The organism is Paraburkholderia sp. BR14374 (genome assembly GCF_040948685.1).
GTDB classification, from domain to species: Bacteria; Pseudomonadota; Gammaproteobacteria; order Burkholderiales; family Burkholderiaceae; genus Paraburkholderia; species Paraburkholderia youngii.
Genome location: NZ_JBFPKF010000004.1, coordinates 512,453 through 626,382, shown reverse-complemented (window position 1 = coordinate 626,382; position 113,930 = coordinate 512,453). Strand labels below are relative to the sequence as shown.

Genomic DNA, 113,930 nt, shown 5'->3' with positions numbered 1-113,930 from the left:
GCCCGTAAGGCTTGATCCTATAACAGGTGTGTCTCGGCAACCGTTAGCGCTTCAGCGCTTACGGGTGTCCGATCCCCGAAGGGGATGAAGACATGCAGTTTGAGATCGGTGTTGTGCCAGCAACAACGCAACCCCAACAACACGAATCCTTTACGCTTCTTCCCGATTGGCTGTGGCGCGCAGGGTTGACTCCAACCCGGCCGCGACGCAGCAACCCGTCATGCCTGATGACCATAGCGAGTCGGTCCCACCCCTTCCCATCCCGAACAGGACCGTGAAACGACTCAACGCCGATGATAGTGCGGATTGCCCGTGTGAAAGTAGGTAATCGTCAGGCTCCCCCAAAAGCCAGAAACCCCACCGCGCAGCGGTGGGGTTTTTGCGTTTACGCGGTCAATTCCGCGCGCTTCACTACTTTCCGATCCGCAGCGCATCCGCATAACCCGTCAATTCCAGATAGGCCCGCCCTACCTCGGCATTCTGTTGGCTCACTCGCACCGCGCCTTCCCAATACACCGCGCCGGTCGACTGTCTCGAATCGAGTTCCTGATCGTCCACCAGCGGATCGAGTTGCCATGTCAGCGTTCCGGTTCTAACCGTCATCGAGACCGGGTACAAAGTATTTGTGTGCGGCGACCGCCACATGCGATGCGGGGTGAACGAAACTTCGCCGGGGCCGAAGTTGGCTACCTGTCCATCGCGTCTGCGAAGCGTCGCGTGGGCCCATGTTGCATGTCCATCGCGGCTACGGATCTTGAATGCCATGAGCGCCGACCCGTCCGTCAAATTGGCGCCAAGCCAATCCCATCCGACCGCATTGGCGTCGAGCAATGTGCTCGACCATTCGTGATCGAGCCATGCGGTACCCGTCACGGCAGCATTGCGCGTCGACTCGTTTGCACCCGCGGCCGGGCGCACCACAGTGCCCGTCACGCTGAGTTGCGGTTCGCTGTAGTAATAGCTTGCCTGTTCGGGACGCGGTCCTTTGCGCGAGTAGCCGCGCTCGCCCTGAATCAGCGGTGGCTGCGTTGGCGTGAGTTGCAGGTGTAGCGAGAATCCGCTTGCGTCGGCGGTGACGTCGTAGTGACCGTCCGCGGCGCGAATCATTTTCCATGCGTCGAGTTTGACGTTGGTGTTGTCGGGCTTCGCGTAGGAAAGCCCGAGACCTTGCCGGGCGATGCGTTGATCGTGAACGAGGTGGCCGATGGCCGGATCGCTCAGCGCAGCGTGCGCAATGATCAGCTGCGAGGGGGCGAAGGCGCTGGGATCGGCGGCATCGTGACCAGTCGCCGAACGGAAGAACGTGATCTGGAATCCGAGCGGTTGATGGTCGGGTGTCGTGAGCCAGCCCGTCGCGTACCACCATTCGGTGCGGAATTCCGGATGGGCACCGGTGTCCCGCGGAAACGAGATCAGACGTTCTGGCGTGACTACCGCAAAGGCGGCCGGCGTGGATGCAGAGGAGTCGCTGCTAGCGGCAAAAGAGGGCGACGCAGCGGCTATGCCAACGCAAAGTAGGCTCCGAAAAGTTCGATCAGGGTATGGGAGTGAAGATTTGCTGGTACGCCAAAGCAATCGCATCCCCCACGCACGCCGCACAACTCGCATCACCAGTCCTCCTTCACCGCGCGCACGGCATCCACCGACACCGCACCCCGTCCCGCTACTACCGCCGTCGTGCACGACAGCACTAGCATCACCAACGCGACCGTGCCCAGCACGAACCACGGCACATGCAGCGACATGCTCCAGTGAAACGACTGCGGATTGACGACGAACACGAGAATCAGGCTGATCGCGAAACCAAGCGCGAAACCCAGCGCAATGCCGGATGCGGTGAGCAGGCCGCCCTCCGATGCGAGGATCGCAAAAATCTGCGCGCGCGTCACGCCGACGTGGCGCAACATCCCGAACTCGCGGGCCCGAGCGAGCGTCTGTGCAGAAAAGGTCGCGGCGACACCGAACAATCCGATCACGATGGCCACCGCCTCGAGCAGATACGTGACCGCGAAACTGCGATCGAAGATGACCAGCGTGCGCGCACGGATCTCCCCCGGTTGCGACATCTCGAGCGAAGCGCCGAACGGCAACGCTTTCAAGCCTGCGACGACGCGTTCGACACTCACGCCCGGCTCGACGGTCACGGCGACATCGGTTGCGGCGGAGTCGCCGGTGAGCCGCCGATAATCGCCAAGCCGGATCTGAATCGCGCCACTCTGCCGCGCGTAGTCGCGCCAGACGCCGGCGACGACGAACGTCTGGCCCTGCTCGCCGAGCGGCAACCGCACACGTTGACCTAACTGATACCCATACAGGTCGACCATTGCTTCGGAAACCCAAATAGGCATGTCTCCGGTGCGAAGCGCGGACGGCGACAGCACCGCGCCGGTCATCTGCAGGGTCGCGCCCGGATCGGCCGCATCGATCTCGCGGGCGAGCAGCGCGACATCCGGGCGGGCGGGATCGAGTGTCAGATGCGTGATGCGCGAAAACGCAGCGTGGCGGATGCCGGGGACCGTCGCGATGCGCGTCTGTTGGTCGGGCCGCAAGCCGCCACTGTCACCGCTATTGCCGCCGGAGCTTAGGCGCACATAGAGATCCGCGGACAGCAGATGCGTGATCCAGTCGTCGACGGATACGCGGAAACTGGCCACCATGATCGCCATCGCGACGATCAGCGCGAAGCTCGACAGCACGCCGCCCATCGCGATCGAGGCCTGCCCCGGCGCATTCGCGAGACGCGCAATCGCGAGCGTAGTCGTCGCGCCCGCGCGGCGTCGCGCGCCGCGCACACGGCTCGCCGCACCAAAAATCAGCGCGGTCACGCGCGGCATCAGTGCGATGCCGCCGACGAGCAGCAACGCGACCGCCAGATAACCAGCAATCGGCGCATCGAACCACGGCGGCACGCGCGTCAGCGCGGCGGCCGCCAGCAAACAGCCGAACGCCGGCCACGGCGTCGCGAGCCGCGCCAGCGCGGTTTCCTCGGCGCCGGCCTTGAGTGCCGCGGCAGGCCGTGCGCGTGCCGCGTCGATGGCGGGCGCGACGCTGCCCAACACCGACACCGCGACCCCGAGCGCGAGAAACACCGCGCTCGCGAGCGGCTCCAAACCGACTCGCGGTTGCACACCCGGAAAATAGCCGCCGCCAAGATCGCTGCCGAAAAAGCGCAGCGCACCGCTTGCCATCGCGTATCCGAGCGCAAGTCCAAACAACGAACCGAGTAGCCCGAGCAGCGCGCCTTCGAGCAGAATCTGCCGCAATAGCTGAGCTCGCGTGAGGCCGAGCACGCGTAGCATTGCGAATTGCGAGCGGCGTCGCACGACACCGAGCGCCTGCGTCGAAAACACAAGGAACGCGCCGGTGAACAGCGCGACCAGTGCGAGCACATTCATATTGATCCGATAAGCACGCGACAGGCGATCGGTGCGGCTCTCAGTATCGCGCGTTTCGGCGACTACCCAGGCACTGCCGAGCCGTTGCTGCAGATAGCGTCTGAAGCGTTGCCGATCGACGCCGCGTTCGAGCTGCAGGTCGATGCGCGACAGCTTGCCCACGTTGCCGAACCGCCATTGCGCGGCGGCGATGTCCATCACCGCGAGCCGTTGACCCGGCCGCGTGCGCACGAGCCCGCCCGCGACGCGCAACTGCAGATCCGAGGTGCCGACCCGCAGCGTCACGTCGTCGCCGGTCTTGACGTTCAGCCATTGCTGCGTGGCCGTCGACAGAAATATCGCATCGGAGGCGAGCGTGTCGAACGGGCGCTCAGGCGAGGGTACACCGATCAGATCGGGCGTGATCCGGCTCGCCTTGAAGACGTCGATGCCGAGAACGGGCAGTGCACCATTGCGGCCGGGCACCGCGATGTCGAGCGCGAGCACGGGACTCGCTAGCGCCACGCCCGGCTCGTCGGCCAGCTGCGGATAAAGGGACTCGTCGACGAAAGGCTGCGCGCCGCGCACTTGCAGATCCGCTTCCCCGGACAGACTGCGCGCGGCCGCGGAGAATTCATTGAAGGCCGCGCTGTTGATCAATTGCACCGCGTAGCCGAGCGCGACGCCGAGCGCGATCGTCGCGATTGCGACGAGTGCGCGTCCGCGATGGGTGCGCCATTCCGCGGCCAGTAGCCAGCGTGCAAGAACGCGATAGCCGGGCGCGCGCGGCAGTGGCTGAAGGTCAGCTGCCATCGTCGGTCGAGCGGGCCGCGGCGCGCGCGACGTTCGCGGCTTTATCGCGCGCGGCATGCAAGCCGCCGTCGCTCAGAACCAGTACGCGGTCGGCCACGGCTGCCGCGGCTTCCGAATGCGTGACCATGATGGTCGCCGCGCCGGTCGCCTTGCTTTGCGCGCGGAACAGGCCGAGCACGTCGTGCGCGGTCGCGGGATCGAGGTTGCCGGTCGGTTCGTCGGCGAGAAGCAGCGTTGGACGATGCACGAGTGCGCGTGCAATGGCTACGCGCTGCAATTCGCCACCGGAGAGATCGCGCGGAAAGTCGTCGCCGCGTCCGCCGAGCCCGACCGCCGCGAGCATGTCGAGCGCGGCGGCCGTCGGCAGATCGTTGAGCAGCAGTGGCAGCGCGACGTTCTGCGCGAGCGTCAGATGCGGCAGCACATGAAACGCCTGGAATACGAAGCCGAGCTTCTGGCGGCGCAGACGCGTTGCGGCGTTATCGTCGAGTTGCTCGACCGGGCGTCCGTCGATCAGCACACTGCCGCTATCGGCGCGGTCGAGTCCGGCGATCAGGTTGAGCAACGTCGACTTGCCAACGCCCGAGTCGCCCATGATCGCGACGAACTCTCCCGCAGCGAGCGTGAAGTCGAGCTGCGCGAGCACGATGCGGCCGGTGCCGTACCGCTTGCTGAGGCCGCGGCATTCGAGTGCGGGTACGACGTCGTCGTCACGAAGCGCCATGCGAAGAGGTCCGGAAAAGGGGCCGGGCGAGGGGCGCCGGCCAGGCGAAATGAGTGTGCCTCGCCGCGCGAATTTCCGCAGCAGCTACTAGGCGAAACGCTGTTTTTAGTAAGGTAAATGGAAGATTGGCGCGCCTCGGTGGCACAGTTTTAGCGCATCTCGATCCGAGGCGCCCGGCATCGTTGCCCCTGTTCGCCGGTCGATTCAGACCGCCCGGACAAAAAATTTTTTTGTCGTCGGCAACGCAAATTCTTGTGCAAATGTGGGTCGTCGCCACCGGCCGAAAAGGACGGTCCAGCACGATCCATTCCAGCCGAATCGGCCCCACAAACAGGCGATGCCTAAAAGCGGCCAACCTCCGGATAATTGCCAGCTTTTGCTGCCAAATTATCAAGAGTCTGCGCGGCCCTTGTAACAAGGTGAAAACGCACATTTTGATGCGTTTTGCAAGCGTCCAGGTCGCAACAATCTAATCCGAAGGGATTTATTCGCTGCTGCGATGCAAAATTATTCTTATCTTGGTAATCTCCCATCCTCGGTCGGTCGGCTGCGGGTAAACGTGTAGCGGGAAACCCCTCCACGCGTCAATTTCAGCGCACTCCAACTTACATTTCAATTTCAATGCCTGCTGTTTTGGCGGCATTGACGCAGCGTTTTGTACTTCAAGTTTTGACAGAGCACATGCCATTGCCTCTCCTAAGTCTTCTCATCTTGATCCCCATCGTCGCCGGCTTCGTGGTTCTGCGCGCCGGGTCCGACGCGGCGCGTAATCGCACGCGCTGGCTCGCGCTGATCGGCGCGGTGGCGGGTTTCTTGCCTGTGATCCCGGTCGTGGCGAATTTTCGCAACGACGTGACCTCGATGCAGTTCGTCGAGAACGTTCGCTGGTCGCCGACGTTCGATATCGCATGGCATGTGGGAATCGACGGGATTTCGCTGTGGCTCGTCGCGCTGACCGCGCTGACGACGATCATCATCGTGATCGCGTCGTGGGAGTCGATCACCCAGCGTACCGCACAGTACTACGGCGCGTTCCTGATGCTGTCGGGTTTCATGCAGGGCGTGTTCACGTCGCTCGACGGCATGATGTTCTTCATTGCATTCGAGGCGACGCTGATCCCGCTGTATCTGCTGATCGGCACGTACGGTCACAAGAACCGCACGTATGCGGCGGTGAAGTTCTTCTTCGTGTCGTTCCTCGGCTCGCTGATGATGCTGATGTCGCTGCTCTATCTGTATAGCCAGACGCACAGCTTCGACCTCGCCGTGTGGCGCGAAGCGCATCTCGACATGGTGCCGCAGACGCTGATCTTCCTCGGCTTCCTCGCCGCATTCGGCGTGAAGGTGCCGATGTGGCCGCTGCACACGTGGCTGCCCGACGTGCACCTCGACGGTCCCACCGGCGCCGCGGTGATGATCGGCATGCTGAAGATCGGCGGCTACGGTCTGCTGCGTTTCGCGCTGCCGATCGCGCCGCAAGCGAGCCACTTCTTTGCGCCGATGATGATCACGCTGTCGCTCGTCGCGGTGATCTATTCGAGCCTGCTCGCGCTCGTGCAAACCGACATGCGCCGCCTGCTCGCGTATTCGACGGTCGCGCATATGGGCCTCGTCACGCTCGGTCTGTTCGTCTTCAACCGCTTCGGCCAGGCCGGCGCAATCGTGCAGATGATCTCCTATGGCGTGGTGTCCGGCGCGATGCTGTTGTGCACCGGCATGCTGTTCGACCGCACGAAAAGCGCATCGATCGCCGAATACGGTGGCGTCGCCAACACGATGCCGCGCTTTGCCGCTTTCGTGATGCTGTTCTCGATGGCCAACATCGGTCTGCCGGGCACGTCGGGTTTCGTCGGCGAATTCATGGTGCTGATGGGCGCGATCCGCTTCAACTTCTGGATCGGCGCGATCGCCGCGACCACGCTGATCCTGAGCGCGGCCTACACGCTGTGGATGTATAAGCGCGTGATCTTCGGCGCGATCGCCAATGCGCGCGTCGCGAATCTGAAGGACCTCGGCAAGCGCGAGTTCGCGCTGCTCGGTGCGTTGGCGTTGCTGGTGCTCGCGATCGGTCTCAATCCGAAGCCGTTTACCGATGCGATCGATCCGTCCGTCGGCACGCTGCTAGCGCAATCCGAACGCTCGGCGCTTCCTTCTGACAACGTGCCGGCCGAAGCTGGCGAGCATCTGCAGGCGGCGGCGCCCGGACCGGCACCCGTCGCCACGCACAATCCGGGTTAAAAGAACAGAGCGCAAGAACCGTTGTCGCATCCGCGCGTCAGGATGCGGCGACGTTTTTGCGCTTTTGCGCGTCGCTACGAATCCCTTTGTGAATGCATGCTCGACGAAGTACTGCGAAACCGCTGCGCGTCCGGCGGTTTTCCAGTGCTTATTTGAAGGGGATCTTGCGACGCGTCAACTTTTCGATGCTTCGTTTTGAAGCGTCGCAAACGACGCTGGTGAATAGGGTGTGCGGGGAATGCGGCAACGTGTCGCACTGCGGCGGGATGCAATAGATCGTTGCAAATTCGAGTGTTTATTAGCATTCGATGCCCCCCTATTATGCGAGCGCTTATTACTGGAGAGCCGTCGAATGACGTTCGTTGAAGTCAAAAAAACGAGGCAGTGGATATGAAAGGACGGACGCTGGGAAGGCCGGCAAGTTTCATTTCCGCCAGCCTCATGTTGCTGCTTTCGGGTTGCAGCAACCTCGATATTCTGAATCCGAAGGGGAGTGTGGGACTCGCGGAGCGTGATCTGATCGCGACTTCGGTGTGGGCCATGCTGATTGTCGTGGTGCCGGTCATTCTGATGACACTGTTTTTCGCCTGGCGTTATCGCGCGTCGAACAGAAACGCTGAATACAAACCGGGGTGGACGCATTCCACCGCGATCGAAGTCGTCGTCTGGACGATTCCGGCGCTGATCATTTTGTTCCTCGCCGTGTTGACGTGGAAGAGCACGCATGAGCTCGACCCGTATCGTCCGCTCGAGTCGCAGGTCAAGCCGATCAACGTCGAAGTCGTCGCGCTCGACTGGAAGTGGCTGTTCATCTATCCGGACCTCGGTATCGCATCGGTGAACCAGCTCGCGATCCCGGTCGGCACGCCGGTGAACTTCCGGATTACGTCGGACACGGTGATGAACTCATTCTTCATCCCGCAGTTGGGCGGCCAGATCTACGCGATGGCAGGCATGCAGACTCGCCTGCACCTGATCGCCGATCACACCGGCGACTACGCGGGCCTCGCGGCGAACTTCAGCGGCAAGGGCTTCTCGGACATGAAGTTCCGTACGCTCGCCTCGTCGCCTGAAGAATTCAACGCCTGGGTTGAGAAGGTGCGCGCTTCGTCGGACCGCCTCGACATGGACCGCTATCACGCGGTGTCGGAGCCGAGCGAAAAGGACCCTGTGCGGTACTTCTCGACCGTCGATCCGAAGCTCTTCAACAACATCATTGCCAAATACAACAACGGCAACGTCATCGACAACATGAAAGACGCCAACTGTGCGCCTAAGGGGTAACTCATGTTCGGAAAACTAACTCTCGATGCGATTCCGTATCACGAGCCCATCATCGTCACGGCGGGCGCCGGCATGGCCCTCGCCGCGCTGGCGGTGCTCGGCGGAATCACGTATTTCGGCAAATGGCGCTACCTGTGGAGCGAATGGCTGACGTCCGTCGATCATAAGAAGATCGGTGTCATGTACATCGTCGTTGCGTTCATCATGCTGTTGCGCGGCTTTGCCGACGCAATCATGATGCGTATGCAACTGGCGCTGTCGTACCTGAGCCCAGGCTATCTGCCGCCGCATCACTACGACCAGATCTTCACCGCGCACGGCGTCATCATGATCTTCTTCATGGCGATGACGTTCATGATCGGTTTGATGAACATCATCGTGCCGCTGCAGATCGGCGCGCGCGACGTCGCTTTCCCGTTCATCAACTCGCTGAGCTTCTGGCTGACGGCAGTCAGCGCGATCCTGATCAACATTTCGCTGGTGGTTGGTGAATTTGCACAGACGGGCTGGCTCGCTTATCCGCCGTTGTCGGAATTGCAGTTCAGTCCAGGTGTCGGCGTCGATTACTACCTGTGGAGTCTGCAGATCTCTGGTGTCGGCACGTTGCTGACTGGTGTGAACTTCTTCGTGACGATCGTGAAGATGCGCGCTCCGGGCATGTCGTGGATGAAGATGCCGGTGTTCACGTGGACCTCGTTGTGCGCGAACGTGCTGATCATGGCGTCGTTCCCGATCCTGACCGTCACGCTCGCGCTGCTCGGTCTCGACCGTTACCTCGGCATGCACTTCTTCACGAACGAAGCCGGCGGCAACGCGATGCTGTACCTGAACCTGATCTGGGCATGGGGTCACCCCGAGGTGTACATCCTGGTCCTGCCGGCGTTCGGTATTTTCTCGGAAGTCGTCGCGACGTACGCGAAGAAGCCGCTGTTCGGCTACAAGACGATGGTCTGGGCGACCTGCGCGATCATGGTGCTGTCGTTTCTCGTGTGGCTGCATCACTTCTTCACGATGGGTTCGGGCGCGGACGTGAACGCGTTCTTCGGCATCGCGACGATGGTGATCTCGATTCCGACTGGCGTTAAGGTGTTCAACTGGCTGTTTACGATCTACAAGGGCCGTCTGCGATTCACGACGCCGGTACTGTGGACGATCGGCTTCATCATCACGTTCACGATCGGCGGTATGACCGGCGTGATGCTGGCGATTCCGGGCGCGGACTTCATGCTGCACAACAGCCTGTTCCTGATCGCTCACTTCCACAACGTGATTATCGGTGGCGTGCTGTTCGGCTATCTGGCCGGCTTCAACTACTGGTTCCCGAAGGCGTTCGGCTTCAGGCTGAACGAGAAGCTCGGCAAGGCCGCGTTCTGGTTCTGGCAGATTGGTTTCTGGGTCGCATTCACGCCGCTGTACGTGCTCGGCTTCATGGGCGCGACTCGTCGTCTGAATCACTACGACAACCCGGACTGGCATCCGTGGATGATCATCGCCGCGTTCGGCGCGGTGCTGATCGCAATCGGTATCGCTTGCCAGCTGCTGCAACTGGTCGTCAGCATCCGCGATCGCAACAAGATGGAAAACCGCGACCTCACGGGCGATCCGTGGGACGGTCATACGCTGGAATGGGCGACGAGCTCGCCTCCGCCGGTTTATAACTTCGCTCACATCCCGGACGTCCGCTCGCTCGACGCGTTCAGCGAAATGAAGTCGCGCAAGGGCGGTGTCAAAGTGCCGGCGTATCGCGACATTCACATGCCGTCGAATACGTCCGCGGGTCTGCTGGTGGGGCTGTTCTCGCTGGTGCTCGGATTTGCAGCCGTGTGGCACATCTGGTGGCTTGCGATCGTTGGCTTGGTTGGCACGATCGTCACCGTGATCGTCTACAGCTTCATGGACAACGACGGCTATTACATTCCGGCCGACACTGTCGCGCTGATTGAAGAGAAACGTAACGGCGGTGCTGGCGCCGTGGCCGGTGTCGGCGCAAGCGTCGGCAAGCAGGTCGCGCTGGAGGTGGACTGATGTTACAGAAGACTATTGCGGTTGAGCCGCATCTCGCGCCGGACCACGTGCCGTCGCACTCGGTGTTCGGCTTTTGGGTGTACCTGATGACCGACTGCATCATCTTCGCGGCACTGTTCGCAGTGTTCGCGGTGATGAGCCAGCAGTTCGCGGGTGGTCCGAGCGGTAAGGACCTGTTCGAGATCCCCGGCGTCGCGCTCGAAACGACGATGCTGCTGCTCTCGAGTATCACCTACGGCTTTGCGATGCTCGGCGCGCACAAGAACCGCAAGGGCGCGCTGCTCGGCTGGCTCGGCGTGACTTTCCTGCTGGGTCTCTCGTTCCTCGTACTGGAATTGCGCGAGTTCTCGCACATGATCGCCGAAGGCGCGGGTCCGAGCCGCAGCGCGTTCCTGTCGTCGTTCTTCACGCTGGTCGGCACGCACGGTCTGCACGTGACGTTCGGCCTGATCTGGATGGTGGTGCTGGCGCTGCAGGTGATGCGTCATCGCGACCTGACCGAACGCGACATGATCCGTCTGACGTGCCTGAGCCTTTTCTGGCACTTCCTCGACGTCGTGTGGATCGGCGTTTTCACCTTTGTCTATCTTGCGAGCGTGATCTAAATGGACCATAGCCATAGCGCCCATGGCGCACACTCGGAAGGCGGTCACGGCAGCTTCGGCAGCTACATGACGGGCTTCGTGCTCTCCGTCATTCTGACCGTCGCGGCATTCGCGATCGTAATGACCGGTACGTTGACCGGCCATAGTGCGTTGTTCGCGATCGCGGGCCTCGCGCTTGTGCAGATCCTCGTGCACTTGGTGTTCTTCCTGCATATGAACACGTCGTCGTCGCAGCGCTGGAACGTGACGGCGTTTGTGTTCACTGCGTTGACCGCGGTTATCGTGGTGGGCGGCACGTTGTGGGTGATGCATAACGTCAGTATGAACATGATGTCGCGCTAAGCGGATAACGCTTTAGCGTTAGCATCGGTAAAAAAGCCCCGCAAGATTGAAATCTTGCGGGGCTTTTGCTTTGTCTGGACGGTTTGCTTTTTGCTGTGCTCGTGGCGCGCGGAATACGAAAACGTCATCGATATGCAGGAGCGATGCGAATCGCCAAAGGCCGTCGCAATAGGGCAATCGCGGTCCACGTTCGCCCGTATCTACCCCGAGACGCTTGCTAATTCTCCAACGGACCACCAGGTTGAAGACACAAGTCGCAACATAACAACATGAATTCTGGACGTGTTCCAATCGCTATTTCCTAGGCGCATTTGGTCTTAGGATCGGCGCTATGGACATTAGATCCGAGATGATCTATTGGTCAATTCGAGCCTATTGATTTCATTGGGAAAACTTTAGAGTGGCGCTCTGGATTCCTTTGCTCACTACTAGTGAGCGGCGGCCGTAAGGTTTGGAAGGAAGGACTTCTAGAGATTCCGTCTTGAGAGTCGGAAGAGGTTTGTTGCTGATTCGATCGGTAATTCCCATGTGAAGATCTGCGGCAGATCCTCAGGTACAATGCAGCCGGCCTAATTGAGTAGGCGGTCGTTGACTCCTGGGCGCCCGGTCTTGCGTCAAGCCACACAGTTTCGGTCTCGCATATTCCACAACTTTTGCTATCGCATGAATTCGACTACAACGGAACAGGATCCTGTGTTCTCCTCGCTTGAAGTAGCGACCGAGGAGCGCCCGGACGCGCCAAATACCGTGGCAAATGCGCGACCCTTAGATACAGCCCAGCACTTCTGGCGCAAAGACGAGAACCGTCTAATGCTGCGCGACATGATTCTGGACGAGCGGAGCAGAATCAAAGCGATCGAAAGCCGATATCGCGCAATCGCGGATGCGGCAGCGGCCGAAGTGGCGACAATGCGCGAGACGTCTGCGCAGTCCATCGCAGGGCCACGTCGTTCATGGACGCGATTCCTGCATCCTCTGACCAAGCACTTGAAGCGAGTCATGCCGTCGGTTCAGTTAGAAAGCGCTCCACTGCCGCCGGTGACGCCTCCCGAGGCTGGCCGTCCTATCGAAATTGACTATAGCGCCAAAGTTCCGTTTCAGTTTCCGACGTTGAAACAGTTGAAAACGGATCGCGTCGCCGCAGTCATCCATTTGTTTTATCCGGAACTCGCGCCAGAGTTCCGTGTGTATCTGAACAACATCCCGGTCGATGTCGATGTGTATATATCGACTTGTGATTCATTCTCGGCCGAATTAATCCAGAACGCTTTCAAGGGTTGGGCGAAAGGTACGGTCGAAGTTCGGGTTGTCCCAAATCGAGGTCGCGACATCGCGCCAAAATTGCTTGCATTCAAGCCCGTTTTTGAGCGGTACGACTTCATCCTATGTCTGCATGGGAAGCGATCGCATCATGCAAGTGCATTGGCTCAATGGCGTCATTTCCTTCTCGAAAGCCTTTGCGGTTCGGCCGAAGTCGTCAGCAGTGTTCTTTACGCATTCGAGCATGATCCCACCCTCGGCATGATTGCAGCGCAGCATTTTGAAACGATGCGGCATTGGACCAACTGGGGAGGCAACTTCGACGGCGCGCAGACGCTTGCAAACCGTCTCGGTTTCGGTATAGACAAATCGACACCACTGGATTTCCCATCGGGTTCGATGTTTTGGACGCGGGCGGCAGCCCTGAAAAATCTGGTCGAATTGAATCTGAGCTTTGACGATTTTCCGGCTGAAGCTAATCAGACCGACGCCACGCTCGCACATTCCATCGAGCGGCTTTTCTTCTACGCTTGCGAGCATGCAGGTTTCCATTGGATGAAAATCGCGCGGCCAGAGCTGTATGACAAAACGCCAGCAATGATTGCCATCGCTTCTGCTCCCGATTTAAAAGCATTTGCCAATCATTACGTCTTTCGTCTTCTTGACCCAAAGGGTGTCAAGATCCGCGCTGTTCGGCCTACGCCGATCGCTGAGCCGCCTCGACGATTAGCTGACGTCATTCAGCAACGAGCTCTCGGTTTGCCTTTCAAAATTCCGCATGACACAAAAATCGCGATTGGCATCGTTACCTATAACAATGACCGGGCGGAACTTCAGCGTGCGATCGAAGCGGCTCGTATCTCTCTGTCAGAGGCGGGCTTGCCGGTGGAGAACAATCTCTACCTGCTCGATAACGGTAACTCGACCGAACATTACGATCTGGACCGCAGCTTCCTGACACGCTTGCAATCCGAGGGAAATGTCGGCTTTGGCGCCGGTCACAATAGGTTGATGCGGGCGGCTTTCAAAGACGATGCGGATATTTATATTTGCCTTAACCCTGATGGAATTTTGCATCCGGACGCGATTGGCAGCCTGGTTAAAGCTGTATTGGCAGCAGACGGAAGATCATTGGTCGAAGCACTTCAATTTCCATCCGAACACCCCAAGCCCTACGATCCCCTGACACTTGAAACTCCTTGGGTTTCGGGTGCATGCCTGGCAATTTCCCGGACGTGCTTCGAGGAATTGGGCGGATTCGATGACAGCTTCTTTATGTATTGCGAAGATGTCGACCTCTCGTGGCGTGCCAGAGCGCTTGGTTTCAGTCTGAAAACTTGTCCGCAAGCACTCTTCCTTCATCGTGTCACCAATCGCAAGATGAGCGTATCGACGGTGGAAATGATCTACACATCTGCTTGCTTGCTGGCCAGGAAGTGGCGTGGCGCGGAGTTTGAGCAGTGGGTGCAGAGCGAAATGGCTGGCTTGGGGAAGCAGTTACCCCAGCATTACCCAGAGCCTGTTCCCGTTGAGTGGAGCAAGATCGCCGATTTCACCGCACATACAAGCTTCGCGAAACCGCGTTGGTAAAACCATGATTGAAAATCAAGTCGACTGTATCGTTAGGCTTCACGACGTCAAGCGCCTCAAAGAGCTGGAACGTTGCGTTTTCTCGCTGGTCGGGCAAACCTATCGTCCACTCAATATCATCGTCACGTTACAGAGGTTCTCGCCTTCTGATATTGCGCAGGTAGAGGCATCGCTCGCGCGCTTGCTGAAGATGCACGATGCCCCGTCGCTGAAAATAGTGAATTTCACTGCGGAAGAACCTAAAGATGCACGAACAGAACTGTTGAATCTGGGACTATCCAACGCAACCGGTCAGTACGTCGCTTTTCTTGACTACGATGATGTCTTGTATCCGGAAGCTTACAGTCTTCTGGTCGGCCAGTTGAAGGCCAGCAACGCCGCGATCGCCTTCTCATCTGTCAGAGTGGTCCACGCCGATGTATCCCCGCAATTTATCGTGGCTGCACGCGCGGACTCCAAGGTTTTTCCTGGCGAAGGTCTCGAGGACCTTTTCGTGGCCAACTTCTGCCCGATTCACTCCTATCTGATCGATCGATCGATTGCTTCTGCAGAACTCTATTTCGATACTCTGCTGACTTGGGAGGAAGATTACGATCTTCTGCTGCGCGTTACGGCCGCGTATCCGTCAGATTTCAAATTGGTTGGGACCATCGTCGGTGACTATTACATCAAATCTGATCTGAGCAATTCGACGGGCGTTACCGGCGCAGAAGGCAAGCTCAGTGGGGACCGCTTGCGCGAATACGAACAGGTCGCCGCGTTGATCGAGGCCCGACGCAGAATTACCCGACTCAGTGAGACCGTTAAGAACAAGCTTGGTTTGCAAAACAAAGCTGGAAATCTGACAATCCGAAATGCCCTGAGAGAATTGGGAGTAGACGAGGTATTCGCTGAGTCTGTCGCCTCCGGCTCCGTCGACAAGCCGAAAGTCGAGATCGCAGGCGCGGCACCGATTCATCCCAACGACGACGTGTTTGAGGGTTCCTTAGCCCACTACGAGTCGGTCGGTTCGCAGATGACGGAATTTGTGCAGCGGGCTGCCAACTTGTCCGGTGTCAAAGCCCCGACAATCCTTGAGCTTCCCTGTGGTTACGGACGCGCCACCCGGCATCTCGTCAAGAAATATAAGGCGTCTGATGTCCATGTTGCCGATATCGTGGCGCCCGCTGTCGACTTTTGCAGGTCGACCTTCGGCGTACACGGTCATCACATCGTTCGCCCACTGTTTGAATTTGCGTCAATCGAAAACGCAAGGTTCGACGTCGCTGTACTGGAGTCTTTCATCACCCATCTTTCGCAGGCAGACGCCCGATCGGCAATGAAGCATTTCTTCAGCAAGATCAGGTCTGGCGGTATTGGTGTCGTAACCACACACGGCGCGCGGTCGAGGGAACGTCTAAGCGAAACGGATTGCTATTCGGTCGGCGAGGAAGCGCGAAAACGCTTGCTTTCGTCTTACGACGCCGGAGAATACGCCTTTGTTGACTCTCAAACTATGAAATCGTCAGCAGCGAAAGTCGCCAGGGATCTCGGGGAACGTTACGGTGTTTCAATGATTCCGGAACGCTGGCTTCGGACTTTCTGCGAAGAGTTCAGACTGACGATCGTGGAACGTATCGTTGGTGGCTGGGACGACAACCAGGACGTTTACTTCATTCGCAAGTAACTGCTCGGCGTTGAATGATCGCGCCGCGCCGGCAAGCACGGCCGACTTCATGCGCCTAATGAACAGCGACGTCGAAGTCGTCATCGCCGACTGGCGAAAAGGAATGATTTTGGTGGTGCTGCTTGCGAGCCAGGTGCGGTGGACGTGAAGTTGACGGCTTGACATTCGCATGGGCTTCAAGGATTGCAAAACTTGGTTAATCTAGAACAGAAAAGAAACAAGACAGGGTGGCTGTCAGAGTACTGGCACCCGTCGCCCGAAGAGCGGTTCTGCCTGCCGAGTGCGATTTACTTCCTGGTGAAATTTAGAGCCGACCTTGCGCCTTTCGATGCGGACCGGTTGGACGATCGCGTAACGCTGTACTTCTGGTGGGAAATGACGGCGCGTGAGACGTACCCGGATTTCGATTGGGCGCTTCGTCAGGAAGATCTTGAATATCTGCATCAACTGGACAACAAGACGTTAATCGATCAGCATCCGGACGCAGTTACATTCTGGCTGGTCGCGGCGGCGCCGAGCGTGCTCGACACGAAGCAACTTGTCGAAACCTTGCTGGAACCGATTTCCTGGCCCGAAATGCTGGGGCCGATCGACGCGCCGCAGTCCGGCAACATACCGTTGCCGCGCTTTCTCGCGCTCATTACGACCGGGCGCCCCGATCTGCGCAGCGCCTTCGACCTGACTACGCTGACCGGACGGCTCGGTTGCCTGAACTGGTGGGCAGAGCATGGCCACCTCGAGTACAAGCGGATCACGTGGACACCGCCGCCGATCGGCGGCGGGCTGCTCGAACCCGCGCAGCCTTCCGTCAACGACGGGCCGCACGTGCCGCGCTTCCTGTCGCAGATCGTCGCGGAGCGGCAGGACCTCCAGACCGCGTTCGGTTCGCTGCAAACCTTTATTGGTCGGCTCGATTGCCTGTCGTGGTGGCTTGAACATGGTCAATCCCAATATCGCACGATCAAGTGGGTGCCGCCTGCTCTACCCGCGTCACTGTTCGAGATGGAATGGGGCGAGCGTTCCGACAGTCTTCCGCTGCCTCGTTTCCTACGCCTGATCGTCGAGGAGCGCACGGATCTTCAAGGGTTCTGCTCGTTGGAGAGCTTCATTGGACGCATCAAGTGCCTATCGTGGTGGGACAGCGACGGACAGCATGAGTATCGCGCCATCAAATGGTCGGCTGTCCGTCTAGCTGAACTGCTGGTCAACCTCGACGACGAGCAGCATGCCGATGCCTCGTTGTTGCCGCGCTTTCTCGTTCTGGTCGCGAACGAGCGCGCCGACGTACGCAGCGCATTCGACATGAATACGGAAGCGGGCCGCTCTCAACTCGTAAGCTGGTGGAACGAGTGGGCCAGAGTAGAATTTCCGTTGCTGGAATCGCTCAAGGTACGGCGGGTCGGGAGCACCAAAGAGGACAGCGATGACCACAAGCGCGAGCCGGCCCGCTACCTCGCGCGCATCGAAGGGGGCGGCTATGAGCATGGCGTAAACGTGATTGGCTTCCCGCAAGGCGTGCTCGGCCTGGGCGAAGATGCCCGCATGGCCGCGCGCGTGCTGCAAATGTCGTCCACGCCCGTCACGCTGATCAACGCGCCGATGCAGGGGCCGGCGAGGCTTGATCACTCGGTCGATCACCTGCTGAGCGATGAGCTGAAGTACAACATCAGCCTGATCTGCCTGCCGGCGCCCGAAATGGTGCGCCTTGCGCTGGAAGGCGGCCGTAAATTGATCGACGCCCCGACGCACAAGATCGGCGCGTGGCCGTGGGAACTGCCTCATTGGCCGAGCGCATTCGGCAAGGTGCATCAGATGGTCGACGAGATCTGGGCGCAGAGCCGGTTTGTCCAGAGCGTCTATAGCCGGCTCGGCGACACGCCGGTCTACCAGATGCCGATGGCGGTCGAGGTACCGACGCCGGTCCAGCCGAAGCGCGAACGCTTTGGCCTGCCGACCAACGAATTTCTGTTCTATCTGATGTTCGACGGCAACTCGTGGCTCAGCCGCAAGAACCCGCTTGCCGGCGTGCGGGCGTTCAAGCAGGCGTTTGGCAGCAGCTCGCCCGGCGTCGGGCTCGTCATCAAGGCGATGAACGTGCGCGACGACGATCCGGCGTGGCGCGCCGTGCTCGATCTGGCCGCGGGCGATAGCCGCATCCACATCGTGTCCGAGCGTCTGAGCCGCCAGGACTCGACCGACTTCATGGCCTGCTGCGACGCGTACATTTCGCTGCACCGTAGCGAAGGTTTTGGCCGTGTGATCGCCGAAGCGATGGCGTTGGGGCAGCCGGTCGTGGTCACGAATTTCTCGGGCAACGTCGATTTCTGCGAGCCCGACACCGCTTTCCTGGTGGATGGCGAACTCGTGCCGCTGCGCCCCGGCGACTACCTGTTCGCCGAAGGTCAGTACTGGTGCGATCCGGACGTATCGATCGCGGCGGAACAGCTCAAACGCATGATCGACGATGCGCCACTCCGTGAGCGCATCGCACTGTCGGGGAAGGCGCGCATCGAGCGCGATTACTCAGTTGAGGCAGTCGCACGCGCGTATGAGCGGCGGTTGAACGACATTGTGGAGGCGAAGAGGATTTGACGCGGAGGGCTCAAACGCGAGCGAGCACGACCGGACCCGGACGGCGTCTCACGCCATATGCCAACCCCGCTGCCACGTCCCGGCAGATCGTATCGTTTGCGCAGATCCCGCAATCTTGACTCTGAATCCCTCCTGCGCCTCCTCCGGTAACCGAACAGCAAAGCCACAACGCTCGGACGCATAGCCGGCGGCAGCCACATCCGGCCGCGGGTTGCCGGTCAGCGTCGTCGCAACCAGCTTTTCCCGCACCCATATTTCAATCGGTACGCATTTGTCCGGTACGCTCAGATTCACCGCCCAGCCGTGCACCATGTCGTCGTTCACTGCGTCCACGAAACCATCGAACAGGTCGCCGCATTCGCGGCGACGCGATTGCGCCAGCTCAATATATGCATCGATCGGAGAGAGATCAGCCGAAGTAGCGACCCCGCGCACCATATGTAGATGATTTTCGTCGAATCCGAACATGTTCGACTTGCCGGTATAAATATAGGGATTGTCGAGAGCATCGATCCGCCGCTGAATCTGGCGAACAGCTTCTATGGCCCGGGTATAGATAGCGCCGTACGACTCTCTTTCCCTTGCGATCTCATCGCACACATACTGGTACAACTCGTAGTCCAGGTGATTGTCTTCGACAAATTTTTCACGGGCTCGCTCGGATAGCGGCGAGCGCTCCCTGGGCACGCCTTCCGTCACATTCGTACGGATGAAGAACGGTAAACGCATTCCGGTTCTACCGCAAAGACGAAGCAGAAAATCGCTCATGTCTTCACAGAGACCGACCGTCGGGATATGTTGCCGGACGTTCTCAATCGCGATTTCGAGGCTTTCACGGTTCACGCGGCCATGACCGCTCAGCATTTGCACGAACAGATTCTTGCCGCTGCACGATTCGCCCACCCAATCGTCCAGAGACAATTCACCGCCTTGCGCCAGCGCTTCAGCCTCGGAAACCGAAACTCCGCGCGCGACGCCCCCGTTTTTTCCATTACGCGCGAACCAGTAATGCGAGGTCTGCCGACTGAGCGGCTCGCGCAAAATACTGCAATATTCCAACGGCATCTTGAGGTCTCGATGAATGCCGATAGGATCATGACCGCCGCCGATTCCGCTTGCCAAAAATCGCTCTCGCGTTTTTTCCTGAGATACACCACCCCATACGAAATTGATGAACTTATCGCGATCGAGATTAAGGTCAAAAAAGGAAATAACAGTGGAACCGCCACATTTCGGCGGATGTATGAAGAACAGAGGTTTGCTCACGTAGGTTATTGCTATGTGTTGGGTAGCCTCGATTTTAAATCCAATGGCGGGCCCGAGGTGTAACAACGAGTTGTGATATAAAGCCGCGCGGCCCCGAAAAAGCTCGATGTACTGGTGAGCAACAAGCCCGCATAGGCGCTGTACCGGCGTCTCGGCTTCGTCGAATTGCCGCGCAGGGCACCGATCTCGGCGCGCCTGCCGCGCGAGCTCGAATCGGTGCGAATGGAGTGGGGGGAAAGAATAGCGGGCGCCGTAACAAAGACGGCCTGCAAGATGCGACGCAATCACGAGGCAGATGCCCGATGCAGTCGATTCATAAGACACAAACGAGGACCTGAAAACATGCACATCCATCCCGTAGTTCTTTGCGGCGGCAGCGGCACACGACTGTGGCCGATGTCGCGCGGCGGCTATCCGAAGCAGTACCTCGCACTGAAAGGCGAACACACACTGGTCCAGCAAACCGCGTTGCGCTTGCGCGGCATCGATGGTGTCACCGCGCCGATCGTCGTCACGAACAACGAGCAGCGTTTTCTTGTCGCCGAACAACTGCGCCAGGTCGACGTGGGGTCCGCAAACATCGTGCTGGAACCGGCAAGCCGCAACACCGCGCCGGCCATCGCGGTGGCCGCGTTGCTCGCACTGCGCGACACGTCGGACGCTTTGCTGCTCGTGCTGCCGTCCGATCATGTGATCGCGGGCGAGGCCGCATTCGTCAAGGCGGTCGAAGCGGCCGCGCAGATCGCGAAGGATGGGCGTCTGGTCACGTTCGGCATCACGCCGACCGAGCCGCATACCGGCTACGGCTACATTCGCGCGGGTGCGCCGCTGATCGACGGCACGCAGACTTTCGCGGTCGACTCGTTCGTCGAGAAGCCCGATGCGGCGACCGCCCAGCGCTTCATCGATGAGGGCCGCTACTACTGGAATAGCGGTATGTTCATGCTGAAAGCGTCGACGTATATGGACGAGTTGCGCCGCTACGAGCCGGAGATCGCGCGTCAGGCCGAGTTGTCGCTGCAGAACGCGCAGCAGGATTACGATTTCGTGCGTCTCGATGCCGAGTCGTTTGCCGCCTGCCCGAACATTTCCGTCGATAACGCGGTCATGGAGAAGACCCAGCGCGCGGCCGTCGTCGCGGTCGCCGACCTCGGCTGGAACGACATCGGTTCGTGGACTGCGCTCGCCGACATCGCCGAGCGCGATGCGCAGAACAACGCATTGATCGGCGACGTGCTGACCGACGCGGTCAGCAACTCGTATATTCGCGCCGAGCATCGGCTCGTGGCCGCCATTGGGCTCGAGAACGTCGTGATCGTCGAGACCGCGGACGCGGTGCTGGTCGCTAATCGTGACCAGGCGCAGAACGTGAAGAAGATCGTCGCGCAGCTCAATGCGATGGGGCGGCACGAGTCGGTCACGCATCGTCGCGTGGTGCGGCCTTGGGGTTCGTATGAGGGCATCGATAGCGGCGAGCGCTTCCAGGTCAAGCGCATCGTCGTCAATCCGGGCGCGCAGCTGAGTCTGCAGATGCATCATCATCGCGCCGAGCACTGGATCGTCGTGAAGGGCACCGCGCTCGTGACGAACGGCGACAAGGAAATCATGCTGACCGAGAACCAGTCGACCTATATTCCGCTCGGCATCACGCACCGGCTGCTGAACCCCGGCAAGATTCCGCTCGAGTTGATCGAGGTGCAGTCGGGCGCGTATCTCGGTGAGGATGATATCGTGCGGTTCGAGGATACCTACGGGCGCGTGGCGAAGGGTTAAAACCCTCGGAGTTTAGCCCCGGCGTCGCGCCTCAAAGGCCATCGGTCGAAAGACCGGTGGCCTTTTTTTATTCATGCGAGCGGATCTGGACACTGACGGCGCGCGCGAAGGGTGAGCGTCGAGCAGATGGTCGACGGGCCGTCGATATAAAGCGTGTGCGGACGTCGGACTTACCTGTCGTTGAACAACGCTCATCATCAGAATCGTAAATAGTTGTCAAAAAGGGCTTATCCCGAATTAATGCGGTTGACCGTGGTCCGTTTCGATGGTTAATTCGCGAGGTATCGCCAGAAAATCTTGAGGAGTGTAATGGCGCAACTGAAACAGCAAAGCAGTGAAACGGATTGGACAGTCGAGGAAGAATGCGACCTTTGCCGTATCACCTATTCGATCTACTCAAACTTCCTGCCGATGTCGCACGCTCAGGCCCTGAACGCCGAAACCGGCGTCAGCGACGGATAACAGAGGCGCGGGTTTTTGCGCAGGGAATATATGATGCAACCCACTAGGTCTTTGCCCACATTGACTGCCGCGTGTACTATCGCTGCGTTTGCTTTTAGTTCGATTGTACACGGTAGAACCATTTATTCTGAGCCGTTTGACTATAAGAAATTCCCTGCGCCGTCGTTCTACTTTGAAGGAAGATCACTGAAGGAAATCGACCAGTTCTGTAGATCCGGTCAAAATGCTTCCGCTGATGATGCGGCCGCGTGCGGGCAATGGGATTTCGAACATTTGAATTCGACGCTAAACGCAACTTATGCCAAGGTTCTGAATTCAATAAGAAAGTCGGACAAGGAATTGGCGGAGTATCACGCTCCTTTAGCCGCTCCCGATTTTGTCGGAGCGCAAGAAAGTTGGTTCAAATATCGCGATCGTTACTGCTACTCCTATGTCTACGCGCTCGGTGAAGCATCCGGACGCTACATATATTTCTGGGATTGCATGAAGGAAATCACTGAGGACCGCATCAAGCAGCTGGAAAGATTTTCGCAATGAATATGTCCCGCTTTGGGGGGGCCTACTTGGGCCCGATATGCATCTCCGATCGAGACGTGTCGCAAAGTCAAGCGGCACACTTCGCCTGATCATAGGTCGTCAAGTTCAGTAAGCGAGGAATTGTCCCTTGCTCCCAACCTCGCTCCGGTGGCGGTCAGCGTGACGAACAGCTGCGGCTATTGCGTCGCGAGCCACACGGCGGCGGCGCGTCGCGCCGGCATGACCGACGAGATGTTCGGCGAGTTGCAGGCGATCGTCGGAATGGCTAACGAAACGAACCGGCTCGCGGTCGGCTACCGCGTGCCGATCGATCCGGCCTTCGAATAAGAGCATGAAGCGCATGATGCGGCCCGATCGTACCGACCCAGGCCGCAACACATGCATGCTTGCGCCGTTGCACGCAGCGGCGCGAGGCCTCGTGCTTACAGCGGCACGACCTTGATCGGCTCCGGATGGCAGACGGGGGTGTAGACCGGCTCGCAGCCGTAGTGCACCGGATGGCAGGGATTGTAGGAAGGCGGGTTGTAGTAGGACGGCCCACGAACCGGCGGTTTTTCGCCGTAACACGAAGGCGGGTATTCGGCGGAGTGGCACGAGTGGCCGCCGCGCACGGACTGAGCAACTGCGTGGTCGAGGTCGTCGCAGTGCGACAGGTCGGCAAGGGTCAAGTTGGACATGATGAATCTCCGGCAACGTTGGATGGTATCGAGCGCGCAAATGCCTTTCGCTCGGGCGTTCCAGTTGCACGCAACATGCCATGCGGCGGGATTCAACGTCGGTACTGGCGCAAGCGCTGATCGACCGCACCTGCGCAGCCGAAAACTGGTCGTGGTTGGCCAACTCGCGTCAGGCCGGTGTCGTTCAACTGCCAACACGTCGGCCGAATCAGCGCGTACTCCATCCCGCGAGTAACGCCGGTAGCTCGGCCATGTCCCTGAACACGTGCACCGCGCCCGCGCCATGCAACGCGGTCGCGCTGCTATGGCCGAGGTGCGTCGGGCAATAGCCGAATACCGTCGCACCCGCTGCAACGCCCGCGGTCGCTCCCGTCACCGTATCCTCGATCACCGCGCAGCGTGCCGGCTCGACGCCGAGTGCCGCGGCCGCGGCGAGGTAGACGTCGGGAAACGGCTTGCTGCGCGGCGTTTCGTGTCCGCTGAAGATGCGTCCGTCGAAGCAGTCGAGGAGGCCGGCCTTCACGAGCTGCAATTCGATCTTGATGCGATCCGCGCCCGACGCCACCGCAATGCGTCCGTTCAACGTTTGGTGCAGTGCGCGCACCGCGAAAGACGCGCCGTCGATCGCGCGCAACTCCTTGTCGAGCGCCACGTTGCGACGCGCGCGGAATTGCGCCAGCCACTCGGCCGTGATGGCAAAGCCGGTGTGCGCCTCGATCAGTTCCGCTTCGTCCTTGACCATCTTGCCGACGAAAATGCGCATCGTCTCTTCGACGCTCATATGCCAGCCGAGCTCGCCGAGCATCTCGGTGAGCACGCGGTTCGTGATGGGTTCGGAATCGACGAGCACGCCGTCGCAGTCGAAGAGCACGGCATCAAAAGGAAAATCGGCCATCGGGGAGGGTACTGATAAGGTCCGCTAAAGCGGCAAGGATACCCCACCGGCTCGCGGGTCGCAGCGCGATGGCCGCCCGACAGTGAAACGCTTCCTTCCCGCCGCACTTTTTTTGCAGACAGAGCGACGGATTTCGCCCCGCTGACCCGTTGAAGCAGAAACGGGGCCACTCTGGCTCAGGCTCTTTTCGGTCCTATGGGAGAAAACGACATGATCTCGAACCGCATGAGTCGCCTGCTCGGTTCCACGCTCAGCGCCGCGCTGTGCTGCGCGGCCACGCTGACGGCCGCACCCGCCTTCGCACAAGTGGTGATCGCGCCAATGGCGCCGCCGCCGCCGCGCGTCGAACTCGTGCCCGCGCCTCGGGACGGCTATGTGTGGGATCAGGGCCGCTGGCGCTGGGAGCACGGCCGCTATGTGTGGGCGCCGGGCCACTGGCAGCCGGTGCGGGTCGGCTATCACTGGGTGCCCGGGCATTGGGCGCAACGTGGGCCGCACTGGCGCTGGATCGAAGGACATTGGGCTTGAGCGAGGCTTGCGATGAAAACACTCGTGATGATTCTGCTGGCGGCCTCGCTCGCCGGCTGTGTGGTCTATCCGGCACGTCCCGCCTATTACCGGCCGGCGGTCGTCGTATATTGACCGCATACGTGATACCCGGCCGGCTGGCGCCGTAGCGCACGAAAACCATAACAACACGATAGTCGAAGGAGCGGCGGCAAGTGAACGACGTTGATCCCGTGATGCGGCCCGCACGCGAACGCGCGCGCGTGATGTCGCGACGGAGCCGCACACCTTGAGCGACGCGCCGCCCGATCCGGACGCCGAGCTGATCGCGCGGGTGGGCCGCGAGGAGCCCGGCGCGGTCCGCTCGCTGGTCGCGCGCAAACTGCCGCGGCTGCTCGCGCTTGCCACACGCATGCTCGGCGATCGCATGGAAGCGGAGGACGTCGCGCAGGAGGTCTTCGTGCGAATCTGGAAACAGGCGGCTCGCTGGCGTGAAGGCGAAGCGAAGTTCGACACGTGGATGCATCGGGTCGCGCTCAATCTTTGCTATGACCGTTTGCGCGGTCAGCGCGAAGACCCGAGCGACGAACTGCCCGACGCGACCGATCCCGCCGCGCCACCCGACGCGCGGCTCGAAGCACGCGCGGACCACGCGCGCGTGCGCGCGGCGCTCGCCGCGCTGCCGGCGCGACAGCGCGAAGCGCTCGTGCTGAGCTATTACCAGGAGATGTCGAACCTCGACGCTGCCGCCTTGATGGGCATCAGCGTCGATGCGCTGGAAAGTCTGCTGAGCCGCGCGCGCCGCGGTTTGCGCGCTCAACTGGCCGGCAGCGGCCTTAGCAAGGACAAGTCATGACGCCCGAAAGATTCCATCAGATCGTCGCAGCGTACGGCGCCGACGCGCGTCGCTGGCCGGAGCGCGAACGCGAGGCCGCGCAGGAGTGGGCGCGCGCGCATCGCGACGAAGCCGACGCGGTGCTGAGCGATTCGGCCGGCCTCGACGCATGGCTCGCCGCGGACCGGATCGAGCCGCCGAGCCTCGAACTGCAACGCCGCATCATCGATGGCGCGCCGTCGCGACGCCCGGCCGCGCGCTGGCGTTTGTGGTGGTCGGGCGCGGCGGTGGCAGGCGTCGGGCTGCTCGGTGGCGTGGCTGGCGCGCTCGCGGTGTCGTTCTTCGTGCTGACCGAGAACGCGCCGGTCTTGCATGAATCCTCGTATCTGACTTCGAGCTTCGGCGGCAGCTCCGCCGATTGGAGCGGCGAATGAACGGGTGCTCGTGGAAATTTGCGCTGCTGGGCTCCGCGGTGCTCAACGTGTTCCTGCTCGGCGCGATCGCCGGCGGCGCGTATCAGTGGTTCGCCGCGCACGGCGCGAATCAGCCGGTGACGCAGGACCAGCGCGCGTTGCGGTTCGCCGCCGAGCCGCTGTCGGCGCAACAGCGGCAGGCATTTATCGACGGCCTGAAAAACGCGCGGCGCGACGGGCGCCAGTATGCGCGTGACGCTCGCGAAGGGCGTCACGAGGTATTGCGTTTGTTGGCCGCGCCGCAGTTCGATCGCGCCGCGCTCGATGCGGCGCTCGCGCGCACCCGCGCGGCCGACAGCAGCCTGCGCGCGATGGTCGAAGCGAGCGTCGCCGATTTTGCGGCGACGCTGACGCCCGAGGAGCGTGTCAAATTCGCCGAGAGCCTGAAGCTGCGCGGGCAATGGCGCGAAGCGCAGCCGACGCCGAACGCAAGCAAACCGGCGGCGAATGCCGCCTCGGGCGAATAGAAAAATGCGTGCGGTGGCGACGGATTCTGGCGCGTCGGCCGTTTAACGAACATGCAGGCGTCTTACCTGCCGACGAGGATCCTATGGCCCACTCACCGAACCTGAATGCCGCGGCGATCGCACTAAACCGCTTCGGCCTCGGCGCGCGCGCCGACGATACACCGCCAGCCGATCCGAAGGGATGGCTGCTCGCCCAGTTCGAGCAGTACCAGCCGCGGCCGGACGCGTGGGCGAACCAGCCCGATTCGATCGCGTTGTCGACGCAGCTCGTGCAGCAGCGCATGCAGATCGAGCAGCAGGCGAAACAGAAGTCGGGCGAGCAATCCAACTCGAACCGGAACGCGAACAACATCGCAACCAACATCGCCAGCAACGCCGCAGCAGCCAGCCAGACCGACGCGCAAGCCGCGAAGCTATCCGAACGAAAGGCGTTTCGCGTCGAAATCCTCGACATGTACCGCTCGTCGGTCAATGCGCGCGTCGCAAGTGCGCTGAGCACGCAGACGCCATTTGTCGAACGCCTCGTGCATTTCTGGGCGAACCACTTCGCGGTGTCGGCCGAAAAACCCGGCGTCGCGGCGCTTGCCGGCTCGTTCGAAGCGGAAGCGATTCGCCCACACGTGCTCGGCCGTTTCGAGGACATGCTGGTGGCCGTCGAGCGTCATCCGGCCATGCAACTGTTCCTCGACCAGACCCGCTCGGTCGGTCCCGACAGCATGGCGGCGCTGCGCGCCGCGCAGCGCAATCCGGACAACAGGCGCGGACTCAACGAGAACCTCGCGCGCGAGATCATGGAGCTGCACACGCTCGGCGTGCGCAGCGGTTATAGCCAGGACGACGTGACCGAGTTCGCGCGTGCGCTGACCGGCTGGAGTCTCGTCGGCAATCCGGGGAACGGCGGCGCCAATGCAAACCGGCGCACGATGGAGCCAAGCGGCGAACCCGGCAGCTTCGTGTTTCGCCAACCGCTGCACGAACCGGGCTCGCGCACGATCATGGGACGCCGCTACGACGAAGCCGGCGAACAGCAGGCGCTCGCGATCCTGCACGACCTCGCGCACGCGCCGGCCGCCGCGCAGCATGTCGGCGCGAAGCTCGCGCGCCATTTCGTCGCCGACAATCCGCCGGCTGGCGTGTGCGTTCGTCTGGCCGATGCGTTCACCCGCAGCGACGGCGATCTGCCGACCGTCTATCGCGCGTTGATCGATATGCCGCAAGCGTGGTCGCCGAGCGCGGTGAAGTTCAAGACGCCGTGGGAGTGGACCATTTCGTCGATGCGCGGACTCGGCTGGCACGACCTCGGTAATCTGCAAAGCGCGCCGATCCTGACGCAGCTAGGCCAGCCGGTGTGGCGACCCGGTTCGCCCGCCGGCTACGACGATATCGCCGCGAGCTGGGCCGCACCGGATGCGCTCGTGCGCCGCGTCGAAGTCGCGCAACGCTTCGCTTCGCGCGTGAGCGACCGGCTCGATGCGCGCTCGCTCGGGCAGACCTTGCTGGCTGGCTCGCTCAGCGAGCCGACGGCCACGGCGGTGTCGCGCGCGGAAAGCGCGGCGACGGCGATCGCGCTGCTGCTCGTATCGCCCGATTTTCAACGGAGGTGAACGCCATGCTGTCACGCCGCCAGTTTCTGAGCGTCGCCGCGGCCGGTGCCGGCGCACTGCTCGTGTCGTCGCGAATTGCGTTCGCGCATGTCGCGACCGACCGCCGCTTCGTGTTCGTGATCCAGCGCGGCGCGGCCGATGGCCTGAACATCGTCGTGCCTTACGCGGACCCCGCGTATGCGAGTTTGCGCGGACCACTCGCGATCGATGCGTCGAACGCGCCGCATCTGGACGGCACGTTCGCGCTCCATCCGGCGCTCGCGCAAATGGCGAAGCTGTACGCGCAACGCGAGGCGCTATTCGTGCACGCGGTCGCTTCGCCGTACCGCGACCGCTCGCATTTCGACGGACAGAACGTGCTGGAAACGGGTGGCACATCGCCGTATCGGACGAAGGATGGTTGGCTCAACCGGCTCGCCGCGCAATTGCCCGCGACCCGCGAAAACGCGATCGCGTTCGCGCCGACCGTGCCGATGGCGCTGCGCGGTCCCGTTTCCGTGACGTCGTATGCGCCGTCGGGGTTGCCGCAGGCGTCCGACGATCTGCTAGCGCGCGTGTCGCAACTGTACGAGCAGGACGCGCAGTTGCGTCCGCTGTGGGGATCGGCGATGGCGGCGCGCAGCGTCGCCGGCGATGCCGGCGCACGTCAGGACCCGGCGAGCCTCGGCAAGCTCGCGGCGAGTTTCCTGGCGCGCGACGACGGTCCGCGCATCGCGATGATCGAGACCGGCGGGTGGGACACGCACAGCGCGCAGAACGCGAGGCTCGCGAATCAGCTGAAGGCGCTCGACACGATGCTCGCGGCGTTGCGCGACGGCATGGGACCATCGTGGAGCAAGACCACGGTGCTGGTCGCGACGGAGTTCGGCCGCACCGCGGCCGCGAACGGCACGGGCGGCACCGATCACGGCACCGGCTCGGTCGCGATGGTGCTGGGCGGCTCGGTGCAGGGCGGTCGCGTGATAGCGGATTGGCCGGGGCTCGCGCCGCATCAGCTGTATCAGTCGCGCGACCTGAAGCCGACCACCTCGCTCGATGCGTTGATCGCAGGCGCCGCGAGTGAAAGTCTCGGGCTCGACCCGGAACGGACGGCAGCAGCGCTGTTTGGGCGGACCGTGGCGGGCGGACCGATGACGGGCGTCGTACGGGCGTGACGCGTCGATGGTCGGCGCGGCGAACGAAAGTATTGCGCTCGATCCGGTCCGCGCCGCAGCCGCGCTATTCGGCCGGACGATAGCGGCGGTCCGCCGATCTCAACGAGCCGTGCGAACTCAACGCGCGCAGGCGGACGCTTCGCATTGATTCGCCGCGGCCTGATGCGTCGCGTGCACCGAGCGCTCGCCGACGCGATGGTAGCGGCGTCCGTAGTAGATCAGCGCATCGCCCGCGCCCCGCGTGCGCGTGGCCTTCACCGCGCAGAAGAACACCGTGTGCGTGCCGACTTCGATCACCGACTCGATCTCGCAATCGAGCGACGCGAGCGCGTCCTGCAACACCGGCGCGCCGGTCTCGAGCTTGCCCCATTGCGCGGCCGCGAAGCGCTCTTCGATCGCGAGCGCGCTGGTGGCGAAGTGCGCGGCAAGCGCCTGCTGCTCGGCGCTCAGCACGTTCACGCAGAGCTTGCCGTTGCTGCGAAAGGCAGCGTTATTGCGGCTGCCGCGATTGATGCAGACGAGCAGCGTCGGCGGCTCGTCGGTGACGCCGCAGACGGCCGACGCGGTGCAGCCCGCAAGGCCGGCTTCGCCGTCGCTGGTGATGATGTTGACGGCCGCGCCAAGACCGGCCATCGCGTCGCGGAACGTGCTCTTGTCAAGCATGAAGGCCTCTGCTGGAACTCGGGGTTCGCTAAGAAAACGGTGATCGCGTCAGCCGCGAGCCTCGTCGGCCGGTGCTGCCGCGCAAGCCGGCGATCGGAAGCGTGCCGCGGTGTGAGTCTCGGGCAGCCGCGCATGGCCGAACAGTTTTTCGCGCAGCGTGCCGTCGCGGTACGCGCGCTTGTACGCGCCACGTTCCTGCAGCAGCGGCACGACCAGTTCGATGAAATCGTCGAAGCACTCGGGCACGACGGTGCGCGACAGATTGAAGCCGTCGACGCCGGTTTCCTCGGTCCATGCGATCAGCTCGCTGGCGATTTTCTCGGCCGAGCCGACGAGCGGCTGCTGGCGGCCGCCGAGCACCATCTGTTCGAGCAGCTTGCGCCTCGTCCATTGCGGACCGGCCGCGCGCGTCATCGCTTCGACGTTCGACACGATCGCCTGGCTCTTGCCGGTTTCGATCGGCTCGTCGAGGTCGTAACGCGCGAAGTCGATCCCAAGCGATGCGGCCGCGTGCACCAGCGCCGCCTCCGAGCTCACATAGCGGCGGTACTCGTCGAATTTCTCCTGCGCTTCCTGATCGGTGCGGCCCGTGATGACGGTCTGGCCGAGCAGCACCTTGATGTCGTCGGCGCGGCGGCCGCCGGCGACCGCGTGCGCGCGAATGTCGTCGACGATCGACTTGACCGCCGGCTTCGCCTGGCCGTTGACGAACACGCACTCCGCGTGTGCCGCCGCGAACCGTTTGCCGCGCGCGGACGAGCCGGCTTGATACAGCACGGGGGTGCGCTGCGGCGACGGCTCGGCGAGATGCATCGCATCGACGCGGTATTGCTTGCCGTGGTGGTGAATCACGTGGACCTTCGACGGGTCCGCGTAGACGCCGTGCGCCTTGTCGCGCAGCATCGCGTCGTCCTCCCAGCTGCATTCCCACAGCTTGTAGACGAGCTCCATGTACTCGTCGGCGAGATCGTAGCGGTCGTCGTGCGCCATCTGACCGGTCAAGCCGATCGCGCGCGACGCGCTGTCCAGATAGCCGGTCACGATGTTCCAGCCGACCCGGCCGCGCGTCAGATGATCGAGCGTGGACATGCGGCGCGCGAACAGAAACGGCTGCTCGACCGACAGATTCGACGTGACGCCGAACGACAGATGCCGCGTGACCGCGGCCATCGCTGGAATCAGCAGCATCGGATCGTTGACCGGCACCTGCACGGCACCGCGGATCGCGGCATCGGGGTTGCCGCCGTAGACATCGTAGACGCCGACCACGTCCGCGAAAAAGATGCCGTCGAATAGGCCCGCTTCGAGCTTCTGCGCATAGTCGGTCCAGTACTGCAGGTCCGTGTAGCGCGTGGACTGATCGCGCGGATGGGTCCACAGCCCTTGCTGGATGTGACCTACGCAGTTCATGTCGAACGCGTTGAGTACGATCTGCTTCGGCATGGTGTGTTCGGGCTGGTGAGCGGTTCGGACGATGGAGTTTCGTTTAATATAGTGGACGAAAAATCACTATGCAAGACATTATTCGGCGGCTCGGGAGGGGTGCGCGTTGAACGGCGTTTGCGCGCCCGCCGCGGCATCGCATCGATATAATTTCGCGGTACTCACCTCCGCACCGACGCCTCCCATGTCCGAAACTTCCGCAATCGATCTGACCCAGGCGATCTCCGCGCGCGTAAAGACCGAGCGCGAGGCGCGCAACTGGTCGCTCGCGGAACTGGCCGAGCGCTCGGGTGTGTCGAAGGCGATGATCAGCAAGATCGAGCGTGGCGAGGCGAGTCCGACCGCGACGGTGCTCGGGCGGCTGTCGGGCGCGTTCGGGCTCACGCTGTCGACGTTGCTCGCGCTCGCCGAGCAGACCGGCGAGCGGCTCGTGCGTCATGCGGACCAGTCGCTGTGGGAAGACCCCGAAACCGGCTATACGCGGCGGCGTATTTCACCGCCGACCGGCGGCGTGCTGGAGCTGCTGGAAATCGAATTGCCGATCGGGGTGAGGGTGCCTTATCCGTCGGATGCGTTCGCGTTCCAGCATCAGCAGATCTGGGTCACGCAAGGGGTGCTGACGTTTCGCGAGGGCTCGCTGACGTACCGGCTCGAAGCGGGGGACTGCCTGCAACTCGGTGCGCCGGTCGACTGCGAGTTCTTCAATGCTGGCACTCAGGTGTGCAGATATGTGGTGGGCTTGGTGCGGCGCTGAGCTGTGCCGGATGGTGCCCAGCAGCTCAGATGGCAGGACGACGACCGGGGATTAGCGGGAGACACCGCATGCATCGCAGTTTCGCGGCGCTCCCGTTCGCGAGTCGAATGCCGACGCTCAGCTTCAACCACCTCCGCGGGACGGGAAATTCAGCGTGAGCTTGTTGGTCACCGAGGTCACGCCTGGCACGCCTTTCGCAACGTCGGCAGCCTGCTGGATCATGCCGCTCTCAGGCACCGAGCCGGTCAACGTCACCGCGCCGCCGCGCGCCCGCACGAACACGTTGGACACGTTGAAGCCCTGCGCTCTCGAGAGCGCGCGCCGCACGTCGCGGCCGAGCTTGCGATCCGCCGCACGCGTCGATTGGGTGGTCGTGGCCGGCGCGGCTGCCGTGGCGGCAGGCGCCTGCGCGTCGCTTGCCTGCGCGTAGGCGCTGGATGCCGTTGCCACGCACAATGCAATTCCGAGCACCTTCAAAAGATTGAGTGTTTTCACGGTTTCACCATCCTCGATAAGTTGATGTCGCTTCGTTGCATGTTAGAAACGTCGCGCTTTTGTCGAGCTGGTCCGGACTCTAGGAAGTGCCTGTCTTGTAGAGGAGTGGTGGTTTCGGCGCTTCCGGCGCGGTTAAACGATACTCCTGGCGGGGCGGTCTTGCCAAAAGACCGCATCACGAATGGATGTCTGATCGCCCAATCCCGGAGATCACTGTGATGGATCGGGTAGCAGAGCGGTTCGTGACGAAGCGATGAACGCGCTCGCCGACCGTTACGACGCGCATCCGGCCATTTGCCTGTAAGCTTGCCTGACGGGTTCGCGTCCAGGCTGCGCGACCCGCCGTGGTGCTTCACGATTCGCAGACGGACTCGTACGTTATTACCAATCAACCAAGGGATCTCAGTTATGAAGAGCTTCGCCATCAAACGAATCATGCTTGGGGTTTCGGCCGTCGCACTGATGGCCGGCACCATTCCGCTCGCGCTCGCTCAGGGCTCGACGGATGCCGCGGCCCAGGAAGGCGCGACGACAACCACCCCGAAGCCAACGAAGGCCGAGCGCAAGGCCGCGCGCAAACAGGCTCGCGCGAAAAAGAACGCCGAGCTGAAGAAACTCGAAGACGCGGGCTACCAGCCGGCGCAGAACGATCCCAACTATCCGGACAAGCTGCAGGCGGCGCAGAAAAAGGCCGGCGTCGGTGCGCCGGCCAGCCAGTAACGGACAAGCCCACGCCCGGCGCGGTATTCAGCGCCGACGAAACGCCGGGCGGCCTCGGTTAGGCTTTGCCGTCAGCAACGCGATCCGCGGGGAACGTGATCATGGCAACGAAGCATGAAGTGAAACGCTACAAGGCGAACCTCTCCGACGAACTGCACAGCGCCGCCCTGTATGAGACGCTCGCGCGCGTCGAGAAAGACGAGACCCGCAAGCAGGTCTATCAGGATCTCGCGCAATCCGAACACAGTCACGCGCAAGTGTGGGCCGACAAGCTCCGAGCCAACGGCATCGAACCGAAAGCCCGCGGTCATGCGATCAAGACGCGTCTGATGAAGGCGCTCGTGCGCGTGTGCGGCGCGGACTTCGTGCTGCCTACTCTTGCCGCCGCCGAATACGCGGACCGCAACAAATATCGAGGCCAACGCGACGCAGGCCACATGTCGGCCGATGAGCATCATCACGCGGCGGTCGTGCAGACGCTCGCCAGCTCCAGCAACACCGACCTGTCGCCCGGCGCGCGCATCGCCGCGGCCGAGTCGTGGCACAAGGGTGCCGCGTCGGGCAACGATCTGCGCGCGGCCGTGCTCGGCGCGAACGATGGCCTCGTGTCGAACTTCTGCCTGATCATGGGCGTCGCCGGCGCGGGCACCGGCAACCAGGCGATCCTGTTGACCGGCCTCGCCGGGCTGATCGCCGGTGCCTGTTCGATGGCGCTCGGCGAATGGCTGTCGGTCACCAATGCGCGCGAACTCGCGAGCACGCAGATCGCCAAGGAAGCCGAGGAGATCGAAGAGCAGCCCGAAGCGGAGGAGCACGAGCTCGCGCTGATCTACCGCGCGAAAGGGCTCGACGCGAACGAGGCGAAACGCGTGGCCGCGCAGATGATGCGCGACAAGGACAAGGCGCTCGACACCCTCACGCGCGAAGAACTCGGGCTCGATCCGGCGGAGCTGGGCGGCAATCCGTGGTCGGCGGCGGGCGTGTCGTTCTGTCTGTTCTCGCTGGGCGCGATTTTTCCGGTGATGCCTTTTCTGTGGTCGCACGGCGTCAGCGCGATCGTGCAGTGCGTCGTGCTGAGCATGCTGGCGCTCGCGTCGATCGGCGTGTTCACGTCGCTCTTCAACGGCCGCAGCGCGGGATTTTCGGCGTTGCGCCAGATCATCATCGGGCTGGTCGCGGCGGGATTTACGTTCGGCGTCGGACGTTTGCTGGGCGTGTCGATCTCCTGAGCGGTTCACCCCGCGGGCACCGTGTGGCGCTCGCTGCCGTCCGGGAGCACCGCTTGCTCTGTCGCGACATCCTCCGCGCGCGGGCCGACCCGCGCCAATCCCTTCTGCCACAAGGCTTTCGTCGCCGCGTCGAGCGCTTGCGGCGCGGCCGTGTGTCGCATTTCCTCATGTGCTTGTCGGAAATAGTCGGCTAGCCGCACTTTTTTCTAGCAACTATGTAGGCACAGCGCGGGCGACGTCCGCAAGCGAGGAGAGCATTCGATGAATTCCCCCAAGGTCGTGGTCGAAGGGCTGTGCAAGGTGTTCGGCACCAACCCGAAACAGGCGCTCGCAATGCTGGCCAGCGGTGCCACCAAACAGGAGGTGTTTGCCCGCACCGGTCAGATCGTCGGCGTGCACAACGCGTCGTTCGAGGTTCGCGAGGGCGAAATCTTCGTGCTGATGGGCCTGTCAGGCTCCGGCAAGTCGACGCTGATTCGCCTGATCAATCGGCTCGTCGAGCCCAGCGCCGGCAAGGTGCTGATCGACGGCCGCGATGTCGCAAGCGTGCCGCGCGCCGAGCTGACGGCGCTGCGCCGCAAGGACATGAGCATGGTGTTCCAGTCCTTCGCGCTGATGCCCCAGCGCACCGTGCTGGCCAACGCGGCGTTCGGCCTCGAGGTCGCGGGCGTCGGCCGCAAGCAGCGCGAGGCGCGGGCGCTGACGGTGCTCGAACAGGTCGGCCTCGCGCCGTTCGCGCAGAAGCTGCCCGCCGAGCTGTCGGGCGGCATGCAGCAGCGCGTCGGGCTCGCGCGGGCGCTCACGGTCAACCCGTCGCTGATGATCATGGACGAGGCGTTCTCCGCGCTCGATCCGCTCAAGCGCAAGGAAATGCAGAACGTGCTGCTCGATCTGCAGCGCGAGCAGCAGCGCACGATCCTGTTCGTATCGCACGATCTGGAGGAGGCGATGCGCATCGGCACGCGCATCGCGATCATGGAAGGCGGGCGCGTCGTGCAGATCGGCACGCCGCAGGAAATCATCAAGAATCCGGCCGACGACTACGTGCGCGCATTCTTCGAAGGCATCGACACGAGCCGCTATCTGACGGCCGGCGATCTGATGCAAACCGACGACGTGCCGCTGATGCACGCGCCGCAGATCGACGCGTCGAGCGTCGCCGCGACGCTGAACGGCAGCGCCGACTACGCGTTCGTGCTCGACAGCGAGCGCAGGATACGCGGCTTCGTGTGCCGCGATGCGACGGGCAGCGTGTCGCCGCAGCTCAACCAGATCGAATGCATCCATCGCAGCACGCCGCTCAACGACGTGGTCGAGCGCGTGGTGGCGAGCCGCGCGCCGCTGCCGGTCGTCGAAGCGGACGGCTCCTACTGCGGCTCGGTCAACAAGACGAACGTGCTGAGCGTTCTCACGCATCATCGAGGTTCCCATGTCTGAAATCATTCCGCTTGGCGCCTGGGTCGATCACGGCGTTCACTACCTGCTCGATCATGATGCGAAGACCTTCGACACGATCGGCAAGGTCATCGAGAGTTTCGCCGCGGCCGTCGAGCACAGCTTGCAGGCCGTGCCGATGTGGGCGCTGATGGCGTTCTTCGTCGGCATCGGCCTGTGGCGCGTCGGCTGGCGCTTCGCGTTGTTCACGCTGGCCGCGCTGCTGTTGATCTACGGCACCGGCTTCTGGGATCAGATGGTGATCACGCTCGGCCTCACGCTGTCGTCGACGGTGATCAGTCTCGTGCTCGGCGTACCGCTCGGCATCTGGATGGCGAAGAGCCGCACTGTCGAAATGATCGTGCGCCCCGTCCTCGATCTGATGCAGACGATGCCCGCGTTCGTCTACCTGATTCCGGCTGCGATGCTGTTCGGCCTCGGCCGCGTGCCCGGCATCCTGTCGACGGTGATCTTCGCGATGCCGCCCGCGGTGCGTCTGACCGCGCTCGGCATCAAGCACGTCAATCATGAAATCGTCGAAGCGGGGCAGGCGTTCGGCTGCACGCCGTGGCAGCTGCTGTACAAGGTGCAGTTTCCGAACGCGCTGCCGTCGATCATGACCGGCGTGAACCAGACCATCATGATGGCGCTGTCGATGGTGATCATCGCGTCGATGGTCGGCGCGGGCGGTCTCGGCAACGACGTGCTCGCGAGCATCCAGCGGCTCGATATCGGGCTCGGCTTCGAAAGCGGCATGTCGGTCGTGATGCTGGCGATCATTCTGGACCGCATCACCGAGAGCTTCGGCCGGGCGCCGGGCAAGGCACGCGCACCGCTGTTCGCCGGATTGCGCCAGGCGATGAAAGTGCGCCGCGAGCCGGCGGCGCAACACGGCTGATGGCCTGATCCGATACGTCCATGAAGCGCGACGCAATCGCCACCGCCGAACAAGCCGATGCGCGGCTGTCAGCCGTCGCGCACGTCGGCTTCCTGACGCTGCCGAACTTCTCGATGATCGCGTTCACCAGCGCGGTCGAGGTGCTGCGCATGGCGAACTACGTGGGCCGGGCGCAGCACTACCGGTGGTCGGTAGTCACACCGGATGGCGAGCCGGCGCGCGCGAGCAACGGCATCACGGTGAAGCCGACCACGACGCTCGCCGAAGCCGGCATGCCGGACCTGCTGTTCGTATGCGCGGGCTGGCACGTGCGCGAGTATGTGAACGACGCGGTGATCACGCAACTGCGCGAGGCGGCCGCGCACCGCGTGCCGCTCGGCGGAATCTGCACGGGCCCGTATGCGTTGCTCGCGGCGGGGCTGCTCGACGGCTACCGGGCAACCGTGCATTGGGAGGACATGTCGCCGTTGCACCAGCGCTATCCGCACGTGCATTTCGACGACGAGCTGTTCGTGATCGACCGCGACCGGCTCACCTGCACCGGCGGCACCGCGCCGCTCGATCTGATGCTGCATCTGGTGGGCATGCGGCTCGGGCCCGCAGTGGCCGCGCAGGTGTCCGAGCAGTTCATCGTCGAGCGGATTCGCGGTTCGACCGATTGCCAGCACATTCCGGTCGATGCGCGGGTCGGCCTGTCGCGCGCCGAACTGATCGAAGTGGTGCGGCTGATGGAAGCGAACATCGAGGAGCCGCTATCGCTCGATGAACTCGCGCGGCTCGTGAACCTGTCGCAGCGCCATTTGCAGCGGATGTTCAAGCTGTTCCTGAACGTGTCGCCGACGCATTACTACCTGAGCCTGCGGCTGCGCCGCGCGCGCGATCTGCTGCGCAATACCGATGCATCGATCGCGCGCGTGACCGCGGTGTGCGGTTTTCATTCGCCGTGTCATTTCAGCAAGGCGTATCGCGCGCAGTTCGGGCATGCGCCGAGCGTCGAGCGGCGCATGCCGGAGTAGCGCACGCCGCGTCAATTCAGATTGCCTGCGCGCGGCCCGGAAACGTTTCGTCGTAGCACGAGCCGTCGTCGACTTGTTCCGCCGTGCCGCGCTGCTCGCGATACATCATCGGCGGCACGCCGAACTGTTTGCGAAATTCCCGCCCAAGGTGCGACGCGTCCGAGAAGCCGCAGCTCGACGCGATATCGGCGACGGTCTTGTCCGAACTCGTCAGCAGCCACGCGGCGGTGCGCAGCCGCACCTGCTTCGCGTAGGCCTGCGGCGCCTTGCCGGTCTGCGCCTTGAACAGCCGTTCCAATTGACGCGGCGACAGATCGAGCTTGCCCGCCAGTTCGTCGAGCGACAGCGCGCGGCCCACGTGCTGCTCCATCAGCAGGATCGCGCGCTTGACCTTCGGATGCGAGGCCGGCGCAAGTCCGGGCGGATGCGGCTGCGGCGCATTGCCTTTCTGCAGGTCGTCGACGAGCAGGATGCGCAGCGCCTTCTGCACCGTCGCGGTTTCGAAGTGCCGCAGCAGGATCGCGGCGGCGACGTCGATCGACGCGCGCCCGCCCGAACACGTGATGCGCCGCCGGTCGATCACGAACAGCCGGTCGGCGACCAGCATCTGTTCGTCGACCGACGGAAAGCGCTCGATGAAATCCCAGTAGTGAAACCAGCTCACGCAGATCCGGTGGCCGTCGAGCACGCCCGCTCGCATCAGCGAGAACACGCCGGTGCACATGCCGACCAGCGTCGCGTCGCGCGCGGCGGCGCGGCGGATGAACGCGAGCGTCGCCTCGCTCGCGGCGGGCCCCGAGTGCAGCAGTCCGCCGACCACCACCACATAGTCGAACTTTTCGGCGGTCTCGAAGGTTTCCCACGGCGTGATCTGGATGCCGCAACTCGCGCGCACCGGAGCGAGGGTTTCCCCGATCACGCTCCACGAGCAGCGCACCGGCTTGCTGAAGTCCCCTTCGTCGGCGGACAGGCGCAGCAGGTCGACGAAACCCGAGAACGCGGTCAGCGTGAAGTTCGGCAGCAGGATGATGCCGAAGCGGATGCGCTGCTTCGCGGCGGTGTCGAGTGAGGAAGGGGCAAGCGTTTCAGCGGAATTCATGCGCGCGGCGGGTCGGTGATCAGAGCTGCGAAAGAGGAACGAACGTTGACCGAAAAGGCTGTAGGCAAGCATAGCACCACGGACCTTCAGCATTGCCTGCCGGCGTCGGGTCGCCTTTCGCGAATGCGTCGCAAGTCATCGCAAATCCGCCGGGAGGCCCGCGTGGCGCGTCATTTGACGACGCCATCCCATTGCGATGCCGTTTTTATTCTATCGATCGGGCCTGCCGTGCGGTGCAATAGACGCACTTTCCATCCGGGCGCATCAGTCGAGTCGAAGCGCTTTCGGCCATCGCAACTCGCAAGACACAACGCACAAGGCAAGCCATGAACGTCAGCGTCTTCGATCTGTTCAAGATCGGCATCGGTCCATCGAGCTCACACACGGTCGGGCCGATGATCGCCGCATGCCGCTTCGCATCGCATGTCGAGGACGCGAATCTGCTCGGCTTCGTGCGGCGCGTCAGAGCCGAGCTGTTCGGCTCGCTCGGCGCGACCGGCAAGGGCCACGGCACCGATAAGGCCGTGCTGCTCGGCCTCGAAGGCAATCTGCCCGACCAGATCGACCCCGACCTGATCGAGCCGAGGCTGCGGACGATTCGCGAGACCAGGCAGCTCGTGCTGCTCGGCAAGCATCCAGTCGCGTTCGACGAGCGCGAGCATGTCGGCTTCTACCGCAAGCTGATGCCGGGCGCCCCGGGCTCGGGTGTCGTGCATCCGAACGGCATGCGCTTTCAGGCCTTCGACGAGAACGGCCAGTTGCTGGTCGAGAAAGAGTATTTCTCGATTGGCGGCGGCTTCGTCGTCAATCGCGACGGCGATCGCGTGAATGGACGTCGCGCGACCGCCGAGGTGCCGTATCCGTTTCGCACCGGCGACGATCTGATGCGCGTGTGCCGCGAAAGCGGCCTGTCGATCGCCGAGGTGACGCTGCGCAACGAATGCGCGAGCCGGCCCGAACACGAAGTGCGCGAGGGCCTGCTGGCAATCTGGCGCACGATGGCCGCGTGCGTCGAACGCGGCTGCAAGGTGCGCGGCGAACTGCCCGGCCCGATGCACGTGAAGCGCCGCGCGGCTGAACTGTGCGAGCGCTTGCGCGCACGCTCGGAGGAATCGCTGCGCGACCCGCTGTCGATGCTCGACTGGGTCAACCTGTACGCGATGGCCGTCAACGAGGAAAACGCCGCGGGCGGCCGGGTCGTCACCGCGCCGACCAACGGCGCGGCCGGCGTGATCCCGGCGGTGCTGCACTACTACGTGAAGTTCATGCACGCGGCGAACGACGCGGGCATCGTCGACTTCCTGCTGAGCGCCGCGGCGATCGGCATCATCTACAAGGAAACCGCGTCGATCTCCGGCGCCGAAGTGGGCTGCCAGGGCGAAGTGGGCGTCGCCTGCTCGATGGCCGCCGCGGCGCTCGCGGCAGTGATGGGCGGCACGCCCGCGCAGGTCGAGAACGCCGCCGAAATCGGCATGGAACACAACCTCGGCATGACGTGCGACCCAGTCGGCGGGCTCGTGCAGATTCCGTGCATCGAGCGCAACGCGATGGGCGCGATCAAGGCGATCAACGCGGCGCGCCTCGCGATGAAGGGCGACGGCAAGCACGTGGTGTCGCTCGACAGCGTGATCCGCACGATGCGCGAAACCGGCGCCGACATGAAGACGAAATACAAGGAGACGTCGCGCGGCGGGCTGGCCGTGAACGTCATCGAGTGTTGAACCGCTACCGCTACACCGTATCTGCAAAACCGCAAAGGACCCACGATGAGCCGCTATTCGATATTCAGCCTGCTGCGCAACGGGATGTCGTATCACGAGAACTGGGAGCGGCAATGGCGCAGCCCCGAGCCTAAACGTGAGTACGACGTCGTGATCGTCGGCGGTGGCGGGCATGGTCTCGCGACCGCGTACTACCTCGCGAAGGAACACGGCGTGCGCAACGTCGCGGTGCTCGAGAAGGGCTGGATCGGCGGCGGCAACACCGCGCGCAATACGACGATCGTGCGCTCGAACTATCTGTGGGACGAATCCGCCGGGCTCTACGAGAAGGCGATGAAGCTGTGGGAAGGGCTCTCGCAGGATCTGAACTACAACGTGATGTTCAGCCAGCGCGGCGTGATGAACCTCGCGCATACACTGCAGGACGTGCGCGACACCGAGCGGCGCGTCAACGCGAACCGGCTGAACGGCGTCGACGCCGAATTTCTCACGCCCGCGCAGATCAAGGAACTCGAACCGACCATCAATCTGAACAGCCGCTATCCGGTGCTCGGCGCATCGATCCAGCGGCGCGGCGGCGTGGCCCGGCACGATGCGGTGGCCTGGGGCTTCGCGCGCGGCGCGGATCAGGCCGGCGTCGATATCGTGCAGAACTGCCAGGTGGTCGGCATTCGCCGTAACGGCAGCCAGGTGACGGGCGTCGATACGACCAAGGGCTTCATCAAGGCGAAGAAAGTCGCGGTGGTCACGGCCGGCAACACGTCGACGCTCGCCGACATGGCCGGCGTGCGCTTGCCGCTCGAAAGCCATCCGTTGCAGGCGCTGGTGTCGGAGCCGATCAAGCCGGTGGTCAACACGGTCGTGATGTCGAACGCGGTCCACGCGTACATCAGCCAGTCCGACAAGGGCGATCTGGTGATCGGCGCGGGCGTCGATCAGTACACCGGGTTTGGGCAGCGCGGCAGCTTCCACATCATCGAGGGCACGCTCGAGGCGATCGTCGAAATGTTCCCGGTGTTTTCTCGCGTGCGGATGAACCGGCAGTGGGGCGGCATCGTCGATGTGTCGCCGGACGCGTGCCCGATCATCAGCAAGACCGATGTGAAGGGGCTGTACTTCAACTGCGGCTGGGGGACGGGCGGCTTCAAGGCGACGCCCGGTTCGGGATGGGTCTTTGCGCACACGATCGCGAAGGACGAACCGCATCCGTTGAACGCGCCGTTTTCGCTGGACCGGTTCTATACCGGTCATCTGATCGATGAGCACGGCGCTGCAGCCGTGGCCCACTAGTCGACGAGGAGACACAGATGTTGCTGATCGAATGCCCGTGGTGCGGTCCCCGCGCCGAAACCGAATTCTCCTGCGGCGGCGAGGCGGACATCGCCCGCCCGCTCGACACCGAATCGCTGACCGACAAGGAATGGGGCGATTACCTGTTCATGCGCAAGAACCCGCGCGGCGTGCATCGCGAGCAATGGTTCCACACCCAAGGCTGCCGCCGCTGGTTCAAGGCGCAGCGCGACACCGTCAGCTATGCGTTCCAGGGTTATCAGACGTTCGAGCGTCCGTTGCTGGCGTTAGACAGTAGCGATCCACAGGCAGCCAACGCACAGGCAAAGGCACAAGAGGGCAAAGCATCATGAGCCAGAAAGACCGACTCCCAACCGGCGGCCGCATCAACCGCGCGATCGCGCTGAGCTTCACGTTCAACGGCGTCGAATACCAGGGCTATCAGGGCGATACGCTCGCGTCCGCATTGCTCGCTAACGGCATGCACTTCGTCGCGCGCAGCTGGAAATATCATCGGCCGCGCGGCATCGTGACCGCGGGCGTCGAGGAGCCGAACGCGGTCGTGCAACTGGAGACCGGCGCCTACTCGGTGCCCAACGCGCGGGCCACCGAGGTCGAGCTGTACCAGGGGCTCGTCGCGAGCAGCGTGAACGCGAAGCCGAGCATCGAGAAGGACCGCATGGCGATCAATCAGAAGATCGCGCGCTTCATTCCGGCGGGCTTCTACTACAAGACCTTCATGTGGCCGCGCAAGCTCTGGCCGAAGTACGAGGAAGCGATTCGCGACGCGGCCGGTCTCGGCACCGCGCCGAAACAGCGCGACGCGGACCGCTACGACAAGTGCTTCGCGCATTGCGACGTGCTGGTGGTCGGCGGCGGCCCGACCGGGCTCGCGGCCGCGCACGCGGCGGCTTTGTCCGGCGCGCGCGTGACGCTCGTCGACGATCAGCCGGAACTCGGCGGCTCGCTGCTGTCGTGTGCCGCGGAGATCGACGGCAAGCCCGCGCTGCAGTGGGTGCAGAAAATCGAAGACGAGTTGCGGCAGTTGCCCGACGTGAAGATCCTGAGCCGCAGCACCGCGTTCGGCTATCAGGACCACAACCTCGTCACGGTCACGCAGCGCCTGACCGATCATGTGCCCGTCTCACAACGCAAGGGCACGCGCGAACTGCTGTGGAAGATTCGCGCGAAACGCGTGATTCTCGCGACCGGCGCGCATGAACGCCCGATCGTGTTCGGCAATAACGATCTGCCTGGCGTGATGCTCGCGTCGGCCGTATCGACTTATCTGCATCGCTATGCGGTGCTGCCGGGTCGAAACGCGGTCGTGTTCACCAACAACGACGACGGCTATCAATGCGCGCTCGACCTGAAAGCGGCCGGCGCGCAGGTGAGCGTCATCGATCCGCGCGCCGGTGAACCGAAGGGCACGCTGCCCGCGCTCGCGCGCCGCCACGGCATCAAGGTGCTGAACGGCACGGTCGTCACGGCGGCGCATGGCAAGCTGCGCGTCGCGTCGGTGTCGCTCGCGTCGTATGCGAAAGGGCAGATCACGGCGCAACAGGGCCAACTGCCGTGCGATCTGCTCGCGATGTCGGGCGGCTGGAGCCCGGTGCTGCATCTGTTCGCGCAGTCGGGCGGCAAGGCCCATTGGCATGACGACAAGGCCTGCTTCGTGCCGGGCAAGGCGGTCCAGCCGGAGACCAGCGTCGGCGCCTGCGCGGGCGACTTCACGCTCGGCCAGGGCATCCGTTTCGCGGTCGATGCCGGCGTCGAAGCGGCGCGCGCGGCCGGGCACATCGTCGCGCGGCCCAAGCCGGTGCAGGTCGCCGAACTGAGCGAAACGAAGCTGGAGCCGCTGTGGCTCGTCGGCGGACGGGAGCTGGCCACGCGCGGGCCCAAGCAGTTCGTCGATTTCCAGAACGACGTCGCGGCGGCCGATATCTTCCTTGCCGCGCGCGAAGGCTTCGAATCGGTCGAACACGTGAAGCGCTACACCGCGATGGGCTTCGGCACCGACCAGGGCAAGCTCGGCAACATCAACGGCATGGCGATTCTCGCGCAGGCGCTCGGCAAGACCATTCCCGAGACCGGCACCACGACGTTCCGGCCGAACTACACGCCGGTCACGTTCGGCACGTTTGCCGGCCGTGAACTGGGCGAATTGCTCGACCCGGTGCGCAAGACCGCGATTCATGAATGGCACGTCGAACATGGCGCGGCGTTCGAAGACGTCGGCAACTGGAAGCGGCCGTGGTTCTACCCGAAGAAGGGCGAGGACCTGCACGCGGCGGTTGCGCGGGAATCGCTCGCGGTGCGCACGAGCGTCGGCATTCTCGATGCGTCGACGCTCGGCAAGATCGACATTCAGGGCCCGGACTCCGCGAAGCTGCTGAACTGGGTGTACACGAACCCGTGGACCAAGCTCGAAGTCGGCAAATGCCGCTACGGCCTGATGCTCGACGAGAACGGCATGATCTTCGACGACGGCGTGACCGTGCGCCTCGCCGATCAGCACTACATGATGACGACCACCACCGGCGGCGCGGCGCGTGTGCTCACGTGGCTCGAACGCTGGCTGCAAACCGAATGGCCCGACCTGCGCGTGCGGCTCGCGTCGGTCACCGATCACTGGGCGACGTTCGCGGTGGTCGGACCGCAGAGCCGCAAGGTGCTGCAAAAGGTTTGCGACGACATCGACTTCGCGAACGCGGCCTTCCCGTTCATGACGTATCGTGAAGGCACCGTCGCGGGTGCGGCGGCGCGCGTGATGCGCATCAGCTTCTCGGGCGAACTCGCTTATGAAGTCAACGTGCCGGCCAACGTCGGACGCGCGGTATGGGAAGCGTTGATGGCCGCGGGCGAGGAGTTCAACATCACGCCGTACGGCACCGAGACGATGCACGTGCTGCGCGCGGAGAAGGGCTACATCATCGTCGGCCAGGATACCGACGGTTCGATGACGCCGCACGACCTCGGCATGGGCGGGCTCGTCGCGAAGTCGAAGGACTTTCTCGGCAAGCGCTCGCTCTCCCGCTCGGACACCGCGAAGGCGGGCCGCAAGCAACTGGTCGGGCTGCTATCGGAGGATGCGTCGTTCGTGATACCCGAGGGCTCGCAGATCGTCGCTGGTCCGTTCCAGGGCGATACCGCGCCGATGCTGGGGCATGTCACGTCGAGCTACTACAGCCCGATTCTGCAGCGCTCGATCGCGATGGCGGTCGTCAAGGGCGGCCTCGACAAGATCGGCACGACGGTCACGATTCCGCTCGCGAGCGGCAAACAGATCGCGGCGAAAATCGCGAGTCCGATGTTCTACGACAGCGAAGGAGCACGTCAACATGTGGAATGAAACAGGCGGAACGGTATCGATCGTGGACCGTACGGTCGGGCGGCAGACCGGCGCGTGGCAGGAGTCGCCGCTGGTCGGTGTGGATGGCCTGCTGAAACAGCATCAGGCCAACGCGACTGCCGCGTTCCGGCTCGGCGAGCGGCCGTTTCTCGAACTCGTCAACGTGCGCGGCGATCTGCGCGACGCGGCGTTCATCCGTGCGGTGGAACAGGTGATTGGCTGCAAGCCGCCGGAGAAGGCAAACACCGTCGCGCGCGGCAACGGCTACGACATGCTGTGGCTCGGCCCGGACGAATGGCTCGTGCGTTCGGAGACCGCGCATGATGCGACCCGCACGGCGCCGTTGCTGGCGTTGCTCGGAGCGGCGTTCGCGGGCGTGTTCGCCTCGGCGGTCGATGTCGGCAGCGGCTATACGGTGCTCGAAATCAAGGGCACCCGGACGCGCGACGTGCTCGCGCGCGGCTGCCCGCTCGATCTGCATCCGAAACTATTCGGCGTGGGGCAGTGCGCGCAGAGCCATTATTTCAAGGCGTCGATTACGTTGCTGCCCACGGGTGCCGACAGTTTCGACATCGTCGTGCGCCGCAGCTTCGCGGATTACTTCGTCAGGATCATGCTCGACGCCGCCGAGCCGTTGATGTCCTGAGCGGGACACGATGGGCTTTGCCAATCGATGGCGGCCGGTGTGTGCGCGCCCCGGCCGCCGTTTTTTCCGTCTCTTCTTCCCCGTCTTCCGCCATGACGTCGACCCGGGTCGCCACCGCGCGTCTCACCGCGCGCGCGTGCGATGAGCACGATGCCAGTGCCGCGCTCGCGCTGCTCGATCAAAGCATTGCGCTGCGCCACCGCCGCATCGCGCTGATCCGTTATCTGCTCGCACGGCAACTCGGTGCGCCGCTCGAAGCGCGGCATCACGCGTACGTCGAAAAAGTCGCGGCCCGTCTGAGCGCAGAGGCGCTTGCGCGGATCGCCAGCGCCGCGCATGCGCGGTTGCGCACGTAGCGCCGAAACCTGGCGGCATGGCGGACGCGTCACGACGCCTCTGTTCCATCCCGACGACGCATTTCTTCTATGTGGCCGATTTATGTCGGCATCTACTGAGGACACTGTTTGCCCCATTCACGCGGAAGTCACCGCGTCAACCGCCGTATCCACGAGGGGATCACATGTCCACTGCTTTCCCGCTTCGCGCCAGCGCAGCCGCCCGGCTCGAACGCTTGCCGTTCTCCCGCTATCACCGAACCCTCTTCATCATCGTCGCGATCGCGTTCTTCTTCGATTCGGTCGACCTCGCCACGATGACCTTCGTGCTCGGTTCGATCAAGAACGAGTTCCATCTGTCGACCGCGACGACGGGGCTCGTCGCCAGTGCGAGTTTCTTCGGCATGGTGCTCGGCGCGGCCGTGGCGGGTCTGCTGGCGGATCGCTTCGGACGCCGGCCCGTGTTTCAATGGAGCATGGTGCTGTGGGGGCTGGCGTCGTATCTGTGTTCGACCGCGCAGAGCGTCGATGTGCTGATCCTGTATCGAGTGCTGCTCGGCGTCGGCATGGGGATGGAGTTTCCGATCGCGCAGACCTTGCTGTCGGAGTTCGTGCCCGCCGCATCGCGCGGCCGCCTGATTGCGCTGATGGATGGTTTCTGGCCGCTCGGCTTCATCACGTCGGGCGTGGTGTCGTATTTCGTGCTGCCGAACTTCGGCTGGCGCAGCGAGTTCGCGCTGCTCGCGATTCCGGCGGTGTTCGTGTTGATCGTCCGCCGTGTGGTGCCCGAGTCGCCGCGTTGGCTCGAACATCGTGGCCGTCATGAGGAAGCCGATCGTATTCTCGCCGGCATCGAGGCCAAGGTGATGCGCTCGGCGAACGTGAGCCAGTTGCCAGCACCTCTGATGCTGGCGGAACCCGCGGCGGCGAAGGGCACTGGCGCGTTACGCGAAATCTGGAGCCTGGCGTACCGGCGTCGGACGATCATGGTCTGGACGCTGTGGTTCTTCGCATTGCTCGGCTTTTATGGGCTGACGTCGTGGCTCGGCGCGTTGATGCAGCAGGCTGGCTTCGCGGTGACGAAGTCCGTGCTGTACACGGTGCTGATTTCCCTGGGCGGCGTGCCCGGCTTCATCTGCGCGGCGTGGCTCGTCGAGCGCTGGGGCCGCAAGCCGACCTGTATCGCGTCGCTCGCGGGCAGCGCGGTGATGGCGTACGTCTACGGGCAAACGGCGCTCCATGTGCAGACGCCGGGGCTGCTGATCTGTGCCGGACTCGCGATGCAGTTCTTCATGTTCTCGATGTGGGCGGTGCTGTACACGTACACCCCCGAGCTTTACGGCACCGGCGCGCGGGCGACCGGATCGGGCTTCGCGTCCGCGGTCGGCCGGGTCGGCTCGCTCATCGGTCCTTATGTCGTGGGCGTCGTGCTGCCGGTCTTCGGACAGGGCGGTGTGTTCTCGCTGGGCGCGATGTGCTTCGTGGTCGCCGCGGCGGCGGTGTGGATACTCGGGATCGAAACGCGTGGCATGGCGCTGGAAACACTCGTGTCCGAAGCGGTCGAAGCCGATGCGCGCAGCGCGTTGACCGCTGTGCGGGAATGAAAGTCACGGGACGGAGCGCGCCGCACGCGACCGTACCCCGTCCCGTCGTACTCAATCCATCAATGCTCGCCGCCATCCAGCGCCGTGAGGATCTGATGCGCGGCGCTCACGCGCGCCTCGTTCGGGAAATTGCGGTTGGCGAGCAGCACGATGCCGATGCGCTTTTGCGGCACGAAGGCGACATACGCGCCGAAGCCATTGGTCGAACCGGTCTTGTTGATCCAGACATTCTGCTGCGGCTGCAGCGGTGGTTTGATTTCGGTCGCCGGCTTGCCGTCGAGGACCATTTCCGCCGAATTGCCGGCCAGCAAGGTCGGCAGCGCGACTAGGTACGGGTACTGCTCCCAGATCAGATCCTGAGTCAGCACACCGGCCTGGAAGTAGCCGGTATGCGTATCCGTGATCGCACGCTGGAACTGACCGTCGAGCGGGATCAGATTCATGTTCGCCTGCACGAAACGCAGCATATCGGCGGCGGTCGACTTCACTCCATACGCTTCAGCGGAAAGCACACCGCCCGTCAGCCGGACGGGCGCACCGTCTTTCGCATAGCCCTGCGCGTAGTCCGGCATTTTCGCCGCTGGGACGTCGATGTAAGTGCTCTTCATGCCGAGCGCCGGAAACATGCGTTGCTGCATCAGCGCGGTGAAGTCCTGCCCCATTGTCTTCGCGGTGATCAGGCCCAGCGTGCCGACGCCGGGATTCGAGTAGGTGCGGAAGGTGCCGGGCGGATGAGCGGGCTGCCAGTCGTGGAAGTACTGCAGCAATTGCGCGTCGTTGTGGATGTCGTCCGGAACCTGGAGCGGCAGACCGCCGGGCGTGTGCGTGCCGAGGTTCAGCAGGCTCACTTTGCCGAACGGCCGGCCGCGCAGCGTCGGCAGATAGCGCTCCGTGCCGTCCGCCAACGACAGCTTGCCGTCGAGCTGCGCATACGACGCGAGCGTCGCCGTGAAGGTCTTGGTGACCGAGCCGAGTTCGAACAGCGTGTCGCGTGTGACCGGCTTGCCGGTTTGCGTCGATGCGACGCCGTAGTTGTACACGTAGGGCTTGCCGTCGTCGATCACGCCAACCGCCATGCCGGCGATATGGTACTTCGCCATCAGCGGCCGGATCGCCGCATCGACGGTGGCTTGGCGTTGCGCGGCGGCGGGCTCGGCCGCGCGACCGGCGGGTGAGATCGCGGGCAGCGTGAACAGCGCGAACGTCGCGGTTGTTATCAGTTTGAGCGCTCGGGTCTTCATTGCAAACGGGTCCTCGGTCGGGGAGTGTGAGTCGGCGGATCGGCGATTCGGCTGACGCAGCACTATCGGGCTTTTGCGAAACGCTGGCAAACGAGGATATGTTGCGCGGGGGTAAAGAAAAAGTTGTGGGCCGCAGCGCGAGCGATGCCGGCGTTGTCGGTTGTGGCCAAACGCGTGTCGGGTTCGGCACAGGTGCCGCTGCGAGCGGCCGCTACGCTGGTGGAACGGCGCGCCATGCAGCGTGCGGGCGCGCCGCTCACGAACATGGAGACGAGACAATGAGCAGCAATCGCGGCGTCGTGTATCTGGGGCAGGGCAAGGTCGAAGTGCAGTCGATCGACTATCCGAAGATGGTCGATCCACGCGGCCGTTCGATCGGCCATGGCGTAATCCTGAAGGTGGTGAGCACGAATATCTGCGGCTCCGATCAGCACATGGTGCGTGGCCGCACGACCGCCGAGGTCGGCCTCGTGCTCGGGCACGAGATTACCGGCGAAGTGATCGAGGTAGGGCGCGACGTCGAAACGCTGAGCGTCGGCGATCTGGTGTCGGTGCCGTTCAACGTGGCCTGCGGACGCTGCCCGACCTGCAAGGCACAGCATACCGGCGTGTGCCTGAACGTCAATCCGTCGCGCGCGGGCGGCGCGTATGGCTACGTCGACATGGGCGGATGGATTGGCGGCCAGGCCGAATACGTACTCGTGCCGTATGCGGACTTCAATCTGCTGAAATTCCCGGACCCGGCGCAGGCGATGGCGAAGATCCGCGACCTGACCTGCCTGTCCGACATTCTGCCGACCGGCTATCACGGCGCGGTGATGGCCGGCGTGAAGCCCGGCGCGACAGCCTATATCGCGGGCGCTGGACCGGTCGGCATGGCGGCGGCCGCGTCGGCGCGCCTGCTGGGGGCGGCCTGCACGATCGTCGGCGACATGAACGAGGCGCGCCTCGCGCACGCGCGCAAGATGGGCTTCCAGACCATCGATCTGTCGAAGGACGCGACGCTCGGCGAACAGATCGAGCAGATCCTCGGCAAGCCCGAAGTGGATTGCGCGGTGGACTGCGTCGGCTTCGAAGCGCACGGTCACGGCAGCAGCGGCTCACACGAGGAAGCCCCGGCCACGGTGCTCAATTCGCTGATGGAAATCACCCGCGCGGCCGGCGCGATCGGCATTCCCGGCCTCTACGTGACCGATGATCCGGGCTCGACCGACGCCGCCGCACGCAAGGGCAGCCTCAGTTTGCGTTTCGGCCTGGGCTGGGCCAAGTCGCATTCGTTCCACACCGGGCAGACGCCGGTCATGAAGTACAACCGCAATCTGATGCAGGCGATCCTGTGGGATCGTTTGCCGATCGCCGATATCGTCAACGTGACGGTGGTATCGCTCGACGATGCGCCCGAGGGCTATCGGCAATTCGACGGCGGCGCGCCGAAGAAGTTTGTGATCGACCCGCATGGGCTTTTGAAGGCGGCTTGAGGTTCGCCAGCCGCCAGAGTGCCGCTGAAGCGCTGGGTGGGCTGCCGGTCCACCCAGCGCGTCGTCTTACGCACGCGCTGAACGGGTACGCCGTTCAGCGCGTATCTTCATTGATCAAGCCGCCAGCACTGGCACATTGGACAGCGAAGGCGCCTGGCTGCGGCGCTCGCGCGTCGGCGCGGTGCCGAACGCATCGCGATAGCTCTTCGAGAAGTGGCAGGCCGACTGGAAGCCGCACGCCATCGTGATGTGCATGATCGACATGTCGGTCTGCAATAGCAGTTCGCGTGCGCGCCGCAGGCGCAGCGTCAGGTAATAATGCGTCGGCGTCATGCCCAGGTGCTCGCGGAACAGCCGTTGCAACTGCCGTTGCGACATGCCGGCGAGCCGCGCCAGTTCCTCGCGCGACAGCGGCTCCTCGATGTTGTTCTCCATCAGCGAGATCACTTCGAACAGCGACTTGTTGGCCGAGCCGAGCCGCGCGACCAGCGGCATCTTCTGCTGCGCGCTGGTGTCGCGCACGTGCTCGACGATGAACTGCTCGGCGATCTGCGTGACGCGCGCGGTACCGACGCGCGGCGAAATCAGGTTCAGCATCATATCGAGCGGCGCGACGCCGCCGGTGCAGGTCACCCGATCCCGATCGATCACGAACAGCTCTTTCAGAAAGCGCGTGTCGGGAAACTCCTCCTTCAGCGCCGACATGTTTTCCCAATGAATCGCGCACGCATAACCGGCCAGCAGACCGGCGCGCGCGAGCGCATAGGTGCCCGTGCACAGACTGCCCAGCATGCAGCCCATGCGCGCGAAACGCCGCAGCGCGGACAGATGCTCGGCGGTAGTCGAGCGCTGCACGTCGATGCCGCCGACCACGAACACGATATCGGGTTGCCCGACGCATTCGACCGGACCCGTATCGACGGAAAGCCCGTTGCTCGCCATGACCGGGCCGCCGGCGGGACTCACGATCGACCAGCGGTAAAGCGTCTGACCCGTCAGGTAGTTCGCCATGCGCAGCACTTCGATCGCATTGGTGAACGCGATCATCGTGAAGTTGGGAACCGGCATGAATGCGAAATGCGACAACGATGCCGTGCGATCGGTGGACATGGGAACGGAGAATCCTGATTTGAATGTCGCGTCGCCGTGGGGCAGGCGACTATCTCAATTCTGAATATCAGGGCAACTACCGTGCCATCCGGCTAAACCCTTGGATGCTGCGCACAAAGCGTGGAATGGCCAAGCAATTGACTGATCAAATCGCTTCCACGCGGCACCAGAACGGCGCCGCGACGGCGGTGCGGCGCACCCGGACGGCGCAGTCAGACTGCCTTGTAGTGCAGCCCCGCGCAGGCGGACTGCGCCGACTTGTCGAAAAAGGACGCGCATGGCGGAAAAGGCAAAGAACGCGTCTGAATTCGTAAATCGACGCGCGGGCCGACCGTCAAGAATAGACCCAAGGCAAAGCGGCGGCGCGATCCGCCGGCAACCCGCAACAGCCTCCCGTCAACGTTCTTACGGACCTTCCATGTCGAACCCGAATCCCTTCTTCGAAGACTCGCTGCCGGCGCGCGATCCGGCGGTGCGCGGCGCCATTCTGAAAGAGCTCGAGCGTCAGCAGTCGCAAGTCGAGCTGATCGCGTCGGAAAACATCGTGTCGCGCGCCGTACTCGACGCGCAGGGCTCGGTGCTGACCAACAAATACGCGGAAGGGTATCCGGGCAAGCGCTACTACGGCGGTTGCGAATACGTCGACGAGATCGAGACGCTCGCGCTCGATCGTATCAAGCGACTGTTCGACGCGAAGTTCGCCAACGTGCAGCCGCATTCCGGCGCGCAGGCGAACGGCGCGGTGATGCTCGCACTGACGAAGCCGGGCGATACGGTGCTCGGCATGTCGCTCGACGCGGGCGGGCATCTGACGCACGGCGCGAAGCCCGCGTTGTCGGGCAAGTGGTTCAACGCGGTGCAGTACGGCGTGCGGCGCGACACGATGCTGATCGACTACGAGCAGATCGAGGAACTGGCGCAACAGCACAAACCGACACTGCTGATCGCGGGCTTCTCCGCCTATCCGCGCGCGCTCGACTTCGCACGGCTGCGGGCAATCGCCGACGGCGTCGGTGCGAAGCTGATGGTGGACATGGCGCATATCGCCGGTGTGATTGCGGCCGGCCGTCACGACAATCCGGTCCCGCATGCGCACGTGGTCACGTCGACCACCCACAAGACCTTGCGCGGTCCGCGCGGCGGTTTCGTGCTGACCAACGACGAAGAGATCGCGAAGAAGATCAACTCCGCCGTGTTCCCCGGCTTGCAGGGCGGCCCGCTGATGCACGTGATCGCCGGCAAGGCGGTCGCGTTCGGCGAGGCGCTGCAGCCGGGCTTCAAAACCTATATCGACAGCGTGCTCGCGAACGCGCGGGCGCTCGGTGACGTGCTGAAAGCGGGCGGCGTCGATCTGGTGACGGGCGGCACCGACAACCATCTGCTGCTGGTCGATTTGCGGCCGAAGGGGCTCAAGGGCAATCAGGTCGAACAGGCGCTGGAGCGCGCGGGCATCACCTGCAACAAGAACGGCATTCCGTTCGATACGGAGAAGCCGACGGTCACGTCCGGCATTCGCCTCGGCACGCCGGCGGGCACGACGCGCGGCTTCGGCGTCAGCGAGTTTCGCGAGGTCGGGCGTTTGATCGTCGAGGTGCTCGATGCGCTGCGCGCGTCCCCCGAAGGCGACGCCGCAACCGAACAACGTGTGCGCCGCGAGATTTTCGCGCTGTGCGAGCGCTTCCCCATTTACTGAGTACGCGTGGAGCAAACGATGAGTCAACTGCACGAGAACAGCATCATCATCGACGGGCTGAACATTTCGAAGTTCGAGCGCTCGGTGTTCGAGGACATGCGCAAGGGCGGCGTCACCGCCGTGAACTGCACGGTGTCGGTCTGGGAAAGCTTTCAGAAGACCGTCGACAACATCGCCGAAATGAAGCAGCAGATCCGCCAATACAGCGAGATCCTCACGCTGGTGCGCACCACCGAAGACATTTACCGCGCGAAGAAAGAGAACAAGACCGGCATCATCTTCGGCTTCCAGAACGCGCACGCGTTCGAGGACAACCTCGGCTATATCGAGGCGTTCAAGGATCTCGGCGTCAACGTGGTGCAGCTTTGCTACAACACGCAGAACCTCGTCGGCACCGGCTGCTACGAGCGCGACGACGGTCTCTCGGGTTACGGGCGCGAAGTGATTCAGGAGATGAACCGCGTCGGCATCATGGTCGATCTGTCGCATGTGGGCGGCAAGACCTCGTCGGAGGCGATCGCGGCGTCGACGAAGCCGGTCTGCTATTCGCATTGCTGCCCGTCGGGGCTCAAGGAGCATCCGCGCAACAAGACCGACGAGCAGCTGAAGGAGATCGCCGATGCGGGCGGCTTCGTCGGCGTGACGATGTTCGCGCCGTTCCTGAAGCGCGGCCCCGATGCGACCGTCGAAGATTACCTCGAGGCGATCGAGTACGTGGTGAATCTGATCGGCGAGGACCAGGTGGGAATCGGCACCGATTTCACGCAGGGCTACAGCACCGAGTTCTTCGACTGGATCACGCACGACAAGGGCCGTTATCGCCAGTTGACGAACTTCGGCAAGGTCGTGAATCCCGAAGGCATTCGCACGATCGGCGAGTTTCCGAACCTCACCGCCGCGATGGAACGCGCCGGCTGGAGCGAGACGCGCATCCGCAAGATCATGGGCGAGAACTGGGTACGGGTGTTCGGCGAAGTCTGGAAGGTGTGAGCCTTCTTACAGCGGATAAAAACGGAGTTCCCACATGCAACCTCAACTGCCCATCGATGTGAATCCGGACACCGGCGTCTGGACCACCGACGCGCTGCCGATGCTCTACGTGCCGCGTCATTTCTTCACCAACAACCACGTCGCCGTCGAGGAAGCGCTCGGCCGCGACACGTATGCCGAGATTCTCTACAAGGCCGGCTACAAGTCCGCCTATTTCTGGTGCGAGAAGGAAGCAAAACAGCATGGCCTCACCGGCATGGCGGTATTCGAGCACTACCTGAACCGTCTGTCGCAGCGCGGCTGGGGCCTGTTCAGGATCATCGAGGCCGATCCGGCGAGCTCGCATGCGCGGATCGAACTACGGCACTCGTCGTTCGTGCTCGCGCAACCGGGCAAGACCGGCAAGCTTTGCTACATGTTCGCCGGCTGGTTCGCGGGCGCGATGGACTGGGTCAACGACACCGCGCCCGACGGCGCGCGCAAGGGCCCGCCGTCGCAATCGAAAGAAGCAAGCTGCGCGGCGGAAGGACACGAGTACTGCGTATTCGAAGTGTCGCCGCTGGCGTCAATCTAATCCGAGCATTCCGAGGTCGATCGCGATGCGTTACCCGAACCTTTTCAAGCCGCTCACGTTGAACAAGCTGACGCTGCGCAACCGCATCGTCAGTACCGCGCACGCGGAGGTCTACGCGGAACCGGGTGGCCTACCCGGCGACCGTTATATCCGCTACTACGAGGAAAAGGCCAAGGGCGGCGTCGGACTCGCCGTGTGCGGCGGGTCGAGCCCGGTGTCGATCGACAGCCCGCAAGGCTGGTGGAAGTCGGTGAATCTCGCCACCGACAAGATCGTCGATCCGCTCGCGCGGCTCGCCGAAGCGATGCACGCGCACGGCGCGAAGATCATGATTCAGGCCACTCACATGGGCCGCCGCTCGGCGTTCCACGGCGAGCACTGGCCGCATCTGATGTCGCCGTCGGGAGTGCGCGAACCGGTGCATCGCGGCAACGCGAAGATCATCGAGGTCGAGGAGATTCGCCGCATCATCGGCGACTTCGCGGCCGCCGCCAAGCGCGTGAAGGATGCGGGCATGGACGGCATCGAAATCTCGGCCGCGCACCAGCATCTGATCGATCAGTTCTGGAGCCCGCGCACCAACTTCCGTACCGACGAATGGGGCGGCTCGCTCGAAAACCGCCTGCGTTTCGGCGTCGAAGTGTTGCAGGCGGTGCGCGCGGCGGTGGGCGCCGACTTCTGCGTCGGCCTGCGCATGTGCGGCGACGAATTCCATGAAGACGGGCTCGATCACGAACAGCTGAAGGAAATCGCCCAGGCGATGAGCGAGAGCGGTCTGATCGATTATCTCGGCGTGATCGGTTCCGGCGCGGACACCCACAACACGCTCGCCAACTGCATGCCGCCGATGGCGCTGCCGCCCGAGCCGTTCGTGCATCTGGCGGCCGGTATCAAGCAGGTCGTCAAGGTGCCGGTGATGCACGCGCAAAGCATTCGCGACGCGGGCCAGGCCGAGCGGCTGCTCGCGAGCGGCATGGTCGATCTGGTCGGCATGACGCGCGCACAGATCGCCGATCCGCATATGGTCATCAAGATCCGCGATGGCCGCGAGGACGAAATCAAGCAGTGCGTCGGCGCGAACTATTGCATCGACCGTCAGTACAACGGGCTCGACGTGCTGTGCGTGCAGAACGCCGCGACCTCGCGCGAAGCGACGATGCCGCACGTGATCGCCAAATCGCGCGGGCCGAAGCGCAAGGTCGTCGTGGTCGGCGCGGGGCCGGCGGGGCTCGAAGCGGCGCGCGTCGCGAAGTCGCGCGGTCACGACGTGGTGCTGTTCGAGAAGAACGATCACGTCGGCGGCCAGATCATGCTGGCGGCGAAAGCGCCGCAGCGCGAGCAGATGGCGGGCATCGTGCGCTGGTTCGACATGGAGACGAAGCGCCTCGGCGTGGACCGCCGCCTCGGTGTCTCCGCCGACGAGCGGACCATCATGGCCGAGAAACCCGACATCGTCGTGCTCGCCACCGGCGGTTCGGCGTTCACGTCGCAGGTCGCGGCGTGGGGTGTCGACGCGGGGCTCGCGGTCAGTTCGTGGGACGTGCTGGCCGGCAAGGTCGAGCCGGGCAAGAACGTGCTCGTGTACGACGGCGTCAGCACGCATGCGGGCGCGGGCGTCGCGGATTTCATCGCGAGCCGTGGCGGCAACGTGGAGATCGTCACGCCCGACGTGAAGGTTGCCGACGACGTCGGCGGTACCACGTTCCCGATCTTCTATCGCCGTCTGTACGCGCAAGGCGTGATCCATACGCCGAACTACTGGCTCGACAAGGTGTACGAAGAGGACGGCAAGAAAATCGCCGTGATCCGCAACGAGTACACCGAGGAGCAGGAAGAACGCGCGGTCGATCAGGTGGTGATCGAAAACGGCAGTACGCCGAACGATCAGCTTTACTGGAAGCTGAAGCCTGAATCGGTCAATCGCGGGCAGGTGGACGTGCACAAGCTGTTCGCGTGCGAACCGCAGCCGTGTCTGGACGAGCAACTCGGCAACGGACGCTTCCTGCTGTTCCGGGTCGGCGACTGCATCTCGATGCACAACATTCACGGCGCGATCTACGACGCGCTGCGCCTTTGCAAGGATTTCTGACGATGAGCCCCGTGTTTGTCATCACCGTCCTGCTGTGGGTGTCGGTGGCCGGTCTCGCGTTCGCGCTGGCACGCCGCGCCGCCTACTGGCGCGAGGGCCGCGCAACCGTCGCGGGCGCCTACGGCTGGGCCAATCTGCTCGCGATCCCGAAGCGCTACTTCGTCGACCTGCATCATGTGGTTGCGCGCGATCCGTACATCGCACGCACGCACGTTGCGACGGCGGGCGGAGCGATCCTCGCGATGGCGCTCGTGTTCGTCAACTACGGCTTCGCGATCTACTCGCCCTGGCTCGACAAGCTGATCTTCGTCGCCGCGCTGGCAATGCTGATCGGCACGGTGTTCGTCTGGCGCCGCCGGCATGGCGCGAAAGCAGTACCGGCGCGGCTCTCGCGTGGGCCGTGGGATCAGTTGCCGTTGCTGCTGGGTTCGTTCGCGCTCGGTCTGGCATTGTTCATCGCGTTGCCTGCGACGGCGATGTCCGGTGCGCTCGCTGTGATCGTCGCGCTGCTGATCGCGGCGGGCGCGTTCACGATGACGTTTGGCGCGGCGCGCGGCGGTCCGATGAAGCATGCGTTGGCGGGTCTGCTGCACCTTGCGTTTCATCCGCGTCAGGAGCGCTTTGCCGATTCCACCGCAGCGCGTAACGCTCGCGACGCCGTGCCGCCCACGGCATTGAAAATGCCGCTGCTCGACGCGAAAGAATACGGCGTCGGCAAGCCGGTCGAATTCCGCTGGAACCAGTTGCTGAGCTTCGATGCCTGCGTGCAATGCGGCAAATGCGAAGCGGCGTGCCCCGCGTTCGCGGCGGGACAGCCGTTGAACCCGAAGAAGCTGATTCAGGATCTGGTGACGGGCATGGTCGGCGGCACCGACGCGCAATACGCGGGCAGCCCGACGCCGGGCATTCCGATCGGCAAGCATGGGGGCGCGCCAGGCAAGCCGCTCATTTCGACGCTGATCGAAGCGGACACGCTGTGGTCGTGCACGACCTGCCGCGCCTGCGTGCAGGAGTGCCCGATGCTGATCGAGCATGTCGACGCGATCGTGGACATGCGCCGCAATCAGACGCTCGTCGAGGGCAGCGTGCCGGGCAAGGGGCCGGCGACGCTCGCGAATCTGCGCGAGACCGGCAGCAGCAACGGCTACGACATCGGCGCGCGTTACGACTGGGCGGTCGATTTGCAGGTGCAGGTCGCGCAGCCGGGTCGTCATGTGGACGTACTGCTGATCGCCGGCGAAGGTGCTTTCGACATGCGCTATCAGCGCACGCTGCGCGCGCTCGTCAAGGTGCTGAACCGCGCGGGTGTCGATTACGCGGTGCTTGGCGGCGTCGAAACCGATACCGGCGACACCGCGCGGCGTCTCGGCGACGAAGCCACGTTCCAGCAACTGGCTCGCACGCTGATCGGCACGCTCGCGCAGTACTCGTTCGCACGCATCGTCACCGCCGATCCGCATGTGCTGCATAGCCTGCGCAACGAGTATCGCGCGCTCGGCGGCTTCTATCAGGTGCAGCATCACACGGCGTTGATCGACGAACTGATCGCGAGCGGCAAGCTGTCGCCGCGCGTGGCCGCCGCCGTGGCGGAACGCAACATCACTTATCACGACCCGTGCTATCTGGGCCGTTACAACGGTGAGACGGAAGCGCCGCGCCGTGTGCTGAAGAGCATCGGCATCAAGGTGGTCGAGATGGAGCGACACGGGATGCGCGGGCGCTGCTGCGGCGGTGGCGGCGGCGCACCGTTGACCGACATCCCCGGCAAACGGCGGATTCCCGACATCCGCATCGATGACGCGCGCGCGAGCGGCGCGGAGATCGTCGCGGTCGGCTGCCCGAATTGCACGGCGATGCTCGAAGGGGTAGTGGGGCCGCGCCCGGAAGTGCTCGACGTGGCCGAACTGGTCGCCGCGGCGCTGGAGTAACGCGATGATGAATACGCTCAAACGAATCGATCCGCGCCGGCCGTTCACAGTGACGGCGCAGGGACTCCGGCGCATCACGCTCGGCGCCGTTGGCGTGGCGGATGCCGGCGGCAGTGCGTCGCTAGCTGAAGCGCGTCACGCTGCGCATCACGAACAGCCGAAGCCGCGCCGCACGACGGCCACGCCGCACCATGTGCTGCTGGTTGCGGCGCACGCGGATCGGGGCGCGCTCGATGAACATGCGCGCCAAACGCTTGCCGCCGCCGCGCTGGTCGCGGACTTGAAAGCCGAAGTCGTGCTGCTCGTGTTCGGCGAATTCACCGGCGATGCCGCCGCGCTCGGCGCCGACAAGCTGATCGAATTGCCGATGTTCGATCGCCGCACCTACGCGCCTGACGATGAGCTCAATGCGCTGGCGGCCTGCGTCGCAGCCTACGCGCCCGCCCACGTCTTTCTGCCCGACAACGCGACCGGCGACGGCGACCTGGGCCGCCGTTATGCGTCGGTGGCCGATGCAAGCGTCGCGACGCACGTCGTCGAGATCGACGCAGCGCACGTGTCCACCTATATCCGCGCGAATACGGCGCTCGCCAGCCGCGCGCTGCCCGAAGTCGTGCTGCTCGCACCGAATGCGGTCGATCCGAAGCTGCCGTTCGTCGGCGCGGGCGAACGGGTCGCGTGGCGCTTCGAGCGGGAGGCGGATAGCCCGGTCGCGCAACGCGCAATACGCGATCTCGGCATCGACGAAATCGATGCGGCGCAAGTCGCGTTGGAAGAGGCGGACTTCATCGTATCGGCGGGCAACGGCGTGAGCGACGTACCCGCGTTCGAGCGGCTCGCGACGACCCTCGGCGCGGCGATCGGCGCGAGCCGGGTCGCCGTCGACGACGGCAAGTTCACGCGCGACAAGCAGATCGGCGCGACCGGCAAGACCGTCGAGGCGAGCGTGTATATCGCGTTCGGCATCTCCGGCGCCGTTCAGCATCTGCAGGGCATCAAGGATTGCCGCCATGTGATCGCGGTCAATCTCGACGCGAGCGCACCGATCGCGAAGCGCGCGAATCTGACCGTGATCGCGGACGCGCAGGAAACCATCGCGGCGCTCAACGAAGCCGCGGCCGCGGCGCGCGGCGCGCGCGCCACCTCGGCCGCACTGCTGCAGCCGGGCAAGCTTGCCGAAGGAGTGCTCGCATGAAGATTGCCGTGCTGGTTTCAATCGGACGTCATCCGGTCAGCGGCGTCGCGCGCTACAGCCGCAATGATGCGGCGGCGTTGACGCTGGCGCTGTCGCTCGCGAGAACGCATGGCGCGACGCTCGACGTGCTGCATGCGGGCGATCCGTCGAACGCCGCATTGAACGAGTATCTGGCGCTCGGCGCGCATTCGGTTGAAGTGCTCGACATGCCACCGGACGCCGATCCGGCGCCGCGAGTCGCCGCGCGTTTGCGTGGCTACCAGCTGGTGCTGACCGGCACGCGCGCCGAAGGCGGGTTCGATAGCGGCATGTTGCCGTATCGCCTCGCGCATGCGCTGGCGGTACCGCTCGTCGGCGCCGCCGTGGATCTGGCCGTGCGCGACGGTTGCGCGCAGGTCCGGCAGTTCATGCCGAAAGGCCTGCGACGGCGCGTCGAAGTGCGGCTGCCCGCGTTGATCGCCGTGCATCCGCTCGCGAACGCCGCGACGTCGTACGCATATGCGCGGCTGCGCGAAGGCAGGATCGAGCGCACCGCCGCGCCGGGCGCCGCCGCGCCGCACGGCACCACTCCCGAGCAGTCCGCATGGACCATCGGCCCCGCCACCGCGAAACCAGTGCGGCTCGCCGCCGCCGAAAAGCGCTCGGGCCACGCACGCATGCTGTCGGCGACGACGACCGAGAGCCGCGGCGGCAGCGTCGTAATTGAAGGGAGTTCCGTCGAAAAAGCACAAGTGATCCTCGCGTATTTGCGCGAGCATCAACTGGTGGATTACTGAATTCCGGCTCGGGCCAGCATGCGACCAGGAGGGCCTGGCGCGGCGCCAGACGTGACACGCAACGGAGCACACAATGAAAGTTTCCGCAGACGTTCGCGCAATGATCGAACGCCGCAAGCAGAATTACACGCTGGAAGCGCCGTTCTATACGAGCGAGGAAATATTCGCGCTCGATATCGACGCGATTTTCCGCCAGCACTGGATTCAGGTCGCGGTCGAGCCCGATGTGCCCGAACCGGGCGACTACGTGACGGTCGAGATCGGCAACGACTCGATCCTGATCGTGCGCGACGACGACATGCAGGTGCGCGCGTTTCATAACGTCTGCCGCCATCGCGGCGCGCGTCTGTGCAATACCGGCAAGGGCTCGCTCGGCAATATCGTCTGTCCGTATCACAGCTGGACCTACAGCCTGAACGGCGACCTGATGTTCGCCGAGCACATGGGCGAACAGTTCGACCGCTGCAAACATAGCCTGAAAGCGGTGCATGTCGAAAACCTCGCCGGACTGATTTTCATCTGTCTGGCCGAACAGCCGCCCGCCGATTTTTCAGTGATGCGCGCCGCGATGGAACCGTATCTGTTGCCGCACGATCTGGCCGGCTGCAAGATCGCCGCGTCGATCGACATCATCGAGGAGGGCAACTGGAAGCTGACGATGGAGAACAATCGCGAGTGCTATCACTGCGTCGCGAACCATCCGGAGCTGACCATCTCGCTGTACGAATTCGGCTTTGGTTATCAGCGCACGCCGGCGAACGAGGAGGGCATGGCCGCGTTCGAGGCGACGGTCGCGCGCCGCACCGCACAGTGGGAGGCGATGCAGTTGCCATCGGCTGAAATCGAGCGGCTCGCCGATCTGGTCACCGGGTTTCGCACACAACGTCTGCCGCTCGATCGCGACGGCGAATCGCAGACGCTCGACGCGAAGGTCGCCTCGAAGAAACTGCTCGGCGGTTTCACGGAGGCCGATCTCGGCGGTCTGTCGTTCTGGACGCAGCCGAATTCGTGGCATCACTTCATGAGCGACCATATCGTCAGTTTCTCGGTGATTCCGCTGTCGGCCGGCAAGACGCTGGTGCGCACCAAATGGCTCGTGCACAAGGACGCGCGCGAAGGCATCGATTACGACGTCGACAATCTGACCGCCGTGTGGCGCGCGACCAACGACCAGGATCGCGCGCTCGTCGAATATTCGCAGCGCGGCGCGACGAGCAGCGCGTATGAGCCGGGTCCGTATTCGCCGTTCACCGAAGGACTCGTCGAAAAGTTCTGCGAATGGTATATCGGCCGTCTCGCGGATTACGACGCGAACCCGGGAGCAGCGCACGACGAGAAAGTCGTGTCGTTCGCGCGCTGAGTGCAACGCCGCAATGACAAGCGGGGGGACAACCATGATGCGCGATCAGGCCATGTTTCAACCGGACATCGAGCAGACTTCTGAGAATCCAGCTGGCGCGGCGAGCCGCGTCACGCAGCCGCGCTTCTGGGATGCGCTGCCGGCGCGCTGGAGCAGTGATTCCGACGACACGCTGGAGTGCTGCCAGGTTCGCAGCGAAACGCACGACGTGAAGAGTTTCTTCTTCCGCGCGCCATCCGGCCGGGCGTTCGTGTTCGAGCCGGGGCAGTTCATTACGCTGGAGCTGGAGATCGACGGCGAGCGGGTCAATCGCTGCTATACGATCTCGTCGCCGCCCACGCGGCCCCATACGATTTCGATCACCGTGAAGCGCGTGCCGGGCGGCCCGGTGTCCAACTGGCTCCACGACAATCTGCATGCGGGCATGCAGGTACGCGTGCTGGGGCCTGCCGGTGAGTTCACCTGCGCGCGGCATCCGGCGCGCAAGTTCCTGTTTTTGTCGGCGGGCTCGGGCATCACGCCGCTGATGTCGATGAGCCGCACGCATCATGAACTCGGCGAGGACAGCGATATCGTCTTCGTGCATAGCGCGCGCACGCCGGACGACATCATCTTCGCGCGCGAGCTCGATCTGATCGCTGCGAATCAGGCGCATTTCCGCACAGCGTTCGTTTGTGAGCGCGTGGGCGCGCGCACCAATTGGCCCGGCATCACCGGCTTTCTGACGCTGCCGCTGCTGAAGCTGATTGCACCGGATTTTCTGGAGCGGGAAATTTTCACCTGCGGCCCCGCGCCGTATATGCAAGCGGTGCGCAAACTGCTCGACGAGGGCGGCTTCGACCGCCAGCACTATCACGAGGAAAGCTTCTCGTTCGAGACCGTCAGCGAGGTGGCCGCGCAATTGACCGAAGCGCATGTCGCGGACGCGCTGCGCGAAGCGCCGGCGGCGCCGGTCGAAACCGGAACACGCTACAAGGTGAGCTTTACGCGCAGTCATCGCGAGATCGAGTGCGGCGCGGGCCAGCATGTGCTCGAAGCGGCGAAGCAGGCGGGCGTGCGGCTGCCGGCGTCGTGCACCCAAGGCATGTGCGGCACCTGCAAGGTGAAGCTCGTGTCGGGCGAAGTGGCGATGAAGCACGCGGGCGGTATCCGTCAGCGCGAGATCGATCAGGGCATGGTGCTGCTGTGCTGTAGCAAGCCGCTGAGCGATCTCATCGTCGACAAGTAATACGACTGACAACACCACAAGAACACGGCAAATACTGCGCGGATTTGCGTGGAAGTCGCATGTGGACAACTGCATGTCGCAAAACAACGCTACCCGGCAATTCTGGTTGGCGATTCTAAATGCGCGATCTGCGGTTCGATGGCAAACGCGTCAATGGGCAAATGTATCAACGGGAGAACGTCGATGAGACTGATCGGAAAGGTAGTGGTGGCAAGCGCGTTGGGGGTGATGCTGGCGGCGGTCAGTGCGGGCGTGTCGGCCGATTCGAAGCCGACCATCAAGATCGGTTACGTGGAGGGCTGGGACGATAGCGTTGCGACGTCGAACGTGGCCGCCGAGGTGATCGAAAAGCGCCTCGGTTATCAGGTGCAACTGGTGCCGGTCGCGGCCGGCGTGATGTGGCAGGGTGTGGCGCGCGGCGATCTCGACGCGACGCTGTCCGCGTGGCTGCCGGTCACGCACGGCGCGTACTGGAACAACTTCAAGGACAAGGTGGTCGACCTCGGGCCGAACTTCAACGACGCGAAGATCGGGCTGATCGTGCCGGATAACGTGGACGTGAAGAGCGTTGGCGATCTGCAGTCGAAGAAGGCGGAATTCGGCGCGCGCATCGTCGGCATCGACGCTGGGGCTGGCGTGATGCAGAAAACCAGCGAGGCGATCAAGGCCTATGGGCTCGACTATCAGCTGATGCCGAGTTCCGGCAGCGCGATGACCGCCGAACTGGCGCGCTCGGAGGCGGCCAGCAAGCCGATCATCGTGACCGGCTGGAAGCCGCACTGGATGTTCGCGAAGTACAAGCTGAAATTCCTCGACGATCCGAAGAAGGTGTTCGGTGAAGCGGAGCACGTCGATAGCGTGGTGAATCCGGAGCTCGAGAAAAAAGCACCGACCGTGGTCGCGTTCCTGAAGAAGTTCCAATGGAAGCCGGGCGAAATCGACGCGGTGATGCTGGCCACGCAGAACGGCGAAAAGCCGGCCGCGGCCGCCGACGCCTGGGTCAGCGCGCACTCGGATCGGGTGGATAGCTGGGTGAAGTAAGCCGGCAAGCGTCGGCGCAGCCTGATGAAACGCCGCTTTTCAGCGGCGTTTTCTGTTTACCTCAGCACGACGGTGCGCTCGCCGTTGATGAACACGCGCCGCTCGACGAACGCCTTCACCGCGCGCGCGAGCGTAATGCATTCGACGTCGCGTCCGGTCGTCAGCAGCCGTTCGGGGCTGTACGAGTGATCGACGGGTTCGACTCCCTGCTCGATGATCGGACCTTCGTCGAGATCGTCGGTAACGAAATGGGCGGTGGCGCCGATCACCTTGACGCCGCGCGCATGGGCCTGATGATACGGTTTCGCCCCTTTGAACCCGGGCAGGAACGAATGATGGATATTGATCGCGCGCCCGGCGAGCGCGCGGCTCGTTTCGGCGGACAGGATCTGCATGTAGCGCGCGAGAATCAGCAGCTCGGCGCCGGACGATTCGAACAATTCGAGAAGATGCGCTTCCTGTTGCGGCTTCGTGTCGGCGGTAATCGGCAGATGATGGAACGGCAGGCCGTGCTGACGCGCGAGCGGTTCGAGATCGCGATGATTCGAGCCGATGCCGACGATGTCCATCTTCAGCTCGCCCATGCGCCAGCGAAACAGCAGATCGGCGAGGCAGTGTTCGAGTTTGGACACCATGATCAGGACCTTCGGCCGCACCGACAGATCGTGGATCGCCCACGTCATCCGGAAGCGTTCGGCGATCGACGCGAATTCCTGCTTGAGCGTGGCGATCTGCAGCGCGTCGTCGCGATCGACGTGGTGAAACACGCAGCGCACGAAAAAGCGCTCGCTGAGTTCGTCGTCGAATACGGTCAGTTCGTCGACATAGCAACGATGCCGTTCGAGAAAGCCGGCGACGGCGGCAACCTGGCCCGCCGCGCTCGGACACGCGACGGTGAGGACCCCTTGAGCAGGACGGGAAATGGCGGACATGAGCTCTCCACTTGACGATCGGGCGAGGCCGCGGGGCGCGGCGCGCATCGTCGCAGTAGAGCAAATCGGGCGATCGCGGGGATAGAAGCTAACCGCCGTTGCGCTGGAATGGGAACGCCAGGAGGATCTGCCGCACTAGTCCGCAGGGTCCGCCCCGAGCCTTCGCTTCAGCGTATCGATCAGCGCGCGGACTTTCGCCGGCGGGTGACTCGTCGGCGGAAACACGGCCTGGATGCTCGCCGGCGCGGTTGCCCATTCGGGCAGCAGCCGGATCAGCCGTCCCGCCGCGACGTCGTCCGCGATCGAAAAATCCGTCAGCAGACCGATGCCGCCGCCCGCGAGCGTCGCCGCCCGGCAGGCATCGGCCGTGTTGACACGCAGCGCCGATGCGCAGCGCACGCTCGCGCTTTTACCGTCGACGTGCCGCAGATCGAGCGTCAACGGATGCGGCAGCACCGACAACGCGCAATAGGGCAGCGTCTCGAGCGCGGCCGGCGTGTTCGGCACGCCCCACGTGCGCAGGAACTCGGGACTCGCGACGAGCCACTTGACGAAGCTGCCGAGCTTCACCGCGCGATAGTTCGAATCCGCGAGACGACCAAGCCGGATCGCGACGTCGATGCCGTCGGCAATCAGATCGACGTAGCGGTCACTGCTCAGCAGTTCGACGTCGAGCTGCGCGTGGGTTCGGCGCAATTCGACCAGCGCGGGCGTGACGACGAGCGCGCCGTAGTCGTTCGGCGCACTGACGCGCAGCGTGCCGCGCACCGGCGAGGTTTCTCCGCCGAGCGCGTTCAACGCGTCCTCGGTGGCGCGCAGAATTTTCACGCTCGCCTCGTAGAACGTGCGGCCAGCCTCGGTGACGCCGAGCCGCCGCGTGGTGCGCACCAGCAGGCTCGCGCCGACCTCCGCCTCGAGCCGCTGCATGTGCGTGCTGACCATCGTCTTCGCGAGTCCGAGCCGAGTCGCGGCGGCGCTCAGCGAGCCCGCGTCGATGACCGCGACGAAGATCGCGAGGCGGTTCAGGTTGACGTTGCGCACATCGGCCATGATCGATTGTCCATTCTCGCTTGACTGTGTTTCCCGGATTATCGGGCTTCCGCGCGACAGTGCCTACGCCCTATGCTGGGCGTGTCATTCAACCTGTCTGGAGACCTCCATGTCCGCCACCCGACCCGCCCAGCCTATCAAGCTCTATACGACACGGCTGTCAGGCCACGGTCATCGCGTGAAGCTGTTTCTGTCGCTGCTCGATCTGCCGTTCGAGTTGATCGAGCTGGACATGAAGGCGGGCGAGAACCGCAAGCCCGAGTACCTCGCGCTGAACCCGTTCGGTCAGGTGCCGACGATTCAGGACGGCGAGCTGACGCTGTTCGATTCGAACGCGATTCTCGTCTATCTGGCAAAGCGCTATGGCGATGCGTCGTGGCTGCCGGACGATCCGCTCGGCGCCGCGGCGGTGCAGCGCTGGCTGTCGCTCGCGGCGGGCCAGATCGCATACGGGCCGTGCGCGGCGCGGCTCGTTACCGTCTTCGGCGCGCCGCTCGACCACGAGCGTGCAAAGCAGATCGCCGTCAAGCTGTTCGACGTGATCGACGCGGAGCTGGCCGGCAAGCCGTTCGTGGCTGGCGCACATGTGACGATCGCCGATATCGCCGCGCACACGTATATCGCTCACGCACCCGAGGGTGGTGTGTCATTGCAGCCGTATCCGAACATTCGTGCATGGCTGAGTCGCGTGGAGGCATTGCCGCGTTTCATCGCGATGCCGTCGACGAAGGCGGGTTTGCTGGCGGCGTGATACGCAGTTGGAGCCGCTTCAGATCTTGCAAGGGAGTCAGATCATGTCCGAGTTCGTTCTGTTGAATAACTGGGGAGCCGACGTGTCGCCGTTTCATGCCGGCGAGCAGGATGCGCAACAGCGCGCGGGTGTGCGTGACGTCGCGGAGTCGATGGGGCGTCGGGGCATTCGCCGTTTCATGCCGGAGCAGCATCGCGAGTTCTTTGCCGCGCAGCCGTTCCTCGTGATCGGCGGCGTCGATGCGAGCGGTCAGCCGTGGGCGACGCTACGCGCGAGTTCGCCGGGCTTCGTCACGTCACCGGATGCGCGCACACTGCGCATCGAAGGCGGCGCATTGGCGGGCGACCCGCTCGCCGCGGCGTGGCGCGAAGGCGCGCAGCTCGGCGCGCTGGGCATCGAGCCGCGCACGCGGCGCCGCAATCGGGTGAATGGTGTCGTACGGTCGGTGCAAGGCGACACGTTGCAGTTCGAAGTCATGCAGAGTTTCGGCAATTGCCCGAAGTACATCCAGAGCCGTACGCCGTCTTTCATCGAGCGGGACCCGGCCGCGACGCGCGCGCAGCCCGAGATCGCCGAGCGTCTGGGCAGTGCCGACCGCGAATTGCTCGCGAGCGCGGACACGTTCTTTATCGCCAGTGCGAATCTGAGCGAGGAAGCGGGGGTGGGGAAGGGCGTCGACGTTTCGCATCGCGGCGGCGCACCGGGCTTCGTGCGCGTGGACGACGCAACGACGCTGACCACGCCCGACTACAGCGGCAACCGCTTCTTCAACACGATCGGCAACCTCGTGCACGATCCGCGCGCGGGCCTGCTGGTCATCGACTTCGCAACCGGCGATCTGCTTTTTCTGGCGGTGCGAGCGGAGATCATCTGGGACGGCGACGAACTCGCGGCATTTGCGGGCGCGCAGCGGCTCGTGCGGTTCCATGTGGATGAAGTGCGCCGCAGCCGCGGCGCGTTGCCGTTCCAATGGTCGCAGGTCGAACTCGCGCCGCAGTTTCTGCCAAAGGTCCGGGAAAGCGCCTGAGCCGATGCGCACGCGCGTGCGTTAGCTGGGTGCGGCCGCCATCTTAGTGTGCATTTCGGCCGAGCCGGTAAGACACGCCAAGTCTGGTGGCCAGTTGCCATACATAGACCCGCGAGTAAGAAATGCCGAACTGACGGCTTATCAACTCGCGCATGCGCGCATTGCTCCAGCCATCGGAGTCGAAGCCATAGTCCCGCGGCGAGGCCCTCAGCGCCTCGGCCAACCAGTCCAGATCGGCCACCGCGAGCGCGGAATGGCGGCCGCCGACGCTCATGTTTCTGAGCGCGTCGAGCCCACCTTGCTCCAATAGCTTGCGATATCGCTCGACGGTGGTCTTTGCCATTCCCATCTGTTTCGCGACCTCGGCCGCGGCGATGCCGTCGAGCAGTTTCTTGCCCGCCGTGAGACGCCGTGCGACCGTCGGTAAATCGTCATTCGGTCGATGCATTGGAGAACTCCGCCGTTGGGTCGCTGACCGGGCTGCAAGCGGTTGCCGGTGTAGACAGAGAAGAGTGTCACGCCACTTACAGATAATCGAAAAGTCGCTCGCTGTGTCTAAAAGAATAAAAAATCAATCGCGTCTTTCCCCTGATAGAAAACGACGTAATCGTCGGGTATGACGTTCGCGCTATGTTTTTCTTTCCCCATCGTAAAGATCTTCCTTGCGATTGAATTTCACGTTTGCTAACCTGATTGAACTGATTTAAACAAAAGATCAATCCGGCTTGGCTCGCGCCGATAGCCCCCAATACCGCCTAACCGCATAGAGCTTGGTGTCTGGGGTTGCTCAGTGTGCGCGGCATGCCGGAAGACTGAATCGTTTGAATGCGTGGATTTCTGTTTTGCGAATGCAATTCGAATGCATTTTTTCGATGCAGGGTGGTGTTCGCTGGAAATCTGCGAAAAATGGGTTCGGAAGATTGAAAACCGTTTTGCGGCGCTTTTCCAGGCGGATTATAGCGAAACGGGACATTCGCGCAGAATGTTGCTGATCGCGACTCCAGTAACCATCTGCTTAATTTGACTGCCTCGCTCAATACCCGGAAATACTTTTTCGCCGGGCACTTTATGACTCAATACGCATAAATCGATCAAAGGGGCCGGCGTCTTCATCGGTGCCATTGGGCATCTGCCAGCAGGCGGTAAGGAGAATGAAATGAACACGGATAGGACCCGCGATATCGCCGCGATGCTATTGCGTGCCGCCAGGCGCAAGAGACTCGTGTCTTATCAGGAACTGCACGCGCTTTTCGGTCGCGACGAACCGTTGCAAAGCCGTTATCGCGCGTTGGCGGACGCGGCGCGCTCGCTGAGCGATTGCGCGTCGCTCGACTACGGCTGCCTGATGAGCCTCGACAACGGCCTGCCGGGTGATGACTTCTTTAATCGTTTCAGGCACGACAGACCGCATGAATACGAAAAGGTGATGGGTTTCGGATCGGCGGGACGCTCGACGATCAAGAAACGACTGATTGCGGATGCCGAGCGTCTGCGGGTGTTCGAACATGCATCGCAGACCGAGGCAAATGGGAACGCGGCGACCGCGTTGTGTCCGTACGCCGCGTCGAAATGCACGTAGCACATGCGCAGTCTCCGAACGCGACGAGACGCTCGCGGTTCGAGAGAATATGCGAAACGTCTCTGAGCCACGATGCAATAGACAACGATTAAAAATCCGCTTGAGCAGCGACAGCGGTATTCGCGTTAGCGGTCGAAAGCTTATTCTCGTGGTGGACCAAGAAGGATTTAACGATTGTCTAATTGCGGTATATGGCGCGCATGGAATCTCCCGGTCCGCGTGGAGGATGGTAAAGTCGTGAAGGATCTGATTGAGCGCGCGGTAAGGTTGACATCAAATTGCCGAGGCAGTCTTGTTGACGATTACTGAACCGTCCAGCATCCGGGTGTCGATTGCGGTATGAAAGAAACGCGCGCTTTGGATGCCTCGCCATCGTGGCTGGGCATCGTCGGTGTCCCAGTGGTGGCTGTCTTCGACGGATACGCCATTTGACATAAGATAAATTATCAACATCCATTCTGTTAGTCCAAAGTTCAGATGTCGTGTTTCTGAACACCGGCGCGCATCGTCGCAGTCGCAGCCATTTCCAAATTCTCGCAATGTGATCTAGAAAAGCGGTCAGAGAAATCCGACTTCAGATTTAGTGATCGGAATCAATCACCTGAGGGCTTTACGTACGCTGCCGAACATTGTGCGCGGCTAGTAGAGAATATTTTTCATTACGGTTGTAGAGCAAAAAACGAATGGAAATCTGGGCTATGGACACCCTGACAGACGTGCGTGGGCACACTGAGACTAACCGGATTCGAATCGACCAAAGCGTCGCCTTGAAATCTTTTGATGACGTGATTCCCCAGGAGACGATCGCCGAAATCAACCAGTTTATCGACCATCTGTTTGACACCACCGCACCGCGCTCGCAATCCGGCGCGAAAATCGCCGAGATACTGCGTCGCGCTCAGGCCTTTCGCGAACTCGAGCAATCGATCTGCGCGAATGCGCGCGCGATGGCCGCCAAAATCGGGCAAACAAATTTACCGACCGAGCCGTTCCACGTACTGCGCTGCGCGAGCAAGACTTCGCTGGCGGAAAGCCACTGCCGCCATTACGACTCGCACCTGCTGACGCTGCTGGTTCCGCTTCAGCTCGCACCCGACGGCGTTCACAACGGCGATCTCGTGATGTATTGCAAGCCGCGCCTGTCGGTCACGACGCTGACCAACCTGATCTGCAAGATGCGTCATGGCTTCCTGCATAGCCTGCCGCTCAGTTGGCGCAGCTGGCATACCCTGCATGACCTGCGTGTCGGCAACTGCAAGCGCATCCCGGTCAAACCCGGCAGCGTCTACGAATTCAATGGCTTCGCGCTTCAGCATGCGAACCTCGACGTACAGAACGGGCAGCGGCGCACGCTCCTGATTCACTACTACGACCCCGGTCACACGCTCGGCCTGAGCGGCGTGCTGCGGCGCGGGAGGATCGGCTGAGATTGCACATCGGCCCGCAGCACGCCCGCTGCTGCGCGCGCCAGCCATGCCACTGCCCTGTCGCCCCGACAAAGCAAGCCGATTTCACTTTGCTTTTAATCCGGCATAGACTGAATTCAGACTTTTTCCGTTAGACGCTTTCTTCGCACTTGCCGTGACCGTTGCCGTGCGCGGCGACGGATGTTTTTGTCGTGCTCCGCGAGCCGATGACAGTCTGACCGGTTCGTGCCTAATCAACACTGAAAAAGGGACGACTCATCATGGCCGATACCGGTTACATGGCACGCAAAACCGTCGCTGAGATCGTCGCCAGCGCCGACGTCGAAGAAGGCCGCCATCTGTCGAAAACGCTGGGCGCGACGAGTATCACCGCGATGGGCATCGGCGCGATCATCGGCGCCGGCATCTTCGTGCTGACGGGGACCGCCGCCGCGCAGTTCGCGGGCCCGGCCATCACGCTGTCGTTCATCCTGGGCGGCATCGCGTGCGCGTTCGTCGGCCTGTGCTATTCGGAGCTCGCGGCGATGCTGCCCGTATGCGGCAGCAGCTACACGTACACATATGCGACGCTCGGCGAAATCTTCGCGTGGATCATCGGCTGGGACCTGATCCTCGAGTACGCGATGGGCGCCGCGACCGTCGCGGTCGGCTGGTCCGGCTATATCGTGAGCCTGTTGCGCAATGTCGGTATCGACATTCCACCTGCCCTCGCCGCCGCCCCCGGCACCGTCGTCAAACTGGCCGACGGCTCGACGGTCACCGGCGTGATCAACCTGCCGGCGGTGGTGATCATCGCGATCCTGACCACGTTGCTCGTGTTGGGGACCAAGGAATCGGCGCGCCTGAACAACGTGATGGTCGCGGTCAAGCTGACCGTGGTGGTCACGTTTATCGCGATCGGCCTGTTTTTCATCAAGCCGGAACACTGGCATCCGTTCATTCCTGCCAATACCGGGCAGTTCGGCAGTTTCGGCATGAGCGGCATTCTGCGCGGCTCGGCCGTGGTGTTCTTCGCGTTCATCGGCTTCGATGCGGTGTCCACCGCCGCGCAGGAGGCGCGACAGCCGCAGCGCGACATGCCGATCGGCATTCTCGGCTCGCTGATCATCTGCACGGTGCTGTACATCCTCGTCGCCGCCGTGCTGACCGGCCTCGTTCCCTATACCGAGCTGAACGTTCCCGATCCGATCGCCAAGGGCGTCGACACGATCGGGCTCACGTGGTTCGCGATACTGATCAAAATCGGCGCGTTGACGGGGCTGACCACCGTGATACTCGTGCTGCTCTATGGACAAAGCCGCATCTTCTTCACGATGTCGCAAGACGGTCTGTTGCCGCACTTTTTCGCGAAGGTGCATCTGCGTCTGCACACACCTTATCTGAGCCAGATCCTGATCGGTACGGTCGTCGCGATCGTCTCTGCGCTGACGCCGATCGGCGTGCTCGGCGAGATGGTCAGCATCGGCACGCTGTTCGCATTCGTGCTCGTGTGCGGCGCGGTGATCTATCTGCGGCGCAGCGACTCCGAGGCGGCGCGTCCATTCCGGGCGCCGGGCGTACCGGTCGTGCCAGTGCTCGGCATCCTGTTCTGCCTGCTGCTGATGGTCGGCCTGCCGCTCGTCACGTGGCTGCGGCTCGTCGTGTGGCTCGTGATCGGCATGACGATTTATCTGTCATACGGCCGCAAGCATTCGGTGTTGCGCCATCCTGAGCGCAAGCGTACGTGACTGTTATTGGGTGACAATTGCATGCCTTTAAATAGCGGCGATTGCTGGATGGTAATTGACATGTAATTGACGATTGCCATTCAACCTGGCGGTCTCTTTGGACATGCGCGCTGCGTCTCTGTTCGGCAACCCACGCGCTGTCTCGCTTGCGAGCGGCAAGCCCTTCCCAGTCGCGACGCCAAGAATAAATTGACAAGCCACCCAGACACGGTAGGATCAACGGAAATATTTTCCCGCGCATTAACGCGCCCACACTCGTTCCGAATAATTAATTCGACCGCAAACCGGAAAAACCGTCACCGATCTCACGCGCAAAAAAGACTGCCTTGATCAAAGGAGTTTCTCTTGCCTTGCTTCGCATTCCGCCTGCGTAGTCGTGCCGTATCGCTGCTGATCACCGGTTTGCCGTTCCTGCTTGCCGCCTGCAACGACCGGTCGCAGACTCCCACCGCCGCGTCGATGCCGCCGTCGGTTCCCGTGCTGGTCGAAACGGTTTCCACCACCCCTGTCGCCGATGTCGTCGAGTTGCCGGGCCGCATCGAGGCCGTGCGCACCGCCGAGATTCGCGCGCGCGTCGATGGCATCGTCGAGCGCACGCTGTATCAGGAAGGCACTGACCTGCCGGCCAACGCCCCGCTCTTCCAGATCGACGCGAGCGACTATCGCGCGCAGTTGCAGCAGGCGCAGGCCGCGCTCACGCGCGCGACCGCCGTGCGAGACAACGCGGCGTCGGTCGTGGAGCGGTTCAAGCCGCTCGTCGGCCGTCATGCGGTCAGCGCGCAGGAATATGACGCCGCGCTCGCGACGATGCAGCAGGCCCAGGCCAATGTCTCCGATGCGCAAGCCGCGGTTGCGCTTGCGCAACTGCGGCTGGATCGCTGCATCATACGCACGCCGATCGCCGGGCGCGCGGGCCGCGCGCTCGTCACCGAAGGCGCGCTCGTCAGCGCGGGCGCGGCCACGCTGCTCACGCAGGTCAATCAGCTGACGCCGATCAACGCGGTGTTCACGCAGTCGAATACCGTGATGCTCGATGTCGAGCAGCAGATCCAGTCGGGCGCGCGCCAGCCGACCAGCATGAAGCACGTCGAGGTGCAACTGATCCTCGCCAACGGCCAGATCTACAACGAGCGCGGTTTTCTCGACTTCGCCGATCTCGTCATCGATCCGTCGACCGGCACGCAGACGGTGCGCGCGCGTTTCGCGAATCCGGACCGCACGCTGTTGCCGGGGCAGTTCGTGCGCGGGCGCATCATCGCGGCGGGCACTCTGCAGGGCATCCGTATTCCCGAGCGGGCGGTGCAACTCGACAACGGCGTTGCGAGCGTCGCGCTGGTCGCCGACGACGGCACCGTGGTTCGCCGCAACATCGATCTAGGCGAACAGGGCGAAGGACGCTGGACCGTGCGCGGTGGTTTGAAGCCCGGCGAGCGCCTGATCGTCGACGGCTGGCAGAAGGTGCAACCGGGTCAGCATGTCGACGCGCGGCCCGCGCCCGATGCTTCGCCGGCGGCGCAGCCGGCCGCGCAGTTGGCCAAGCCCGCCGCCCCCGCTTCTGCCGCGCACTGACGGGCGGCCCGATGAATCGATTCTTCGTCGCCCGGCCGGTTTTCGCGTGGGTCATCGCGCTGTTCATCGTGCTGTTCGGCGCGATCGCGCTCGCGCTGCTGCCGGTCGAGCAGTACCCCGACGTCGCCCCGCCGTCGCTCAGCATCACCGCGGTGTACAGCGGCGCCGACGCGAACACGCTCGAGCGTACCGTCACGTCGATCGTCGAAGACGAGATGAACGGCATCGACAATTTCCTGTACATGTCGTCGGTGAGCCGCTCGAACGGCACGATGCAGATCACCGTGGTGCTGAAGCCCGGCACCGATCTCGACGTCGCGCGCAGCCAGGTGCAGGACCGTCTGAGCCGCGTCGAGCCGCGCCTGCCGCTCGAAGTCCGGCAGGTCGGCGTGCGCGTGACGAAGGCGTCGTCGGGCTTTCTGATGCTGCTTGCACTGCAGGCGATCGACAGCTCCACCAGCGCCGTCGCGATGGGCAACTTCGCGTCGAACAACATCGTCAACGAGTTGCGCCGGATCGACGGCGTCGGCGATGTACAGCTATTCGGCTCGTCGTACGCGATGCGGATCTGGATCGATCCGCGCAAGCTCGCGGGCTTTGGTCTGTCGGCAAGCGAGGTGCTGCAGGCGATCCAGGAGCAGAACAGCCAGACCGCCGGCGGCGGCCTTGGCGATCAGCCGATCGCGCCTGGCTCCGAATTCACCGCGCAGATCGTCACGCAAAGCCGCTTCACGACGCCTGAGCAGTTCCGCGAAATCATCGTGCGCGCGAATCCGGATGGCTCGACCGTGCGGGTCGGAGACGTCGCGCGCGTCGAACTCGGCAACGACAGCTATGGCAACCGGCTCACCGTCAACGGCAAGGTGTCGGCCGGCATCGCGATCCAGCTCGCGAGCGGCGCGAATGCGCTCGCGGTCGCCAACGCGGTGCGCCAGCGCATGCGCGAATTGCAGCCGATCTTCCCGCGCGGCGTCACGTGGACCGTGCCGTTCGACACCACGCCGTTCATCACGACCTCAGTGCAGGGCGTGATCCGCACGATGGTCGAGGCGCTGCTGCTCGTGACGGTCGTGGTGTTCCTGTTCCTGCAGGACTGGCGCGCGACCGTGATCCCGACGATCGTCGTGCCGATCGCGCTGATCGGCACCTGCGCAGGGCTCTTTCTGTTCGGGCTGTCGATCAACATTCTGTCGCTGTTCGGCATGGTGGTCGCGATCGGTATTCTCAACGACGACGCGATCGTCGTCGTCGAAAACGTCGCGCGCATCATGCGCGAGGAAGGGCTCGGCGCGCCGCGCGCAACGGTGAAAGCAATCGGGCAGATTTCGGGCGCGGCGATCGCGAGCACGCTGGTGCTCGTCGCGGTGTTCATTCCGATGGCGTTCTTTCCGGGCTCGACGGGCGGCATCTACCGGCAGTTTTCGGTCACGCTCGCGGTGTCGATCCTGCTGTCGACGGTGCTGGCGCTGACACTCGGCGCAGCGTTGTGCGCGGCGATGCTGCGCAGCGAGGCGGCGTCAAAGCAACGGCCGAAGAACCCGGCCTCACGTCTGCTGCACGGCGTGTTCGGCGGCTTCAATCGCGGGCTCGACGCGGGCACCACGCGCTATATCGGCGGCGTCGATGCGATGTTGCGCTCGCCGCTGCGCTGGCTGCTGGTGTTCGTCGCGGCCTGCGCAATCACCGCGTTTTTCTTCACGCGGCTGCCGACCGGCTTTCTGCCGACCGAGGACCAGGGATACATTTTCGTCACCTATACCGGGCCGCCGGGTTCCACCGACCAGCGCACGCAGCGCGCAATCGATCAGGTCGAGGCGTTTCTGCGAACGCAGCCGCAGGTGCGCAACGTCGCATCCGTGACGGGCTTCAGCTTCTTCGGCCAGGGGCAATCGGCGGCGCTGTCGTTCGTCGATCTGAAGCCGTGGGACGAGCGCTCGGGCGAGGAGAATTCGGCGAGCGCGCTGGTGCGTCGCGCGAACGCCGCGTTCCGGCAGATTCCCGAGGCGATCATTTTTGCGCTCGATCCGCCGCCGATTCCGTCGCTCGGCACCGCGACCGGCTTCACGATGAAGATCCAGGATCGCAGCGGCGTCGGCGGCGAAGCGCTGCAACAGGCCGCGCGGCGCATGATGATCGAGGCGTCGCAAAGCCCTCTTCTCGCCGGCGTGCGCGCCGAGGGCATGCCGGAGGCGCCGCAACTGTATGTCGAGATCGACCGCGTGAAGGCGCGCGCGCTCGGTCTGCAGATCGGCCAGGTGAACCAGGCGCTTGCGCTGACGTTCGGTTCGAACTACGTGAACGACTTCGTGTTCGAGGGCAACGTGCTGCGCGTGCTGTTGCAGGCGGACGCCGAACAACGCATGCGCGCCGAGGACGTGAGCGCGCTGCGCCTGCGCAACAACCGCGGCGAGATGGTGCCGTTCTCGGCGTTCTCGCACGTGCGCTGGATTTCCGGGCCGCAGCAGCTCGAACGCTATAACGGCTTTCCGTCCGCGACGCTGTCGGGGCAGGCCGCGCCCGGCCGTTCGAGCGGCGCGGCGATCGCCGAGATGGAACGCATCGCGTCGCGCGTGTTGACCGGCAGCCTGAGCTACGAATGGACCGGCACCGCGTTCGAGGAAAAACAGGCGAGCGGGCAGATCGGCATGCTGCTGGGGTTGTCGCTCGTGGTCGTGTTCCTGCTGCTCGCGGCGCTGTACGAGAGCTGGGCGATTCCGGTCGCGGTGTTGCTGATCATCCCGTTCGGCGTTATCGGAGCGGTAGTGCTGACGATGCTGCGTGGACTGTCCGCGGACGTGTACTTCAACATCGGCCTCGTGACGATCATCGGCCTTGCCGCGAAGAACGCGATTCTGATCGTCGAGTTCGCGATCAAGGAGGAAGCCGCAGGAAAGGACGCGCTGGCCGCCGCGAAGAACGGCGCGCAGCAGCGTCTGCGCCCTATTCTGATGACTAGCGTCACGTTCGTGCTGGGCATGCTGCCGCTCGTGCTTGCGACCGGCGCGGGCGCTGCGAGCCGGCGCGCGGTCGGCACCGGCGTGATGGGCAGCATGCTGACCGCGACGATGTTCGGCATCTTCTTTACGCCGCTGTTCTATGTGGCCGCGCGTCGCTGGCTGAGCCGCAAGAAGCGCAGCGTCGATCTGGACGATGACGATCGGCCAACGGCCACGCCGGGCGAATTGGGTGGAGGGCAGCGCGATGCGTAAGAGCCTTCGTCAGAGCCTTCATCGGTGCCTTCATAAGCGCCTGCTGCCCCTCTTCTGCTGCTCGCTCGCCGCCTGCAACTTTGCGCCGAAGTATCAGCAGCCCTCACTGCCGATCGCCGATCATTTCGACACGACGGAGATCGCCAATCCGGCCACCGCGCATCTGGCAAGCGAAGTCGACTGGGAGACCTTCTTCGCCGATCCGCAACTGAAGCTGCTGATCGAGGCCGCGCTCGAGCACAATCGCGATCTCGCCGCGTCGGTCGCGCGCATCGAGCAGGCGCGCGCGTTCTATCGCATCCAGAACGCCGCGCGTTTGCCGCAGGTCAATGCGAACGCGGCTGCGACCCGCACGAAGGCGCCGCTCGGTTCGATCGATCCCGAGTTCGACAACACTGACATCTCGGTGCAGTTCAACCAGTACAACGTGCAGGCCGCGGTGACGTCGTTCGAACTCGACTTCTGGGGGCGCGTGCGCAACACCAGCGAAGCGGCGCGGCGCCGGTATCTGGCCACCGTCGACGCGCAGCACGCGTTTCGTTTGTCGCTGATCGGCAATGTCGCGTCGAACTACTATGCGATCCGTTCGGGGGAAGAAGGCATCGCGCTCGCACAACAGACGCTCGACAGCCGGCGCTACGCGCTGGAAGTCGCGAAGATGCGGCTCGACGCGGGCGTCACTTCGATGGTCGATTACGACCAGGCCGCCATTCTCGTCACGCAGGCGCAAACGCAGCTCGCGGAGCTGCAACGAACCACGGCACAGCAGCGCAATCTGCTCGAGGTGCTGATCGGCGGGCCGCTGAATGAGGCGCTACCGCAAGCGCCGCCTATCGCCGACGCCGCGCAGTTCCGCGAACTCGATGCGGGCCTGCCCTCCGCGTTGCTGTTCGACCGGCCGGACATCCAGCAGGCCGAGCAGCAGCTGCGCGCGGCCAACGCCGACATCGGCGCCGCTCGCGCGGACTTTTTCCCGCGCATCGCGCTGACGGGCAGCTTCGGTTATGTGTCGCCCGAACTCGGCGATCTGTTCGTGCCGGCCAAGCAGGCGTGGTCGTTCGGCGCGCTGGTCGGCATGCCGATCTTCGATGCGGGACAGCGCCAGGCGCAACTCGCGCAGGCGCGCGCGCGGCGCGACGAGCTGATCGCCGACTATCAGCGCACGGTGCAGAACGCGTTTCGCGAGGTCTCCGATGCATTGGTCGCACGACAACGCTACAAGGAGCAGATCGCGGCGCAGGAACAGGCGGTGCAGGCGCAGCGGCAGCTCGCCGAAACGGCGCAGCTGCGCTACGAAAACGGGATCTCGATCTATCTCGAGGTTGTGGATGCGCGACGCAATCAGTTTGCCGCCGAGCAGCAATTGATCCAGCTTCGGGCGACGGCCTTGCAGAATGGCGTGTCGCTTTACGTCGCGTTGGGGGGCGGACCCGACGAGCCGCCGGACGTATCGCAAAGCACGTCTCACGCGGATGGGGTCCAACCTTCCAACTGAGGCACGCGCGCTGCATCAGCGCGTCGTGCCCGCCGCCGGCATTGCACCGGCGGGTTCTACTCATCAGCCAAGCGTCACGTCGACCGACGCCTGTTCACCATCGCGCACCACGGTGACGGACACGCTGTCGTCCGCCTGCGCGATCATGCGGCGCAACTGCTCGACGCCGCGAATCACCTTGCCGTCGACGGCAACGATGATGTCGCCCGCCTGAATGCCTGCCTCGGCGGCCGGACCGGTGGCCTGCTGCACCACCACGCCGCCCGGCAGCTGCGCTTGCTGGAGTTCGTCGCGGGACAGCGGACGCACGGCGACGCCCAGACGCGGACGGTTTTGCTGCTGCGGTTGGGGCTGCTGCTCTTCGCGCGGCTCGGCCGACGCCAAGTCCGACGCTTGCTGCGTGCCCACCGTCACCGACAGCTTGTTTTCGCTGCCGTTGCGCCACACGCTGATCGTCGCTTTGCTGCCCGGCGAAAGTTGCGCAACCTGACCGACCAATTCCCTGGTGTTATCGATATGCTTGCCGTTCACGCCGACGATCACGTCGCCCTGGCGCAGACCGGCTGCGTGCGCGGGACCATTAGGATCGACGGAGCCGACCAGTGCGCCGCCCGCGGAGTCGAGGCCCAGCGCCTTCGCCTTGTCGGCGCTGAGCGGCTGCACGGCCACGCCGATGCGGCCGCGAGTCACGTGACCAGTGCTCACGAGCTGGTCTTTCACATGCATCGCCGCATCGATCGGAATTGCGAACGACAGACCCTGGAAGCCGCCAGTGCGCGAGTAGATCATCGAGTTGATGCCGATCACTTCGCCATTCAGATTGAACAGCGGACCACCCGAGTTGCCCGGATTGACCGGCACGTCGGTCTGGATGAACGGGATCGGGCTATCGTCGGACATCGAGCGCGATTTCGCGCTGATGATGCCCGAAGTCACCGTGCTGTCGAAGCCGTAGGGCGAGCCAATCGCTACGACCCATTCGCCGACCTTGCTGCTGTCCGGGTTGCCGATCTTCACCGTCGGCAGATTGTTCGCGTCGATCTTGACGACGGCGACGTCGGTGGTCTTGTCCTTGCCGATCACGCGGGCGCGGAATTCACGGCCGTCGGTGAGCTTCACGCTCACGCTGGTCGCGCCGTCGACGACGTGATTGTTGGTCAGGATGTACCCGTCCTGGCTGATGATGAAGCCCGAGCCGAGCGCTTCGCCGCCGCTCTTGCGTTGACCGTTCTCGTCGATCGACGCGGCTTCCTTGACGCCGATATGCACGACCGCCGGACCATAGCGCGTGACGATGCTGGAGAAGTCGGGCGCCGACGAGCGCGAGCCGACGATATCGGACACCGCGTGCAGCGACGACGTCGAGCCCTGCGTGTCGCTCACGGACGCATCGGCATTGCGATGGCTCAGTGCATACGCGCCGCCAAAGGCGAGTACTACGCAAATCGCAGCGCTACCGCTCCAGTATTTTTTCGTGGTCATAGTCAAGGGAATATTGCCGAAAATTTCGAGATGGATGCGTAATGTAGTGGCCTCCTCTTAAACAAGGCTTAAAGATGGTGCTCGATCAGAACAGCCGAAGAAGCCTTGATTTGTGGGTTATTTGCGCGTCGTGCGCGCTCGTGGCCATAGTTGCGCGTGCATCTGTCGCGCGGTGTGAGGATCAATTCATGAGTGGCTTATCGTGCCCGACCAGTGATTTCCCCAGGATTGACCCCGCCGAAACCGGTTCCGATAATGACCATATCGTAGACTTGGCATCCACAATGTGGACATCAAGTTCTTTTGGCACACTTCGCGAGGAATTTCCCCATGCCAGAGGCCAATCAATCCGATTTGACGCCGTACCAGCTACCGTTCCCGAAGGAAGCGCAAAAGGAAATCGTCGTGCCCTTCGCGATTCCGGCCGACGAACGCGTGTGGGTCCCGCAGGCCGAAAACGTGTCGTTCCGTCCGCTGTGCCTGAACGCGTCGCAGGGATACTGGATGAATCTGCTGCGCGTGCGCCGCTCGGGTGTGCTGAGCCGGCATCGTCATCCGCAGGCCGTGCACGGCATGGTGCTCAAGGGCCACTGGCGCTATCTCGAACATGATTGGGTCGCAACCGAAGGCAGCTATGTGTACGAGCCGCCGGGCGAAACGCATACCTTGTATGTGCCCGAGGACGTCGAGGAAATGATCACATACTTCCAGGTCAACGGCGTGATGTTCTATTGCGATCCGTACGGCAACCACACCGGATACGAAGACGTGTTCACGAAGATCGACATGTGCCGCAAGCACTACACGGCGGTCGGACTCGGCGAAGACTATGTCGATCAGTTCATCCGGTAAACAACGCGCCCAACGACTCTGCAATACCAGGCGTCACAGCAACACCATCTCACCCAGCAGGACACATTGCGCAGGAGACAAGCATGCTTCAGAAGTCGCAACGTCTGAAACGTATCCAGGTGGTCGCCGTCGTCTTCCTGACGGTTGCGGGCATCGTCAATTATCTCGACCGCAGCACGCTGTCGATCGCGAATCACCTGGTCAGCGAGGAATTGCATCTGTCCGCATCGCAGATGGGCTTGCTGCTGTCCGCGTTCTCGTTGTCGTATGCGTTTGCGCAGTTGCCGGTCGGCGCACTGCTCGACCGTTTCGGCTCGCGCGTGATGCTCGGCCTCGGCATGCTCGTATGGTCGATCGCCCAGGTCGCGGGCGGCTTCATCCAGACGCTCAATCATTTCCTGAGCGCGCGGGTCGTGCTCGGCATCGCCGAGGCGCCGCTCTTTCCGGCCGGCGCGAAAGTCGTCAGCGAATGGTTCGCGGTACGCGAGCGCGGCACGCCGATTGGCACCTTCATCTCGTCATCCACCATCGCGCCGATGATCGCGCCACCGCTGCTCACGGTGCTGATGCTGGCCTTCGGATGGCGAACGATGTTCGTCATCATGGGCGTGGTCGGCATCATCGTCGCGCTTGCGTGGTACGTCGTTTATCGTAATCGCAGCGAAATCGCGCTGACCGAAGCCGAAACCGCGCATTTGAACGAAGGCGCAACCGCCCAGGAAAACCCGCAGGGCCTCAGCTGGTCCGAATGGGGCGCGCTGTTCAAGCTGCGCAATACGTGGGGCATGATCTTCGGCTTCATGGGCGTGATCTACATGGTGTGGCTCTATCTGACCTGGCTGCCCGGCTATCTGGAGCGCGAGCGTCATTTGAGCATCGCGCACACCGGCTGGCTCGTCGCGATTCCCTATGTGTTCGGCACGATCGGCATGGCGAGCAGCGGCGTGATCGCCGACTATCTATTGAAGCGCGGCATGGCGCCGATCCGCAGCCGCAAGTGGCCGCTGTGCATCGGCCTCGTCGGCGCGGCCGCGTTCACGGTGCCGGCCGCCTACACGCCGAGCACGACGCTCGCGATCGTCTACGTGTCGCTCGCGATGCTGTTCGTGAACCTGTCGAGCGGCAGCGCATGGGCGCTCGTCAGCGTCGCCGCGCCGCGCCATCTGGTGGCGTCGCTCGGCAGCATGCAGAACTTCGGCGGCTATCTGGGCGGCTCGTTCGCGCCCGTGATCACCGGCATCGTCGTCGATCAGACGCATTCGTTCGTCAACGCGCTCTTGATCAGCGCGGCGGTTGCGTTCGCGGCGGCGCTCGTCTATCTGTTCGTCGTCAAGGAAGTCGCGCCCGCGCCGCTTGCGACCTCGATCGAGACCCAACCCACCTGACGCGGCTTCTCACATGACATTCCAGAATCAGCTACTCGAAGGCAAGACCGCGCTCGTGACCGGCGGCTTGTCCGGCATCGGCGCGGCAATCGCCAACGCGCTCGCGCAACTCGGGGCGCACACGGTGGCCGCCGGTTTGCCGCTGCCCGAACGCGCAGCGGATACGCTCGATCGCGAAATTCCGCGCGTCACGCTGGACGTGCGCTCGGCCGAGGCGGTAAGCGCAGCGGTTAACGCGCTCGAGCGTCTCGACATCGTGGTCAACTGCGCGGGCGTGATCAGCCGCGTCGAAGAACATCGGCTCGACGTGTTCGAACGCGTGATGGATATCAATCTGAACGGCACGATGCGGGTGTGCGCGGCCGGGCGCGACTTGCTGAAGGCATCGGCGGGCTGCATCGTGAACACGGCGTCGATGCTGAGTTTTTTCGGCGGCGGTCTCGTGCCCGCCTATAGCGCGAGCAAGGGCGCGGTGGCGCAGCTAACGAAGTCGCTCGCGATCGCGTATGCGGCCGACGGCATTCGCGTCAATGCGGTTGCGCCGGGCTGGATCGCAACGCCGCTCACCCAGGCGTTGCAGGACGACGCTGGCCGCTCGCAGGCGATTCTCGAGCGTACACCGCTGCGACGCTGGGGCACGCCGGAAGAAGTCGCGCAGGTCGCGGTGTTCCTCTGCACGCCGGCGGCGTCGTTCATGACGGGCGCGATCGTGCCGGTCGACGGCGGGTATCTGGTCGCGTGAGCGAGTCGTTGCGTGAAGCGGCGTCACCGTCGATTGGGGCCATCGATAAAGGCATAATTGCGTACCCCTGCCCTGCCTCCGTGTAATGTCCAGTTCCGCTTCCAAACCCTCTTCGCGCGCTGGCCCGGCCCGCCATGATGCCGTCCGGCACGCTGAAAACAAGACCGACTCCAAGGCTGTCGCCGGCGCCGCCGCGTTCTCGAAGTTCATCGCGGTGCTGCAACTGATCGCCGATGCGCCAACTCCGCCCAACGTCGCAAAACTGAGCGCGGCGAGCGGCTATCCTCGCCCGACCGTGCATCGCATCGTCGCCGCATTGCAGGCCGAAGGGCTGATCATCGCGAGCGGCAGCGGCAACACCTTCGGCCTCGGAGCGCGCCTGATCAATCTCGCGAGCCATAGCTGGGAGCGCTCGGACCTGCGGCTCGCGGCCGTCGATGCGTTGATGGCGTTGCGCGACCTCACGTCGGAGACGATCCACCTCGCGGTGCCGAGTCAGGGCGAGATGGTCTACATCGAAAAGCTCGAAAGCCCGCACGCGGTGCGCATGGCCTCGCGCATCGGCACGCGCGTGTCGCTGACGTCGAGCTCGGTCGGCAAGGCGTATCTGGCGACACTCACGTTGCCCGAGCGCGAGGCGCTGCTGAAGAACGCGCCGCTCGCGCGTTTCACCGAGCACACGCTGACCGACCTCGACGCCGTGCGCCGCGAGATCGATGCGACCGCGCAACGCGGCTACGCGGAGGATCGCGAGGAGAACGAAGCATCGATCTGCTGCTACGGCGCCGCGATTCTCGGCCCGGACGGCCGCGCGGCCGGCTGCGTGAGCATCAGCATGCCGACCTTCCGCCGTCGCGACGATGTGCAAGCTACCTACATAGAGCCGCTGCTTGCGGCATGCCGCACGATCGCGGCGCGGCTGGGTCCGGCGAGCGGCAGATAGCCAACGATAGTGCGGCCGCGGCCGTCGATAAACTGCTATTCTTGCTGTCGCACGGCCGCTCTGGCCGCCCGCCGCGTGCAAGCGGCAGACCCCGACAAGCTCCCGGCGGCGCTCGCGCGCCCGCCTTCGCAAAGACAGGAATACGCATGTTCGGTTTTCTGCGCGGCTACTTTTCCAACGACCTCGCGATCGACCTCGGCACGTCGAACACGCTGATCTACATGCGCGGCAAGGGCATCGTTCTCGACGAGCCGTCGGTCGTGTCGATCCGCCAGGAAGGCGGGCCGAACGGCAAGAAGATCATCCTCGCCGTGGGCCGCGAAGCGAAGCAGATGCTCGGCAAGGTGCCGGGCAACATCGAGGCGATCCGGCCGATGAAAGACGGCGTGATCGCCGATTTCAACATCACCCAGCAGATGATCAAGCGCTTCATCCAGATGGCGCACGAGGCGCGGCTTTTTGCACCATCGCCGCGCATCATCATCTGCGTGCCATGCGGTTCGACCCAGGTCGAGCGTCGCGCGATCAAGGAGGCCGCGCATAGCGCGGGCGCCTCGCAGGTCTATCTGATCGAGGAACCGATGGCCGCCGCGACGGGCGCCGGCCTGCCGGTGTCGGATGCGACCGGCTCGATGGTCGTCGATATCGGCGGCGGCACCACCGAGGTCGGCGTGATCTCGCTCGGCGGCATCGTGTACAAGGGCTCGGTGCGCGTCGGCGGCGACAAGTTCGACGACGCCATCGTCAACTACATCCGCCGCAACTACGGCATGCTGATCGGCGAGCAGACCGCCGAGGCGATCAAGAAGGAAATCGGCTCAGCGTTTCCGGGCTCCGAGGTCATGGAGATGGAAGTCAAAGGCCGCAACATGTCCGAGGGCATTCCGCGCAGCTTCACGGTGTCGAGCAACGAAATTCTCGAAGCGCTGACCGATCCGCTGAATCAGATCGTCTCGTCGGTGAAGATCGCACTGGAACAGACGCCGCCGGAACTCGGCGCGGACATCGCCGAGCGCGGCATCACGCTCGCCGGCGGCGGCGCGCTGCTGCGCGATCTCGACCGTCTGCTCGCCGAGGAAACCGGCCTGCCGGTGTTCGTCGCCGAGGCGCCGCTGACCTGCGTCGTCCGCGGCTCGGGCATGGCGCTGGAGCGGATCGAGAAGTTCGGCAGCTCGTTTTCCTACGATTGATGTGCGTGCCGACCACTGAACGATGACGACCCTGCCCGCCTACGAGCCGCCCGTCGACGAAACCGAGTTGCTGTTGAAATGGATTCGCCGCGCGCGCGAATCGCAGATGAGCCATTACGACATGGCGGATCTGCTGTCGGCGCGCGAGCGCCGCATGGGCTGGCTCGTGACCGCGCTGACCGCGTTCGTCGGGACGGCGGTGTTCGCATCGTTGAGCGTGCCGCCGGTGTCCTTCGAGATGCGGATATTCGTTGGGCTCGTCAGCGTGACGGCGGCGATTTCCGCGGCGTTGCAAACGTTCCTGCGCTACGCGGAGCGTGCCGAGAAGCATCGCGCGGCCGGTGCGCGCTATGGCGCGGTGCGCCGGCGGCTCGAAGCGGTGTTTGCCGGCGACGCCGATGCGCGCGAAGCGCATTACCTCACCGGGATCCGTACCGAACTCGACCGTCTCGCAGAAGACTCGCCGAACGTGCCGCCGCGGATCTTCTATCGCACGCAGCGCACGTTGCTGGCGGACAGGCCGCGTCGGCGCGATGCGTGAAACGGGCGGCTTTACGTTTCCGTTTCCGTGTGCAATTCAGATCACAAATCGTCCGCGCTGATGCCTAGCTCGGCCGCCATGCGCCGCACGACGGCCTGCAGACGGCTGACTTCATCGGCGAGACGCTTCTGCTCGGCCTTCAGCGCCTCGAATGCGGACAGCGGCACGCTGTCGTCCTCGGCAACCGCCGACTGCGCGGCTTCGCTGATGCTGACCTCGCCGCACAACAGATGCATCCAGCGATTCTCGCGCTCGCCCGCCATGCGCGGCAGCCGGACGACGCGAGGCGGATCGTTCGCGGCGAGCTCGTCGAGAAACGCTTCGACCGACGAGATATCGGCGAAACCGTGCAGACGCGCGCTGTTCAGGCGCAATTCGGCGGCCGTTTGCGGGCCGCGCAGCAGCAGCGTGGTCAACAGCGCGATCGACTGTCCCGGCAGTCCGAGCACGCGGTTCATGTTGTGCTCGAAGCGCGGCACGCGGCTGCTGCTGCCCTCGAACACGAGGCTCAGGCGTTTCAAGCCGTCGATGGCGGTCAGCACCTCGGCCTCGGTCGCGTTCATCACCGGCGCGCGGCCGGTCTTCTGATTGCAGCCGAGCGTCAGCGCGTTCAGCGATAGCGGATAACTGTCGGGTACTGTGTTCTGTTTTTCGACGAGCACGCCGAGAACACGTCCTTCGAGCGCGGTCAGCGCGCGCAGCGAGGGTCGGGAAGGAGCGTCGGGAGTCGAATTCATGGGGATGCGAGGTTTCGTGGAAGATGCGCGCGCCGTTCGCGGCTGGACGGCGCGTTCTGTCAGGTGGCCACTATGATAAACGCGGCGCGGTTCGCGCGGTGCGGGAATCTGCGCTGCCGGCGCCGTCGCGCGTCAGGCGGTCTTCGAATACTTGAAGGTGCCCTGCGCGCTCGCGATCAGCAGCTTGCCGTCCACCCACGCTTCCGCGCGCGAAAAGAAAATGGAGCGGCCCGACCGTTCGAGAAAGCCCTTCGCGGTGACCGTCGCGCCGAGCCCCTTGTCCAGATAGTTGGTGGTCAGCGACAGCGTGAAGCCGTGCCGCACCGGTTGTCCCGGCTGCGCATACAGGCCCGCGTAGCCCGCGGCGGCATCGAGCAGCGTCGCGATCGCGCCGCCTTGCAGCACGCCCTGACGATTGAGTTTGCTCGCGTCGATCGGCATCAGCAGCTCAGCGTAGCCGTCGCGCCATTGCGTCAGACGCACGCCGAGCGATTCGAGAAACGGGTTGTCGATGGGAAAGTCGGACATGATTCGGGCGTGGGCTCGGTCGGAACGAACCGTGAGCATACCCTTGAAACGCGCGCGGCAGCGGCCAGGCGCGCACGCGGGCAAATCCCGCCGCATCTGCTAGTGTGAAGGGATGGACATTCTGTTTCGTGGAGACTCGATGCGCTCCGCTAGCTGGAAATCTGGCGAGCCTGGCCGCCTGACCGACGCTCAGATCGCCGCTGAAGCGGCGCGCCGTCTCGCGTGGGACTCGGCCGTGCCGCCGCGCGCGGTGCGCGTGAAGGTCACGCACGGACGCATCACGCTGTCGGGTGAGCTTCAGCGCGAAGCACAGCGCATCGCGATGCTCGAAGACGTGACGCGGTTGTTCGGCGTCACCGGCATCGCGGACCGGACGGTCGTCAAATCGGCATAACGCTGTAATAGCGGGTCAGGCGCGTCAGCTCTAGCCTGCTTGCAGCAGTTCCCGGCAATGCCGCGCGATCTGCTTCTCCTCCTCTGTGTGCAGCACCCTCACCTTGCCCGCCGGATCGCCCTCGACGAGCCCAAGAAACGCAAGACCGTCGCATACGCGCCGCCGAACCTCGGCGCTGTGCTCGCCGATCCCGCCGGTGAACACCAGCAGATCGATGCCGCCAAGCAGTGCCGCGTATCCGCCGATCGTCTTGCGCACTCCGGTCGCAAACGCATCTAGCGCGAGCGACGCGTGCGCATCGCCGGCCGCCGCGCTTTTTTGCAGCGCTTGCATGTCGCTTTCGCCGTCCGCGTAACCGGCCAGACCGCTCTGGCGATTGAGCAGCGTGTCCAGCGCATCGGCGTCGAGGCGTTCCGCGCGCATCAGATACAGCAGCACGCCCGGATCGAGGTCGCCGCTGCGCGTGCCCATCGGGATGCCGCCGGTCGGCGTCAGGCCCATCGTCGTATCGACCGAGCGGCCGTCGAGCAGCGCGCACAGGCTCGCACCATTGCCGAGATGCGCGAACACCGCGCGCGACGGCAAAGCCGCGCCGAGTTGCTTGACCAGCGATTCGTACGACAGCCCGTGAAAGCCATAGCGGATGACGCCGGCGTCCGCATAACGGCGCGGCAGCGGGAGCCGCGCGGCGCGCGGCGGCAGCGTCGCATGAAACGCGGTGTCAAAGCACGCGTAATGCGTAGCGTCGCGGAAAATCTCCGTGGCTTCGTTGATCAACTCGAGTGCCGGCGGGATATGCAGTGGCGCGAAGTGCAGCGCGTCGAGCAACTGGCGGCGCACGTCGTCGGTGATGCGCTGGTGCGTGCGCAGATGCGGGCCGCCATGCACGACGCGATGCCCCACCGCCAAGGGCCGCGCATGATGCTGTTGCACGAGCAGTTGCGAAAGCTGTTGCAGCGCCTCGGTCTGCGAGTCGAGCTTCTGGTCCTGCTGCAACAGCACGCGGCCATCGGCCGCCTTGATCCGCAGGCGGCCATCGGTGCGGCCGATGCCCTCGGCCGCGCCTTCGAGCAGCAGCGTTTCGTCGTCGGCCGAGGGTGCGAAAAGCCCGAACTTCAGCGACGAGGACCCGCTGTTCAACACGAGGATCGTGCGTTCCTGATCGTGGTCGTGCATGGTGTCCCCCTCAGCCTTTCCACGTCCAGTTGCGGATTTCCTCCTTGTCGATCCCCTCCTCGTGCGCATACGCGAGATGCTCGATGATCTGCCCGCGCAGCCACTCCTTCGTATGATCGCCGACACCGCGCAGCGTGGGTACGCGATCGATCGCATCGATCGCCAGCGTGAAGCGGTCGACGCCGTTGATGATCGCGAGTTCGAGCGGGGTATTGATGTTGCCCCTCTCGTTGTAGCCATGCACGTGCATGTTGCCGTGGTTCTTGCGGTTGTACGTGAGCTTGTGCACGAGCGCCGCATACGCGTGGAAGTTGAAGATCACCGGTTTGTCGGTCGTAAACAGCGAATCGAAATCGCGGTCGGACAGTCCATGCGGATGCGCACGCTCGGGCATCAGGCGGAACAGATCGACCACGTTGACGAAGCGGATCTTCAGCGTCGGGCAGTGCTCCTTCAGGATCTGCACGGCGGCGAGCGCTTCCATCGTCGCGATGTCTCCCGCGCACGCCATCACGACGTCCGGCTCGGCGCCCTGGTCGGTCGACGCCCAGTCCCAGATGCCGATACCTTTGGTGCAATGAATGACGGCCGCGTCCATGTCGAGATAATCCAGATGCGGCTGCTTGTCGGACACGATCACGTTGACGTAGTCGCGCGAGCGCAGGCAGTGGTCGCCAACGCTCAGCAGACAGTTCGCATCGGGCGGCAGATAGATGCGCACCACTTCCGGGCTCTTGTTCGTGACCACGTCGAGAAAACCGGGGTCCTGGTGCGTGAAACCGTTGTGATCCTGGCGCCACACGATCGACGTGATCAGCAGATTGAGCGATGGCACCGGCTGCCGCCAGCCGAGCTCGCGCTTGGATTTTTCGAGCCATTTCGCGTGCTGGTTGAACATCGAGTCGATCACGTGCACGAACGCTTCGTAGGTCGCGAAGAGCCCATGACGGCCGGTCAGGTTATAGCCTTCCAGCCAGCCTTCGAGCGTGTGCTCGCTGAGCATCTCCATCACGCGGCCGTCGGGCGACAGGTAGCCTCCGTCGGCGTCGCTCGGTTCGAGGGGATCGAGCCAGGTCTTGCCCGACACTTCATAAACCGCATGCAGCTTATTGCTCGACGTTTCATCGGGGCCGAACAGCCGGAAGTTCGACATGTTCTTGCGCATCACGTCGCGCAGGAAGGTGCCGAGCACCGCGGTCGGCGACGTATACGCCGCCGCCGGTTTCTTCACGGCCACCGCGTAATCGCGGAACGACGGCATGTCGAGCATCTTGCACAGCAGCCCGCCGTTCGCGTGCGGATTCGCGCTGATGCGGCGCGCGCCTTCGGGCGCGAGCGCGCGCAGTTCTTCGACGAGCCGGCCGTTCGCATCGAACAGCGTTTCAGGGCCGTAGCTGCGCAGCCAATCCTCGACGATCTTCAAACTCTTGCGATTGGTCACCGCATCGGCCACCGGCACCTGATGCGAGCGCCACGAGCCTTCCACCTTGTGACCGTCCACTTCTTTCGGCCCGGTCCAGCCCTTCGGCGAGCGCAGCACGATCATCGGCCAGCGCGGCCGCGTGGTGTCGTTGTTCTGCCGCGCGTTCTGCTGGATCGCGCGAATTTCGCTGATGCATTGTTCGAGCGTCGCCGCCATCTGCTGATGCATCGTGTCAGGATCGTCGCCTTCGACGAAATAGGGCTTGTGCCCGTAACCGACCATCAATGCTTCGAGCTCTTCACGCGGAATGCGCGCGAGCAGCGTCGGATTGGCGATCTTGTAGCCGTTCAGATGCAGCACCGGCAGCACCGCGCCGTCGCGGATCGGATTCAGGAATTTGTTCGAATGCCACGAGGTGGCGAGCGGCCCGGTCTCCGCTTCGCCGTCGCCGATCATCACGGTGACGATCAGCTCAGGATTGTCGAACGCGGCGCCGTAGCCGTGCGACAGGCAGTAGCCGAGTTCGCCACCTTCGTGAATCGAGCCCGGCGTTTCGGGCGTGCAATGCGAACCGACGCCGCCCGGGAACGAGAATTGCCGGAAAAAGCGCCGCATGCCATCTTCGTCCTCGCTGCGGTCCGGATAGACCTCCGAGTAGGTGCCTTCCAGATAGCAGTGCGCGAGACTCGCCGGCGCGCCGTGACCGGGGCCGGACAGAAAGATCATGTCGAGATCGTATTTGCGGATCAGCCGGTTCAGGTGCACGAGCACGAAGCTCTGGCCGGCGTCGGAACCCCAGTGGCCGAGCAGCCGGTTCTTGATGTGCTCGGGCTTGAGCGGCTCGCGCAGCAGCGGGTTGTCGCGCAGATAGATCATGCCGACCGACAGGTAATTGCATGCGCGCCAGTAGCGATCGAGGTTGCGCAGCGTATCAGGGTCCAGAACTTGCGGTGGGGTGGGATGCGAGGTTGCTTCGGCCATGGCGTCACTCCTCGAAAAGAACTGTCAGGCTGGTTGGCGGATGATGCGGTGCACTCGAAACGAAGCCGTGGGGCACGGGTCGAATGTACTAAGCTGCTCAAACCGGGGGCGAAAGTTTTCTACCCCTCGCAGTATCTCGCGCTGAATGTGGCATTCGTACTGCAATTGCCTTGCGCTGTCTGCTTTCTTTTCGTGATCCTCTGTCTCAGGTCAATGGCCGCCATGTCGAGATCTCCCAGTGCGCTCAAAGTGCTTAAGGTTCTGGTCCTTACGCTCGCGTTGACGTTCGTGGCGGTCGGAATACCGATAGGCGTATTCGGGCTGCTGGTCAAGCTGTTCAGCCACGCGTAGCACAGCGGCGCCGCTGTCGGCACGCGGACGCGAGCGCCGCGGAATGTGTATGCTCTTTGCGAGACCGGGCGCGACGTTTGCATCGCGCCGCTCGTTCAACGCAAGGAGAGAGCTTTGGCCCACCACAGCGACCACACCAACAACCCGCCCGCTTCGCAGCCCGATCCTGAATTGCAGGCGCTCGCCCGCGAAGTGTTCGACCTTGCGCGACGCGGCGATGCGACGATGCTCGCCGCCGTCATCGAAAAGGGCGTACCGCCGAATCTGCGCAACGAACGCGGCGACAGCCTGCTGATGCTCGCGAGCTATCACGGCCACGTCGACGCGGTGCGCACGCTGCTCGAACAGGGCGCCGATGCGAACCTGCGCAACGATACGGGACAGACGCCGATCGCGGGCGCCGCGTTCAAGGGCTTCGACAAGGTGATCGAAACCTTGCTCGCGCATGGCGCCGACGTCGAAGGCGCATCGCCCGATGGCCGCACCGCGCTGATGATCGCCGCGATGTTCAACCGCACCGCAATCGTCGATCTGCTGCTCGCGCACGGCGCGGACCCGCATGCGCGCGACGCGAACGGCGTCAGCGCGGCCGATGCCGCCGCACGGATGGGCGCCGCCGATACCCAGGCGCGCCTGAAAGCGCTGGGCGCTTGATCTCGCGACTTCACCCGCGGCTTCACCCATGAAGCGGTGCCCGCACATCGCGCGCGGCGCCGCCTAGTTGCCCTTCCCGCTACGCAACAGCGTCTCCACGTCGATCTCCGCCAACTCGCCGATTCGCCCGACGCTCACGTCCGCGGGCGGATTGTTCGCGATCTCCTTCGCATCGAACGCATAGTGTCCCTGGCGCGGAAACACGGTCGTCAGCTCCGTGCCCCATGCCTTCTTCATCGCGCCCAGAATCCGCAGCTTGTCGTCGACCATCACGTAATGGCGCGCCGGATAGCAATCCATCACCTGATCGAGCATCAACTCCTTGTGGATGTAGATCAGCACGCGTCCTTCGACTTCGTCCCACAGGCCCGAGCGCGAAATCTTGCGCGGCTGGAACACCACGTCGCCGTCCGACAGGATCACCGTCGGCCCGTACTTGGCCACATGCCGCAGCGCGTCGAGCGCACCCGGATACAGCCGGTTCGCAAACGGATACTCGATCAGGAACGACGACATCAGCAGCAGACGCGTGTCGCGCGGATGCTCGGTCCGATAGCGCTGCAGCGCGCCGAGGTAGTCGGCGTAGCCGAGTTCGGCGCGCAGGTTCTCGAAGATTTCCCAGTAGCGCACACTGTTCTCTTCGCCGAACTGCCCCATCATGTGCGCGCGCAGATCCTGCAGCACGTGATCGTTGTCGAGCAGCGTGTTGTCGCAATCGAATAGAAAGACGACGTCGTGCGGCGTCGCGGAAGTGACTGGCATCGCGGTTCCTCGTGGCAGGTTCGTGGGTCGTCTCGGCTACTTCAGTCCGCCATCCGGCGCGACGGGCTTTTCCGCATGGCCGCCGAAATCGTGCCGCATCGCCGACAGCACGCGGTTCGCGAAATCGGCTTCTCCGCGCGAACTGAAGCGCGCGAACAGCGCCGCGCTGAGCACCGGCGTCGGCACGCCTTCGTCGATCGCCGCCGCGACGGTCCAGCGCCCCTCGCCCGAATCCGATACGCGGCCCGCGTAGCCTTTCAGCTCTGTGTCGCTGGCGAGCGAGCCGGCGATCAGGTCGAGCAGCCACGAGCCGATCACGCTGCCGCGCCGCCACACCTCCGCGATGTCCGCGAGATTCAGATCGTACTGATACTGCGCGGGGTGGCGCAGCGGCGACGTCTCCGCATCGGCTTCGCGCGCGTGGCGGCCGGCGTCGGCGTGGCGCAGCACGTTAAGACCCTCCGCGTAGGCGGCCATCAGCCCGTACTCGATGCCGTTATGAACCATCTTGACGAAATGCCCCGCGCCTTGCGGTCCGCAATGCAGAAAACCCTGCTCGGCGGTGCTCGCGCCCGCCACGCGGCCCGGTGTCGCGCTCTCAGTGCCGACGCCGGGCGCCAGCGCCGAGAAGATCGGTTCGAGCCGTTTCACGACCTCGGCCTCGCCGCCGATCATCAGGCAGTAGCCGCGCTCGCGCCCCGCCACGCCGCCGCTCGTGCCGACGTCCACATAGTGAAGCTGGCGCGCGCCAAGCTGCTGGCCGCGGCGGATGTCGTCGTGATAGTAGGAGTTGCCGCCGTCGATCACGATGTCGCCCGGTTCGAGCAGCGGCACGAGTTTGTCGAGCGTCGCGTCGACCACCGCGGCGGGCACCATCAGCCACACGGCGCGCGGCCTGGCGAGCTTCGCGACGAGGTCTTCGAGCGAGCTGGCGCCGGCCACGCCTTCCTGCTTCAGCCTGTCGACGGCCGCCGGCTGCACGTCGTACACGATGCATTGCTGAGCGCCTCTGGTCAGGCGCCGCACCATGTCGGCGCCCATCCGTCCCAATCCAATCATGCCTAGCTGCATAGCTCGCTCCGGAAGATGCTGCGTTGCGCTGTCCGATTTTCTGGTCGTCGTGTTGCGGCGGCGTGGTTGCCCTTAAGCATAGGCGCTGTGTCGCAAGGTGCGCCGAATGGGTCGAAAGAAGCCGCACTTTTTTGCAGAGGTGCGGCGCGGGTCAAAGTTCCGCGCGGCTGGAGGCGCGCCGCATCCGCACGAAGGCGGATGCGGCGGTGTCGCGCGTCATTCGCTGCGCTCGGGCAGGCGCGTGCCGCGGCGCGCGGCCAGCTTCGCGTATTGCTCGGCCGCGAAGCGCTTCACCGCGCGCCACATCAGCGGATAACGATAGCCGGGCACCGCGAACAGCACGAGCGCGCACAGCCCCAGCAGTCCGCAAAACAGGAACGTGCCGCGATAGCTGAACGCCTGCACGAGCAGCCCGGACAGCACCCCCGACAGGATCGAGCCGACCCGCGCCGCATTGAAGAACAGCGCGGTCGCGCGCCCGGGCGAATGCGGCATCAGATCCTGCACGTAGGTCATGCCGAGGCACGAGGTCACGGCGACCACGAACGCGTTCAGCATCTGCATCGGGATCAGCACGCTGACGTTGCCGGCGAGCGACATCGCGACGAAGTACACCGCATGCACGGCCGCGCACGCGGCAAGCCAGTTCGGCTTGTGCAGCGACGAGGACTTCGCGCCGAGCGCGAGCATCATCGGGATCTCGGTCAGCGCGCCGAGACCGAGCATCACCGACACGTCGAGATGCGTGCCGTTCAGCCCGTGCACGATGTAGAGCGGCAGCACGATCATCGTCGCGTTCGCGGCGAGGCCGAGCAAGGTCAGCGCGGTCACCGAGCGCAGGATGTCGTTCGCCGACGCGGCTGGCAGCGTTTCGTGCGCATCCTCGCCGGGTTGCCGCAGCGGCGGCACCGTGATCGACGCGGACGGCTCGGACGCGGTGTCCTCGACCGTGTGATCGCCGAGATGGCTCTGCGGCTCCTGCATGCGCCAGACGATGAAGCCACAGGTCGCGAAGCTCGCGGCCGCGAACAGGAACAGCCCGGTGAAGCTCGTCGCGGCGAGCACCAGCGCGCCGACCGACGGCCCGAACACCCATGCGGCCGACAGGATCGTGCGCAGCGTCGCGCTCGCGAACACGCGCTCGGCGGGGTCCGGCACGGGCAGCGCCGCGCGGCTGAACGAGAACACCATCGAAATCGCCGAGCCGCCCGCGCCGATGAACACGATGCCGACCACGAGCAGCAGCCGGTAATCGCGCACCACGCACAGACACAGGTAGCCGAGCGCGGCCAGGATCAGCGCCGCCAGCAACAACGGCCGGTGCCGCCCGCTCCGGTCGCTCCAGCGCCCGGCGGCCGTGCTCGCGAGCACGCCGCTCGCGGCGATCAGCGTCATGAATACGCCGAGCCGAAACGGCGTCATGCCGGCGCGTTCGATGCCGAACAGAGACAGATACGGTGCGGTGAAGGACATCGCCACACCGAGCATCAGGGTGGCGGCAGCGAGCGGCTTGAAGCCAGGAATGCGAAGCAGGTCGAAAAAACGCGCAGTTTTCAACACGGGGGCGGAGGGTCAGGTGGAGCGGGCCTCGCTGCGCTTCGATGCGCTCGACGGCACGATAGGCGTCGCGGGTTGGGGCCAAAACGACCGGGGCATTATCGACCCGGAGCGCGGCTCGCGTAAACCCGCGCAACAGCCGTCCCAAATGTGGAATGCGCGCGCCCGTGCGCAGCGCCGCTCGCGCCGTGCCGTGCCGATGCGTGCGGTTAGCGGCAAGCTGCCGGCACGCTCGCCGCTATTTGCCCTCAGTTGCGCGCATTTGCTGCGCCTGCGCCTTGTAGTCGTAGGTCGGATAGAACTCGGTGTGATAGCCGCCCCACGCGGTCGATTCGATCGCACGGTTCACTTCGCGCAACCGGCTGGCGGGCACGCGCAGCGTCACGACCTGTCCGATGCCCATCATCACGTACCACGACACGACTTCGATGCCGGGCGGCGGAAAGGTCTTGAAGAAGCCCTGCTCGCGCAGTTGATCGTTGATCTTCGGCAGCGGCTTCGATTCGTCGTGGCGCAGAAAGATCGTCAGCAGGAAGGTGTCGTCGGCGGGAGCGGACGCTGGTGTGGCGGGGGCGGCGGCGAGCGTGGCGCGGGGCGCCGCGTCGGCGGCGTGGGCGAGCGGTGCGCTGGCCAACATCCCCAACGACACGGCGAGACCAGCGACTGTCGATCCAATGAGCATGAAACGCCTCCATCACCGATTGAACTCAGCTTCGATCACACGTCTGCGCGCAGCAATCCCCGCTCCAGCGCGAACGCATCACACGACGACGTAGCCGCGCTGTTCGAGCGTCCAGCGATGCCAACGGTTGCCATACGCGCCGCACGCGAACGCGAACAGGATCGACAGCACGAAGCCGATCAGGTCGGCCGTCTCGCCCCACAGACCGATGCCGAGCAGAATCACGTTGATGCCCAGCATCACGAACGCGGCGAACCACATTCTCTTCGACAGCGCCCAGATGAAGCCGAGCAGGCACGCGCCCCAGCTGAAGCCGGTCGCGACCGCGATTGCGTCCTTGTGCTGCGGATGTTGCAGATAGATTCGGGCGTTCATGTTTTGCGAGATTCCGTGCGATGACGCGGCGCGTCGATCGGTCGAGCACGCGCGCACCGCTTTTTAACATGCCGCGGCGACATCACGAGCATCGGCTGCATACGGCCGCTGCGCTGACGATCCGCAGCATAGCTGCTACCCTTGGCAGATCAAGATCAAGAGCGGAGCACGCATGACCTCCTCGACAGCTTATTCCCCGAAAGCCCCTTCCCGCGCCGAGCTCGACTCGCTGCCCGGCGCCACCGTCGTCGAATTCGGCACCGACCGGTGCGGCTATTGCCAGGGCGCGCAGGCCTCGATCCGGCAGGCGCTCGCGCCGCACGCGGGCCTGCGGCATCTGAAGATCGAGGACGGTCCCGGCCGCCCGCTCGGCCGCTCGTTCAAGGTCAAGCTGTGGCCGACGCTCGTGCTGATGCGCGACGGCGCGGAGGTCGCGCGCGTGGTGCGGCCTCGCAGCGCCGAGGACATCGAGGACGCGTTCGCGTCGCTCTGACTTTCGATCTCCATCATGCGCCAGGTCATCCATCATCTGCGTGTCCAGGCCCGTGGCCGCGGCCTGGTCGAATTTACCGACGACGCGCGCCGCTTCGTCGACGATACGGACATCCGTACGGGTCTCTTGACGGTGTTTTGCCGACACACGTCGGCATCGCTGCTGATTCAGGAGAACGCCGATCCATCGGTGCGGCGCGATCTGCAGCGCTACTTCGAGAGCCTCGCGCCAGAGGACGACACGCGCTACGAGCACGACACCGAAGGCCCCGACGATATGCCCGCGCATTTGCGCACGGCACTCACGCAGGTGCAGCTAGCGGTGCCCGTCGAGCATGGAAGAATGGTGCTCGGCACATGGCAGGGGCTCTATCTGTTCGAACATCGGCGTCAGCCACAGCCGCGCGATATCGTGTTGCATCTGCTCGGCGAATAAAGTCCGCTTTCGCACCCACTCGTCACGCAAAGGAAACCGTCACCGGCACTTCTCCGCACACCGCATCGTACGGAGCCTACCCAAGGGAGCACACCTCATGGACACCCGTAGCGAGCTGCAAGCCACCGTCAAGGCGATGATTCAACCGGGCAAGGGTCTTCTCGCCGCCGACGAAAGCGGCCCGACCATCGCCAAACGCTTCAAGACGATCGGCCTCGAATCGACCGAAGAAAACCGTCGCGCGTATCGCAACCTGCTGCTGACGACACCCGGCCTCGGCGAGTTCGTGAGCGGCGTGATCCTCTACCAGGAAACGCTCGGCCAGAAAGCCGACGACGGCACGCCGTTCCCGCAAGTGGCCGCGGCGAACGGCATCGTGCCCGGCATCAAGGTGGACCTCGGCAAAGTGCCGCTCGCGCTCGCTCCGGGCGACGAGATCACCGAAGGCCTCGACGGTCTCGCCAAACGCTTCGTCGATTACAAGCGGCAAGGCGCTCGCTTCGCGAAGTGGCGCGCGGTCTACAACATCAGCGCGAGCCTGCCGAGCCGGCTCGCGATCGAGGCGAACGCCGATTCGCTCGCGCGCTACGCCGCGATCAGCCAGGAAGCCGGCATCGTGCCGATCGTCGAACCCGAGGTGCTGATGGACGGCGATCACACGGTCGAGCGTTGCGCCGAAGTGACCGAGGCCGTGTTGCACGAGGTGTTTCATGCTCTGCATCGACATCGCGTCGTGCTCGAACATATCGTGCTGAAGCCGAGCATGGTGCTGGCCGGCTCCGAGCATGAGCAGCAGTCGAGCACCGCGCATATCGCGGCGGCGACCGTGCGCGTGTTGATGCGCACGGTACCCTCTTCGGTGCCGGGTCTCGTGTTCCTGTCGGGCGGACAGTCGCCCGAGGAGGCTACCGCCAATCTCAGCGCGATGAACCGGCTCGGCGCGCTGCCGTGGAATCTGAGCTTTTCGTATGGGCGTGCGTTGCAGGAGCCGCCGTTGAATGCGTGGCGCGGCCAGCCGGGCAACGTAAAGGAAGCGCAGCAGGCGCTGCTCAAGCGCGCGCGTCTGAATGGCGCGGCCGCGCTCGGCAAGTACGACCCGTCGATGGAAAAGGATTGACCCGCCGGCGGGCGAAGCGCGAATCGCCCGTCAGCACGCTTGCGCACAAAAACGCAGGAGCCGACACGCCGGGGGACCGGCGCGTGGCTCCTTCTGCGCTTCTGCCTCAAAACGCGGCGCTTACTGCCCCTTCGTATCGCTGCTCGCGTCGGCGCCCGGCATATTCGTCGAATCGGTCATGGGCTTCTTCGACTTCGAGTGCTTCTTCATGTGATGGTGGGTCGCAGGCGTAGCCGTCGTCGCCGGGCCCGCGTCACCGCCCTCGCGCGACGAGGTCGCGGCATTGGTGCTCGGGTCGGTGCCGGCCGGCCCCCCGCCGCCGCCGCCGCCGCCACCGCCGGCACCTTGGGCCATCGCGAGCGACGAAGCCGCGAGCAAGGTGGAAACGAGCACTGCGTGTCTGATCTTCATGGCGATTCTCCTGGGTGTCGAGAGTGTCGAAACGAAGTGGGCGCGCGGCAGCCGCACGCGCAAACCTCGCACTCTTTTCAGCAAGTGCTGTGCCGCAGCACAGCACGACAGGAAAAGCCCATGCACGCAATGCGCGAACCGCTTGCCGCGGCTTCAGGTGCCGCACGCCACCAGCGCATGCAATTCGTCGATATTGAACGGCTTCGAGAGTATCGCGATGCCGAGCCGACGCGCGCGGTCGAGTTCGTCGGCGTAGCCGGTCATCAGCGCGATCTTCTGCGACGGCCACGCGCTGCGGATCTTCTCCGCGAGGTCGATACCGTTCAGCTTGCCCGGCATCTGGATGTCCGAGAGCACGAGCTCGAAGCGCTCGCCGGCGTTCAGCACGTCGAACGCCTGGTCGGCGGTCGGCTCGTGATGGACCTCGCAGCCGAAGGTTTCGAGCACTGCGGTCACGCCGGCCGCGACGTCCTCGTTGTCCTCGACGAGCAGTATGACCCCGGCCGCGCTCGGCAACGGCTGGCGCGCGTCGACGCCGGCCGTTGCGGCGCGCTCGCGATAGCGCGGCAGAAACATCCGTACCGTCGTGCCGCTGCCCAGCACGCTGTCGATCTTCGCGGTGCCGCCGGCCTGCTCGGACATCGACAGGACCTGGGCGAGCCCGAGGCCGGTGCCCGAACCGCGCAGCTTGGTCGTGAAGAGCGGCTCGAACGCGCGTCGCGCGACCGATTCGGGCATCCCTTCGCCGTCGTCGGAACAGGCGATCAGCACGTATTCGCCGTCAGGCAGCAGCGTGTCGCTGCCGACCAGCCGATTGTTCTGGCAGCGGATCACGAAGCGCCCGCCGCGCGGCATCGCATCGCGCGCGTTCATCGCGATGTTCACGATCGCGAACTCGAGATCGGTCGGATCGACGAGCACCTGCCACAGGCCCTCCGGTATGCGCAGCGCCAGCTCGATCGTGTCGCCGAGCGCCGCGTTGATCAGCGGCACGGCGGCCGGCAGCCAGCGTGCCAGCTCGACGGGCTCCTGCTTCAGCGGCTGCTTGCGCGCGACGCTGAGCAGACGCCGTGTCAGCGCTTCGGCCGTGGCGGTGGCACGCTCGACCGCATGTATTTCCTTCTCGAGATCGTTGTAATGCTTGAGCCGCGCTAGCTCGGTATTGGCCGACACCACCATCAGCAGATTGTTGAAATCGTGAGCGACATTGGCGACCAGATTGCCGAGCGCGCCCATGCGCTGCAGTTGCCGGCTCGACGCCTCGGCCGACAGACGCATCGCGACCTCGCCCTGCCAGCGCTCCCACGCGCGCCGCTCTGCTTCGAGCTGGCGCAGCGAATACAGTACGAGCGCCCAGATCGCGATACAGGGCACCGCCGTCAGCGCCGCGATGAACAGAAAGTGCGTGCGCCACCCCGCCACGATCGACGACGTCGCATACGCGCTCATTACATACAACGGGTAGTCGCCGACGCGGCGAAACGCGAGCAGACGCTCGACGCCGTCGACGGTCGAATTCAGACGCACGTGGCCGAACAGCTGTTTGTCGCGCAACGCGGACATGAACGCGCTGTGCATCGACGGCCGCGCGCCGGCCGGCCAAGGCGGATAGCGCACCAGCAGATTGCCGTCCTGCCGGTAGAGTGCGAGCGCGAGCGACGGATCGCCGTTGGTCAGTTCGTGATAGAAGCGCGAAAAATATTCGTTGCGCAGCGCGACCGTGACCGCGCCGAGAAACCGACCGTTCGCGTCCGAGCGGCCGATCGCGGTCGTGAAGACGTCGACCTTCGAGAGTGGGCCGAACATCGGCAGCGAGTAATACGGCTGCGGACGCATCGCCTTCGCGGCGAGAAAATCGTCGCGCTGGCCGGTCTGCAGCGCCGGCGCCGGATACGCGAGGCTCGATACGAGCAGCTCGCCGTTCACGCCGAGCAGCGCGATCGATGCCACCTGCGGAAAGTCGCCGCCAATGCTCTGCAGGCGCTCGTGCAATTCGCGCTCGCGCGCACGGATCTGCGCATCGTCGGAATCGCCGAGCAGCTCGATCACGCGCGAGGCCATCTGCCGGTTCAGATCCAGCACCTTGACGGCCTGCTCCTGCGCCACGCGCGCGAGGCGGTCGATCATGTCGTTCGCATCGGAGATCCGGCGCTGGTAGTCGAAGTAGCCATAGCCCGCGAGGCAGGCCAACGGAAACACGATCGACACGGCCAGCACGATCAGCAACATGCGCCGTGTCGCCGCGAAATTGCGCGACGGCATCGGCACATCGACTGCGACACGTTCTGCACGCTGCACGTTCACCTGCTCCATCAAAGTTGCATACGGTCAGGGAAGGCATTGCCTGTAAATTCGCACACCGCTGTTCGCGTGCTAATTCCCCTGCCTCGAAATTTACCGCAACTCGGCCTATCTTCCCAAGCGGGTTCGCTGCATCACTTCGCCAGGCCTAGCGGGCACATCGATTGCTGCCTTATCGCTGCTCGATGGCCAGCCCACTTCCGTTCCTGCTCGCGACGCGCCTCGATGCGCTGCGCGAGCCTTTCCATGCGCGAGGCCTCACCATGTCGACGACTGCCCGCCGCGTTGCGCGGCTATCGGAATTGCCGGCGGAGCGCGCGGTGCGCGTCACCGTGGACGACACGCCGATCCTGCTCGTGCGCGACGGCGACACCGTGCACGCGTACTCCCCGGATTGCCCGCATGCGGGGGGCCCGCTCGAAGAGGGTGCGCTGTGCCACGGCCGCATCATCTGTCCGTGGCACAAGGGCACCTTCCATGTCGCGACCGGCAACGTGCTGGAGCCACCCCCGCTGCTGCCGCTCGATCGCTACCCGGTCACGCTCGATGGCGACGACGTGCTCGTATCGGCGGAAAAAATCGTCGCGCCGGAAGCGGCGGCGCACACGCCCGCGCTCGATGCCGCCGCGCAACGCAAGCACTACGTGGTGATCGGCGCGGGCGCGGCCGGCGCCGCCGCCTGTGCCGCGTTACGCGAGTTCGGCTTCGACGGCCGCATCACGCTGATCGGCGACGAAGCGCACGCGCCGTACGACCGCACCTCGCTGAGCAAATTCGTTCCGTCGTTCGAAATGCCACCCGCCGACGTGCCGCCGCTGTTGCCGCCCGATTGGCTGCACCCGCACGGCATCGAACGGATCGTCGCGAAGGTCGCGCGGCTCGACGTGCCCGTGCGCACGATCCATTTCGAAGCCGGCGCAGGTAATGGCGGGCAGAGCATCGAGCCGCTCAAATACGACACCGCGCTGCTCGCCACCGGCAGCGTGCCGAAAGTGCCCGACATTCCCGGCTGCGAACTCGGCGGCGTGCACGTGCTGCGGCACCTCGACGATGCCGCCGCGTTGATCGACGCGCTCGGCGACGATGCATCGCAAACCCGCGTCGCGATTCTGGGCAGCAGTTTCATCGGCCTCGAAGTCGCATCCGCGTTGCGCAAGCACGGCGTGCCCGTCACCGTGATTTCGCGCGACAAGGTGCCGTTCGTGAAGCAGTTCGGCGAGCGCGTGGGCCAGATGTTTCGCGCGCTGCACGAAAGCAATGGCGTGAAGTTTTATCTCGACGCGAAGGTCGCCTCGCTCGAGGGCGAGGAAGGCAACGTGCATACGGTGATGCTCGCGGACGGCGAAGCCATCGCCGCCGATGTCGTGTTGCTAGGCACGGGGGTTGCGCCGGCTACAGGGTTCGTCGAAGGACTGCCGTTGCAGAAGGACGGCGGCGTGGTCGTCAATGCCGGCATGAGCGCCGCGTGCGGTCTGTATGCGGCCGGCGATATCGCCGTGTTCTCGCTGCACGAGAACCAGGAGCCGCTGCGTATCGAACATTGGCGCGTCGCGCAGCAGCATGCGCGCATCGCCGCGCAGAACATGTGCGGCTTGCGTACCCGCTATGCGGACGTGCCGTTCTTCTGGACCTATCACTACGGCAAGAACTTCGAATACCTGGGCCACGCGAGCGAGTGGGATGAGATCGTCGTCGATGGCGACTTCGATCATCACCAGTTCATCGCGCTGTACGTGCGCGACGGCAATGTCGACGCGGTGTTCGCCTGCGAGCGCGACGCGCTGACCGCGCGGCTTTCGGACGCGATGCGCGGCGGGCTGTCGCGCGCCGAGGCGCTCGCGATCATCGGCGCGACGGCCGGCAGCGCGCCGCAAGCGGCGGCGTCGTGAGCCATCGTCTTGCCGTTCAACCTTGGGAAGGAGCCACCATGACGACACACAAGGAACAGCATCCGCACTCGGAAAAGAGCGAACAGAAGATCGACGAACAGGTCGAGGACAGCTTCCCGGCTAGCGACCCGCCTTCGACGGGCGGCACCACCAAGATCGAACCGGAGCAGGACAAGGCAAAGACCGGGCACGACAAGCCCGCCGGTCAATAGGCGCGTGGCGGCGCGCTGCGCGCTGCCCGTGCTTCCCGAGCGCCCGCGGCCTCGCGCATTGCTGTGATCACGGCGGCCGCGGGTGGCATCTATTGCACTCCCCCATTCTCAACCCACTGGAACGACGGAAACGACTCACCATGTCAGACGAGACCGGCTCGGCCAGCGCCGGGAAGGAAGCATCCGGGCGCGATGCGTCGCGCGGCGATGCGCGCCGCGACGGCAACGACGCACGCGATGACGGCGGCAAACGCGGCAACGACAAGAACAAGGACAACGGCGACGACGACGGCCAGCAGAAAAAGCCCGGCAAAAAACCGCTGATCATCCTCGGTGCGCTCGTGATCCTGATCGGCATCGTCGGCGTCGTCTGGTGGTTCGCGACCCGCAACGAAGTAACGACCGACGACGCCTACACCGACGGCAACGCGATCACGATGGCGCCGAAAGTCTCCGGCTACGTGGTGACGCTGGCGGTCGACGACAACCTGTTCGTGCACAAGGGCGACCTGCTGCTCGTGATCGACAAGCGAGACTACCAGGCACAGGTCGATCAGGCGAAGGCGCAGCTCGGTCTTGCGAAGGCGCAATTGAACGCCGCGCAGGTGCAGCTCGATATCGCGCGCGTGCAGTATCCCGCGCAGTACCGCCAGGCGAAGGCGCAGACTTCGTCGGCGGAAGCGAATCTGCGCGAGGCGCAAGCCGCCTGGCAGCGGCAGCACTCGGTCGATCCGCGCGCGACCACGCAGCAGAACGTCGATACCGCCGACGCGCAGCGCCAGTCGGCCGGCGCGAGCGTCGAGCAGGCGCGTGCACAGCAGCGCACCGCGAGCCTCGTGCCGCAGCAGTTGCGCGAGGCCGCGGCCAGCGTCGACGAACGCCGCCAGCAGGTGCATCAGGCCGAGGCGCAGCTCGAACAGGCGCAGCTGAATCTGTCGTATTGCGAGGTGCGCGCACCGTCGGATGGCTGGATCACACGTCGCAACGTGCAGCTCGGCAGCTTCCTCACCGCGGGCGTGTCGCTGTTCTCGATCGTCACGCCGCAGGTATGGATCACCGCGAACTTCAAGGAATCGCAGCTCGAACGCATGCGCCCCGGCGACAAGGTCGAGGTCGACGTCGACGCGTATCCGAAGCTCGAGCTGCGCGGCCATGTCGATAGCGTGCAACTCGGCAGCGGCTCGCGCTTCTCGGCGTTCCCGACCGAAAACGCGACCGGCAACTTCGTGAAGATCGTGCAGCGCGTGCCGGTCAAGATCATCATCGACGAAGGTCTGCCGCGCGATCATCCGCTCGGGCTCGGCTTGTCGGTTAAGCCGAAGGTGTACCTGAAATGACGGCGTCCGATGCCGCGCCAGGCGACGCATCGTCGAACTGGAAGCCATCCGCGAATCCGTGGCTGATCGCGATCGTCGTCACGCTGGCGGCGTTCATGGAAGTGCTCGACACGACCATCGTCAACGTCGCGTTGCCGCATATCGCGGGCACGATGTCCGCGAGCTACGACGAAGCGACGTGGACGCTGACCTCGTATCTGGTCGCCAACGGCATCGTGCTGCCGCTCTCGGGTTTCTTCGGCCGGCTGCTCGGCCGCAAGCGCTATTTCCTCGTCTGCATCATTGCGTTTACCGCGTGCTCGTTTCTGTGCGGCATCGCGACCGATCTGTGGCAGCTGATCATCTTCCGCTGTTTACAGGGCTTTTTCGGCGGCGGGCTGCAACCGAACCAGCAGTCGATCATTCTCGACACCTTTCCGCCGCAGCAGCGCGGCCGCGCGTTCTCGATCTCCGCGGTCGCGATCGTCGTCGCGCCGGTGCTCGGGCCGACGCTCGGCGGCTGGATCACCGACAACTTTTCGTGGCGCTGGGTGTTCCTCGTGAACGTGCCGTTCGGCGTGCTGACCTCGCTCGCGGTGATGCAACTGGTCGAGGACCCACCGTGGAAACGCAAGGGCGACCTGCGCGTGTCGGTGGATTACGTGGGCATCGTTCTGATCGCGATCGGCCTCGGCTGCCTGCAGGTGATGCTCGATCGCGGCGAGGACGACGACTGGTTTTCATCGAACTTCATTCGCACGTTCGCGGTGCTCGCGGTGTCCGGCATCGTCGGCGCGATCTACTGGCTGCTGTACACGAAGAAGCCGGTCGTCGATCTGCGCTGTCTGAAGGACCGCAACTTCGCGCTCGGCTGCGTGACGATCGCCGCGTTCGCGACGATTCTCTATGGCAGCGCGGTGCTCGTGCCGCAGCTCGCGCAGCAGCAGCTCGGCTATACGGCGATGCTCGCGGGCCTCGTGCTGTCGCCGGGCGCGGTGCTGATCACGATGGAAATCCCGCTGATCAGCAAAATGATGCCGCACGTGCAGACGCGCTTTCTGGTGGCGACCGGCTTCGGGCTGCTCGCGTGCGCGCTCGCGTATTCGCATACGCTGACGCCGGACATCGATTACTTCACGCTAGTGAAGATGCGCAGTGCGCAGTCGCTCGCGATCGGCTTCCTGTTCGTGCCGATCACGACGCTCGCGTATCTGACGGTGCCGCCGCGGCTCAACGACGACGCGTCCGCGCTGTTTACGATGTTCCGCAACGTCGCGGGTTCGATCGGCATCTCGCTGTCGACCGCGATGGTTCGCGAGCGCGCGCAGGCGCGCATGGCGCACCTGTCGGAGTTCATGTCGCCGCTTTCGCAGAACTACAACGATACCTTGCAACGCAACGCCCAGAGGATCGCCGACATGAATGGCATGCCGCTGTCGCAGGCGCTGCAAACCGCAAATGGCCATCTGTACACCACGTACATCTCGCAGGCGACGTTCCTCGCCTATGTCGACGTGTTCGCGTTCCTCGCGATTTTCTGCACGCTTTGCATTCCGTTCACGATTTTCTTTTCACCGGTCAAAGCGTCCGGCGGCGGAGGACATTGAAGTGAAGCTTCGTTTGAGGCGCAACCTCCTCGATTCCGCTACGGGTTTGATTGCGTGTGTCGTCGTCGGCATGCCCGCGCTGCTGCTCGCTTCCTGCACGGTCGGCCCCGACTTTCATGCGCCGCACGCCGACGTGCCGACGCAGTGGCACGATACCCAGCGCACCGCTGCGAGCGATGCGGCCGCTAGCGGCGCATCATCCGCAACGGCGGCCAACGTCGCTTCGGTGCCGACGCTCGACACCGATCCCGACCCGCGCTGGTGGCGCAGCTTCAACGATCCGACGCTCGACGCGCTGATCGCCCGCGCCGCGCTCGGCAACCTGGACTTGCAGCAGGCGGTGCTGCGCATCGTCGAAGCGCGCACCCAGGTGCAAGCGGCGGCCGCGCAAGGTTTACCGAATCTGCGCGCGACCGGCAGCTATCAGCGCGAGCAGCTCGGCCTCAAAGGTTTTCTGGAGGAGAACGGCGCGTTCGATAAGGTCGATCAGCTCGGCGCGCCGAATTCGCCGGCCAACAGGATCGCACCGGGCGCGGGGGCCGCGCTGCAAAACGGCGCGAACAACCTGCTCGATCAGCTCACCGCGCCGGTCAATCTGTGGCAGGTCGGCTTCGACGCGACCTGGGAGCTCGATCTGTTCGGCCGCGTGCGTCGCTCGGTCGAGGCCGCGAACGCGCAAACCGAGGCCGCGTACGAAAGCCGCAACGACGCGTTGCTATCGCTGGAAGCCGAGGTCGCACAGACCTATATGCAGTTGCGCGGCGCGCAGACCTTGCACGACATCGCGGTGAGCCTCGTCGAGCAGCAAGGCGAGACCGTCGCGTTGACGGAGAACCAGGCGAAGGTCGGACTCGCGAGCCAGCTCGATGTGCAAAGCGCCCGCGCCCAGCTTGCGCAAACGAAAACGCAGTTGCCGCAATACGATCAGCAGATCGCCCAGGCGCTGAACGCGCTTGCTTATCTGATCGGTGAGCCGCCCGGCGCGCTCGAAGCGCAGCTGAGCGCGCCGCAGACCGTGCCGCCGGTGCCGCCCGTCGTGCCGGTAGGCCTGCCGTCGACGCTCGCGCGGCGCCGGCCCGACATCCGCCGCGCCGAGGCGAACCTGCATGCGGCGACGGCAAGTGTCGGCGTCGCGGTCGCGCAGTTCTATCCGGACGTGTCGCTGACCGGCAAGGCCGGCACGCGCGCGACGAATGCGCGCGATCTGGCGCGCTGGTCGCACTTGTTCTATTCGTTCGGACCCACCGTGTCGCTGCCGATTTTCGAGGGCGGCGCGCTGGTCGCCAATCTGCGCATGTCGGAGGCCCAGCAGGCCGAGGCCGCGCTCGATTACCGCAAAACCGTGCTGAGCGCGCTGCGGGACGTGGACAACGCGCTCGTCGTCTATCGCACCGATCAGGCGCGGCGCGATGCGCTCGCCGACAGCGTCGCCGCGCAGCAGACCTCGTTCGATCTGTCGCGCGACAGCTATCGCAAGGGGCTCACGAGTTTCATCAACGTGCTCGACGCGCAACGGCAGCTCGCGCAGGCACGCGAGCAATACGCTCAAGGCACGACCCAGGTCAGCACAGATCTGGTGGCGCTGTACAAGGCGCTAGGCGGGGGCTGGCAGAGCGATGCGGATGCGGCGGGGGCAACCGGCGCCGCGGCGCCGCCTGGCAGCGGCGGATAACCGGCCGCGATGCGGCGAGGCCGCAAGACGGCGACGCCGCAAGGCGTCAGCCATGCTCGAACTGCGGCTCCTCAATCACCGTTCGCGTCGCATCGAGATGACGGCACGCGGCTAGCATCTGCTGCAACGACGTCACCGCGCAATCCGCTTCCAGCGACTCTTGCTGCTCCGCGCTCCACTGCTGCGTATCCTCGGGCGCCCAAAGGCCGACCACGATCGACACGTTCGGCAAGCGCGCGCGGATGCGCCGGATCAGATTGCGCAGATGCGACGGAATGCCGTCGATCTGCAGATACAGAAGGCAGACGATGCCGACGTCGTCGGCCTCGAGGCGATCGATCGACGCGCGCGACACCGCCTCGTGCGGCAGCGAGCGCGCCGCGAAGCCGTGCTTGCCGAGCAACTGCAGCAGGATGATCGTCGCGAGCGCGTCGAGCGGACCACGGCCCGGCAGGCACAACACGCGGCTCGTCGGCGCATGCCACGCGAATACGGGCTCTACGACGGACGGTTCGCTGCCCGGCTCCTGCTGCGGGCCGTGGGTCTGCTCCGGCGTGAGCGTCGCGGTGCTCATGCCACTATTCGCCGCGTCGACCGATCGTGGCATCGCCCCCGCGGACCGCGTTTCGTCGGAGGGCGCGAGCGGCCCCGCCGCGCCCCAGTTCGACTGCGTCGCGAGCGGTGCGGGTTCGCGATCCTCGTAGCCGTCGAGGCCGTCGACCAGCTCGTTGGTCGTCGATTCGATGCGCGCGAGCTGTGCGCTCGTCACGCTGCCCCTCGTTACGTCGCTGGCCGCGAGCCGCAAGGCCCCGATCGCGACTTCGTCGTAATAGGCCGACAACGAGCGATCACGCAGCAGCACTTCGGCCTGCTCGATCGGTTGATCCGGATCGCCGGCGAGCGCGCGTTGATAGAAGTTTTCGACCGGCGTCAGCGGCGGCTGATCGCCGAGCAACACGTCGAGAAACTCGAGACGCCGCACGTGCCGGCCGAGCACCAGCAGACATAGCGTCAACGGGGTCGACAGGATCAGGCCGATGGGCCCCCAGATCCAGCTCCAGAAGATTGCCGCGACCACCACCGAAAACGGCGACAGGCCCGTGCTGCGCCCATACAGCAGCGGCTCGACCACCTGCCCCACTGCGAGCTCGGCGACCACGAACAGCACCAGCGACCAGATCGCCATCTCCCAGCCGGGACTGACCGCGGCCGCGAGCGCGGTGGGCAGTATCGCCGCGATCCAGATGCCGACGTAGGGCACGAGCCGCAGCAGCGCCGCCAGAATGCCCCACAGGACCGGGCTCGGCACGCCGATCAGAAACAGCCCCGCGCCGATCACGACACCAACGCCGGTGTTCACGCCGAGCTGCGACACGAAGTAGCGGCTCAGGCGCCGCGCGGTCTCGTCCATCACCGTGGTCGTGCGATGCAGGTCGCGCGAGCCGAACAGACGGATCGCGCGATCGCGCAGGTCGTCGCGTTGCAGCAGGATCACGATCGTGACGACGAACACGATGAACGCGGTTTCCAATGGACTGATGGCCGGCGACAACACCCGTCGCGCGAACTCGAACGGCGTCGGCACCGGCTCGCGCACTTCCACCGGCACCGCCGTCGATGCCTGCGGGCTCGCCGCGGCCGCACCGTTCGGCGCTGGTAATTGCGGCGGCTCGATCGTCGCGGGCTGCAACGCCTGCCCTGCCTCGCTCGCGAAACGGTTCAGCTTGCCGATCGTCAGGCTGTGCACGGTATCGAGCTTGTGATGGATGGTCGCCTGATAGCGCGGCATGCCGGCGGCGAGATCGGTCAACTGTGTGGCGATCACCGCGCACAACAGCGCGATGACCGACACCGTGATCAGCACCGCCGCGCACACCGACGCGACATGGCCGAGTTTGAGCCGGGCCAGTGCATCGGCGAGCGGCGCGACGAGAAAGCTCAACAGGATCGCGAGCGTGATCGGAATCATCACCGCGCTCGCGAAGTACAGGCATGCGACCGCGATCACCGCGACGACGAATGTGACGAGGCCCTCGATACCGAATGCGGCGCTCGCCGCCTGAATGCGCGCGGCGGGGCTCGTGGCGCGCGGCTCGGGTGTGTCGTTCATCTCGTGGAGGAAGATCGGGCATGGGAAAGCGGTCCCTGAGCCGCGCGCGATGCGCCGGCTCAGAGTCTCGTTACTCGCGAAGACTAAGTAACGCCTATTTCATCGTGTCGCCCGACACCGGCCCGCTCTCGACCGGTGGTGCCTCCTTCTCGATCTCACTGCGCGCCTGCTCCCAGTATTGCTCGGGCGTGCCCTTCGGCTCGGCCGCCTGCTCCCACAGATAGTAGGCGCGCGTGCGGATCTGCTCGTCGACGCTCGGTTCCTGTTCCATTTGTTCACCCCAGCCTGGCTGTTTGCGTTCGCGCGTCTATCGTCGCGAAGATCGGAGACGCGTGCGTGTCGTCGACAACAGAGGGAGCAAACCTTGTACCCGGGCTGCGGCCCGCTTGTACCGCGGAGTGCGACGGAACTGGCGTCGCTCGCTCACCCGGACTAGCCTGGCGATGAGTCGCCTTCGTCGGAAGTCAACTGCTCTTCGAGACGGTCGAACACGCGCTGCGTCGCTCGGCTCGGCGCTTCGAGCGCGAACAGCAGCAGCGAGCGGCCCGTGACCTGGTACGCATCGCCCGCGCTGAATTGCGGCAGCTCGGCGCGCACCGGCATGTTGGTATCGACGAGGCAAGTCCAACGCTCGCCCTCGGGAATGTCGGGCAGCGTGAAATTGACGACGTCGTGATGCGCGTTCAGCACCAGCAGCAAGGTCGCGTCGGACGCGAGACGGCGAATGCCGCTCGCCTGCGCGCGGCCGTCGATCACGAGGCCGAAGCAGCGCATCGCCGGATCGGCCCATTGCTCGGCCGTGATGTCGGTGCCGTCCGGCGATAGCCAGCGCGTGTCGGTCACGTCGAGCGTCTCGTTGTATTCGCCAGTCAGAAACCGGCCGCGCCGCAGCACCGGCAAGCGGTGGCGCAGCGTGGTCAGCTTGCGCACGAACTCCGTCAGCGCGCGACCGTCGTCGTCGATCGCATCCCAATCGACCCAGCTGATCTCGTTGTCCTGGCAATACGCATTGTTGTTGCCCTGCTGCGTGCGGCCGAATTCGTCGCCGGCGAGGATCATCGGCGTGCCCTGCGACAGCAGCAGCGTCGCGAGCAGATTGCGCTTCTGGCGCTCGCGTTGCTGGCGGATGTCGGGGTCGTCGGTCGGTCCTTCGGCGCCCATGTTCCATGACCGGTTGTCCGCATGGCCGTCGCGGTTGTCCTCGCCGTTTGCGTCGTTGTGCTTGTCGTTGTACGAGACCAGATCGTTCAGCGTAAAGCCGTCGTGCGCGGCGATGAAGTTCACGCTCGCCCACGGCCGCCGGCCGCGATGATTGAACTTGTCGCCCGACGCGGTGATGCGTGTCGCGAGATCCGCGGCGGTGCTTTCGTCGCCCTTCCAGTACGCGCGCGCGGTGTCGCGGAAGCGATCGTTCCATTCGGCCCAGCCCGGCGGAAAACCGCCTACCTGATAGCCGCCGGGGCCGCAATCCCACGGCTCGGCGATCAGCCGGATGCTGGAGAGCACCGGGTCCTGGCGGCAGCTGTCGAGAAAGCCGCCGCCTTCGTCGAAGCCGTGATCTTCGCGGCCGAGGATCGTCGCGAGATCGAAGCGGAAACCGTCCACTTTCATTTCGGTGACCCAGTAGCGCAGACTGTCGGTCACCATCTGCAGCACACGCGGATGCGACAGGTTCAACGTGTTGCCGGTGCCGGTGTCGTTGATGTAGTAGCGTGGCTCGTCGGGCATCAGCCGGTAGTACGACGCGTTGTCGATGCCCTTGAACGAGATCGTCGGGCCGCGTTCATTGCCTTCGGCCGTGTGGTTGTAGACGACGTCGAGTATCACTTCGAGGTCGGCCTGGTGAAAGCGGTCGACCATCTCCTTGAACTCGCCGACCGACTCGGTCGACGACGCGAAGAAACGCGGATCGGCCGCGAAAAAGCCGATCGTGTTGTAGCCCCAGTAGTTCGTCAGACCCTTGTCGAGCAGATGTTTGTCGTTGACGAAGGTCTGGATCGGCATCAGCTCGACCGAGGTCACGCCGAGACTGCGGATATGATCGAGCACCGGCTGCTGCGCCAAACCCGCGAACGTGCCGCGCAAACGCTCGGGCACTTGTGGATGACGTTTCGTATAGCCGCGCACGTGCGTCTCGTACAGAATCACCCGCTCCCACGGCAGCGCGTTGCGCTCCGGATGACCCCACGAAAAATTCGCGTCGACCACCTTGCATTTCGGCACGAAGGGCGCGCTGTCGCGCTCATCGAATGACAGGTCCAGCTCTTCCGAATCGAGCGTATAGCCGAAAATTTCCGGCGCCCATTTCAGCTCGCCGATGTGCGCCTTCGCATACGGATCGAGCAGCAGCTTGTTCGGATTGAAGCGATGCCCGTTCTGGGGCTCGTAGGGGCCATGCACGCGATATCCATAGACGGCACCCGGTTTCACATTCGGTACGAACACATGCCATACCTCGTCGGTGTACTCGGGCAGTTCGATGCGTTCGAGTTCGTGCTGGCCGGATTCGTCGAACAGACACAGTTCGACCTTCGTCGCGTGCGCGGAGAACAGCGCGAAGTTGACGCCGTTGCCGTTCCATGTCGCGCCGAGCGGAAATGGCGTGCCTTCGGAAATGCGCGTCGAGTAGCTGGCTGGGGATGACATAAGTGTTCTCAGTGGATGCAAGGAGGCTGGTATCTCGGGGGCATGCATGTGTTTTTTTCAACTGCCTTCCCACGTGTTCCGGGCTGCTCGCTATTCAAGTTTAGGCATTCGGGGCGAACGCGCCGGACATTGCACAGCGCGCACCCAGCAGGCGAGTTCGAACAGCAACTTTTGGGCCTGAGGGGCTTGCTTTCCCTCAGGTCAAAAGTCGCGGCATGAGATTTGCAGCATAGCGGCAAGGCGCACGGGTTCCGCGCCATCGAAAAGCCACGACAGCAATCAGGGAGAACACAGATGATGCGCAACACGCAGATCAAACCGCTGGCCGCTTCCGCATCGCTTCTCGCCGCCATTACGCTGATTTCCGCGTTGGGTCCGTGCGGCAGCGCGCTCGCGCAAGGCGCTCCGCAAGCGATCACCGAAAAACGCACGGACGTCGTGCAGCTCGCGAGCGGATATCGCGCGTCAAAGCTGTCGGGCGCGGACGTGTACAACCGCAACAAGGACAACATCGGCACGCTCGACGATCTGATCGTATCGCCGGGCACCGAGCGCACCACCTAC

97 protein-coding genes, 1 rRNA gene and 3 pseudogenes (1 of these 101 cut by a window edge) are annotated in these 113,930 nt (G+C 64.0%); 70 read left to right on the top strand and 31 right to left on the bottom strand.

Annotated elements, in window-relative coordinates:
• Positions 1–223 precede the first annotated feature (223 nt).
• A 5S ribosomal RNA gene (rrf, locus tag AB3X86_RS13105) occupies positions 224–337 on the top strand.
• Between the two features lie 74 nt (positions 338–411).
• On the opposite strand, the gene AB3X86_RS13100 is transcribed toward rrf, so the two are convergent.
• From AB3X86_RS13100 to AB3X86_RS13090, 3 genes are read right to left on the bottom strand one after another with little or no spacing between them, the layout of a single operon-like run.
• Positions 412–1,608 (bottom strand): lipocalin-like domain-containing protein, encoded by a 1,197-nt coding sequence (locus tag AB3X86_RS13100; protein WP_368596326.1) that lies wholly within the window; start codon positions 1,606–1,608, stop codon positions 412–414.
• On the bottom strand, positions 1,608–4,187 hold the full coding sequence (locus AB3X86_RS13095) for an FtsX-like permease family protein (protein WP_368596303.1): 2,580 nt from the start codon (positions 4,185–4,187) through the stop codon (positions 1,608–1,610). Before AB3X86_RS13095 ends, AB3X86_RS13100 begins: the two co-directional genes overlap by 1 nt.
• Positions 4,177–4,911: an ABC transporter ATP-binding protein gene (locus AB3X86_RS13090; protein ID WP_368596302.1), complete on the bottom strand. Its 735-nt coding sequence runs from the start codon at positions 4,909–4,911 to the stop codon at positions 4,177–4,179. The genes AB3X86_RS13095 and AB3X86_RS13090 overlap by 11 nt, the downstream gene beginning before the upstream one ends.
• Before the next feature lie 681 nt (positions 4,912–5,592).
• On the opposite strand from AB3X86_RS13090, the gene AB3X86_RS13085 reads away from it, so the two are divergent.
• The 9 genes from AB3X86_RS13085 to AB3X86_RS13045 all read left to right on the top strand — a co-directional run bounded on the left by AB3X86_RS13085 (position 5,593) and on the right by AB3X86_RS13045 (position 18,513).
• Entirely contained in the window at positions 5,593–7,149 is a 1,557-nt protein-coding gene (locus AB3X86_RS13085; protein ID WP_368596301.1) for an NADH-quinone oxidoreductase subunit M, read from the top strand.
• Positions 7,150–7,539: 390 nt separating this feature from the next.
• Positions 7,540–8,433, top strand: coding sequence for a ubiquinol oxidase subunit II (gene cyoA / locus AB3X86_RS13080; RefSeq protein WP_368596300.1), 894 nt, complete (start codon positions 7,540–7,542; stop codon positions 8,431–8,433).
• A gap of 3 nt (positions 8,434–8,436) precedes the next feature.
• Positions 8,437–10,458, top strand: a complete 2,022-nt coding sequence (gene cyoB / locus AB3X86_RS13075) for a cytochrome o ubiquinol oxidase subunit I (RefSeq protein WP_368596299.1) — start codon at positions 8,437–8,439, stop codon at positions 10,456–10,458.
• A complete protein-coding gene (cyoC, locus tag AB3X86_RS13070; RefSeq protein ID WP_176381355.1) occupies positions 10,458–11,063 on the top strand; it encodes a cytochrome o ubiquinol oxidase subunit III in 606 nt (201 codons plus the stop codon). The genes cyoB and cyoC overlap by 1 nt, the downstream gene beginning before the upstream one ends.
• Entirely contained in the window at positions 11,064–11,405 is a 342-nt protein-coding gene (gene cyoD / locus AB3X86_RS13065; RefSeq protein WP_368596298.1) for a cytochrome o ubiquinol oxidase subunit IV, read from the top strand. It abuts the gene before it with no gap.
• Between the two features lie 663 nt (positions 11,406–12,068).
• Positions 12,069–14,255, top strand: coding sequence for a rhamnan synthesis F family protein (locus tag AB3X86_RS13060; protein ID WP_368596297.1), 2,187 nt, complete (start codon positions 12,069–12,071; stop codon positions 14,253–14,255).
• A gap of 4 nt (positions 14,256–14,259) precedes the next feature.
• Positions 14,260–15,921 carry a methyltransferase domain-containing protein gene (locus AB3X86_RS13055; protein WP_368596296.1) on the top strand — a complete coding sequence of 554 codons (1,662 nt, stop codon included), beginning with the start codon at positions 14,260–14,262 and terminating at the stop codon, positions 15,919–15,921.
• Between the two features lie 10 nt (positions 15,922–15,931).
• Positions 15,932–16,069: a hypothetical protein gene (locus AB3X86_RS13050; RefSeq protein WP_368596295.1), complete on the top strand. Its 138-nt coding sequence runs from the start codon at positions 15,932–15,934 to the stop codon at positions 16,067–16,069.
• A gap of 191 nt (positions 16,070–16,260) precedes the next feature.
• Positions 16,261–18,513 carry a glycosyltransferase family 4 protein gene (locus AB3X86_RS13045; RefSeq protein WP_368596294.1) on the top strand — a complete coding sequence of 751 codons (2,253 nt, stop codon included), beginning with the start codon at positions 16,261–16,263 and terminating at the stop codon, positions 18,511–18,513.
• Between the two features lie 48 nt (positions 18,514–18,561).
• Here AB3X86_RS13045 and AB3X86_RS13040 read toward each other — a convergent pair whose 3' ends face one another.
• Positions 18,562–19,779 carry a chondroitin 4-O-sulfotransferase gene (locus tag AB3X86_RS13040; protein ID WP_368596293.1) on the bottom strand — a complete coding sequence of 406 codons (1,218 nt, stop codon included), beginning with the start codon at positions 19,777–19,779 and terminating at the stop codon, positions 18,562–18,564.
• Positions 19,780–20,121: 342 nt separating this feature from the next.
• On the opposite strand from AB3X86_RS13040, the gene AB3X86_RS13035 reads away from it, so the two are divergent.
• The 4 genes and pseudogenes from AB3X86_RS13035 to AB3X86_RS13020 all read left to right on the top strand — a co-directional run.
• Complete coding sequence (locus AB3X86_RS13035) at positions 20,122–21,552, top strand: mannose-1-phosphate guanylyltransferase/mannose-6-phosphate isomerase (RefSeq protein WP_368596292.1); 1,431 nt, start codon at positions 20,122–20,124, stop codon at positions 21,550–21,552.
• 309 nt (positions 21,553–21,861) lie between these two features.
• The gene (locus AB3X86_RS13030; RefSeq protein ID WP_368596330.1) at positions 21,862–22,014 is read left to right on the top strand and encodes a hypothetical protein; all 153 of its coding nucleotides are present in this window, start codon (positions 21,862–21,864) and stop codon (positions 22,012–22,014) included.
• Positions 22,015–22,044: 30 nt separating this feature from the next.
• A complete protein-coding gene (locus AB3X86_RS13025) occupies positions 22,045–22,551 on the top strand; it encodes a lysozyme inhibitor LprI family protein (protein WP_368596291.1) in 507 nt (168 codons plus the stop codon).
• Between the two features lie 147 nt (positions 22,552–22,698).
• A pseudogene (locus tag AB3X86_RS13020) lies at positions 22,699–22,878 on the top strand (carboxymuconolactone decarboxylase family protein); the annotation flags it as partial.
• Between the two features lie 95 nt (positions 22,879–22,973).
• Here AB3X86_RS13020 and AB3X86_RS13015 read toward each other — a convergent pair.
• Together AB3X86_RS13015 and AB3X86_RS13010 are read right to left on the bottom strand one after the other, a co-directional pair.
• Positions 22,974–23,228: a hypothetical protein gene (locus AB3X86_RS13015; protein WP_368596290.1), complete on the bottom strand. Its 255-nt coding sequence runs from the start codon at positions 23,226–23,228 to the stop codon at positions 22,974–22,976.
• A 208-nt stretch (positions 23,229–23,436) separates the two neighbouring features.
• Positions 23,437–24,123: an HAD family phosphatase gene (locus tag AB3X86_RS13010; protein WP_176125312.1), complete on the bottom strand. Its 687-nt coding sequence runs from the start codon at positions 24,121–24,123 to the stop codon at positions 23,437–23,439.
• Between the two features lie 210 nt (positions 24,124–24,333).
• Between AB3X86_RS13010 and AB3X86_RS13005 the strand changes: the two genes are divergently transcribed.
• From AB3X86_RS13005 to AB3X86_RS12980, 6 genes and pseudogenes are all read left to right on the top strand, one after another.
• A complete protein-coding gene (locus tag AB3X86_RS13005; protein ID WP_176105870.1) occupies positions 24,334–24,651 on the top strand; it encodes a YXWGXW repeat-containing protein in 318 nt (105 codons plus the stop codon).
• Positions 24,652–24,886: 235 nt separating this feature from the next.
• A pseudogene (locus AB3X86_RS13000) lies at positions 24,887–25,486 on the top strand (RNA polymerase sigma factor); the annotation flags it as partial.
• Positions 25,483–25,899 (top strand): hypothetical protein, encoded by a 417-nt coding sequence (locus AB3X86_RS12995; protein WP_368596289.1) that lies wholly within the window; start codon positions 25,483–25,485, stop codon positions 25,897–25,899. The pseudogene AB3X86_RS13000 and the gene AB3X86_RS12995, both read left to right, overlap by 4 nt.
• Positions 25,896–26,405, top strand: coding sequence for a periplasmic heavy metal sensor (locus AB3X86_RS12990; RefSeq protein ID WP_368596288.1), 510 nt, complete (start codon positions 25,896–25,898; stop codon positions 26,403–26,405). The genes AB3X86_RS12995 and AB3X86_RS12990 overlap by 4 nt, the downstream gene beginning before the upstream one ends.
• 83 nt (positions 26,406–26,488) lie before the next feature.
• A complete protein-coding gene (locus AB3X86_RS12985) occupies positions 26,489–28,009 on the top strand; it encodes a DUF1800 family protein (RefSeq protein WP_368596287.1) in 1,521 nt (506 codons plus the stop codon).
• Between the two features lie 5 nt (positions 28,010–28,014).
• A complete protein-coding gene (locus tag AB3X86_RS12980; RefSeq protein ID WP_368596286.1) occupies positions 28,015–29,163 on the top strand; it encodes a DUF1501 domain-containing protein in 1,149 nt (382 codons plus the stop codon).
• Positions 29,164–29,280: 117 nt separating this feature from the next.
• Here AB3X86_RS12980 and AB3X86_RS12975 read toward each other — a convergent pair whose 3' ends face one another.
• Entirely contained in the window at positions 29,281–29,826 is a 546-nt protein-coding gene (locus AB3X86_RS12975) for a flavin reductase (RefSeq protein WP_368596285.1), read from the bottom strand.
• A gap of 48 nt (positions 29,827–29,874) precedes the next feature.
• Positions 29,875–31,269, bottom strand: coding sequence for an LLM class flavin-dependent oxidoreductase (locus tag AB3X86_RS12970; RefSeq protein WP_368596284.1), 1,395 nt, complete (start codon positions 31,267–31,269; stop codon positions 29,875–29,877).
• Between the two features lie 184 nt (positions 31,270–31,453).
• On the opposite strand from AB3X86_RS12970, the gene AB3X86_RS12965 reads away from it, so the two are divergent.
• Positions 31,454–32,023 carry an XRE family transcriptional regulator gene (locus tag AB3X86_RS12965; protein WP_176381399.1) on the top strand — a complete coding sequence of 190 codons (570 nt, stop codon included), beginning with the start codon at positions 31,454–31,456 and terminating at the stop codon, positions 32,021–32,023.
• A 123-nt stretch (positions 32,024–32,146) separates the two neighbouring features.
• Here the strand turns inward: AB3X86_RS12965 and AB3X86_RS12960 are convergent, their stop codons facing one another.
• Positions 32,147–32,518, bottom strand: a complete 372-nt coding sequence (locus AB3X86_RS12960; protein WP_176105882.1) for a BON domain-containing protein — start codon at positions 32,516–32,518, stop codon at positions 32,147–32,149.
• Positions 32,519–32,926: 408 nt separating this feature from the next.
• Here AB3X86_RS12960 and AB3X86_RS12955 point away from each other — a divergent pair, with 408 nt between their 5' ends.
• Positions 32,927–33,238: a DUF4148 domain-containing protein gene (locus AB3X86_RS12955; protein WP_176105883.1), complete on the top strand. Its 312-nt coding sequence runs from the start codon at positions 32,927–32,929 to the stop codon at positions 33,236–33,238.
• A gap of 101 nt (positions 33,239–33,339) precedes the next feature.
• Positions 33,340–34,467 (top strand): VIT1/CCC1 transporter family protein, encoded by a 1,128-nt coding sequence (locus AB3X86_RS12950; RefSeq protein WP_368596283.1) that lies wholly within the window; start codon positions 33,340–33,342, stop codon positions 34,465–34,467.
• A 5-nt stretch (positions 34,468–34,472) separates the two neighbouring features.
• Here AB3X86_RS12950 and AB3X86_RS12945 read toward each other — a convergent pair whose 3' ends face one another.
• Positions 34,473–34,628 (bottom strand): hypothetical protein, encoded by a 156-nt coding sequence (locus AB3X86_RS12945; RefSeq protein WP_368596282.1) that lies wholly within the window; start codon positions 34,626–34,628, stop codon positions 34,473–34,475.
• Between the two features lie 100 nt (positions 34,629–34,728).
• Here AB3X86_RS12945 and AB3X86_RS12940 point away from each other — a divergent pair, with 100 nt between their 5' ends.
• The 3 genes from AB3X86_RS12940 to AB3X86_RS12930 are packed head-to-tail and all read left to right on the top strand — an operon-like array spanning position 34,729 to position 37,815.
• On the top strand, positions 34,729–35,904 hold the full coding sequence (locus AB3X86_RS12940) for a glycine betaine/L-proline ABC transporter ATP-binding protein (RefSeq protein ID WP_368596281.1): 1,176 nt from the start codon (positions 34,729–34,731) through the stop codon (positions 35,902–35,904).
• Positions 35,897–36,799, top strand: a complete 903-nt coding sequence (gene choW / locus AB3X86_RS12935) for a choline ABC transporter permease subunit (protein ID WP_018437997.1) — start codon at positions 35,897–35,899, stop codon at positions 36,797–36,799. The genes AB3X86_RS12940 and choW overlap by 8 nt, the downstream gene beginning before the upstream one ends.
• 20 nt (positions 36,800–36,819) lie before the next feature.
• On the top strand, positions 36,820–37,815 hold the full coding sequence (locus AB3X86_RS12930; protein ID WP_368596280.1) for a GlxA family transcriptional regulator: 996 nt from the start codon (positions 36,820–36,822) through the stop codon (positions 37,813–37,815).
• Between the two features lie 16 nt (positions 37,816–37,831).
• On the opposite strand, the gene AB3X86_RS12925 is transcribed toward AB3X86_RS12930, so the two are convergent.
• On the bottom strand, positions 37,832–38,914 hold the full coding sequence (locus tag AB3X86_RS12925; RefSeq protein ID WP_176105889.1) for a GlxA family transcriptional regulator: 1,083 nt from the start codon (positions 38,912–38,914) through the stop codon (positions 37,832–37,834).
• Positions 38,915–39,240: 326 nt separating this feature from the next.
• On the opposite strand from AB3X86_RS12925, the gene AB3X86_RS12920 reads away from it, so the two are divergent.
• The 7 genes from AB3X86_RS12920 to AB3X86_RS12890 all read left to right on the top strand — a co-directional run bounded on the left by AB3X86_RS12920 (position 39,241) and on the right by AB3X86_RS12890 (position 47,862).
• Positions 39,241–40,635 (top strand): L-serine ammonia-lyase, encoded by a 1,395-nt coding sequence (locus tag AB3X86_RS12920; protein ID WP_368596279.1) that lies wholly within the window; start codon positions 39,241–39,243, stop codon positions 40,633–40,635.
• Between the two features lie 45 nt (positions 40,636–40,680).
• Positions 40,681–41,925, top strand: coding sequence for a sarcosine oxidase subunit beta family protein (locus AB3X86_RS12915; protein ID WP_013091654.1), 1,245 nt, complete (start codon positions 40,681–40,683; stop codon positions 41,923–41,925).
• A gap of 17 nt (positions 41,926–41,942) precedes the next feature.
• Complete coding sequence (locus AB3X86_RS12910) at positions 41,943–42,278, top strand: sarcosine oxidase subunit delta (protein ID WP_013091655.1); 336 nt, start codon at positions 41,943–41,945, stop codon at positions 42,276–42,278.
• Positions 42,275–45,277, top strand: coding sequence for a sarcosine oxidase subunit alpha family protein (locus AB3X86_RS12905; RefSeq protein ID WP_368596278.1), 3,003 nt, complete (start codon positions 42,275–42,277; stop codon positions 45,275–45,277). The genes AB3X86_RS12910 and AB3X86_RS12905 overlap by 4 nt, the downstream gene beginning before the upstream one ends.
• Positions 45,267–45,923, top strand: a complete 657-nt coding sequence (locus tag AB3X86_RS12900; RefSeq protein ID WP_368596277.1) for a sarcosine oxidase subunit gamma — start codon at positions 45,267–45,269, stop codon at positions 45,921–45,923. The genes AB3X86_RS12905 and AB3X86_RS12900 overlap by 11 nt, the downstream gene beginning before the upstream one ends.
• 92 nt (positions 45,924–46,015) lie before the next feature.
• Positions 46,016–46,279, top strand: a complete 264-nt coding sequence (locus tag AB3X86_RS12895) for a hypothetical protein (RefSeq protein WP_018438003.1) — start codon at positions 46,016–46,018, stop codon at positions 46,277–46,279.
• Between the two features lie 164 nt (positions 46,280–46,443).
• A complete protein-coding gene (locus AB3X86_RS12890) occupies positions 46,444–47,862 on the top strand; it encodes an MFS transporter (protein ID WP_368596276.1) in 1,419 nt (472 codons plus the stop codon).
• A 59-nt stretch (positions 47,863–47,921) separates the two neighbouring features.
• Here AB3X86_RS12890 and ampC read toward each other — a convergent pair whose 3' ends face one another.
• Positions 47,922–49,103 (bottom strand): class C beta-lactamase, encoded by a 1,182-nt coding sequence (ampC, locus tag AB3X86_RS12885; RefSeq protein WP_368596275.1) that lies wholly within the window; start codon positions 49,101–49,103, stop codon positions 47,922–47,924.
• A gap of 278 nt (positions 49,104–49,381) precedes the next feature.
• Between ampC and fdhA the strand changes: the two genes are divergently transcribed.
• A complete protein-coding gene (fdhA, locus tag AB3X86_RS12880) occupies positions 49,382–50,581 on the top strand; it encodes a formaldehyde dehydrogenase, glutathione-independent (RefSeq protein ID WP_368596274.1) in 1,200 nt (399 codons plus the stop codon).
• Positions 50,582–50,695: 114 nt separating this feature from the next.
• On the opposite strand, the gene AB3X86_RS12875 is transcribed toward fdhA, so the two are convergent.
• Complete coding sequence (locus tag AB3X86_RS12875) at positions 50,696–51,691, bottom strand: GlxA family transcriptional regulator (protein ID WP_368596273.1); 996 nt, start codon at positions 51,689–51,691, stop codon at positions 50,696–50,698.
• A 418-nt stretch (positions 51,692–52,109) separates the two neighbouring features.
• Here AB3X86_RS12875 and AB3X86_RS12870 point away from each other — a divergent pair, with 418 nt between their 5' ends.
• The 10 genes from AB3X86_RS12870 (at position 52,110) to AB3X86_RS12825 (ending at position 64,565) form a co-directional block, all read left to right on the top strand.
• Positions 52,110–53,384, top strand: a complete 1,275-nt coding sequence (locus AB3X86_RS12870; protein WP_184228575.1) for a serine hydroxymethyltransferase — start codon at positions 52,110–52,112, stop codon at positions 53,382–53,384.
• A gap of 18 nt (positions 53,385–53,402) precedes the next feature.
• Complete coding sequence (locus tag AB3X86_RS12865) at positions 53,403–54,374, top strand: dipeptidase (protein ID WP_368596272.1); 972 nt, start codon at positions 53,403–53,405, stop codon at positions 54,372–54,374.
• A 34-nt stretch (positions 54,375–54,408) separates the two neighbouring features.
• Positions 54,409–54,948, top strand: coding sequence for a DUF5943 domain-containing protein (locus AB3X86_RS12860; protein ID WP_184228574.1), 540 nt, complete (start codon positions 54,409–54,411; stop codon positions 54,946–54,948).
• A gap of 25 nt (positions 54,949–54,973) precedes the next feature.
• Positions 54,974–57,037 carry an FAD-dependent oxidoreductase gene (locus AB3X86_RS12855; protein WP_368596271.1) on the top strand — a complete coding sequence of 688 codons (2,064 nt, stop codon included), beginning with the start codon at positions 54,974–54,976 and terminating at the stop codon, positions 57,035–57,037.
• 2 nt (positions 57,038–57,039) lie between these two features.
• A complete protein-coding gene (locus AB3X86_RS12850; RefSeq protein WP_368596270.1) occupies positions 57,040–58,965 on the top strand; it encodes a (Fe-S)-binding protein in 1,926 nt (641 codons plus the stop codon).
• Between the two features lie 7 nt (positions 58,966–58,972).
• Complete coding sequence (locus AB3X86_RS12845) at positions 58,973–60,160, top strand: electron transfer flavoprotein subunit alpha/FixB family protein (protein ID WP_368596325.1); 1,188 nt, start codon at positions 58,973–58,975, stop codon at positions 60,158–60,160.
• Positions 60,157–60,936, top strand: a complete 780-nt coding sequence (locus tag AB3X86_RS12840; RefSeq protein WP_368596269.1) for an electron transfer flavoprotein subunit beta/FixA family protein — start codon at positions 60,157–60,159, stop codon at positions 60,934–60,936. The genes AB3X86_RS12845 and AB3X86_RS12840 overlap by 4 nt, the downstream gene beginning before the upstream one ends.
• Before the next feature lie 73 nt (positions 60,937–61,009).
• Positions 61,010–62,296, top strand: coding sequence for an SRPBCC family protein (locus AB3X86_RS12835; RefSeq protein WP_368596268.1), 1,287 nt, complete (start codon positions 61,010–61,012; stop codon positions 62,294–62,296).
• Positions 62,297–62,330: 34 nt separating this feature from the next.
• Entirely contained in the window at positions 62,331–63,524 is a 1,194-nt protein-coding gene (locus tag AB3X86_RS12830; RefSeq protein WP_368596267.1) for a 2Fe-2S iron-sulfur cluster-binding protein, read from the top strand.
• 183 nt (positions 63,525–63,707) lie between these two features.
• A complete protein-coding gene (locus tag AB3X86_RS12825) occupies positions 63,708–64,565 on the top strand; it encodes a glycine betaine ABC transporter substrate-binding protein (protein ID WP_368596266.1) in 858 nt (285 codons plus the stop codon).
• 56 nt (positions 64,566–64,621) lie between these two features.
• Here AB3X86_RS12825 and purU read toward each other — a convergent pair whose 3' ends face one another.
• Positions 64,622–65,497, bottom strand: coding sequence for a formyltetrahydrofolate deformylase (purU, locus tag AB3X86_RS12820; RefSeq protein ID WP_368596265.1), 876 nt, complete (start codon positions 65,495–65,497; stop codon positions 64,622–64,624).
• 135 nt (positions 65,498–65,632) lie between these two features.
• Positions 65,633–66,547: a LysR family transcriptional regulator gene (locus AB3X86_RS12815; RefSeq protein ID WP_368596264.1), complete on the bottom strand. Its 915-nt coding sequence runs from the start codon at positions 66,545–66,547 to the stop codon at positions 65,633–65,635.
• Between the two features lie 109 nt (positions 66,548–66,656).
• On the opposite strand from AB3X86_RS12815, the gene AB3X86_RS12810 reads away from it, so the two are divergent.
• Positions 66,657–67,298 carry a glutathione S-transferase family protein gene (locus AB3X86_RS12810; protein WP_368596263.1) on the top strand — a complete coding sequence of 214 codons (642 nt, stop codon included), beginning with the start codon at positions 66,657–66,659 and terminating at the stop codon, positions 67,296–67,298.
• A gap of 43 nt (positions 67,299–67,341) precedes the next feature.
• Positions 67,342–68,298 (top strand): annotated as a pseudogene (locus AB3X86_RS12805) (pyridoxamine 5'-phosphate oxidase family protein); the annotation flags it as partial.
• Between the two features lie 70 nt (positions 68,299–68,368).
• Here AB3X86_RS12805 and AB3X86_RS12800 read toward each other — a convergent pair.
• Positions 68,369–68,773 (bottom strand): helix-turn-helix domain-containing protein, encoded by a 405-nt coding sequence (locus AB3X86_RS12800; RefSeq protein WP_176105912.1) that lies wholly within the window; start codon positions 68,771–68,773, stop codon positions 68,369–68,371.
• 708 nt (positions 68,774–69,481) lie between these two features.
• Here AB3X86_RS12800 and AB3X86_RS12795 point away from each other — a divergent pair.
• The 6 genes from AB3X86_RS12795 to AB3X86_RS12770 all read left to right on the top strand — a co-directional run bounded on the left by AB3X86_RS12795 (position 69,482) and on the right by AB3X86_RS12770 (position 79,331).
• Positions 69,482–69,904 carry a hypothetical protein gene (locus AB3X86_RS12795; protein ID WP_368596262.1) on the top strand — a complete coding sequence of 141 codons (423 nt, stop codon included), beginning with the start codon at positions 69,482–69,484 and terminating at the stop codon, positions 69,902–69,904.
• A 767-nt stretch (positions 69,905–70,671) separates the two neighbouring features.
• Complete coding sequence (locus tag AB3X86_RS12790; protein ID WP_255208910.1) at positions 70,672–71,331, top strand: hypothetical protein; 660 nt, start codon at positions 70,672–70,674, stop codon at positions 71,329–71,331.
• 260 nt (positions 71,332–71,591) lie between these two features.
• On the top strand, positions 71,592–73,058 hold the full coding sequence (locus tag AB3X86_RS12785) for an amino acid permease (RefSeq protein WP_368596261.1): 1,467 nt from the start codon (positions 71,592–71,594) through the stop codon (positions 73,056–73,058).
• 345 nt (positions 73,059–73,403) lie between these two features.
• Positions 73,404–74,627, top strand: coding sequence for an efflux RND transporter periplasmic adaptor subunit (locus tag AB3X86_RS12780; protein WP_368596260.1), 1,224 nt, complete (start codon positions 73,404–73,406; stop codon positions 74,625–74,627).
• Positions 74,628–74,638: 11 nt separating this feature from the next.
• On the top strand, positions 74,639–77,836 hold the full coding sequence (locus AB3X86_RS12775) for a multidrug efflux RND transporter permease subunit (protein WP_368596259.1): 3,198 nt from the start codon (positions 74,639–74,641) through the stop codon (positions 77,834–77,836).
• Positions 77,829–79,331 (top strand): efflux transporter outer membrane subunit, encoded by a 1,503-nt coding sequence (locus AB3X86_RS12770; RefSeq protein ID WP_368596258.1) that lies wholly within the window; start codon positions 77,829–77,831, stop codon positions 79,329–79,331. The genes AB3X86_RS12775 and AB3X86_RS12770 overlap by 8 nt, the downstream gene beginning before the upstream one ends.
• Before the next feature lie 63 nt (positions 79,332–79,394).
• Here AB3X86_RS12770 and AB3X86_RS12765 read toward each other — a convergent pair whose 3' ends face one another.
• Positions 79,395–80,813 (bottom strand): Do family serine endopeptidase, encoded by a 1,419-nt coding sequence (locus tag AB3X86_RS12765; protein WP_368596257.1) that lies wholly within the window; start codon positions 80,811–80,813, stop codon positions 79,395–79,397.
• A gap of 330 nt (positions 80,814–81,143) precedes the next feature.
• Between AB3X86_RS12765 and AB3X86_RS12760 the strand changes: the two genes are divergently transcribed.
• The 6 genes from AB3X86_RS12760 (at position 81,144) to AB3X86_RS12735 (ending at position 86,466) form a co-directional block, all read left to right on the top strand.
• A complete protein-coding gene (locus AB3X86_RS12760) occupies positions 81,144–81,665 on the top strand; it encodes a 2,4'-dihydroxyacetophenone dioxygenase family protein (RefSeq protein ID WP_176381472.1) in 522 nt (173 codons plus the stop codon).
• An 83-nt stretch (positions 81,666–81,748) separates the two neighbouring features.
• Complete coding sequence (locus AB3X86_RS12755) at positions 81,749–83,050, top strand: MFS transporter (RefSeq protein ID WP_176125739.1); 1,302 nt, start codon at positions 81,749–81,751, stop codon at positions 83,048–83,050.
• Positions 83,051–83,063: 13 nt separating this feature from the next.
• Entirely contained in the window at positions 83,064–83,792 is a 729-nt protein-coding gene (locus AB3X86_RS12750) for an SDR family NAD(P)-dependent oxidoreductase (protein WP_368596256.1), read from the top strand.
• Between the two features lie 85 nt (positions 83,793–83,877).
• Positions 83,878–84,735 (top strand): IclR family transcriptional regulator, encoded by an 858-nt coding sequence (locus AB3X86_RS12745; protein WP_368596255.1) that lies wholly within the window; start codon positions 83,878–83,880, stop codon positions 84,733–84,735.
• A gap of 146 nt (positions 84,736–84,881) precedes the next feature.
• Complete coding sequence (locus tag AB3X86_RS12740; RefSeq protein ID WP_176105923.1) at positions 84,882–85,925, top strand: rod shape-determining protein; 1,044 nt, start codon at positions 84,882–84,884, stop codon at positions 85,923–85,925.
• Between the two features lie 22 nt (positions 85,926–85,947).
• A complete protein-coding gene (locus tag AB3X86_RS12735; protein ID WP_176105924.1) occupies positions 85,948–86,466 on the top strand; it encodes an SLATT domain-containing protein in 519 nt (172 codons plus the stop codon).
• 41 nt (positions 86,467–86,507) lie between these two features.
• On the opposite strand, the gene AB3X86_RS12730 is transcribed toward AB3X86_RS12735, so the two are convergent.
• Both AB3X86_RS12730 and AB3X86_RS12725 read right to left on the bottom strand, forming a co-directional pair.
• The gene (locus AB3X86_RS12730; RefSeq protein ID WP_176125735.1) at positions 86,508–87,203 is read right to left on the bottom strand and encodes a YceH family protein; all 696 of its coding nucleotides are present in this window, start codon (positions 87,201–87,203) and stop codon (positions 86,508–86,510) included.
• 132 nt (positions 87,204–87,335) lie between these two features.
• Entirely contained in the window at positions 87,336–87,731 is a 396-nt protein-coding gene (locus tag AB3X86_RS12725) for a PaaI family thioesterase (protein WP_368596254.1), read from the bottom strand.
• A gap of 139 nt (positions 87,732–87,870) precedes the next feature.
• Between AB3X86_RS12725 and AB3X86_RS12720 the strand changes: the two genes are divergently transcribed.
• Positions 87,871–88,125: a BON domain-containing protein gene (locus AB3X86_RS12720; RefSeq protein ID WP_368596253.1), complete on the top strand. Its 255-nt coding sequence runs from the start codon at positions 87,871–87,873 to the stop codon at positions 88,123–88,125.
• A gap of 30 nt (positions 88,126–88,155) precedes the next feature.
• Here AB3X86_RS12720 and AB3X86_RS12715 read toward each other — a convergent pair whose 3' ends face one another.
• Together AB3X86_RS12715 and AB3X86_RS12710 are read right to left on the bottom strand one after the other, a co-directional pair.
• On the bottom strand, positions 88,156–89,301 hold the full coding sequence (locus AB3X86_RS12715; protein WP_368596252.1) for an acetate/propionate family kinase: 1,146 nt from the start codon (positions 89,299–89,301) through the stop codon (positions 88,156–88,158).
• Positions 89,302–89,311: 10 nt separating this feature from the next.
• Complete coding sequence (locus AB3X86_RS12710) at positions 89,312–91,705, bottom strand: phosphoketolase (protein WP_368596251.1); 2,394 nt, start codon at positions 91,703–91,705, stop codon at positions 89,312–89,314.
• 222 nt (positions 91,706–91,927) lie between these two features.
• Here AB3X86_RS12710 and AB3X86_RS12705 point away from each other — a divergent pair, with 222 nt between their 5' ends.
• Together AB3X86_RS12705 and AB3X86_RS12700 are read left to right on the top strand one after the other, a co-directional pair.
• Positions 91,928–92,056, top strand: coding sequence for a hypothetical protein (locus AB3X86_RS12705; RefSeq protein ID WP_368596250.1), 129 nt, complete (start codon positions 91,928–91,930; stop codon positions 92,054–92,056).
• Between the two features lie 114 nt (positions 92,057–92,170).
• Entirely contained in the window at positions 92,171–92,710 is a 540-nt protein-coding gene (locus AB3X86_RS12700; protein WP_368596249.1) for an ankyrin repeat domain-containing protein, read from the top strand.
• Between the two features lie 63 nt (positions 92,711–92,773).
• On the opposite strand, the gene AB3X86_RS12695 is transcribed toward AB3X86_RS12700, so the two are convergent.
• From AB3X86_RS12695 to AB3X86_RS12675, 5 genes are all read right to left on the bottom strand, one after another.
• Complete coding sequence (locus AB3X86_RS12695; protein WP_368596248.1) at positions 92,774–93,472, bottom strand: HAD family hydrolase; 699 nt, start codon at positions 93,470–93,472, stop codon at positions 92,774–92,776.
• A 36-nt stretch (positions 93,473–93,508) separates the two neighbouring features.
• Positions 93,509–94,543, bottom strand: a complete 1,035-nt coding sequence (gene gnd, locus AB3X86_RS12690) for a phosphogluconate dehydrogenase (NAD(+)-dependent, decarboxylating) (protein ID WP_368596247.1) — start codon at positions 94,541–94,543, stop codon at positions 93,509–93,511.
• A gap of 216 nt (positions 94,544–94,759) precedes the next feature.
• Entirely contained in the window at positions 94,760–96,103 is a 1,344-nt protein-coding gene (locus AB3X86_RS12685; RefSeq protein WP_368596246.1) for a sugar efflux transporter, read from the bottom strand.
• 235 nt (positions 96,104–96,338) lie between these two features.
• Complete coding sequence (locus tag AB3X86_RS12680) at positions 96,339–96,782, bottom strand: hypothetical protein (protein WP_368596245.1); 444 nt, start codon at positions 96,780–96,782, stop codon at positions 96,339–96,341.
• Between the two features lie 78 nt (positions 96,783–96,860).
• Complete coding sequence (locus AB3X86_RS12675) at positions 96,861–97,157, bottom strand: DUF2628 domain-containing protein (RefSeq protein WP_176381497.1); 297 nt, start codon at positions 97,155–97,157, stop codon at positions 96,861–96,863.
• Between the two features lie 172 nt (positions 97,158–97,329).
• Between AB3X86_RS12675 and AB3X86_RS12670 the strand changes: the two genes are divergently transcribed.
• From AB3X86_RS12670 to AB3X86_RS12660, 3 genes are all read left to right on the top strand, one after another.
• Positions 97,330–97,650 (top strand): thioredoxin family protein, encoded by a 321-nt coding sequence (locus tag AB3X86_RS12670; RefSeq protein WP_368596244.1) that lies wholly within the window; start codon positions 97,330–97,332, stop codon positions 97,648–97,650.
• 15 nt (positions 97,651–97,665) lie between these two features.
• Positions 97,666–98,085, top strand: coding sequence for a secondary thiamine-phosphate synthase enzyme YjbQ (locus AB3X86_RS12665; RefSeq protein WP_368596243.1), 420 nt, complete (start codon positions 97,666–97,668; stop codon positions 98,083–98,085).
• Between the two features lie 97 nt (positions 98,086–98,182).
• On the top strand, positions 98,183–99,202 hold the full coding sequence (locus AB3X86_RS12660) for a class I fructose-bisphosphate aldolase (protein WP_368596242.1): 1,020 nt from the start codon (positions 98,183–98,185) through the stop codon (positions 99,200–99,202).
• Between the two features lie 120 nt (positions 99,203–99,322).
• Here AB3X86_RS12660 and AB3X86_RS12655 read toward each other — a convergent pair whose 3' ends face one another.
• Entirely contained in the window at positions 99,323–99,613 is a 291-nt protein-coding gene (locus AB3X86_RS12655) for a hypothetical protein (protein WP_368596241.1), read from the bottom strand.
• A gap of 153 nt (positions 99,614–99,766) precedes the next feature.
• A complete protein-coding gene (locus AB3X86_RS12650; RefSeq protein ID WP_368596240.1) occupies positions 99,767–101,911 on the bottom strand; it encodes a response regulator in 2,145 nt (714 codons plus the stop codon).
• A 266-nt stretch (positions 101,912–102,177) separates the two neighbouring features.
• On the opposite strand from AB3X86_RS12650, the gene AB3X86_RS12645 reads away from it, so the two are divergent.
• The 5 genes from AB3X86_RS12645 (at position 102,178) to AB3X86_RS12625 (ending at position 108,610) form a co-directional block, all read left to right on the top strand.
• Positions 102,178–103,803 (top strand): FAD-dependent oxidoreductase, encoded by a 1,626-nt coding sequence (locus AB3X86_RS12645; RefSeq protein ID WP_368596324.1) that lies wholly within the window; start codon positions 102,178–102,180, stop codon positions 103,801–103,803.
• 38 nt (positions 103,804–103,841) lie between these two features.
• Positions 103,842–104,015, top strand: a complete 174-nt coding sequence (locus AB3X86_RS12640; protein ID WP_368596239.1) for a hypothetical protein — start codon at positions 103,842–103,844, stop codon at positions 104,013–104,015.
• Positions 104,016–104,155: 140 nt separating this feature from the next.
• Positions 104,156–105,352 (top strand): HlyD family secretion protein, encoded by a 1,197-nt coding sequence (locus AB3X86_RS12635; RefSeq protein ID WP_368596238.1) that lies wholly within the window; start codon positions 104,156–104,158, stop codon positions 105,350–105,352.
• Positions 105,349–106,938, top strand: coding sequence for a DHA2 family efflux MFS transporter permease subunit (locus AB3X86_RS12630; protein WP_368596237.1), 1,590 nt, complete (start codon positions 105,349–105,351; stop codon positions 106,936–106,938). Before AB3X86_RS12635 ends, AB3X86_RS12630 begins: the two co-directional genes overlap by 4 nt.
• A 70-nt stretch (positions 106,939–107,008) precedes the next feature.
• Entirely contained in the window at positions 107,009–108,610 is a 1,602-nt protein-coding gene (locus tag AB3X86_RS12625) for an efflux transporter outer membrane subunit (protein ID WP_368596323.1), read from the top strand.
• Between the two features lie 46 nt (positions 108,611–108,656).
• Here AB3X86_RS12625 and AB3X86_RS12620 read toward each other — a convergent pair whose 3' ends face one another.
• From AB3X86_RS12620 to glgX, 3 genes are all read right to left on the bottom strand, one after another.
• Complete coding sequence (locus AB3X86_RS12620) at positions 108,657–110,720, bottom strand: AI-2E family transporter (protein ID WP_368596236.1); 2,064 nt, start codon at positions 110,718–110,720, stop codon at positions 108,657–108,659.
• A 94-nt stretch (positions 110,721–110,814) separates the two neighbouring features.
• Positions 110,815–110,991, bottom strand: a complete 177-nt coding sequence (locus AB3X86_RS12615) for a DUF2934 domain-containing protein (RefSeq protein ID WP_176105945.1) — start codon at positions 110,989–110,991, stop codon at positions 110,815–110,817.
• A gap of 161 nt (positions 110,992–111,152) precedes the next feature.
• Positions 111,153–113,366 (bottom strand): glycogen debranching protein GlgX, encoded by a 2,214-nt coding sequence (gene glgX, locus AB3X86_RS12610; protein WP_368596235.1) that lies wholly within the window; start codon positions 113,364–113,366, stop codon positions 111,153–111,155.
• 294 nt (positions 113,367–113,660) lie between these two features.
• Between glgX and AB3X86_RS12605 the strand changes: the two genes are divergently transcribed.
• Positions 113,661–113,930: the 5' portion of a PRC-barrel domain-containing protein gene (locus tag AB3X86_RS12605; protein WP_368596234.1), read on the top strand. It continues 153 nt past the right edge of the window; the window shows 270 of its 423 coding nt (coding positions 1–270); its start codon is at positions 113,661–113,663; the stop codon falls past the right edge of the window.

Coding starts and splice junctions, on each gene's coding strand:
- AB3X86_RS12995 (WP_368596289.1), top strand. CDS start 25,483: ATGACGCCCGAAAGATTCCATCAGATCGTCGCAGCGTACGGCGCCGAC.
- AB3X86_RS12660 (WP_368596242.1), top strand. CDS start 98,183: ATGGACACCCGTAGCGAGCTGCAAGCCACCGTCAAGGCGATGATTCAA.
- choW (WP_018437997.1), top strand. CDS start 35,897: ATGTCTGAAATCATTCCGCTTGGCGCCTGGGTCGATCACGGCGTTCAC.
- AB3X86_RS13030 (WP_368596330.1), top strand. CDS start 21,862: ATGGCGCAACTGAAACAGCAAAGCAGTGAAACGGATTGGACAGTCGAG.
- AB3X86_RS12705 (WP_368596250.1), top strand. CDS start 91,928: ATGTCGAGATCTCCCAGTGCGCTCAAAGTGCTTAAGGTTCTGGTCCTT.
- AB3X86_RS12645 (WP_368596324.1), top strand. CDS start 102,178: ATGTCGACGACTGCCCGCCGCGTTGCGCGGCTATCGGAATTGCCGGCG.
- AB3X86_RS12945 (WP_368596282.1), bottom strand. CDS start 34,628: ATGCGACACACGGCCGCGCCGCAAGCGCTCGACGCGGCGACGAAAGCC.
- AB3X86_RS12930 (WP_368596280.1), top strand. CDS start 36,820: ATGAAGCGCGACGCAATCGCCACCGCCGAACAAGCCGATGCGCGGCTG.
- AB3X86_RS12755 (WP_176125739.1), top strand. CDS start 81,749: ATGCTTCAGAAGTCGCAACGTCTGAAACGTATCCAGGTGGTCGCCGTC.
- AB3X86_RS12815 (WP_368596264.1), bottom strand. CDS start 66,547: ATGGCCGATGTGCGCAACGTCAACCTGAACCGCCTCGCGATCTTCGTC.
- AB3X86_RS12980 (WP_368596286.1), top strand. CDS start 28,015: ATGCTGTCACGCCGCCAGTTTCTGAGCGTCGCCGCGGCCGGTGCCGGC.
- AB3X86_RS12900 (WP_368596277.1), top strand. CDS start 45,267: ATGTGGAATGAAACAGGCGGAACGGTATCGATCGTGGACCGTACGGTC.
- AB3X86_RS12985 (WP_368596287.1), top strand. CDS start 26,489: ATGGCCCACTCACCGAACCTGAATGCCGCGGCGATCGCACTAAACCGC.
- AB3X86_RS12865 (WP_368596272.1), top strand. CDS start 53,403: ATGAGTCAACTGCACGAGAACAGCATCATCATCGACGGGCTGAACATT.
- AB3X86_RS12870 (WP_184228575.1), top strand. CDS start 52,110: ATGTCGAACCCGAATCCCTTCTTCGAAGACTCGCTGCCGGCGCGCGAT.
- AB3X86_RS12905 (WP_368596278.1), top strand. CDS start 42,275: ATGAGCCAGAAAGACCGACTCCCAACCGGCGGCCGCATCAACCGCGCG.
- purU (WP_368596265.1), bottom strand. CDS start 65,497: ATGTCCGCCATTTCCCGTCCTGCTCAAGGGGTCCTCACCGTCGCGTGT.
- ampC (WP_368596275.1), bottom strand. CDS start 49,103: ATGAAGACCCGAGCGCTCAAACTGATAACAACCGCGACGTTCGCGCTG.
- AB3X86_RS12735 (WP_176105924.1), top strand. CDS start 85,948: ATGACGACCCTGCCCGCCTACGAGCCGCCCGTCGACGAAACCGAGTTG.
- AB3X86_RS12695 (WP_368596248.1), bottom strand. CDS start 93,472: ATGCCAGTCACTTCCGCGACGCCGCACGACGTCGTCTTTCTATTCGAT.
- AB3X86_RS13100 (WP_368596326.1), bottom strand. CDS start 1,608: ATGCGAGTTGTGCGGCGTGCGTGGGGGATGCGATTGCTTTGGCGTACC.
- AB3X86_RS12640 (WP_368596239.1), top strand. CDS start 103,842: ATGACGACACACAAGGAACAGCATCCGCACTCGGAAAAGAGCGAACAG.
- AB3X86_RS12740 (WP_176105923.1), top strand. CDS start 84,882: ATGTTCGGTTTTCTGCGCGGCTACTTTTCCAACGACCTCGCGATCGAC.
- AB3X86_RS12830 (WP_368596267.1), top strand. CDS start 62,331: ATGATGCGCGATCAGGCCATGTTTCAACCGGACATCGAGCAGACTTCT.
- AB3X86_RS13010 (WP_176125312.1), bottom strand. CDS start 24,123: ATGGCCGATTTTCCTTTTGATGCCGTGCTCTTCGACTGCGACGGCGTG.
- AB3X86_RS12765 (WP_368596257.1), bottom strand. CDS start 80,813: ATGACCACGAAAAAATACTGGAGCGGTAGCGCTGCGATTTGCGTAGTA.
- AB3X86_RS12825 (WP_368596266.1), top strand. CDS start 63,708: ATGAGACTGATCGGAAAGGTAGTGGTGGCAAGCGCGTTGGGGGTGATG.
- AB3X86_RS13060 (WP_368596297.1), top strand. CDS start 12,069: ATGAATTCGACTACAACGGAACAGGATCCTGTGTTCTCCTCGCTTGAA.
- AB3X86_RS13015 (WP_368596290.1), bottom strand. CDS start 23,228: ATGTCCAACTTGACCCTTGCCGACCTGTCGCACTGCGACGACCTCGAC.
- cyoB (WP_368596299.1), top strand. CDS start 8,437: ATGTTCGGAAAACTAACTCTCGATGCGATTCCGTATCACGAGCCCATC.
- AB3X86_RS12950 (WP_368596283.1), top strand. CDS start 33,340: ATGGCAACGAAGCATGAAGTGAAACGCTACAAGGCGAACCTCTCCGAC.
- AB3X86_RS12620 (WP_368596236.1), bottom strand. CDS start 110,720: ATGAACGACACACCCGAGCCGCGCGCCACGAGCCCCGCCGCGCGCATT.
- AB3X86_RS12730 (WP_176125735.1), bottom strand. CDS start 87,203: ATGAATTCGACTCCCGACGCTCCTTCCCGACCCTCGCTGCGCGCGCTG.
- AB3X86_RS12615 (WP_176105945.1), bottom strand. CDS start 110,991: ATGGAACAGGAACCGAGCGTCGACGAGCAGATCCGCACGCGCGCCTAC.
- AB3X86_RS12920 (WP_368596279.1), top strand. CDS start 39,241: ATGAACGTCAGCGTCTTCGATCTGTTCAAGATCGGCATCGGTCCATCG.
- AB3X86_RS12655 (WP_368596241.1), bottom strand. CDS start 99,613: ATGAAGATCAGACACGCAGTGCTCGTTTCCACCTTGCTCGCGGCTTCG.
- AB3X86_RS12670 (WP_368596244.1), top strand. CDS start 97,330: ATGACCTCCTCGACAGCTTATTCCCCGAAAGCCCCTTCCCGCGCCGAG.
- AB3X86_RS12630 (WP_368596237.1), top strand. CDS start 105,349: ATGACGGCGTCCGATGCCGCGCCAGGCGACGCATCGTCGAACTGGAAG.
- AB3X86_RS12785 (WP_368596261.1), top strand. CDS start 71,592: ATGGCCGATACCGGTTACATGGCACGCAAAACCGTCGCTGAGATCGTC.
- AB3X86_RS12925 (WP_176105889.1), bottom strand. CDS start 38,914: ATGAATTCCGCTGAAACGCTTGCCCCTTCCTCACTCGACACCGCCGCG.
- AB3X86_RS12840 (WP_368596269.1), top strand. CDS start 60,157: ATGAAGATTGCCGTGCTGGTTTCAATCGGACGTCATCCGGTCAGCGGC.
- AB3X86_RS13055 (WP_368596296.1), top strand. CDS start 14,260: ATGATTGAAAATCAAGTCGACTGTATCGTTAGGCTTCACGACGTCAAG.
- AB3X86_RS12775 (WP_368596259.1), top strand. CDS start 74,639: ATGAATCGATTCTTCGTCGCCCGGCCGGTTTTCGCGTGGGTCATCGCG.
- AB3X86_RS12665 (WP_368596243.1), top strand. CDS start 97,666: ATGCGCCAGGTCATCCATCATCTGCGTGTCCAGGCCCGTGGCCGCGGC.
- fdhA (WP_368596274.1), top strand. CDS start 49,382: ATGAGCAGCAATCGCGGCGTCGTGTATCTGGGGCAGGGCAAGGTCGAA.
- AB3X86_RS13090 (WP_368596302.1), bottom strand. CDS start 4,911: ATGGCGCTTCGTGACGACGACGTCGTACCCGCACTCGAATGCCGCGGC.
- cyoC (WP_176381355.1), top strand. CDS start 10,458: ATGTTACAGAAGACTATTGCGGTTGAGCCGCATCTCGCGCCGGACCAC.
- AB3X86_RS12910 (WP_013091655.1), top strand. CDS start 41,943: ATGTTGCTGATCGAATGCCCGTGGTGCGGTCCCCGCGCCGAAACCGAA.
- AB3X86_RS12895 (WP_018438003.1), top strand. CDS start 46,016: ATGACGTCGACCCGGGTCGCCACCGCGCGTCTCACCGCGCGCGCGTGC.
- AB3X86_RS12800 (WP_176105912.1), bottom strand. CDS start 68,773: ATGCATCGACCGAATGACGATTTACCGACGGTCGCACGGCGTCTCACG.
- AB3X86_RS12940 (WP_368596281.1), top strand. CDS start 34,729: ATGAATTCCCCCAAGGTCGTGGTCGAAGGGCTGTGCAAGGTGTTCGGC.
- AB3X86_RS12845 (WP_368596325.1), top strand. CDS start 58,973: ATGAATACGCTCAAACGAATCGATCCGCGCCGGCCGTTCACAGTGACG.
- AB3X86_RS12970 (WP_368596284.1), bottom strand. CDS start 31,269: ATGCCGAAGCAGATCGTACTCAACGCGTTCGACATGAACTGCGTAGGT.
- cyoA (WP_368596300.1), top strand. CDS start 7,540: ATGAAAGGACGGACGCTGGGAAGGCCGGCAAGTTTCATTTCCGCCAGC.
- AB3X86_RS12915 (WP_013091654.1), top strand. CDS start 40,681: ATGAGCCGCTATTCGATATTCAGCCTGCTGCGCAACGGGATGTCGTAT.
- AB3X86_RS12675 (WP_176381497.1), bottom strand. CDS start 97,157: ATGAACGCCCGAATCTATCTGCAACATCCGCAGCACAAGGACGCAATC.
- AB3X86_RS13085 (WP_368596301.1), top strand. CDS start 5,593: ATGCCATTGCCTCTCCTAAGTCTTCTCATCTTGATCCCCATCGTCGCC.
- AB3X86_RS12850 (WP_368596270.1), top strand. CDS start 57,040: ATGAGCCCCGTGTTTGTCATCACCGTCCTGCTGTGGGTGTCGGTGGCC.
- AB3X86_RS12795 (WP_368596262.1), top strand. CDS start 69,482: ATGAACACGGATAGGACCCGCGATATCGCCGCGATGCTATTGCGTGCC.
- AB3X86_RS13005 (WP_176105870.1), top strand. CDS start 24,334: ATGATCTCGAACCGCATGAGTCGCCTGCTCGGTTCCACGCTCAGCGCC.
- AB3X86_RS12975 (WP_368596285.1), bottom strand. CDS start 29,826: ATGCTTGACAAGAGCACGTTCCGCGACGCGATGGCCGGTCTTGGCGCG.
- AB3X86_RS12875 (WP_368596273.1), bottom strand. CDS start 51,691: ATGTCCACCGATCGCACGGCATCGTTGTCGCATTTCGCATTCATGCCG.
- AB3X86_RS12855 (WP_368596271.1), top strand. CDS start 54,974: ATGCGTTACCCGAACCTTTTCAAGCCGCTCACGTTGAACAAGCTGACG.
- AB3X86_RS12835 (WP_368596268.1), top strand. CDS start 61,010: ATGAAAGTTTCCGCAGACGTTCGCGCAATGATCGAACGCCGCAAGCAG.
- AB3X86_RS12810 (WP_368596263.1), top strand. CDS start 66,657: ATGTCCGCCACCCGACCCGCCCAGCCTATCAAGCTCTATACGACACGG.
- AB3X86_RS13095 (WP_368596303.1), bottom strand. CDS start 4,187: ATGGCAGCTGACCTTCAGCCACTGCCGCGCGCGCCCGGCTATCGCGTT.
- AB3X86_RS12890 (WP_368596276.1), top strand. CDS start 46,444: ATGTCCACTGCTTTCCCGCTTCGCGCCAGCGCAGCCGCCCGGCTCGAA.
- AB3X86_RS12990 (WP_368596288.1), top strand. CDS start 25,896: ATGAACGGGTGCTCGTGGAAATTTGCGCTGCTGGGCTCCGCGGTGCTC.
- AB3X86_RS13025 (WP_368596291.1), top strand. CDS start 22,045: ATGATGCAACCCACTAGGTCTTTGCCCACATTGACTGCCGCGTGTACT.
- AB3X86_RS12860 (WP_184228574.1), top strand. CDS start 54,409: ATGCAACCTCAACTGCCCATCGATGTGAATCCGGACACCGGCGTCTGG.
- AB3X86_RS12710 (WP_368596251.1), bottom strand. CDS start 91,705: ATGGCCGAAGCAACCTCGCATCCCACCCCACCGCAAGTTCTGGACCCT.
- AB3X86_RS12760 (WP_176381472.1), top strand. CDS start 81,144: ATGCCAGAGGCCAATCAATCCGATTTGACGCCGTACCAGCTACCGTTC.
- AB3X86_RS12680 (WP_368596245.1), bottom strand. CDS start 96,782: ATGCTCATTGGATCGACAGTCGCTGGTCTCGCCGTGTCGTTGGGGATG.
- AB3X86_RS12745 (WP_368596255.1), top strand. CDS start 83,878: ATGTCCAGTTCCGCTTCCAAACCCTCTTCGCGCGCTGGCCCGGCCCGC.
- gnd (WP_368596247.1), bottom strand. CDS start 94,543: ATGCAGCTAGGCATGATTGGATTGGGACGGATGGGCGCCGACATGGTG.
- AB3X86_RS12635 (WP_368596238.1), top strand. CDS start 104,156: ATGTCAGACGAGACCGGCTCGGCCAGCGCCGGGAAGGAAGCATCCGGG.
- AB3X86_RS12720 (WP_368596253.1), top strand. CDS start 87,871: ATGCGCTCCGCTAGCTGGAAATCTGGCGAGCCTGGCCGCCTGACCGAC.
- cyoD (WP_368596298.1), top strand. CDS start 11,064: ATGGACCATAGCCATAGCGCCCATGGCGCACACTCGGAAGGCGGTCAC.
- AB3X86_RS13035 (WP_368596292.1), top strand. CDS start 20,122: ATGCACATCCATCCCGTAGTTCTTTGCGGCGGCAGCGGCACACGACTG.
- AB3X86_RS12750 (WP_368596256.1), top strand. CDS start 83,064: ATGACATTCCAGAATCAGCTACTCGAAGGCAAGACCGCGCTCGTGACC.
- AB3X86_RS12965 (WP_176381399.1), top strand. CDS start 31,454: ATGTCCGAAACTTCCGCAATCGATCTGACCCAGGCGATCTCCGCGCGC.
- AB3X86_RS12955 (WP_176105883.1), top strand. CDS start 32,927: ATGAAGAGCTTCGCCATCAAACGAATCATGCTTGGGGTTTCGGCCGTC.
- AB3X86_RS12725 (WP_368596254.1), bottom strand. CDS start 87,731: ATGTCCGACTTTCCCATCGACAACCCGTTTCTCGAATCGCTCGGCGTG.
- AB3X86_RS12715 (WP_368596252.1), bottom strand. CDS start 89,301: ATGCACGACCACGATCAGGAACGCACGATCCTCGTGTTGAACAGCGGG.
- glgX (WP_368596235.1), bottom strand. CDS start 113,366: ATGTCATCCCCAGCCAGCTACTCGACGCGCATTTCCGAAGGCACGCCA.
- AB3X86_RS12770 (WP_368596258.1), top strand. CDS start 77,829: ATGCGTAAGAGCCTTCGTCAGAGCCTTCATCGGTGCCTTCATAAGCGC.
- AB3X86_RS12625 (WP_368596323.1), top strand. CDS start 107,009: ATGCCCGCGCTGCTGCTCGCTTCCTGCACGGTCGGCCCCGACTTTCAT.